At 67.0% G+C, this 114,882-nt stretch carries 112 protein-coding genes and 1 pseudogene (1 of these 113 running past the window's edge); 38 read left to right on the top strand and 75 right to left on the bottom strand.

Features of this window, described 5'->3' with window-relative positions:
• On the bottom strand, positions 1-319 hold the 5' portion of the coding sequence (locus tag AC4LGL_RS10820; RefSeq protein WP_491838691.1) for a cyclase family protein. It extends 590 nt beyond the left edge of the window; only the first 319 of its 909 coding nucleotides appear in the window; it begins with the start codon at positions 317-319; its stop codon lies off the left edge, out of view.
• Between the two features lie 29 nt (positions 320-348).
• Between AC4LGL_RS10820 and AC4LGL_RS10815 the strand changes: the two genes are divergently transcribed.
• Complete coding sequence (locus AC4LGL_RS10815) at positions 349-1,578, top strand: cytochrome P450 (RefSeq protein ID WP_491838690.1); 1,230 nt, start codon at positions 349-351, stop codon at positions 1,576-1,578.
• A gap of 76 nt (positions 1,579-1,654) precedes the next feature.
• Here the strand turns inward: AC4LGL_RS10815 and AC4LGL_RS10810 are convergent, their stop codons facing one another.
• Positions 1,655-1,846, bottom strand: coding sequence for a ferredoxin (locus tag AC4LGL_RS10810; RefSeq protein ID WP_064959915.1), 192 nt, complete (start codon positions 1,844-1,846; stop codon positions 1,655-1,657).
• A gap of 9 nt (positions 1,847-1,855) precedes the next feature.
• Complete coding sequence (locus AC4LGL_RS10805) at positions 1,856-3,112, bottom strand: cytochrome P450 (RefSeq protein ID WP_491838689.1); 1,257 nt, start codon at positions 3,110-3,112, stop codon at positions 1,856-1,858.
• 88 nt (positions 3,113-3,200) lie between these two features.
• Here AC4LGL_RS10805 and AC4LGL_RS10800 point away from each other — a divergent pair, with 88 nt between their 5' ends.
• Positions 3,201-3,737, top strand: a complete 537-nt coding sequence (locus AC4LGL_RS10800; RefSeq protein WP_491838688.1) for a TetR/AcrR family transcriptional regulator — start codon at positions 3,201-3,203, stop codon at positions 3,735-3,737.
• Between the two features lie 36 nt (positions 3,738-3,773).
• Positions 3,774-5,987: a glycoside hydrolase family 3 C-terminal domain-containing protein gene (locus AC4LGL_RS10795; protein WP_491838687.1), complete on the top strand. Its 2,214-nt coding sequence runs from the start codon at positions 3,774-3,776 to the stop codon at positions 5,985-5,987.
• Here the strand turns inward: AC4LGL_RS10795 and AC4LGL_RS10790 are convergent.
• Positions 5,975-7,156, bottom strand: a complete 1,182-nt coding sequence (locus tag AC4LGL_RS10790) for a CoA transferase (protein ID WP_491838686.1) — start codon at positions 7,154-7,156, stop codon at positions 5,975-5,977. The two genes, AC4LGL_RS10795 and AC4LGL_RS10790, sit on opposite strands and share 13 nt — an antisense overlap.
• A 55-nt stretch (positions 7,157-7,211) precedes the next feature.
• Between AC4LGL_RS10790 and AC4LGL_RS10785 the strand changes: the two genes are divergently transcribed.
• The 4 genes from AC4LGL_RS10785 (at position 7,212) to AC4LGL_RS10770 (ending at position 11,028) form a co-directional block, all read left to right on the top strand.
• Positions 7,212-8,351, top strand: a complete 1,140-nt coding sequence (locus tag AC4LGL_RS10785) for a phosphotransferase (RefSeq protein WP_491838685.1) — start codon at positions 7,212-7,214, stop codon at positions 8,349-8,351.
• Positions 8,352-8,394: 43 nt separating this feature from the next.
• The gene (locus AC4LGL_RS10780; RefSeq protein ID WP_064886940.1) at positions 8,395-8,952 is read left to right on the top strand and encodes a TetR/AcrR family transcriptional regulator; all 558 of its coding nucleotides are present in this window, start codon (positions 8,395-8,397) and stop codon (positions 8,950-8,952) included.
• A 178-nt stretch (positions 8,953-9,130) separates the two neighbouring features.
• On the top strand, positions 9,131-10,615 hold the full coding sequence (locus AC4LGL_RS10775; RefSeq protein WP_491838684.1) for an aldehyde dehydrogenase family protein: 1,485 nt from the start codon (positions 9,131-9,133) through the stop codon (positions 10,613-10,615).
• On the top strand, positions 10,615-11,028 hold the full coding sequence (locus tag AC4LGL_RS10770; protein WP_491838683.1) for a nuclear transport factor 2 family protein: 414 nt from the start codon (positions 10,615-10,617) through the stop codon (positions 11,026-11,028). The genes AC4LGL_RS10775 and AC4LGL_RS10770 overlap by 1 nt, the downstream gene beginning before the upstream one ends.
• An 82-nt stretch (positions 11,029-11,110) precedes the next feature.
• On the opposite strand, the gene rlmN is transcribed toward AC4LGL_RS10770, so the two are convergent.
• Both rlmN and AC4LGL_RS10760 read right to left on the bottom strand, forming a co-directional pair.
• Positions 11,111-12,202, bottom strand: a complete 1,092-nt coding sequence (gene rlmN, locus AC4LGL_RS10765; RefSeq protein WP_491838682.1) for a dual-specificity RNA methyltransferase RlmN — start codon at positions 12,200-12,202, stop codon at positions 11,111-11,113.
• Positions 12,203-12,215: 13 nt separating this feature from the next.
• Complete coding sequence (locus AC4LGL_RS10760; protein ID WP_491838681.1) at positions 12,216-13,067, bottom strand: LysR family transcriptional regulator; 852 nt, start codon at positions 13,065-13,067, stop codon at positions 12,216-12,218.
• A 169-nt stretch (positions 13,068-13,236) separates the two neighbouring features.
• Here AC4LGL_RS10760 and AC4LGL_RS10755 point away from each other — a divergent pair, with 169 nt between their 5' ends.
• Positions 13,237-14,190 (top strand): DMT family transporter, encoded by a 954-nt coding sequence (locus AC4LGL_RS10755; RefSeq protein ID WP_491839327.1) that lies wholly within the window; start codon positions 13,237-13,239, stop codon positions 14,188-14,190.
• On the opposite strand, the gene AC4LGL_RS10750 is transcribed toward AC4LGL_RS10755, so the two are convergent.
• The 4 genes from AC4LGL_RS10750 to AC4LGL_RS10735 form a co-directional block, all read right to left on the bottom strand.
• Positions 14,098-14,943 (bottom strand): phosphatidate cytidylyltransferase, encoded by an 846-nt coding sequence (locus AC4LGL_RS10750; protein WP_055112953.1) that lies wholly within the window; start codon positions 14,941-14,943, stop codon positions 14,098-14,100. The genes AC4LGL_RS10755 and AC4LGL_RS10750 overlap by 93 nt on opposite strands.
• Before the next feature lie 23 nt (positions 14,944-14,966).
• On the bottom strand, positions 14,967-15,524 hold the full coding sequence (frr, locus tag AC4LGL_RS10745; RefSeq protein WP_055112951.1) for a ribosome recycling factor: 558 nt from the start codon (positions 15,522-15,524) through the stop codon (positions 14,967-14,969).
• A gap of 42 nt (positions 15,525-15,566) precedes the next feature.
• The gene (gene pyrH / locus AC4LGL_RS10740) at positions 15,567-16,322 is read right to left on the bottom strand and encodes a UMP kinase (protein ID WP_055112949.1); all 756 of its coding nucleotides are present in this window, start codon (positions 16,320-16,322) and stop codon (positions 15,567-15,569) included.
• A gap of 146 nt (positions 16,323-16,468) precedes the next feature.
• Positions 16,469-17,161, bottom strand: coding sequence for a class I SAM-dependent methyltransferase (locus tag AC4LGL_RS10735; RefSeq protein WP_491838680.1), 693 nt, complete (start codon positions 17,159-17,161; stop codon positions 16,469-16,471).
• 45 nt (positions 17,162-17,206) lie between these two features.
• Between AC4LGL_RS10735 and AC4LGL_RS10730 the strand changes: the two genes are divergently transcribed.
• Together AC4LGL_RS10730 and AC4LGL_RS10725 are read left to right on the top strand one after the other, a co-directional pair.
• A complete protein-coding gene (locus tag AC4LGL_RS10730; protein ID WP_491838679.1) occupies positions 17,207-17,638 on the top strand; it encodes a MarR family winged helix-turn-helix transcriptional regulator in 432 nt (143 codons plus the stop codon).
• 56 nt (positions 17,639-17,694) lie between these two features.
• Positions 17,695-18,816: a glycerate kinase gene (locus AC4LGL_RS10725; protein ID WP_491838678.1), complete on the top strand. Its 1,122-nt coding sequence runs from the start codon at positions 17,695-17,697 to the stop codon at positions 18,814-18,816.
• A gap of 6 nt (positions 18,817-18,822) precedes the next feature.
• Here the strand turns inward: AC4LGL_RS10725 and AC4LGL_RS10720 are convergent, their stop codons facing one another.
• The 7 genes from AC4LGL_RS10720 to rpsB all read right to left on the bottom strand — a co-directional run bounded on the left by AC4LGL_RS10720 (position 18,823) and on the right by rpsB (position 25,415).
• Positions 18,823-19,278, bottom strand: coding sequence for a DUF350 domain-containing protein (locus AC4LGL_RS10720; protein WP_055112942.1), 456 nt, complete (start codon positions 19,276-19,278; stop codon positions 18,823-18,825).
• 16 nt (positions 19,279-19,294) lie between these two features.
• Positions 19,295-20,458 carry a glutathionylspermidine synthase family protein gene (locus tag AC4LGL_RS10715; protein ID WP_064959905.1) on the bottom strand — a complete coding sequence of 388 codons (1,164 nt, stop codon included), beginning with the start codon at positions 20,456-20,458 and terminating at the stop codon, positions 19,295-19,297.
• On the bottom strand, positions 20,459-21,013 hold the full coding sequence (locus AC4LGL_RS10710) for a hypothetical protein (protein ID WP_491838677.1): 555 nt from the start codon (positions 21,011-21,013) through the stop codon (positions 20,459-20,461).
• Positions 21,014-21,149: 136 nt separating this feature from the next.
• Entirely contained in the window at positions 21,150-22,601 is a 1,452-nt protein-coding gene (locus AC4LGL_RS10705) for an amidase (RefSeq protein WP_491838676.1), read from the bottom strand.
• 58 nt (positions 22,602-22,659) lie between these two features.
• Complete coding sequence (locus tag AC4LGL_RS10700) at positions 22,660-23,514, bottom strand: LLM class F420-dependent oxidoreductase (protein ID WP_055112927.1); 855 nt, start codon at positions 23,512-23,514, stop codon at positions 22,660-22,662.
• Positions 23,515-23,735: 221 nt separating this feature from the next.
• On the bottom strand, positions 23,736-24,563 hold the full coding sequence (tsf, locus tag AC4LGL_RS10695; protein ID WP_491838675.1) for a translation elongation factor Ts: 828 nt from the start codon (positions 24,561-24,563) through the stop codon (positions 23,736-23,738).
• Between the two features lie 18 nt (positions 24,564-24,581).
• The gene (gene rpsB / locus AC4LGL_RS10690; protein ID WP_055112923.1) at positions 24,582-25,415 is read right to left on the bottom strand and encodes a 30S ribosomal protein S2; all 834 of its coding nucleotides are present in this window, start codon (positions 25,413-25,415) and stop codon (positions 24,582-24,584) included.
• A 332-nt stretch (positions 25,416-25,747) separates the two neighbouring features.
• Between rpsB and AC4LGL_RS10685 the strand changes: the two genes are divergently transcribed.
• The 3 genes from AC4LGL_RS10685 (at position 25,748) to AC4LGL_RS10675 (ending at position 27,689) form a co-directional block, all read left to right on the top strand.
• Entirely contained in the window at positions 25,748-26,212 is a 465-nt protein-coding gene (locus tag AC4LGL_RS10685; protein ID WP_491839326.1) for a M23 family metallopeptidase, read from the top strand.
• Positions 26,213-26,332: 120 nt separating this feature from the next.
• Positions 26,333-26,674 carry a hypothetical protein gene (locus AC4LGL_RS10680; RefSeq protein WP_491838674.1) on the top strand — a complete coding sequence of 114 codons (342 nt, stop codon included), beginning with the start codon at positions 26,333-26,335 and terminating at the stop codon, positions 26,672-26,674.
• Positions 26,675-26,723: 49 nt separating this feature from the next.
• Positions 26,724-27,689 carry a TIGR03621 family F420-dependent LLM class oxidoreductase gene (locus AC4LGL_RS10675; protein WP_491838673.1) on the top strand — a complete coding sequence of 322 codons (966 nt, stop codon included), beginning with the start codon at positions 26,724-26,726 and terminating at the stop codon, positions 27,687-27,689.
• Here the strand turns inward: AC4LGL_RS10675 and AC4LGL_RS10670 are convergent.
• The 7 genes from AC4LGL_RS10670 to AC4LGL_RS10640 form a co-directional block, all read right to left on the bottom strand.
• Positions 27,686-28,585: an alpha/beta fold hydrolase gene (locus AC4LGL_RS10670; RefSeq protein ID WP_491838672.1), complete on the bottom strand. Its 900-nt coding sequence runs from the start codon at positions 28,583-28,585 to the stop codon at positions 27,686-27,688. The two genes, AC4LGL_RS10675 and AC4LGL_RS10670, sit on opposite strands and share 4 nt — an antisense overlap.
• A 10-nt stretch (positions 28,586-28,595) precedes the next feature.
• On the bottom strand, positions 28,596-29,495 hold the full coding sequence (locus AC4LGL_RS10665) for a tyrosine recombinase XerC (RefSeq protein ID WP_491838671.1): 900 nt from the start codon (positions 29,493-29,495) through the stop codon (positions 28,596-28,598).
• Positions 29,496-29,578: 83 nt separating this feature from the next.
• Entirely contained in the window at positions 29,579-30,739 is a 1,161-nt protein-coding gene (locus AC4LGL_RS10660; RefSeq protein WP_491838670.1) for a lactate 2-monooxygenase, read from the bottom strand.
• A 23-nt stretch (positions 30,740-30,762) separates the two neighbouring features.
• Complete coding sequence (locus AC4LGL_RS10655; RefSeq protein WP_491838669.1) at positions 30,763-31,626, bottom strand: siderophore-interacting protein; 864 nt, start codon at positions 31,624-31,626, stop codon at positions 30,763-30,765.
• Positions 31,627-31,707: 81 nt separating this feature from the next.
• A complete protein-coding gene (dprA, locus tag AC4LGL_RS10650; RefSeq protein WP_491838668.1) occupies positions 31,708-32,835 on the bottom strand; it encodes a DNA-processing protein DprA in 1,128 nt (375 codons plus the stop codon).
• On the bottom strand, positions 32,832-34,343 hold the full coding sequence (locus AC4LGL_RS10645) for a YifB family Mg chelatase-like AAA ATPase (RefSeq protein ID WP_491838667.1): 1,512 nt from the start codon (positions 34,341-34,343) through the stop codon (positions 32,832-32,834). The genes dprA and AC4LGL_RS10645 overlap by 4 nt, the downstream gene beginning before the upstream one ends.
• A gap of 1 nt (position 34,344) precedes the next feature.
• Positions 34,345-34,713, bottom strand: a complete 369-nt coding sequence (locus AC4LGL_RS10640; protein WP_003881061.1) for a YraN family protein — start codon at positions 34,711-34,713, stop codon at positions 34,345-34,347.
• Between the two features lie 376 nt (positions 34,714-35,089).
• Here AC4LGL_RS10640 and AC4LGL_RS10635 point away from each other — a divergent pair, with 376 nt between their 5' ends.
• From AC4LGL_RS10635 to AC4LGL_RS10615, 5 genes are all read left to right on the top strand, one after another.
• The gene (locus AC4LGL_RS10635) at positions 35,090-35,440 is read left to right on the top strand and encodes a hypothetical protein (protein WP_491838666.1); all 351 of its coding nucleotides are present in this window, start codon (positions 35,090-35,092) and stop codon (positions 35,438-35,440) included.
• A 178-nt stretch (positions 35,441-35,618) separates the two neighbouring features.
• On the top strand, positions 35,619-36,635 hold the full coding sequence (locus tag AC4LGL_RS10630; RefSeq protein WP_491838665.1) for an iron ABC transporter substrate-binding protein: 1,017 nt from the start codon (positions 35,619-35,621) through the stop codon (positions 36,633-36,635).
• A complete protein-coding gene (locus tag AC4LGL_RS10625; protein ID WP_491838664.1) occupies positions 36,636-38,210 on the top strand; it encodes an ABC transporter permease in 1,575 nt (524 codons plus the stop codon).
• Positions 38,207-39,265 (top strand): ABC transporter ATP-binding protein, encoded by a 1,059-nt coding sequence (locus AC4LGL_RS10620; protein ID WP_491838663.1) that lies wholly within the window; start codon positions 38,207-38,209, stop codon positions 39,263-39,265. Before AC4LGL_RS10625 ends, AC4LGL_RS10620 begins: the two co-directional genes overlap by 4 nt.
• A complete protein-coding gene (locus AC4LGL_RS10615) occupies positions 39,262-41,817 on the top strand; it encodes an AMP-binding protein (RefSeq protein ID WP_491838662.1) in 2,556 nt (851 codons plus the stop codon). The genes AC4LGL_RS10620 and AC4LGL_RS10615 overlap by 4 nt, the downstream gene beginning before the upstream one ends.
• Here the strand turns inward: AC4LGL_RS10615 and AC4LGL_RS10610 are convergent.
• Both AC4LGL_RS10610 and AC4LGL_RS10605 read right to left on the bottom strand, forming a co-directional pair.
• A pseudogene (locus AC4LGL_RS10610) lies at positions 41,705-42,811 on the bottom strand (ABC transporter substrate-binding protein); the annotation flags it as partial. The gene AC4LGL_RS10615 and the pseudogene AC4LGL_RS10610 sit on opposite strands and share 113 nt — an antisense overlap.
• A gap of 115 nt (positions 42,812-42,926) precedes the next feature.
• Positions 42,927-43,703 carry a FadR/GntR family transcriptional regulator gene (locus AC4LGL_RS10605; RefSeq protein WP_491838661.1) on the bottom strand — a complete coding sequence of 259 codons (777 nt, stop codon included), beginning with the start codon at positions 43,701-43,703 and terminating at the stop codon, positions 42,927-42,929.
• A gap of 144 nt (positions 43,704-43,847) precedes the next feature.
• On the opposite strand from AC4LGL_RS10605, the gene AC4LGL_RS10600 reads away from it, so the two are divergent.
• Together AC4LGL_RS10600 and AC4LGL_RS10595 are read left to right on the top strand one after the other, a co-directional pair.
• On the top strand, positions 43,848-45,020 hold the full coding sequence (locus AC4LGL_RS10600; RefSeq protein WP_491838660.1) for an NDMA-dependent alcohol dehydrogenase: 1,173 nt from the start codon (positions 43,848-43,850) through the stop codon (positions 45,018-45,020).
• A complete protein-coding gene (locus AC4LGL_RS10595; RefSeq protein ID WP_491838659.1) occupies positions 45,017-46,012 on the top strand; it encodes a hypothetical protein in 996 nt (331 codons plus the stop codon). Before AC4LGL_RS10600 ends, AC4LGL_RS10595 begins: the two co-directional genes overlap by 4 nt.
• A 37-nt stretch (positions 46,013-46,049) precedes the next feature.
• Here AC4LGL_RS10595 and AC4LGL_RS10590 read toward each other — a convergent pair whose 3' ends face one another.
• The 8 genes from AC4LGL_RS10590 to AC4LGL_RS10555 form a co-directional block, all read right to left on the bottom strand.
• Positions 46,050-46,853 (bottom strand): acyl-CoA thioesterase, encoded by an 804-nt coding sequence (locus AC4LGL_RS10590; protein WP_491838658.1) that lies wholly within the window; start codon positions 46,851-46,853, stop codon positions 46,050-46,052.
• Complete coding sequence (locus tag AC4LGL_RS10585) at positions 46,850-48,076, bottom strand: CoA transferase (RefSeq protein WP_491838657.1); 1,227 nt, start codon at positions 48,074-48,076, stop codon at positions 46,850-46,852. The genes AC4LGL_RS10590 and AC4LGL_RS10585 overlap by 4 nt, the downstream gene beginning before the upstream one ends.
• A gap of 61 nt (positions 48,077-48,137) precedes the next feature.
• Positions 48,138-48,788: a zf-HC2 domain-containing protein gene (locus AC4LGL_RS10580; RefSeq protein ID WP_491838656.1), complete on the bottom strand. Its 651-nt coding sequence runs from the start codon at positions 48,786-48,788 to the stop codon at positions 48,138-48,140.
• The gene (locus AC4LGL_RS10575; RefSeq protein WP_491838655.1) at positions 48,785-49,333 is read right to left on the bottom strand and encodes a sigma-70 family RNA polymerase sigma factor; all 549 of its coding nucleotides are present in this window, start codon (positions 49,331-49,333) and stop codon (positions 48,785-48,787) included. Before AC4LGL_RS10575 ends, AC4LGL_RS10580 begins: the two co-directional genes overlap by 4 nt.
• 73 nt (positions 49,334-49,406) lie before the next feature.
• Positions 49,407-49,982, bottom strand: coding sequence for a cytochrome b (locus AC4LGL_RS10570; RefSeq protein ID WP_491838654.1), 576 nt, complete (start codon positions 49,980-49,982; stop codon positions 49,407-49,409).
• Positions 49,979-51,079 (bottom strand): catalase family peroxidase, encoded by a 1,101-nt coding sequence (locus AC4LGL_RS10565; RefSeq protein WP_491838653.1) that lies wholly within the window; start codon positions 51,077-51,079, stop codon positions 49,979-49,981. The genes AC4LGL_RS10570 and AC4LGL_RS10565 overlap by 4 nt, the downstream gene beginning before the upstream one ends.
• A 53-nt stretch (positions 51,080-51,132) precedes the next feature.
• Positions 51,133-53,265 carry a thiamine pyrophosphate-dependent enzyme gene (locus AC4LGL_RS10560; protein WP_491838652.1) on the bottom strand — a complete coding sequence of 711 codons (2,133 nt, stop codon included), beginning with the start codon at positions 53,263-53,265 and terminating at the stop codon, positions 51,133-51,135.
• On the bottom strand, positions 53,266-54,039 hold the full coding sequence (locus AC4LGL_RS10555) for an HAD-IIA family hydrolase (protein WP_491838651.1): 774 nt from the start codon (positions 54,037-54,039) through the stop codon (positions 53,266-53,268).
• 105 nt (positions 54,040-54,144) lie between these two features.
• Here AC4LGL_RS10555 and AC4LGL_RS10550 point away from each other — a divergent pair, with 105 nt between their 5' ends.
• Positions 54,145-54,402, top strand: a complete 258-nt coding sequence (locus AC4LGL_RS10550; RefSeq protein WP_491838650.1) for a hypothetical protein — start codon at positions 54,145-54,147, stop codon at positions 54,400-54,402.
• Between the two features lie 58 nt (positions 54,403-54,460).
• Here AC4LGL_RS10550 and AC4LGL_RS10545 read toward each other — a convergent pair whose 3' ends face one another.
• On the bottom strand, positions 54,461-55,846 hold the full coding sequence (locus AC4LGL_RS10545) for an aspartate aminotransferase family protein (protein WP_491838649.1): 1,386 nt from the start codon (positions 55,844-55,846) through the stop codon (positions 54,461-54,463).
• Between the two features lie 13 nt (positions 55,847-55,859).
• Entirely contained in the window at positions 55,860-57,362 is a 1,503-nt protein-coding gene (locus tag AC4LGL_RS10540; protein WP_064959879.1) for a CoA-acylating methylmalonate-semialdehyde dehydrogenase, read from the bottom strand.
• A 115-nt stretch (positions 57,363-57,477) separates the two neighbouring features.
• Between AC4LGL_RS10540 and AC4LGL_RS10535 the strand changes: the two genes are divergently transcribed.
• The 4 genes from AC4LGL_RS10535 to AC4LGL_RS10520 are packed head-to-tail and all read left to right on the top strand — an operon-like array spanning position 57,478 to position 61,699.
• Entirely contained in the window at positions 57,478-59,082 is a 1,605-nt protein-coding gene (locus AC4LGL_RS10535; protein ID WP_491838648.1) for a PucR family transcriptional regulator, read from the top strand.
• A 27-nt stretch (positions 59,083-59,109) separates the two neighbouring features.
• Positions 59,110-59,496, top strand: coding sequence for a DUF2237 family protein (locus tag AC4LGL_RS10530; RefSeq protein WP_491838647.1), 387 nt, complete (start codon positions 59,110-59,112; stop codon positions 59,494-59,496).
• Positions 59,497-59,515: 19 nt separating this feature from the next.
• Positions 59,516-60,970, top strand: coding sequence for a protein adenylyltransferase SelO (locus AC4LGL_RS10525; protein WP_491838646.1), 1,455 nt, complete (start codon positions 59,516-59,518; stop codon positions 60,968-60,970).
• Positions 60,971-60,994: 24 nt separating this feature from the next.
• On the top strand, positions 60,995-61,699 hold the full coding sequence (locus AC4LGL_RS10520; protein WP_491838645.1) for a dienelactone hydrolase family protein: 705 nt from the start codon (positions 60,995-60,997) through the stop codon (positions 61,697-61,699).
• On the opposite strand, the gene AC4LGL_RS10515 is transcribed toward AC4LGL_RS10520, so the two are convergent.
• The 5 genes from AC4LGL_RS10515 to rplS form a co-directional block, all read right to left on the bottom strand.
• The gene (locus AC4LGL_RS10515; RefSeq protein WP_491839325.1) at positions 61,686-62,888 is read right to left on the bottom strand and encodes an amidohydrolase; all 1,203 of its coding nucleotides are present in this window, start codon (positions 62,886-62,888) and stop codon (positions 61,686-61,688) included. The two genes, AC4LGL_RS10520 and AC4LGL_RS10515, sit on opposite strands and share 14 nt — an antisense overlap.
• A 72-nt stretch (positions 62,889-62,960) precedes the next feature.
• Positions 62,961-63,266, bottom strand: a complete 306-nt coding sequence (locus AC4LGL_RS10510; protein WP_003881082.1) for a DUF2469 domain-containing protein — start codon at positions 63,264-63,266, stop codon at positions 62,961-62,963.
• A complete protein-coding gene (locus AC4LGL_RS10505) occupies positions 63,263-64,102 on the bottom strand; it encodes a ribonuclease HII (protein WP_491839324.1) in 840 nt (279 codons plus the stop codon). The genes AC4LGL_RS10510 and AC4LGL_RS10505 overlap by 4 nt, the downstream gene beginning before the upstream one ends.
• A gap of 22 nt (positions 64,103-64,124) precedes the next feature.
• Entirely contained in the window at positions 64,125-65,003 is an 879-nt protein-coding gene (gene lepB / locus AC4LGL_RS10500; RefSeq protein ID WP_491838644.1) for a signal peptidase I, read from the bottom strand.
• 67 nt (positions 65,004-65,070) lie between these two features.
• Positions 65,071-65,412: a 50S ribosomal protein L19 gene (gene rplS, locus AC4LGL_RS10495; RefSeq protein WP_029111328.1), complete on the bottom strand. Its 342-nt coding sequence runs from the start codon at positions 65,410-65,412 to the stop codon at positions 65,071-65,073.
• Between the two features lie 322 nt (positions 65,413-65,734).
• On the opposite strand from rplS, the gene AC4LGL_RS10490 reads away from it, so the two are divergent.
• Positions 65,735-66,694, top strand: a complete 960-nt coding sequence (locus AC4LGL_RS10490) for a serine hydrolase (protein ID WP_491838643.1) — start codon at positions 65,735-65,737, stop codon at positions 66,692-66,694.
• Here the strand turns inward: AC4LGL_RS10490 and trmD are convergent.
• From trmD to AC4LGL_RS10460, 6 genes are all read right to left on the bottom strand, one after another.
• Positions 66,691-67,374 carry a tRNA (guanosine(37)-N1)-methyltransferase TrmD gene (gene trmD / locus AC4LGL_RS10485; protein WP_491838642.1) on the bottom strand — a complete coding sequence of 228 codons (684 nt, stop codon included), beginning with the start codon at positions 67,372-67,374 and terminating at the stop codon, positions 66,691-66,693. The genes AC4LGL_RS10490 and trmD overlap by 4 nt on opposite strands.
• 11 nt (positions 67,375-67,385) lie before the next feature.
• On the bottom strand, positions 67,386-67,913 hold the full coding sequence (gene rimM / locus AC4LGL_RS10480) for a ribosome maturation factor RimM (RefSeq protein WP_491838641.1): 528 nt from the start codon (positions 67,911-67,913) through the stop codon (positions 67,386-67,388).
• A 10-nt stretch (positions 67,914-67,923) separates the two neighbouring features.
• On the bottom strand, positions 67,924-68,166 hold the full coding sequence (locus AC4LGL_RS10475; protein ID WP_003881089.1) for an RNA-binding protein: 243 nt from the start codon (positions 68,164-68,166) through the stop codon (positions 67,924-67,926).
• Positions 68,167-68,174: 8 nt separating this feature from the next.
• Positions 68,175-68,654: a 30S ribosomal protein S16 gene (rpsP, locus tag AC4LGL_RS10470; RefSeq protein WP_491838640.1), complete on the bottom strand. Its 480-nt coding sequence runs from the start codon at positions 68,652-68,654 to the stop codon at positions 68,175-68,177.
• Positions 68,655-68,905: 251 nt separating this feature from the next.
• Complete coding sequence (locus AC4LGL_RS10465) at positions 68,906-69,325, bottom strand: nuclear transport factor 2 family protein (protein WP_055112870.1); 420 nt, start codon at positions 69,323-69,325, stop codon at positions 68,906-68,908.
• Between the two features lie 19 nt (positions 69,326-69,344).
• On the bottom strand, positions 69,345-70,580 hold the full coding sequence (locus tag AC4LGL_RS10460; RefSeq protein WP_491838639.1) for an osmoprotectant NAGGN system M42 family peptidase: 1,236 nt from the start codon (positions 70,578-70,580) through the stop codon (positions 69,345-69,347).
• 75 nt (positions 70,581-70,655) lie between these two features.
• On the opposite strand from AC4LGL_RS10460, the gene AC4LGL_RS10455 reads away from it, so the two are divergent.
• From AC4LGL_RS10455 to AC4LGL_RS10445, 3 genes are all read left to right on the top strand, one after another.
• Positions 70,656-71,540 (top strand): D-alanyl-D-alanine carboxypeptidase family protein, encoded by an 885-nt coding sequence (locus AC4LGL_RS10455; RefSeq protein WP_491838638.1) that lies wholly within the window; start codon positions 70,656-70,658, stop codon positions 71,538-71,540.
• Positions 71,541-71,626: 86 nt separating this feature from the next.
• On the top strand, positions 71,627-72,442 hold the full coding sequence (locus AC4LGL_RS10450) for a D-alanyl-D-alanine carboxypeptidase (RefSeq protein ID WP_491838637.1): 816 nt from the start codon (positions 71,627-71,629) through the stop codon (positions 72,440-72,442).
• An 83-nt stretch (positions 72,443-72,525) separates the two neighbouring features.
• Positions 72,526-74,088: a diflavin oxidoreductase gene (locus AC4LGL_RS10445; protein ID WP_491838636.1), complete on the top strand. Its 1,563-nt coding sequence runs from the start codon at positions 72,526-72,528 to the stop codon at positions 74,086-74,088.
• 16 nt (positions 74,089-74,104) lie between these two features.
• Here AC4LGL_RS10445 and AC4LGL_RS10440 read toward each other — a convergent pair whose 3' ends face one another.
• From AC4LGL_RS10440 to ftsY, 7 genes are all read right to left on the bottom strand, one after another.
• A complete protein-coding gene (locus AC4LGL_RS10440) occupies positions 74,105-75,166 on the bottom strand; it encodes a metal-dependent hydrolase family protein (RefSeq protein WP_491838635.1) in 1,062 nt (353 codons plus the stop codon).
• 3 nt (positions 75,167-75,169) lie between these two features.
• The gene (gene ffh / locus AC4LGL_RS10435; RefSeq protein WP_491838634.1) at positions 75,170-76,723 is read right to left on the bottom strand and encodes a signal recognition particle protein; all 1,554 of its coding nucleotides are present in this window, start codon (positions 76,721-76,723) and stop codon (positions 75,170-75,172) included.
• Between the two features lie 9 nt (positions 76,724-76,732).
• On the bottom strand, positions 76,733-77,482 hold the full coding sequence (locus AC4LGL_RS10430; protein WP_491838633.1) for a hypothetical protein: 750 nt from the start codon (positions 77,480-77,482) through the stop codon (positions 76,733-76,735).
• A gap of 28 nt (positions 77,483-77,510) precedes the next feature.
• Positions 77,511-80,018, bottom strand: coding sequence for a [protein-PII] uridylyltransferase (locus AC4LGL_RS10425; protein WP_491838632.1), 2,508 nt, complete (start codon positions 80,016-80,018; stop codon positions 77,511-77,513).
• Between the two features lie 82 nt (positions 80,019-80,100).
• On the bottom strand, positions 80,101-80,439 hold the full coding sequence (locus AC4LGL_RS10420) for a P-II family nitrogen regulator (RefSeq protein WP_003881099.1): 339 nt from the start codon (positions 80,437-80,439) through the stop codon (positions 80,101-80,103).
• 6 nt (positions 80,440-80,445) lie between these two features.
• The gene (locus tag AC4LGL_RS10415; RefSeq protein WP_491839323.1) at positions 80,446-81,750 is read right to left on the bottom strand and encodes an ammonium transporter; all 1,305 of its coding nucleotides are present in this window, start codon (positions 81,748-81,750) and stop codon (positions 80,446-80,448) included.
• A gap of 228 nt (positions 81,751-81,978) precedes the next feature.
• Positions 81,979-83,349, bottom strand: a complete 1,371-nt coding sequence (gene ftsY, locus AC4LGL_RS10410) for a signal recognition particle-docking protein FtsY (RefSeq protein ID WP_491838631.1) — start codon at positions 83,347-83,349, stop codon at positions 81,979-81,981.
• Between the two features lie 399 nt (positions 83,350-83,748).
• Here ftsY and AC4LGL_RS10405 point away from each other — a divergent pair, with 399 nt between their 5' ends.
• Both AC4LGL_RS10405 and AC4LGL_RS10400 read left to right on the top strand, forming a co-directional pair.
• On the top strand, positions 83,749-85,317 hold the full coding sequence (locus AC4LGL_RS10405) for a PE-PPE domain-containing protein (RefSeq protein WP_491838630.1): 1,569 nt from the start codon (positions 83,749-83,751) through the stop codon (positions 85,315-85,317).
• 220 nt (positions 85,318-85,537) lie between these two features.
• On the top strand, positions 85,538-86,161 hold the full coding sequence (locus AC4LGL_RS10400; RefSeq protein WP_491838629.1) for a hypothetical protein: 624 nt from the start codon (positions 85,538-85,540) through the stop codon (positions 86,159-86,161).
• A 7-nt stretch (positions 86,162-86,168) separates the two neighbouring features.
• On the opposite strand, the gene smc is transcribed toward AC4LGL_RS10400, so the two are convergent.
• From smc to AC4LGL_RS10385, 3 genes are read right to left on the bottom strand one after another with little or no spacing between them, the layout of a single operon-like run.
• Positions 86,169-89,756: a chromosome segregation protein SMC gene (smc, locus tag AC4LGL_RS10395; RefSeq protein ID WP_491838628.1), complete on the bottom strand. Its 3,588-nt coding sequence runs from the start codon at positions 89,754-89,756 to the stop codon at positions 86,169-86,171.
• Between the two features lie 26 nt (positions 89,757-89,782).
• Positions 89,783-90,088, bottom strand: a complete 306-nt coding sequence (locus AC4LGL_RS10390; protein WP_491838627.1) for an acylphosphatase — start codon at positions 90,086-90,088, stop codon at positions 89,783-89,785.
• Complete coding sequence (locus tag AC4LGL_RS10385) at positions 90,085-90,492, bottom strand: OsmC family protein (protein ID WP_135359906.1); 408 nt, start codon at positions 90,490-90,492, stop codon at positions 90,085-90,087. Before AC4LGL_RS10385 ends, AC4LGL_RS10390 begins: the two co-directional genes overlap by 4 nt.
• Before the next feature lie 138 nt (positions 90,493-90,630).
• Between AC4LGL_RS10385 and AC4LGL_RS10380 the strand changes: the two genes are divergently transcribed.
• Positions 90,631-91,419, top strand: coding sequence for an Rv0361 family membrane protein (locus tag AC4LGL_RS10380; protein WP_491838626.1), 789 nt, complete (start codon positions 90,631-90,633; stop codon positions 91,417-91,419).
• 22 nt (positions 91,420-91,441) lie between these two features.
• Here AC4LGL_RS10380 and mutM read toward each other — a convergent pair whose 3' ends face one another.
• From mutM to AC4LGL_RS10330, 10 genes are all read right to left on the bottom strand, one after another.
• Positions 91,442-92,308, bottom strand: coding sequence for a bifunctional DNA-formamidopyrimidine glycosylase/DNA-(apurinic or apyrimidinic site) lyase (mutM, locus tag AC4LGL_RS10375; protein WP_491838625.1), 867 nt, complete (start codon positions 92,306-92,308; stop codon positions 91,442-91,444).
• 6 nt (positions 92,309-92,314) lie between these two features.
• Positions 92,315-93,007: a ribonuclease III gene (rnc, locus tag AC4LGL_RS10370; protein WP_055112814.1), complete on the bottom strand. Its 693-nt coding sequence runs from the start codon at positions 93,005-93,007 to the stop codon at positions 92,315-92,317.
• Entirely contained in the window at positions 93,004-93,621 is a 618-nt protein-coding gene (locus AC4LGL_RS10365) for a YceD family protein (protein ID WP_491838624.1), read from the bottom strand. Before AC4LGL_RS10365 ends, rnc begins: the two co-directional genes overlap by 4 nt.
• Positions 93,622-93,686: 65 nt before the next feature.
• Entirely contained in the window at positions 93,687-94,424 is a 738-nt protein-coding gene (gene sepIVA, locus AC4LGL_RS10360) for a cell division protein SepIVA (RefSeq protein ID WP_491838623.1), read from the bottom strand.
• Positions 94,425-94,586: 162 nt separating this feature from the next.
• The gene (gene coaD, locus AC4LGL_RS10355) at positions 94,587-95,063 is read right to left on the bottom strand and encodes a pantetheine-phosphate adenylyltransferase (protein ID WP_491838622.1); all 477 of its coding nucleotides are present in this window, start codon (positions 95,061-95,063) and stop codon (positions 94,587-94,589) included.
• Positions 95,064-95,103: 40 nt separating this feature from the next.
• On the bottom strand, positions 95,104-95,658 hold the full coding sequence (rsmD, locus tag AC4LGL_RS10350; protein ID WP_491839322.1) for a 16S rRNA (guanine(966)-N(2))-methyltransferase RsmD: 555 nt from the start codon (positions 95,656-95,658) through the stop codon (positions 95,104-95,106).
• The gene (locus AC4LGL_RS10345) at positions 95,655-99,086 is read right to left on the bottom strand and encodes a pyruvate carboxylase (protein WP_491838621.1); all 3,432 of its coding nucleotides are present in this window, start codon (positions 99,084-99,086) and stop codon (positions 95,655-95,657) included. The genes rsmD and AC4LGL_RS10345 overlap by 4 nt, the downstream gene beginning before the upstream one ends.
• Before the next feature lie 34 nt (positions 99,087-99,120).
• On the bottom strand, positions 99,121-99,756 hold the full coding sequence (locus AC4LGL_RS10340; RefSeq protein WP_491838620.1) for a vitamin K epoxide reductase family protein: 636 nt from the start codon (positions 99,754-99,756) through the stop codon (positions 99,121-99,123).
• Entirely contained in the window at positions 99,753-100,586 is an 834-nt protein-coding gene (locus AC4LGL_RS10335; RefSeq protein ID WP_491838619.1) for a DsbA family protein, read from the bottom strand. Before AC4LGL_RS10335 ends, AC4LGL_RS10340 begins: the two co-directional genes overlap by 4 nt.
• A 27-nt stretch (positions 100,587-100,613) precedes the next feature.
• Positions 100,614-101,750, bottom strand: a complete 1,137-nt coding sequence (locus AC4LGL_RS10330; protein WP_491838618.1) for an alpha/beta hydrolase — start codon at positions 101,748-101,750, stop codon at positions 100,614-100,616.
• 13 nt (positions 101,751-101,763) lie between these two features.
• Here AC4LGL_RS10330 and AC4LGL_RS10325 point away from each other — a divergent pair, with 13 nt between their 5' ends.
• Together AC4LGL_RS10325 and AC4LGL_RS10320 are read left to right on the top strand one after the other, a co-directional pair.
• Complete coding sequence (locus AC4LGL_RS10325) at positions 101,764-102,591, top strand: aldo/keto reductase (RefSeq protein ID WP_491839321.1); 828 nt, start codon at positions 101,764-101,766, stop codon at positions 102,589-102,591.
• Between the two features lie 5 nt (positions 102,592-102,596).
• The gene (locus AC4LGL_RS10320) at positions 102,597-103,439 is read left to right on the top strand and encodes an aldo/keto reductase (RefSeq protein ID WP_491838617.1); all 843 of its coding nucleotides are present in this window, start codon (positions 102,597-102,599) and stop codon (positions 103,437-103,439) included.
• Here AC4LGL_RS10320 and AC4LGL_RS10315 read toward each other — a convergent pair.
• Genes AC4LGL_RS10315 through AC4LGL_RS10305 form a run of 3 tightly spaced genes read right to left on the bottom strand, consistent with a single transcriptional unit; the run spans position 103,436 to position 107,987 of the window.
• Positions 103,436-104,143 carry an HNH endonuclease family protein gene (locus AC4LGL_RS10315; protein WP_491838616.1) on the bottom strand — a complete coding sequence of 236 codons (708 nt, stop codon included), beginning with the start codon at positions 104,141-104,143 and terminating at the stop codon, positions 103,436-103,438. The two genes, AC4LGL_RS10320 and AC4LGL_RS10315, sit on opposite strands and share 4 nt — an antisense overlap.
• The gene (gene recG / locus AC4LGL_RS10310) at positions 104,140-106,362 is read right to left on the bottom strand and encodes an ATP-dependent DNA helicase RecG (RefSeq protein WP_491838615.1); all 2,223 of its coding nucleotides are present in this window, start codon (positions 106,360-106,362) and stop codon (positions 104,140-104,142) included. Before recG ends, AC4LGL_RS10315 begins: the two co-directional genes overlap by 4 nt.
• Positions 106,362-107,987, bottom strand: a complete 1,626-nt coding sequence (locus AC4LGL_RS10305) for a fatty acid kinase ATP-binding subunit FakA (RefSeq protein ID WP_491838614.1) — start codon at positions 107,985-107,987, stop codon at positions 106,362-106,364. Before AC4LGL_RS10305 ends, recG begins: the two co-directional genes overlap by 1 nt.
• Before the next feature lie 269 nt (positions 107,988-108,256).
• On the opposite strand from AC4LGL_RS10305, the gene rpmB reads away from it, so the two are divergent.
• Entirely contained in the window at positions 108,257-108,451 is a 195-nt protein-coding gene (rpmB, locus tag AC4LGL_RS10300) for a 50S ribosomal protein L28 (RefSeq protein WP_003881125.1), read from the top strand.
• Positions 108,452-108,521: 70 nt separating this feature from the next.
• On the top strand, positions 108,522-108,884 hold the full coding sequence (locus AC4LGL_RS10295) for a hypothetical protein (protein ID WP_491838613.1): 363 nt from the start codon (positions 108,522-108,524) through the stop codon (positions 108,882-108,884).
• A gap of 5 nt (positions 108,885-108,889) precedes the next feature.
• On the opposite strand, the gene AC4LGL_RS10290 is transcribed toward AC4LGL_RS10295, so the two are convergent.
• Complete coding sequence (locus AC4LGL_RS10290; protein ID WP_491838612.1) at positions 108,890-109,573, bottom strand: uracil-DNA glycosylase; 684 nt, start codon at positions 109,571-109,573, stop codon at positions 108,890-108,892.
• 24 nt (positions 109,574-109,597) lie between these two features.
• The gene (locus AC4LGL_RS10285; RefSeq protein WP_491838611.1) at positions 109,598-110,590 is read right to left on the bottom strand and encodes a thiamine-phosphate kinase; all 993 of its coding nucleotides are present in this window, start codon (positions 110,588-110,590) and stop codon (positions 109,598-109,600) included.
• Between the two features lie 108 nt (positions 110,591-110,698).
• On the opposite strand from AC4LGL_RS10285, the gene AC4LGL_RS10280 reads away from it, so the two are divergent.
• Together AC4LGL_RS10280 and AC4LGL_RS10275 are read left to right on the top strand one after the other, a co-directional pair.
• Positions 110,699-110,941 carry an Lrp/AsnC ligand binding domain-containing protein gene (locus AC4LGL_RS10280; RefSeq protein ID WP_418022543.1) on the top strand — a complete coding sequence of 81 codons (243 nt, stop codon included), beginning with the start codon at positions 110,699-110,701 and terminating at the stop codon, positions 110,939-110,941.
• Between the two features lie 10 nt (positions 110,942-110,951).
• A complete protein-coding gene (locus AC4LGL_RS10275) occupies positions 110,952-111,515 on the top strand; it encodes a DUF3515 domain-containing protein (protein ID WP_064881849.1) in 564 nt (187 codons plus the stop codon).
• Between the two features lie 2 nt (positions 111,516-111,517).
• Here AC4LGL_RS10275 and AC4LGL_RS10270 read toward each other — a convergent pair whose 3' ends face one another.
• From AC4LGL_RS10270 to AC4LGL_RS10260, 3 genes are all read right to left on the bottom strand, one after another.
• Positions 111,518-112,651: a D-alanine--D-alanine ligase family protein gene (locus AC4LGL_RS10270; protein WP_064931317.1), complete on the bottom strand. Its 1,134-nt coding sequence runs from the start codon at positions 112,649-112,651 to the stop codon at positions 111,518-111,520.
• Between the two features lie 61 nt (positions 112,652-112,712).
• Positions 112,713-113,819, bottom strand: a complete 1,107-nt coding sequence (locus tag AC4LGL_RS10265) for a cystathionine gamma-lyase (protein WP_491838610.1) — start codon at positions 113,817-113,819, stop codon at positions 112,713-112,715.
• A 32-nt stretch (positions 113,820-113,851) separates the two neighbouring features.
• Positions 113,852-114,850, bottom strand: a complete 999-nt coding sequence (locus tag AC4LGL_RS10260; RefSeq protein WP_491838609.1) for an NAD(P)H-dependent glycerol-3-phosphate dehydrogenase — start codon at positions 114,848-114,850, stop codon at positions 113,852-113,854.
• Between the last annotated feature and the right edge of the window lie 32 nt (positions 114,851-114,882).

The raw sequence follows: 114,882 nt of genomic DNA, 5'->3' as shown, positions 1-114,882 counted from the left end.
CGACATGCGACAGGGCGTCCCACTGGGTGCCCGATTGCAGGGGCATGATGATCCAGTCGTCGGCGACCTGCAGCCCGTGCGGTTCCCAGTCATCGGGCTGCATGGACATCAGGTGAACCGGGTTGAGCCGGCCGCCGATACCGCTCTGCGGACCGTCCTTGCCCACCGGGATGCTCAGCTGAAACACCTTGCCCGAACGGACTTCACCGGCTGCGGCCTGCACGTGGCGCGGCTCGACGAGGTTGAGGGTGCCGATCTGGTCGTCGGGCCCCCATCGGCCCCAGTTGGACAGTTCGCGGCCGAGGTCTTTGAAACTCACGCTTTACAGAATTGCACAAAATTGTCAACATGGCAGCTATGGTCGCCACCCATTTTCCGCTGCTGTCGTTCGACACCACCGACCCGGCGTTCGTCGCCGGGCCGTGGGAGCGGTACCGCGAGATCCGGGATCTGGGCGGAGTCGTTTTCAACGAGCGGATCAACCGTTGGATGGTCGGCGAATTCGACCTGGTCAAGCAGATCCTCAGTGCACCTTCGCGGTTCAGCTCCGAACGCGGTCAGGTGGAGCACGCCGCGGTGTTCGGCGGGCCGACGATGGAGTTCTACGACGGTCCGCATCATGATCAGATCCGGTCGATCTGGTCTGGCGATTTCCGCCCCAGAACCTTGGCACAGCTACGCCCGGTGATCACCGAGATCGTCCGGGCCCGACTGGAGCCGGTCGCCGCCAGATTGCGTGACGGGGAAACCGTCGAGGTGGTCTCGGAGTTGACCCGTGGCATCCCGACGGAGGTGATCGCGCACATGCTCGGCGTGGAGCCGGAGATGGTCGGCCAGTTCACGGCGTGGAGCGACGCGATGGGTGCGTCCGCCGAGGGCTACAGCATGCCGGACGGACACGGCGCCGAGTTGATCGCGGCCGGGAAACACGCCACCGCCCAACTGAATTCCTACATTCGCGAGCAGTTGCCCCGCCGGGGCTGCCCCGCCGACGACAGCTGGGATCTGATCGGGACGATGGTCGCCCACGAGTACGCGTGTGAGCACATGACCGAGCAGGAGATCGTCGCCAGCAACACCCAGTTGGTGTTCGCCGGCAACGAGACCACCGCCAAGCTGCTCGCCCAGATCGTCGCGACGCTGGCCACCCATCCGGATCAGCGCCGAGTCCTGCAGGCTGATCGCACGCTGGCGCTGGACGCGGTGGAAGAGGTGCACCGCCTGGAAACGGTGTCGCACTCCATCTTCCGCGATGTGGTCGGTGAGGGCGTGACCGTCGGTGATGTTGCCATGGCCGATGGTGAACGGATCACTCTGCTCCTGGGCGCGGCCAACCGCGATCCGCGACGCTGGGAGCGCCCGGACGACTTCGACGTCACCCGGCGCAAGTTGTCGCATCTGGGCTTCGCGTTCGGTCTGCACAGTTGTCTCGGGATGAACCTGGCCCGCCTTGAGGCCCAGATCTTCCTCGAAGAACTGATCGACACCGTGGGCGACTGGCAGCTGGCCGGTCCGCTGGACTACGGCACCAACTACACGGTGCGCGGGCCGAGCCGGGTCCTTGTGTCGCTGGGCTGACGCTTCAGTCGCCCAATGGCCGGTTATGACACGAATTCCGGGAAATCGCGTGGCATAACTGGCCGCTCGACGTGATTCAGCCCTGCATCCGCAACGCCCCGGCCGGGCACTGAGTCACGGCCTGCTGCAACCGTTCCCGGTCACTCTCGGGGTGATCGTCGCCGTGGATGTGCACCATGCCCTCATCGGAGACCTCGAACACGTCCTCGGCGATCGATTCGCAGATGCCGTGTCCGGTGCACTTGCCCAGATCGACTTCGACGCGCACGGTCGCAACCTACGCGATGTGCGCGGGCACGCGCTTGATGCCGTGCACGAAGCTGCTGTACAGCAGTTCGGGCTCACCGAACTCGATGGTCTTGAGCCGAGTCAGCAACTCACGGAACAGATGTCGCAGCTCGGTCTTGGCCAGCTGGTTACCCAGGCAGAAGTGCGGGCCGCCACCGCCGAAACCGACCTGCGGGTTGGGCGAACGACTGAGGTCGAAACGGCCGGGCTCGGTGAACACCGATTCGTCCCGGTTGCCCGAACAGTAGAACAGGCCCACCTTGTCGCCGGCCCTGATCTGCTGACCGGCCAGCTCGACGTCCTCGGTGGCATGCCGCGCGAACTGGATCACCGGGGTGGCCCACCGCACGAATTCCTCGGTGGCCAGACCGATCCGGTTGTCGAAATCCTCCAGTAGCCAATCCTTCTGGTCAGGGTTGGCAGCCAGTGCCATCATCGCGTGGGTGGTGGTCTGCTTGGTGGTGTCGTTGCCGGCCGAGGCCAGCAGGATCAGAAAGGCCCCGATTTCCTCGTCGGTGAGCCGGTGGCCGTCGACCTCGGCGTTGACAATGCTGGTCATCAGGTCGTCACCGGGGTTGGTCCGCCGGAATTTGGCCAGCTCGACCCCGGTGTTCGAGATCAGCATGATCTCGTTGATGGTGGCCATCGCCCGCTCCTCGAGTGACGAGTACTCGTCGTCGCTCATGCTGAAGAGCTTTTCGGCCGCCTTGGCCAGTGCAGGCTGATCGGCGGTGGGCACCCCGAGCATGTCGGAGATCGTCCGCATCGGAAGCTGCGCAGAGCAGGCCTCGACGAAATCGACGTCGCCGGCACCGATCAGGTCGTCGACGACGGCAACCGCGTTGCGGTGAATCTGCTCCTCGATCTTGCGCACGTTCCGCGGGGTGAACGCCGAACTGATCAGGCGGCGATAGGTGGTGTGCTCGGGCGGATCCATCATGAGGAAGAACGTGGCGAACTTCTGCACGTCGGCCGGCATCGGATCCAGCGCCACACCCTTGGTCGAGGTGAACAACTCTGGGTGTTGGCTCACGAACTGAATGTCGGCGCGGCGGGTGATCGCCCAGAAACCCGGCTCTTCGACGTCGAAGAGTGTCGACAGCGGCTCATGCCAGCTCAGGCCCTCACCGGCCCGCAACCGAGCGAAAGTCTCGTCGCGCTCCGCGAACGGCCGGCTCCAGAAGTCGTGCGACGTGATGTCGAATGGGCTGTATTCGCGTGCCTGCGGTGAGCTGGCAACTGTCACGGTATTCCCTCCCTGCACAGGCGTTCGACCACGGTGTCGCGCCACGAATTAGCGTGACAGTTCGTCGATAGTTTGTAAAGCTGTGGGCATGGCGGAAATAGCGTCTGTCGACGACGAGAGCAGTACCCGCGGGCGGATCCTGGCCGCCACCGCCGAGGTGCTCGGGGCCAACGGGATGACCAAGCTCAGCCTGTCCGAGGTGGCGGTGCAGGCCGGGGTGTCCCGACCTACGCTCTACCGCTGGTTCGCCTCCAAGCAGGAGCTGCTCGACGCGTTCGTCGTATGGGAGCGCAGGTACTACGAACAGGCGGTGGCAGAGGCCTCCGCCGATCTGCCCGAGGGGGAGCACCTGGATGCCGCCCTGCGCACAGTGGTCGAGTACCAGCAGTCCTATCCGGGCCTGCGCATGGTCGATATCGAGCCCGAACATGTCATCAAACGCCTCACGCAGGTCATCCCGCTGATGCGGGAGCGCCTCCAGCGGCTGACCACCGGGCCCGACGCCGACATCGCCGCGGCCACCGCGGTGCGGGTGGCGGTCTGCCACTACCTGGTCCGCAGCGATGACGCCGACGACTTCCTCGCACAGCTCCGCCATGCCGCAGGCGTCCGAAACCCGCATTGACCTGGGCAAGCCGCGCCCAGCGCTACGCTGGCGGCGGTGACCGACTCCACTGATGCCATCGCCGGGCTCGACCTGACCGACCAGGCTGCGCTGGGCAGCGGCGCGAGCTTCTGGACCACCAAACCGATCGGCACAGTGCCGGCCATCATGCTCACCGACGGACCGCACGGCGTCCGTCGTCAATCCGGCAGTGCAGCAGATCATCTGGGCATCTCCGGCAGTGAGCCGGCGACCTGTTTCCCGCCCGCGGTCGGGCTCAGCCAGACCTGGGATCCCGAGTTGGTGGAACGGATCGGTCAGGCTCTCGGCGACGAAAGCCGTACGCTGGGCGTACACGTGTTGCTCGGCCCCGGAGTCAACATCAAGCGCGACCCACGGTGCGGGCGCAACTTCGAGTACTACTCCGAAGACCCGCTCCTGTCCGGCACGCTCGGGGCGGCCTGGGTGCGGGGCGTGCAGAGCCGTGGTGTCGGCGCATCGCTCAAACACTTCGCGGCCAACAACGCCGAGCACGATCGCATGCGGGCCAGCTCCGACGTCGATGTCCGCACATTGCGTGAGATCTACCTGAGGACGTTCGAGATCGTGGTGCGCCAGGCCCAGCCTTGGACCGTGATGTGTTCCTACAACCGGATCAACGGCGTCTATGCCTCGGAGAACACCTGGCTGCTGACCACCGTACTGCGCGACGAATGGGGTTTCGACGGCGTAGTGGTCAGCGACTGGGGCGCGGTGGCCGACCGGGTCGCGGCGGTGGCCGCCGGCCTGGATCTGGAGATGCCGACGACCGGTGGCAGCTCCGATGCCGAGGTGGTGCGCGCGGTCGGTGCCGGCGAGTTGGACGCGGCCGCCGTCGCACAGGCCGCCGCACGGGTGGCCGACCTGTCACGCCGCGTCACCCAGACACCCACCACTGCAGCATCATTCGATATCGACGCCCACCACGAGCTGGCCCGTGAGGCGGCCACCCGCGCCATCGTGTTGTTGAAGAACGACGACGATCTGCTGCCGCTGGCGCCGTCAACCCTTGCAGTGATCGGCGGGTTCGCTCAGGAGCCCAGATATCAGGGCGGCGGCAGTTCCCATGTGAACCCGACCCGCGTCGACATTCCGTTGGACGAGATCCGCAGGCTCGCGGGCGGCCATCCGGTCAGCTACTCCCCCGAAACCGACGTTGCGGCTGCGGCCGCGGCCGCTGAATCTGCGGAAACCGCAATCGTATTCCTCGGCCTCACCGCCGAAGAGGAATCCGAGGGTTACGACCGCGAGCACATCGATCTGCCGGCGGAACAACTCGACCTGTTGCGTGCCGTCGTCGAGGTCCAACCGCGCACGGTGGTGGTGCTGGCCCACGGTGGCGTGGTGCGCCTCGACACCGTCGCCGATCTGGCCCCCGCGGTCATGGACGGGGCGCTGCTCGGGCAGGCCGGCGGCGGCGCGCTCGCCGATGTGCTGTTCGGCGTCGCGAACCCCTCGGGTCGGTTGGCCGAGACGGTGCCGCTGCGACTGCAGGATTCCCCGGCCTATCTCAACTTTCCGTCCGAATCGGGCCACACCGTCTACGGGGAGCGGATGTTCGTCGGCTACCGCTGGTATGACACCCGGGCACTACCGGTGGCATTCCCGTTCGGCCACGGCTTGTCCTACACCCGGTTCACGTACTCGGATCTCGAGCTGGAGGCCACCGGTGACGGTGTGACCGTGCGCGTGACGGTCACCAACACCGGAGACCGACCGGGCCGGGACGTGGTGCAGGCTTACGCCGGGCTACCCGGCTCCCGCGTCGGCAGGCCGGTGCGTTGGCTGGCCGGATTCGCTTCGGTCACCCTCGAACCAGGACGCCGACAGACCGTCGAAATCACCATCGACCGAACCGATCTCGCGTACTGGAGCACCGATGCCGCACGCTGGGTCGTGGAACCCGGCAGGTACGAGGTGTCGGTGGGGGCATCGAGCCGGGACATCCGGCTGAGCGCGACGGTGACCGTCGCCGGCGACGAGCCGACGCGGCCGTTCACCCGGGAATCGACGCTGGGCGAACTGCTCGCCGACCCCTCGGCAGCGCAGACCATCCTGACGGTGCTGGGTAGTGCATCGCCGTTCGGAGCCGCCGATTCCGCACTCGGCAGCGACCTGCTGCGGATGCTGGAATCAGTGCCGATCGGGCGGATGGTCGGGTTTTCGGCGGGCAAGGTCACCCACGAGCAGCTCGATGAACTGCTCGCGGGCATCAACGCTCACCGATCCTGACCGTCCCGTAGCTCATCCAGGATCTCGTCGGTGTGCGCACCGAGAGTCGGGGCAACCATGCGCGGCTGCCACGGCGTGGCCGAGAAGTCGGCCGGACTTGCCACCATCGGCACAGTCGAAATGCCATCGGGCACTTCGACAATGCCGCCGGCGGCGTGGAACTGCTCGTCGGCGATGACGTCGTCCAGGCTGTTGATCGGCGACCAGAAAAAGTCGGGCTCGCCATCGAAGAGCGGGGTCCAGTGGTCCATCGGATGAGCCGCGAAGATCACGTCCAACTCCGCGATCAATTCGCGGGCGTTGAGGTACCGATCGCGCGCCGTGGCGAACCGGGTGTCGGTCAACCAGTCATCACGGGCCACCACCCGGCACAGCGCGGGCCAGTGCCGGTCCCCCTGCAGTCCGACGATCCAGAACCGCTTGCCGTCGCCGGCGGTGTAGTTGTTCATGCTCGGGTTGGCCATTGCCTCGCGTTGGCCGATCGCGATCTGCTCACCGCTCATCAGGACGGTGTTGAGATCGAAGCTGACGGTGTAGGCACCCTGCCGGTACAGCGAGGTGCTGACCAATTGTCCTGTTCCCGTGCGGTTTCGGGCGAGCAGCGCGGCGCACACCGCGGCCGCCAGTGTCATGCCCGCGGAGTGGTCCCCCATGCCGCCGCGCTGGAACGGCGGAGTGTCGCCCGGGCGGGTGAGCAGATCGGCCAGACCGGCGCGAGCCCAGAACGCGGCGACGTCGTAGGCCGCCCGGTCCGCCTCCGGCCCGGTCAGGCCATAGCCGGTGACCAACCCGTACACCAGACGTGGATTGCGTGCGGCGACGGTCTCGAAGTCGAGTTCGAGCCGACGCAATGCAGCCGGGCGCACATTTGTCAGGAAAACGTCTGCGGTAGACAGCAATTCCTTCGCGGTATCACACCCCTCAGTGGTGGCGAGGTCGAGGACGATGCTGCGCTTGGATCGGTTGTCCATCTCGAAGGGTGGGTTGGCCGCCACGCCGAGGTCCGGATCGAGGCCGAGCATCCGACCGAAGGTTCGCGCCGGATCACCCGAGGGCGGTTCGATCTTGATGACGTCGGCGCCCCAGTCGGCGAGGATCGCTCCGGCTGCGGGCGCGGCTACCCACACGCCCAACTCGATGACCCGAAAACCCTCCATCGGACCCGCCATCAACGCTCCTTCCGAAAGTGCTTTACAATCTGACTGAGATTTGTAAACTTGGCCAATGCTTACACCGGCCCGCCGCCTCGTCCCTGTCGCCGGCTTGGCCGCACACATCGGCCATGGCGTGCAACGTATCGCAACCGACGCGGCCATCAGCCGAATGCGTGCGATGCCCCGGCACATCGGCGACCTCGATCCGGCCTACCTGTCACAGATCACCGGGCACAGGATCGAATCGGTATCGGTCATCGGCGGCGACGCCGGGACGTCGTCGCGCGCCCGCCTCGCACTGACAGGACCCGGGGCGCCCGAATCGGTGTTCGTCAAGATGCCCGCCGAGACCGCGGCCACCCGGATGATGGGCGAGCTCGGCCGGCTGGGGCACACCGAGGTGCGCTTCTACCAACAACTGGCCGACGGCCTGCCGGGGGTTCCCCGCTCCTACGGCGCCGCCTTCGATGCCCTGACCGGTCGGTACGTGCTGGTATTGGAAGACCTGACGCTGAACCCGTGCGAGTTCACCGACACCCTCCATCCACTGGACAAGGACCGCGCCGAACAGACCGTCGAGCTTCTGGCCCGGGTCCACGCCGCGTTCTGGGGACGGCTGCCGGCCCGAAGCGGCACCGGGCCGCTGGGCTGGCTGTATTCCGCGTCCGGCGACCACACCTCGCTGATGACCGGTTCCCTGCTCAAGCTGTCGACGAAACGACTGGCCGAGAACACCGACATCCCGGTGGCCGACGGCCGGTTCATCGACGAGAACTACCGCGCAGCGGCCCAACTACTGGACCGGCCACCGCACACCGTCATGCACGGTGACGCGCACCCGGGCAACCTGTTCTTCCGCAACGGCGCGGCGGGCCTGCTCGACTGGCAGGCCGTACGCCGCGGCCACCCGGGCCGCGAGCTGGCCTACACCCTGGTCACCTGCATGACCACGGCCGACCGGCAAGCTGCCGAACGCGACCTGCTCGACGAGTACCGAAGCGCACTCGCCGCGGCGGGCGGCCCGACACTGGGTCATGACGACCTGTGGGAGCGCTACCGCCTCGGTGCGATCTACGCCTATGCCGCACCGGTCATCACCGCCGGACTCGGCGGTATGCAGGACGAAGGTATTGCAATCGAAGGAGCCAGACGGGGCGTGGCAGCCTTGGCTGACCTCGAGACTGTGGCAATACTCAAGAAGTTGCTGTGATGGTCCTACCATTTGGTGAACCACGAACAACCAAGGCCTGGACGTGAATGAACCTCTACCCGCACAGCGGGACGCATCAGTCGAAGACACCTCGACGCGCCACCGAATCCTGGTCGCGACCGCCGAGGTGCTGGCCCGCAGCGGTCAGACCAAACTGAGTCTGTCCGAGGTGGCGCTGCAGGCGGGCGTTTCCCGGCCCACGTTGTACCGCTGGTTCGCCGACAAACAGGAGCTCCTCGACGCGTTCGGTACCTACGAGCGCGAGATGTTCGACCATGGCATCAGCCGCGCGACCGTAGGCCTGCGCGGCAACGAGAAGCTTGACGCTGCACTGCGTTTCATCGTGCAGTATCAGCAGTCATATTCGGGGGTCCGGCTGGTCGACATCGAGCCGGAAGTCGTGATCGCCCAACTGGCCAACGTCATCCCCCTCATGCGCGCACGGTTGCTCAAGCTGCTGTCGGGCGCCAATGCCCCGGTCAAGGCGGCCACCGCGATCCGGGTCGCGGTCTCGCACTACATCGTGCGCAGCGATGACGGCGACCAGTTCCTCGCGCAACTGCGTCATGCCGTGGGCCTCAAACAGCCCGACTCGAACTGAGAACTCCAGCCTCGGCGCTACTCGTTTCTGCACCCCTTTCCGTCACGCCGGCGTGACGCTCGGCACCGACTGCCACTCTGGCGCGACATTCAAGTCTCTACGATTGCAGAGACTCTCCGATCGGTCAATCCTCGTTTTGAGGGGTGACACGACACGCAATTTTTGTAAAGCTATCGGCATGACTCAGGTGCAGAGCGACACCGGCGTGCTCGCCGGGGATGAGCGGATGCTCATCGACGGGGAACTCCAATACACCAGCAGCGGCGCAAAGTTCGACGTCGTGCACCCCGCCAGCGAGCAGGTGGCGGGCCAGGCCACCGACGGCACGGTGGCCGACATCGAGCGTGCCGTCGGTGCCGCGCGACGCGCCTTCGACGAAACCGACTGGAGCCGCGACGTCGAGTTCCGCTACCACTGCCTGATGCAGCTGCACGACGCGCTGGACGCCGAGAAGGAGCGGCTGCGCCGGATTCTGGTGACCGAGGTGGGCTGTCCGGTGACCGTCACCGGCTCCCAGATCGAAGATCCGATCGGCGAGGTCAAGCACTGGGCCGAGCACGGCAGGAATTTCGAGTACGTGGTCGACAACGGCGTCCACCAAACCCAGCTCGGGCCGGCGCGACGCAAGATCGCCTATGAACCGGTCGGTGTGGTCGGCGCCATCACGCCGTGGAATGTGCCGTTCTACCTCAACGTCGCCGAGACCGTTCCGGCGTTGATGGCCGGCAACACGGTGGTGCTCAAGCCCGCGCAGCTCACCCCCTGGTCAGGCACCGAGTTGGGCCGCATCGTGGCCGAGCACACCGACATCCCGGCCGGCGTGTTCAACGTCGTCGTCTCGAACGCCAACGAGGTCGGCGCCGCACTGTCGGCGGATCCGCGGGTCGACATGATCACCTTCACCGGTTCGACCGCAACCGGACGCGCCATCTTGGCCGCCGGGGCGTCGACGGTCAAGAAGACGATGCTCGAGCTGGGCGGCAAGTCCGCGCATATCGTGCTCGACGATGCCGACTTCAACTCGGCACTGCCCATCGCGGCGATGATGGCCTGCGTCATGAGCGGGCAGTCCTGCATCCTGCCCAGCCGAATCCTGCTCCCCCGCAGCCGTTACGACGAAGGCGTCGAGCTCCTCAAGGGCGCGATGGAGAATTTCCCGGTCGGCGACCCGTGGACCCCGGGCATCATGCAGGGTCCGCAGATCAGCGCGACCCAGCGCGAAAAGGTGCTCGGGCTCATCAAATCGGGCATCGATTCGGGCGCCCGGCTGGTCACCGGCGGCGGTGTGCCGGAGAACCTGCCCACGGGTTACTACACTCAGCCGACGCTGCTCGCCGACGTCGACCCCGATTCGCAGGTCGCCCAGGAGGAGATCTTCGGACCCGTGCTGACGGTCACCCCGTATGACTCCGACGACGAAGCGGTCGCCATCGCCAACAACTCCATTTACGGCCTGTCCGGGGAGGTTTCGTCCGGCGACGTCGACCGGGCCTTCGCCGTCGCGCGCCGCATCCGAACCGGCAACGTCACCATCAACAGCCGCAGCCACTTCGGTATCAACAGCCCGTTCGGCGGTTCTAAGCAGAGCGGTCTGGGCCGGCGCAACGGCGAGGAAGGTTTCAAGGAGTACTTCGAATCCAAGACCATCGGGATGCCCGAATAGTGAGCGAGCATTCCGACATCTCGGCCCTGCTGTACCGCTACGCGCGGGCGGTCGATTCCAAGGACTGGGAGCTGTACCGGTCGGTGTTCACCGAGGACGCCCACATCGACTACTCGTCGGCGAGCGCCATCGTGGGCAGCCGCGATGAGGTGGTCGACTGGTTCGCCGCCAATTTCGGGGTGATCCCGTGGAGCATGCACTACATCACCAACATCGAGATTCTCGACGGCGACGGCGACGGCGACACCGCGACGGTGCGGGCGATGTTCTACAACCCCATGCAGTTGCCCGGGATGGCCGAGATGAGCGCATGCGGCGGGTACTACCACCACGAGTTGGTGCGTACCCCCGACGGTTGGCGTAGTCGCAGCCTGCGCGAGGAGAATCTCTGGTTCACCAACGCGCCGGGCTAGCACTGCCGGTCACGTTGACATTGAATCTACGCAGACGTCTACTCGATCTTTTGCGACCTCAGTTCAAAGTCGACGCCGCGACTCAGCCCTCGGCGGCCAACTGGCCACAGGCCGCGGCGATCTCACGCCCTCGGGTGTCGCGCACGGTGCACGAGACTCCCTTGGCCTGAACGCGTTTGACGAACTCCCGCTCCACTGGTTTGGGACTGGCGTCCCATTCACTGCCCGGCGTCGGGTTGAGCGGAATGAGGTTGACGTGCACCAGCTGCCCCAGCTTGCTGCGCAGCTTCTTGCCGAGAAGATCTGCGCGCCAGGGCTGATCGTTGACATCACGGATCAGCGCGTACTCGATGGACACCCGCCGGCCGGTGACGTCAGCGTAGTACCGGGAGGCATCGAGAACCTCGTCGACGCTCCACCGGTTGTTGACCGGCACCAGCGTGTCGCGTAGTTCGTCGTCGGGGGTGTGCAGGGAAACAGCCAGGGTGACGCCGAGGCGCTCATCGGCCAATTTGCGAATGGCTGGGGCCAGCCCGACCGTCGACACCGTCACCGAGCGGGCGCTGATCCCGAAACCGTTCGGCGGCGGGGCGATGATGCGCTTGACGGCCGCCAGCACCCGGTTGTAGTTGGCCAGCGGCTCACCCATACCCATGAAGACGATGTTGGACAGCCGCCCGTCATGCTCGGACCGCATCGCCGACGACGCCGCCCGAACCTGTTCGAGAATCTCGGCGGTGGACAGATTGCGCATCAGGCCGCCCTGGCCGGTGGCACAGAACGGGCAAGCCATACCGCAGCCGGCCTGCGAGGAGATGCACACCGTGTTGCGCTGCGGGTAGCGCATCAGCACCGACTCGAAGGTCGTGCCGTCACCCGCACGCCACAGCGTCTTGCGGGTCTCCCCCGCGTCGCACTGGACCTGCTTCACCGGGTCGATCAGCGTCGGGAACAGCGCCTCGGCCACCTGATCTCGCACCGCGGTAGGTAGATCGGTCATCTGCTTCGGGTCGGCGATCAGGCGGCCGTAGTACTGGTTGGCCAGCTGTTTGGCCCGGAATTTCGGCAGACCCAGCTCGGTGACGGCAGCGGCGCGGCCGTCCTCGTCGAGGTCGGCAAGGTGGCGCGGCGGCATACCGCGTCGCGGGGCTTCGAAGACCAGTTCCTGCTTCATGTCTTTTCCAGTATCAGGCTTGTTCGGTGAGAACATCGTGAACAGTGCGCTCAACGGTGTTCAGGACATCGTTGTCCACCCCGGGACGGCCGCGGACGAAGACCGATGCGCGGCTGGCCGGGGGCAGCCCTTCGGCCAGACACAGCCCGTCGGGCAGGCGGCCGATCATCGGCAGCAGGGCCACCCCGAGACCAGAGCGCACCGCTGCGAACAGGCCGGACAGGTTGGCGGATTCGGCGGCGATGCGGTAGTCGGTCCCGCTTCGGTCGAGGGTGGCAAAGGTGGGTTCGCGCAATGTGCACGGTTCGGAGAACATCACCACCGGCAACGGCGGGTTCACCGCAGTGCTGAAGCTGCGGCCCGAAACCCACTTCAGTGCAAGCGTTCCGGACGCGTGCGCGGGATCCATGCCGGACCCGTCGAGCATCACCGCAAGATCGACCAGACCGTGTTCGACGGCGTCGGCGAGCGTGACATTGCGGTCGAGACGAAACCGCAGCCGCCAGTTGGGCAACCGCTCGCCCAGCGCCGCCGTGAGGGCGGGCAACATGACATCGGCGCCGTGCTCGGTGGCACCGATCAGCAGCACCTGCTCCTCGGCCGCACCGAGATCGGTCAGCGCCGCGTCGTGGGCGGCGAGGATGCCCCGGGCGTGCCCGAGTACCCGGTGGCCCAGTTCGGTGAAGGCGACACCCCGACCGGACCGTTCGACGACGGGGCCACCCACGACGGCCTCGATCCGCCGCACGTGCTGGCTGACGGCCGACTGCGTCATGTGCAACACCGCGGCGGCGCGGTGAAACCCGCCACAGTCCGCCACCGCCACCAGGCTGCGCAGCGGCGCGATGTCCAGCACCTGACCCATGCGATCAAGGTACTCCGATCAGTACTTACGATCAAAGACCTGGTATTTCTCGACATACACCAAGTTATTCCACCAGATTGATTAGCGTCGATGATCGATCGTGATTGCCGATAATCGTTGGACCGCGCGTACCAGGCTCGCTCACGATGGGGGCATGCCGCCCACTCCGATGCCGATGCGCACGGCGACAACCGTGACGTTCTTCTACGCCCTGGGTTATCCGATCGGGAACCTGGCGGTGCACGCCGTCTCCCCGATGGCGGTACTGGCTGTTCGTTTCGGGGCGGCGGGGCTGATCCTCGGCACCTGGGCCGGACTGGCCCGGGTGGGCTTCCCCACCGGCCGGAAGCTGCTCCACGTCGCGGTGGCGGGTCTGCTCATGCAGGCCGTGCAGTTCTGCGCGCTCTACGTTGCGATTCAGCAGGGCGCGCCCGCAGTGCTCTGCGCGGTGGTCATCGCGATGAACCCGGTGGCGACGGCGCTGCTCGCGGCGGTGTTCCTACGTGACCGGTTGACACCACGCCGGATCGTCGCGTTGGTGCTCGGTATCGCCGCAGTGGTGGCGGCCTGCGCGACGCGACTGGCCACCTCAGGTGGTATCGACCCGGTGGTCGGATTGCTGCTGGTGGCACTGCTCGGGCTGGCGGCGGGTGGGGTCTATCAACAGCGGTTCTGCTCTGACGTCGACTTCCGGGCCTCGACCTCTGTGCAGAACGCCGTCGCGTTCCTACCCGCCTTGGCGCTCACGCTCAGCGCGCCGGTCGAGGTGCATGACGCCACCAGGGCCGCGCTGGCGGTGGCCGGTGTGGTGCTGCTCAACGCCGTGCTCGGGGTGTCGCTGTATGTGCGGGCCATCAACCTGCACGGAGCCTCGGCGGTCGCGATGCTGTTCTGCGTGATCCCCGCGGTCGCCGGGGTGTTGTCCTGGCTGATGCTCGGCGAGCGGGTGAACATCGGCATCGCCGCCGGGCTGGTCCTCGGTGCGATCGCGTGCTGGCTGAACGCGTCTGCCACGCGCAGCGAACGCGGTCTACGCGAGGAGCGTGAGCACGATCCAGCCGACGACGGCGGACGGCAACATCGCGTCGATGCGGTCCATGATGCCGCCGTGGCCCGGCAGTAGCGTGCCCATGTCCTTGATGCCGAGATCGCGTTTGACCTGCGATTCGACGAGGTCCCCGAGCACACCGGTGATCACCAGCAACAGGCCGAGCGGTACGCCCACCCAGGCTGGCTTGTCCAACAGGAACGCCACGGACAGCACCGCTGCGGTGACACCGAACAGCAGCGATCCGCCCAGACCTTCCCAGGACTTCTTCGGGCTGATCGCCGGTGCCAGGAGATGCTTACCGAACAGGACGCCCGCGACGTAGCCACCGATGTCGGCGAAGACGACCGTCACGATGATGGTGAAAACCCGGGCTCCGCCGTGGTCGGCAAAGATGAGCAGGGCGGTGAAGGCGGCGAACAACGGCACCCAGGTGGCGAGCAGAACCGTCGCGGCGATATCGCGCAGGTAATTGACCGGCTGCTGGTCGAGACCCTGACCGACCAGACGCCAGACCATGCAGACGACGATCGTGCCGCCGTAGGCGCCAAGCAGACCGGCGGCCCCGAACGGCCAGGTCAGCCAGATCATCGCCTGGCCACCCAAGAGCAGCGGGACGGCGGGCAATGCGTAGCCGTGCTCGCGCATCCGCCGGATCACCTCATGGGTGGCGATGGCGATGGCGACTGCCAACAGCGGCAGCCACCAGATGGGCGCAAAGAGCAGGGTGCCTATCGCGAGGGCGCCGAGGACCACGCCGACGGTGATGGCGGCCGGCAGGTCACGGCCGGCGCGCGAGGTCTTCTGCGGTGGCTCGGTCTGTGCCACGGGACTGGGGTGCTGAAGGTCGCCTAGACCTCCAGCAACTCGCCTTCCTTGTGCTTGACCAACTCGTCGATCTGACTGGTGTAGGTGTGGGTGGATTTGTCGAGGTCCTTTTCCGCGCGTCCGACCTCGTCCTCGCCGGCCTCGCCGTCCTTCTTGATCCGGCTGAGCTCTTCCATCGCCTTACGACGAATGTTGCGCACCGACACCTTGGCGTCCTCGCCCTTGGACTTTGCCTGCTTGACCAGCTCGCGGCGGCGCTCCTCGGTGAGCTGCGGGATGGAGATCCGGATGATGTTGCCGTCGTTGGTCGGATTGACCCCGAGATCGGAGTTGCGGATCGCGTCCTCGATCGGCCGGAGCTGAGCGGCCTCGTAGGGCTTGATGACGACGAGCCGCGCCTCGGGGACGTTGATGCTCGCCATCTGCGTGATCGGTGTCATCGACCCGTAGTACTCGATGTTGATCCGGGAAAACATGCCCGGATTGGCCCGGCCGGTCCGGATCGTGGCCAGGTCGTCACGGGCCACACTCACGGCCTTTTCCATCTTCTCTTCGGCGTCGAAGAGAGTTTCGTCGATCACTTCGGGTTCTCCATCGATCTTGCTCCTCGCGTGCGCGGCAGGTCAGGTGGTGGTGGTGACCAGTGTTCCGATCTTCTCACCCGCCACGGCACGGGCGATATTGCCTTCGGTGAGCAGGTTGAACACCAGCATCGGCATGCGGTTGTCCATGCACAAACTGAAGGCAGTGGCATCGGCGACCCGCAGGCCACGGTCGATGACATCACGATGGCTGACTTCGGTGAGCAACTCGGCGTTCAGGTCTTCGCGTGGGTCGGCGGTGTAGACGCCGTCGACAGCCTTGGCCATCAGCACCACGTCGGCCCCGATCTCGAGAGCCCGCTGCGCGGCCGTCGTGTCGGTGGAGAAGTACGGAAGGCCCATGCCGGCTCCGAAGATGACGACGCGACCCTTTTCCAGGTGTCGCACGGCCCGCAACGGGATGTACGGCTCGGCGACCTGCCCCATCGTGATGGCGGTCTGCACGCGGGTGTCGATGCCCTCTTTCTCCAGGAAGTCCTGCAGCGCAAGGCTGTTCATCACCGTGCCGAGCATGCCCATGTAGTCGCTGCGGGTGCGTTCCATCCCGCGCTGCTGCAATTGGGCGCCGCGGAAGAAGTTGCCGCCACCGATCACGACCGCGACCTGGACTCCGCTGCGCACCACTGCGGCGATCTGGCGGGCCACCTGGTGCACGACGTCGGGGTCGAGGCCGACCTGGCCGCCGCCGAACATCTCTCCGCCGAGTTTCAGCAGAACCCTTTTGTAGAAGGGACGAATGGGTGCTGCGCCCTCGCCGGCGACATTCGGATCCGCCATCGGTCTCCTCGGCACTCCTCGCATGTAGAGAGCCACCCGGGTTACCCCTGGACGGCCTCTCCATCCTGCCCTATGGCGGGCGGCGCACCTAGTGGGGGGAGCCTTCGCGGACCGAGTGTCGCCGGCGGGCGCAGGTCAACCGGCGCCTACCCCAGGTGCGCCTGAAGCAGCCAGGCGGCCATCGACTTACGGTCCTTGCCCTCGTCACGGAGGTCCATTCGGGCGAAATCGGCGAAGTTGGCGAATTCCGCCGGCACGTGCGCGTGGATGCGAGCCGGTCGCACGTCGTCGATCACCCAGTACTTGCCGACGACCTCACGCAATTCGTCCTCGCTGACCGGATTGGCCGGTCCGGAATCGCCCATCGTCCCCTTGTCGAACACCAGCACGAAGTAGGAGGCGCCGGGAGCGGCGGCCCGCACGATCGACTGCTGGTAGCCGTCCCGCAGTTCCACGGGCATGGAGTGGAACAGCGTGCTGTCGACGATCGTGCCGAAACGGCCGTCGTAGCCGGTGAAGGCACTGATATCGGCCACTTCGAAGCTCGCGTTGGCGAGCCCGCGCTTGGCGGCCTCGGCCCTGGCCAACTCGATGGCGGTGGCCGACTGATCCAGCCCGACCGTGGTGAATCCGCGCTCGGCCAGGTCGAGCGCGGTGGCCGCCTCACCGCAGCCGGCGTCGAGCACCTCACCGTGGAACTTGCCCTCGGCGATCAGGGCCGCGATCTCGGGCTGCGGTTCGCCGATGCTCCACGGCGGGCGTACCCCAGCGAACTCCGGAGCCTCACCGCGGTAAGCGGATTCGAACATTGCATCTGACATTTCGCTTGGCGTGGTCATACGTCCGGTATATCAACCTAGTTGATATGTGTCAATATGCTTGATATGAACTCCGATAAGGGAGCCGCCCTGGAGGAGCAGCCACTCGGCTACTTGATGTATCGCGTGGTCGCGGTGCTGCAGCCACGGGTCTCCGCGCAACTGCAACCACTGGGCCTCAAACTGCCCGAGTTCGTCTGCCTGCGCATCCTGTCCATGGCCCCGGGCCAGTCCAACGCCGAGCTCGCGCGCCACACGAACGTGTCACCACAGGCGATGAACAACGTGCTGCGCGGACTCCAAGACCGAGGGGCGGTTCGCAGGCCGGCCACCGTCGACTCCGGACGCGCACTGCCCGCCGAGCTGACCGCCGAGGGTGCCCAATTGCTCGAACGCGCCGAAGCCGCCGTGTACGCCGCCGAGGAGGAGGTGCTCGATCGCCTCGACGCCGAGCAGCGACGCGAACTCAAGCGACTGTTGGCCCACGCCGTTCCCTGAACCGGCATGCCGTCTGGCGCGCCGTGTGGCGTCACAGTCGGTAATGTCGCCAGCCGATGAAGATCGTGCTGGCCCCGGACTCGTTCAAGGAGTCGATGACCGCGTCGCAAGCGGTCGCAGCGCTGCGCGAGGGCGTCCGGTCGGCACTGCCCCATGCCGAATGCATCGGAGTGCCGATGGCCGATGGCGGTGAAGGCACCGTCGACGCCGTCGTCGACGCGCTCGGCGGTGACCGCATCATCGAGACGGTGCAGGACCCGCTCGGCCGCCCGGTCGCGGCCACCTACGGCTACGTTGCCGAGCGTCACCTGGCCGTGATCGAAATGGCCGCCGCCTCCGGCCTCGAGCTGGTGGCACCGGAGGATCGGGATATCCTGCGCGCCAGTACCTTCGGAGTCGGACAGCTCATCACCTCAGCCATGGAGCACGGCGCGACCGAGCTGCTGATCGGCATCGGCGGCTCGGCGACCAATGACGGCGGGGCCGGCATGCTCACCGCGCTCGGCGCCGCCTTCACCGACAGCGACGGAGCCGCCCTGCCACCCGGCGGCGCAGCACTGACCCGGCTGCACCACATTGACGTCGGCGGCCTGGATCCCCGGCTCGCCGAAGTGCACGTCCGGATCGCGTCCGACGTCACGGCACCGCTGCTCGGCACCGGCGGTGCCAGTGCGGTTTTCGGACCGCAGAAGGGAGCCACCCCCTCGGACGTCGCGACCCTCGAAGCGGCCCTGGCCCGCCTGGTCGAAGTGACCCAGACCGCGCTCGGACACGCCCGGCCTGATCGCCCGGGCGCCGGCGCTGCCGGGGGCCTGGGCTTCGGGCTGATGGAATTCCTTGCCGCCGAATGCGACCCGGGTGTCGAGGTGATCGCCGAGACCGTGGGGCTGGCGCAGGCACTGATCGGAGCGGACTGGGTGTTCACCGGGGAGGGCAGCGTGGACGCCCAGACCATGTTGGGCAAGACTCCGTTCGGAGTCGCCCGGGTGGCCGCGCACACCGGCACCCAGGTGGTGATCTTCGCCGGTCGGGTCTCCCCCGACGCCGACGTCCTGCTGGTCAACGGCGTCGAGAAACTGGTGGAGATCACCGCGCCGGGCACCCCGTTGGAGCAGGCGTTGCGTGACGGCCCGGCCGCGCTGACCCGTGCGGCCGCCGAAGTGTGCCGGACCCTGTAGCGCGAGCTACAGGATCGCCGCCGCGACGATCAGCCCGAACGCCAGGTAGGAAGCCGTCACGACCAGCACCTGGGGCGTGAACCGCTCGGAGGCCAGCACCATGCCGATGTCGATGCCTTTGATCGCACCGATGAGCCGGACGGAAAACGCCTGGGCCGCAATGCCCAAGAGCCCGAACACCAGCGTCATGATGAGGCCCTGGACGAGGTCGCCCGACGACGAGTAGATGGCCAGAACGATGATGAATGCCATCGACACCACGCCGGAGGCCGTCACAGCGGCAGCATTCGGACGGCCAGCTCGGACCAAGGTCCGCAATGGCCCGGGTGTGGTCCAGTCGATCACGTAGAAACCCAGGACCATCAGTGCCACACCGACAATCGTGTACAACACGATCGCCGAGACGCCGTGGCCGAGAACCGACCAGTAATCGGAGTCGAGCGCAACCAGGGTGGTTGTCATAGGTATTCCTTCCGGGTCACTGCGGGATGCGGTGTGGCACAAAGGCAGCGCCGTTGTCGGTGACGAGACCCGAGGTCTCGCGGATCCCGAGTCCGGCGGATTCGTCGCCGACGATCCACGCCCCCAACGCGGGGCGCATGTCGTCGAATTGCGGTAGCGGATCGAGCAACTGGTACACGTAGCCCTCTTCGCCGTAGACACCGCCGGTCTCGGTCTCGAAGCCTGCGCCGACGATGGTGATGTTGGCGCCCTCACGGCCCAGCTTCGGTTTGCGCACGTAGTCAGTGAGCTCGTGCGGGTCATCGACGTAGGCGGGCAACAGATTCGGATGCCCGGGATACATCTCCCACAGGACGGCCAGGATCGCCTTGTTGCTCAGCAGCGTCTTCCACAGCGGCTCCACCCACATGGTGGCCGGCAGCGATTCGACGGCCCGGCGGCCGAAATCGTCGTCGAGCATCCACTCCCACGGGTAGAGCTTGAAGATCGACGACATGGGAGCTTCCTCCAGGTCGACGAACCGGTCGAGGTCGCGGTCGAACCCGATGTCCTCGATGGCCAGGCCCACGGTGTGCAGGCCGGCTTCTGCTGCGCACTCCTGGAGGTAGGCCACAGTGACGTGATCCTCACCGGTGTGCTCGGCACCCGACCAGGTGAAGTAGGTCTCGGCGCCCGGGAGGCGGTCACGGACCTCAGCCCAGCGGGCAACCAGCTTCTCGTGCAACGAGTTCCACTGATCGTCGGCCGGGTAGACGTCGGTCTTCCAGTGCCACTGCAGGATCGCCGCCTCCAGCAGTGTGGTGGGCGTATCGGCGTTGTATTCCAGCAGAACCGGCGGCCGACGACCGTCGTAGCGAAGGTCGAACCTGCCGTACAGATGCGGGTCGCTGCGCCGCCACGACTTCTCGATGTGCTCCCAGCTCCATTCGGGAAGCCCGAAGTCGCGGTAGCGCCCGGTCAGCACGACGTGCTCGACGGCCTCCAGACACATCGAGTGCAGCACCTCGACGGAGGCTTCGATCGACAGCACCTCGTCCATGTCGAAGACGTAGTGCACCGACTCGTCCCAGTACGGGCGGTCGGCACCGGTCGCGTCGCGCGCCGGAGTGCCATAACACATGCCTTGGTCGGCGACGATCTGTTCCCAGCCTGGTCGCGGGGAACTGCGTTGGCGGTGCATTCAGCTCCCCGAACTCTTGCCGTAGCTCGACGACGAGCCGAAACCGCCGCGTGAGATCGACGTCCCCGACTTGGTCTTGGCCGTAGTGCCCTTGGGCTGTTCGATGGTCCCGCCCCGGGCGATGGTGCCGACGCCGCTGTTGTTGCCGCCGTAGTAGTACCGGTACGGCGAGCCGAGGTAGATGAAGGTGCCCCCGGAGCCGCTGTGGCCGCTGGAGCAATACGAATCGGGCACCACCTCGTTGGTGCCGTCCTTGACGCACGACGCCGCGATTTCCTCTTTGTGCAGCAGGTGGTAGCCCAGCGCGATGACTCCGACCACACCGACCACTGCCACCGAGCCCATCAGGATCTTCTTGCCGGTGGCAGCACGCTGTTCGCGTGTCGCCTCCTGCTGCCTGGCCCACTCCTCGGCGGCCTCGCGCTCCTTCTGCATCCTGTCCCGTTGGCGCGCTTCGGCCACGGTAGGAGGCCGCGGCGTGGCGGTAGCCGGGTCCTGCCAACGAATTGATCCCTCGCTGACCTGGTTCCACTGCTCGTCTGGCCCCGACGTCATTCACACCCCCGCATACTCTGACACCTGACGGTCATCATAAGAGCACATCGCCACCCATGAGCGCAGCACCTGAGCAAAACCCCGGCGCGCAGGCGGGAGCGCGCCTGGAATCTGGCTCAGGTTGGGTAAAAACGGTCTATTTCACCGCTTTTCGCGCCCGCTTCCGCGGAGCTGCGGGAACCGGATCCTGAATACGTGGCCAGGGCCTCGCCTCCTCCAGCTCGTAGGCCAACTCCAGCAGCAGCGCTTCGCGGCCACGGGTCGCCGACAGCATCATTCCCACCGGAAGGCCGGTTTTCGTCTGGGCCAGCGGCAACGAGATGGCCGGATCCCCGGTGGCGTTCTGCAGCGGTGTGAACGCCACCCAACCCAGCAGCCGGTCGATGATCTGCTCGTAGTCCGCCGTCGGATCGAGCCGGCCGATCTCCAGGGTGGGCTCGGCCAGGGTGGGCATGAGCACCGCGTCATAGCTGTTGGACAGCCGCTCGGTGATCCGCCGCGACCGGGCCAGGTGGGCGATCGCCGCCGGGACCCGATACAGGTTGCGCGACGCGTGTCGTTCCAGGCCCAACGTGAGATTGTCCAGCTTGCCGCGGTCGAAGCTCGGGCCGAAGGAACGCTTCCCACCGCGTACCAACGCATACGCCAGGAACGACCAGTACAGCAGGAAATCATCCTTGAACCGGGGCTGGACCGGATTGCCGATCACGGTGATCTGGTGGCCGAGCTCCTCGAGCAGCGCAGCGGTCTTGTGGGTCAGCTCGGTCATCTCCGGGCCGGCATCGTGCACGACGGACTGCGTGCACACCGCGATGCGCAGGCGCTGTTTGCCCGGGCGGCTGACATCGCCGATCGGCGGCAGTTTGGGGTTGCGGTAGACGCGTTCCATCTCCCGGTACAGCGCTGCGGTGTCACGCACCGACCGGGTGAGCACCCCGTCGGCCACGATCCGCAACGGCATCATCCGCATGTTCTTGTCCTGCGGCAGTCGGCCCCGGGTCGGCTTGAGGCCGACCAGACCATTGCAGGCGGCGGGGATGCGGATCGAGCCGCCCCCGTCATTGGCGTGCGCGATGGGTACGACGCCCGCCGCGACGAAGGCACCCGAACCCGACGACGACGCACCGGCCGTGTAGACGGGGTTCCACGGGTTGCGCACCGGGCCCAGCCGAGGATGCTCGCACGACGCGCTGAAACCGAACTCCGAGAGCCGGGTCTTGCCCAGCGGCACTAGACCGGTGGCGAGATACGCGCGGGCGAAGTCGCCGTTGGCCGGTTCGGGCCGAGGTTCCCAGGCATCCGTGCCGCTCATCGTCGGCATGCCCTCGACCGCGGAGTTGTCCTTGACGAAGGTCGGGACACCGTCGAAGTACCCGCCGTATTGACTGGGCGCGGCACCGCGGGCATGGGCCCGGTCGAAGGCTTCGAACGCCAGCCCGTTGAGGGTGGGATTGACCGCCTCGACGCGCGCCACCGCGGCTTCGATCAGGTCGGCCGCCGATACCCGGCCGGCTTGCAGTTCTTCCACCAGGCCGACGGCGTCGTGTTCACCGAGGGCGTCGTCGCCGAAGGCGAAGATTCGACTCATGACCAGACGGTACCAACTGGTACCGATCGGGCGGCGGCCTCTCGCCGCCCAACCGCCCTCACTGCGTGCGGGCCACGCTCTGCAGCACAGCAAGATGCTCGTCGACGGTCCGCAGACCGGCTCCCATGGTGTTCACCGTGACGTGCGTGGCCCCGGCGTCGGCCCACGCGGCGATGTCGGCGACCACCTTGTCCGGATCACCGGTCCAGGTCACCCGACCCTCCATGCCGATCCCGGCGGGATCTCGCCCGGCGGAGACGGCCGCACGCTCGACCCTGGCCCGAGCGTCATCGAGTTCCAGTCCGGGCGCGACCATCGGAAACCAGCCGTCGCCGAGCCGCCCGGCCCGCTCCAGCGCCCGCGCGGACGCAGCGCCGAACCACACCGGGATCGGACGCTGCACCGGCAGCGGCGCCAGGCCCGCACCGGTCACCCGGTGGTGGCGACCTTCGAAGGTCACCGACGATTCGGTCCACAGCCGACGCATCAGCTCGACCTGCTCCTCGGACCGCTTGCCACGGTTTCCGAAATCCTCGCCCAGCGCCTCGTACTCGACCGCATTCCAGCCCAGCCCGACGCCCAGGCGCATCCGCCCACCGCTGAGCAGGTCGACCTCGGCGGCCTGCTTGGCCACCAGAACGGCCTGGCGCTGCGGCAGGATGATCACCCCGGTGACCAATTCCAACGAGGTGACCGCGGCCAGATAGCCGAACATCACCATCGGCTCGTGAAAGGTGGTGTAGAGGTCATAGGGCCCCGACCAGTCCCGGTGAACAGCCGGATCGGCGCCGACCACATGGTCGTAGGCCAGGATGTGGGTGAAGCCCAGCTCTTCGACACGCTGGCCGTATGCGCGCACCGCTCCCGGATCTCCGCCGAGTTCCGTCTGCGGAAATACCACACCTACGCGCATGTCACCTCCAACACCACTCCCCAACCCATTCGTACCTGCCACACTCCCACATCGGCAAAGCCCGTTGCCCCGCCGTGAGCAACTACCCGGCACCGACCGGGTTACGAATGAACAAAACCCCGCGCTTTCCGGGATCGCCGGAATGAGCGCGGGGTTTTGCGGCGGGCGGCGACGGCCGAGCCGTCAATCGGGTGTGATGTGCCGCCCGAGTCTTCTGGGTGTTAGGCCTGACCGACCTCGAACCGCACGAAGCGGGTCACGGTGACACCGGCCTCGTCGAGCAGCGCCTTGACGGTCTTCTTGTTGTCGGACACCGACGGCTGGTCCAGCAGCACGACGTCCTTGTAGTAGCCCGTGACGCGACCTTCGATGATCTTGGGCAGCGCCTGCTCGGGCTTGCCCTCTTCCTTCGCGGTCTCCTCGGCGATGCGCCGCTCGTTGGCGACGATGTCGGCGGGGACGTCCTCACGGGTGAGGTACTTGGCCTTGAGTGCGGCGATCTGCAGGGCGACCGCGTGGGCGGCCTCCTTGCCCTTCTCCGCGTCGCCGGCGGTGTACTCGACCAGGACACCGACGGCCGGCGGCAGGTCCGCGGCACGCTTGTGCAGGTAGGTCTCGACCGTGCCGTCGAAGTAGGCGACCCGACGCAGTTCGAGCTTCTCGCCGATCTTGGCGGACAGGTCGGCGATGGCCTGTTCGACCGTGGTGTCGCCAACCTTGGCGGCCTTGAGGGCGTCCACGTCGGCGGCCTTCGCGGCGGCGGCGGCCGCCACGACCTGGTTGGCGAGCTCCTGGAATTCGGCGTTCTTGGCGACGAAGTCGGTCTCGGAGTTCAGCTCGATCAGCGCACCGTCCTTGGCCGCGACCAGACCCTCGGCGGTGGCGCGCTCAGCGCGCTTGCCGACGTCCTTGGCGCCCTTGATACGGAGCAACTCGACGGCCTTGTCGAAATCGCCGTCCGATTCGGCCAGCGCGTTCTTGCAGTCCATCATGCCGGAGCCGGTCAGCTCCCGAAGGCGCTTGACGTCGGCGGCGGTGTAGTTAGCCATTTAAGACTTCTCCTGGAATTACGAAGCGTCAGTGGATGTTTCGGGTGCAGCAGCGGCTTCGCCTTCGGCGGTACCAGCGGTCGCACCGGCGAGCAGCTCCTGCTCCCACTCGGCGAGCGGCTCAGCGGCACCCTCGGTGTCCTGCTTCTCACCGGCACCCTGGCCGGCGCGGGCCTGCAGGCCCTCGGCAACCGCGGAGGCGACGACCTTGGTCAGCAGGGCGGCCGAACGGATGGCGTCGTCGTTGCCCGGGATCGGGTAGTTGACCTGATCGGGGTCGCAGTTGGTGTCCAGGATCGCGATGACCGGGATGCCGAGCTTGATGGCCTCGTTGACCGCCAGGTGCTCCTTGTTGGTGTCGACGACCCAGATCGCCGAGGGCACCTTCTGCATGTCCCGGATACCGCCGAGGCTGCGCTCAAGCTTGTTCTTCTCACGCGTGAGCATGAGGATTTCCTTCTTGGTGCGACCCTCGAAGCCACCGGTCTGCTCCATGGCCTCGAGTTCCTTGAGGCGCTGCAGGCGCTTGTGCACCGTGGAGAAGTTGGTGAGCATGCCGCCCAGCCAGCGCTGGTTCACGTAGGGCATGCCGACGCGGGTGGCCTCTTCGGCGATGGACTCCTGCGCCTGCTTCTTGGTGCCGACGAACAGGATGGAGCCGCCGTGGGCCACCGTCTCCTTGACGAACTCGTAGGCCTTGTCGATGTAGGTCAGCGTCTGCTGCAGATCGATGATGTAGATGCCATTGCGGTCGGTGAAGATGAACCGCTTCATCTTGGGGTTCCAGCGTCGGGTCTGATGCCCGAAGTGAGCGCCGCTGTCCAGCAGCTGCTTCATGGTCACAACAGCCATGAGCTCATTCCTTTATGTGTCGGTTGACGCCCGGCGTCGGGTGATGCCAGGCCCTGGTGCCTGCCGGACGCCGAACCCGATCCGGGAAATCCCAGGTCAGGACCGTCGGCATCCGTGTACGACCCCATCGAGGCGATCGATATGCGCAGACACGCGAAGTCAGCCCGCAAGCGAGCTGCGGGTAGAAGTTTACACGCTGGGCAGGGGTGCTTTTACCACGCGGCAAACCCATGCCCGTCCATCCACAGCCCCCGACTTCGGGGCTTCCGGACCGCCCGGTTTGACGCTGAACTGGAGTGGTGAGGTTTGCCGCCACAGCGCTGCTGCTGAGTATGACGTGGATCTGGCCGACAGCGGCCCACGCCGAGGGCTCCCGACTGCAGTGGCCGGTGTCCCCGCGACCGGCCGTGACCAGGGGTTTCGATGCCCCCTCCCCCAATTGGAACCGCGGCCACCGCGGCGTCGACCTCGCTGCCCCACCGGAGCAGCCGATCTATGCCGCAGCTCCGGGAACTGTGGTGTTCGCCGGTGTGCTGGCCGGGCGGCCCGTGGTCTCGCTCGCGCATCCGGGTGGACTGCGCACCAGCTACGAGCCGGTGCAGGCCGCGGTGCGGCCCGGGCAGAGCGTTGGGGCCGGACAACTGCTCGGCACGCTGCTGGCGGGCCACCCCGGTTGTCCGGTGGCGGCTTGCCTGCACTGGGGAGCGATGTGGGGCCCGGCCTCGAACGCCGACTACGTCAACCCTCTCGGGCTGCTCGCCGAGACCCCGATCCGGCTCAAGCCGGTGGGTGGGTAAGCGGGCTGAATCCCTGGTTGTGGCCAACGATCCCGCGGCGTCGGTGTCTGCAATTTGGTGCGGATGATGCCCTGACGTGGCCGCTAGCCTCATTCCTGGTCACCGACGCGAAGGGCACACATGAGTAGGGCGCGATGGATCCTTATGTCGATATTCACCGTGGCGCTATTCGCTGTGGGCCTGGCACTGGCGATTCCCGGGCTGGAGCTGGCCTTCCGCACCGATGTCACCTGCGGCGACTGGGTAATGCGCCCTGGGGATCAGTGCCGCAACATCGTTCGAAGCTCGTCATTTCTCTATGACTACGACCAGCAGCGATCTCGAAACCGGGATGAAGGCTCCACTCTGGCCACTTTCGGTGGGCTCCTGTTGTTCGGGGGCGTCCTGTCCGTGTTCGGTTTGGTTACTTCGTACCTGTACTTCAAGCGCGAAGCCGCGGACAGCACGACGATCACCGACTAGAAATTTCGCGCACGCGCACACGTCAGTGAGTTCGGCCTAGGGTCGGAATATGACCGTCGCGTCGCATTTCCACCGCACCCGGCCGATGCGCTTCGGTCTGCACACCGCACTCCCCCGCGGTGCCGATTTCGCCGAGTTCGCGCGCACCGTCGAACAATCCGGGTTCGACGTCATGACCATCCCCGACCATCTGGCACCGACCGTGTCGCCGTTCGCCGGAGCCGCCACTGCCTGCGCAGTCACGTCGAACCTGCGCACCGGAACACTGGTACTCAACAACGATCTGCGTCATCCGGTCGATACCGCGCGGGAAACCGTAAGTGTGGCAGCCCTGTCGGGTGGACGATTCGAGCTGGGGCTGGGCGCCGGCCACATGAAGGCCGAATATGACGCGGCCGGACTGAAATTCGACGCCGGCGCCACCAGGGTGGACCGACTGATCGAATCGGTCAATGTGATCCGCCCGCTCCTGGCCGGTGAACCGGTTGACGTGGACGGCGCGCATTACTGCGTACGGGCGGACGCCGGCGCACTGGTCGCCCCGGCGGGTGTCGACGTGCCGCTGCTCATCGGCGGCAACGGCACGCGCGTGTTGCAACTCGCCGGCCGGGCCGCCGATATCGCCGGGCTGGCGGGTTTCAGTCACAACCACGACGCCACGGAGGTCCGGCTGACCCACTTCGACGCGAAGGGCCTGCTGGACCGGATCGCGGTTGTGCGCGCTGCCGCCGGCGACCGGTTCGAAGCCATCGAGCTCAACGGGTTGCTGCAGTTCGTGGTCCACACCGACGACCCCGCGGCCGCGGCAGCCGAGGTGGCCGGGCCATTGGGCACCTCGGCGGAGTTGCTGCTGGAATCGCCGTTTGCGTTGTTCGGCAGCTACGAGCAGATGGCCGAGTCTCTGGCCGAGCGGCAGCGCCGGTTCGGGATCAGCTACTGGACGGCGTTCGACGCCTGGACGGACCGCGAGTCGGCACTTCCGCACCTGGCCGAAGTCATCAAGCTGCTGCGCTAACGGCCGACGAGGCCGCCGAGAAACCCGGTCATCGCCTCGAGCACCGCGTCCGGACGGTCGCGCTGCACCCAATGTCCGGCTCCTGCAATGATTTTGAGCTCCGCGTCAGGGATCAGCTGCGCGGCCGCCCGGGCCCGCGCAACCGGCACGCCCGGATCACGGTCACCGTGGACGATCAGCGCCGGCCGGCGAAACGACGACAACCGTCCGCTGTAGTCCGTGCGCAGCCGGTTCCACCGGACCTGATCGCGCTGCCACTGCTCGAACGCCGAGAATCCCTCCGGTTGGCCCGCGGCGGCCATGACCTCGTCCATCAACGCGTCGGTGACCTGCACGGGGTCGGTGATCAAGGCCTGCATGCTGCGCGCCATCGCTCGGCGGTTGGTGCCCACCCACCGGGTCACCGCGCCGAGCAGACCGGTACGCAACGTCACCCAGGTGACCAGTTGCCGCACCCCCGGCATCGGCCCGTCCGAGAGGCGTGGCATCAGGCCGTAACTGCCCAGCAGCATCGCACCCGTCACCCGTTGCGGCCGGTCCAGGACATGGCCGATGGTCATGCCCCCACCGAGTGACAGCCCGCCGATCGCATAGCGCTGCAGGTCGAGTCCGTCGACGAACTCCCCCACATAGCCGACCAACCGGTCCTGTGTCACGGGCAACCGCGCCGGCGGACTGCAGCCATAGCCGGGATGGTCCGGCGCAATCACGCGGTAGCCCGCCTGCGCCAACCGCGGGCCGATACCGCCCCAGGACAACGACGCGCTGTCCACGCCTCCGCCGTGCAGCAACACGACCGTCGGCGCCGCGTGGTCGGTGGCCCAGCTGAGATAGGACACCGGCCCGCAGGGCAGATCGACGGTGGTTCGGGTCGGATCGACAGTCAACTCCGGCACGATCTCCTCTTCAGGCTCGTGGGTGCGCCTGGTCGTGCACCGCGCGCAACCGTTCCACTGTCACGTGGGTGTAGAGCTGGGTGGTGGCCAGCGAGCTGTGACCCAGCAACTCCTGTACGACGCGCAGGTCGGCACCGCCTTCCAGCAGGTGGGTGGCCGCGCTGTGGCGTAGTCCGTGGGGGCCGATGTCGGGGGCGCCATCGACGGCAGAGACGGTCTGGTGCACCACGGTTCGGGCCTGACGGGGGTCGAGGCGCTTGCCGCGGGCCCCGAGCAGGAGCGCGGGGCCGGAATCGGCAGTGGCCAGCGCAGGCCGCCCGTCGGTGAGCCAGGCGGTCAACGCGACCAGGGCCGGTTCACCGAACGGGACCGTGCGCTGCTTGTTGCCCTTACCCAACACCCGCAGCACCCGGCGCGGGGTGTCGATGTCATCGATGTCCAGACCGCACAGTTCGCTGACCCGAATACCGGTGGCGTACAGCAGCTCGACGATCAACCTGTCCCGCAGTGCCAGCGGGTCACCTTCCTGCACAGCTGAATTCATCGCTTCCATGGCGTCCACTGCCTGGTCGCGGCGCAGCACCGCAGGCAGGGTGCGGTGGGCCTTGGGCACCTGCAACCGCGCGGCGGGGTCGTTCGGCAATAGTCCCCGCCGTGTCGCCCAGGTCGAGAAGGTCTTGACCGAGGAGGTTCGGCGCGCCAACGTGGTCCGCGCCGTTCCGGCTGCAGCCTGGGCGGCCAACCAGGACCGCAACCTCGGCAGGGTGAGAGTCTCCACTCCGCCGCCGGTGAAATCGAACAGCGCAGTCAGGTCACCCCGGTACGCGCGTCGGGTGTGCGCAGACCGGCCACGTTCCAGCTCGAGATACTGGTCGAACTCGTCCAGTATCGCGTCGGTCCCGGTGCTCACCCCACCACCGTGTCAGACCGTTCCAACCGTCGCAGCCAACCGCCTGCGCGTGTCGCGGCGTTCAGTTGGTTGCTGCGAGCGGGTCAGTCCACCCGGCGCAGGGCGTCCGGCGTGAGATCGGCCAGCGTCGGATAACCGTCGACGCCCATGATCAGGTCGGCCTCGGCGAGCAGCGTCCGCAGCACGTGCACGATGCCGTCGGCCCCGCCCAGGGCCAGCCCGTAGGCGTACGGACGGCCCACACCGACCGCGGTGGCACCCAGCGCGAGGGCCTTGACGATGTCGGCGCCGTTGCGGATTCCCGAGTCGAACAGCACCGGCAGCCCGTCAGCGGCCTCGACCACACCGGGCAGGCAGTCGATCGCCGGCAGGCCACCATTGGCTTGGCGCCCACCATGATTCGAGCAGTAGATACCGTCGACGCCGCCGTCCTTGGCCCGCCGGACGTCGTCGGGGTGACAGATGCCCTTCAGGATCAGCGGCAGCGTGGTCAGCGACCGCAGCCACGGCAGGTCGTCCCAGGTCAGCGGATTGCCGAACAGGCTCACCCAGCGAAGCACCGTCGCTTGGGGGTTCTCCTCGGGCGGCTGCTGCAGGCCGGCGCGGAACACCGGGTCACTGGTGTAGTTGGCCAGGCACTTGCCGCGTAACTGCGGGAAGTTCGAGGTGGACAGGTCGCGCGGGCGCCAGCCCGGCACCCAGGTGTCAAGCGTGACGACGATGCCCTTGTACCCGGCCTTCTCGGCGCGCTGCACCAGACTGGCGGCCAGGTCCTTGTCGGTCGGTGTGTACAGCTGGAAAAAGCCTGGGGTGTCGCCGAATTCGGCGGCGACGTCTTCGATCGGGTCCTCGGTGAGGGTGGACACCACCATCGGCACCCCGGTCCGCGCGGCGGCACGCGCGCCGGCCAGGTCACCGTGCCCGTCCTGCCCGCAGATGCCCAGCACCCCGATCGGTGCCATGAACAACGGGGACGGCAGTTTCAGCCCGAACAGGTCCACCGACAGGTCACGTTCTCGGTGGGCGTTCAACATGCGCGGCATCAGCCCCCAGCGATCGAAGGCGGTGCGGTTGACCTGCTGGGTGCGCTCGTCACCGGCACCACCGGCCACGTAGGACCAGATCGAGGCCGGCATGGCCGCCTGGGCCTTGGCCTCAAGGCCCGCGTAGTCCATCGGCATGGTCGGCAGTACGCCGGACAGCCCCTGCAGGTAGATCTCGAGTTGGTAATCGCCGAATGCCATGACGGCTACCTTGCCATCTGGCGTCAGCCCGCGGTGTCGGCCTCCGCTTTTGCCAGCTCGGCCTTCCACTGCCGGAACGTCTCCTCGGTGCGTCCGCGACGCCAGTACCCCGAGATCGAGGCGGCCCACTTCGCCGGGACGCCGCGCTCCTTGCGGATGTAGGGGCGCAGGTTGTGCATGACGGCCTGGGCCTCGCCATGGATGAACACCTGAACCTGCCCCGGCAGCCAGGCCGCCTCTTTGACCGCGGCAACCAGCGGTGCGTTGTCCCCCGCGTGGTCGTCGCCGACCAGGTCGGCGCGCCCACCCCGATGGATCCAGGTGACCTCGACGCCGCCGGGAGCGGTGAGATCGATTTCGTCTCCTGGGCCGGCGACCTCGATGAAGACCTTGCCGATTGCGTTGTCGGGCAAGGCTTCCAGTGCTGTGCTGATGGCGGGAAGCGCGGCTTCGTCACCGGCCAGCAGATGCCAATCAGCGGCTGGGTCCGGGGCATAGGCTCCGCTGGGCCCCATCAGGTACGCGGGCTGACCGGGTTGGACCGCCGCGGCCCACGGTGCGGCTACGCCCTGCTCACCGTGCACGACGAAGTCGATGGTGATCTCACCACGCTCGGTGTCGATGTTGCGCACGGTGTAGGTGCGCACCGTCGGTCGCTGTTCGGCGGGCAATTCCTGAAAGCTGTCCAGCGTCAAGGGTTTCGGCAGCTCCGCTACATCGACACTTTCGGGAACGATGGCGATCTTGACGTAGGCATCGCTGAACTCGTTGGGCGAGAACGTGTCGAAGCCGTTGGCGCCATTGCCGCCCAGTACCAGCCTGACCATGTGGTCGGTCAGTTGCTCGCGGCGCACCACTTCAAACGTGTGCACGGGACGTCCTGCCATACCGCCTCCAAAACTCGCTCGGCCGATCTCTTTCTTAGCCGACCTCATCGACTATACGGAGACAGTCCACGTGCATGGGGTCTACCGGCGCCGGCGCAACCGCCAGCACCCGTCCTCGCTGACGACCATCCCCGCGAGCTCCAGCGTCGTCAACGGCCCCAATATCTGATGCGGTGGAAGGGCGGCGAGCATCGCGATCTCGTCCACGGTGTGGGCGCCGCGCGACGGCAGCGCGTCGTAGACCTGTTTCTCAACCGGCGAGAGCTTGTCGAGCGGCGCCACCGGATGCGGTTCCTCCGACGCGAGTTCGCCTATGCGGCCGACGAGTTCGACGATCTCCTCGGCGCGGCCGACCAGGGTGGCACCGCCTCGGAGCAGCGCATGGCAGCCCGCCGATGCCGCCGAGGTCACCGGCCCTGGCACCGCGCACACCGACCGGCCCAGCAACTTGGCCCACCCGGCAGTATTGGCCGCACCGCTGCGCAACCCGGCCTCGACGACCACCGTCGCACCCGAGAGGGCCGCCACCAATCGGTTCCGGGTGAGGAATCGCAGCCTGCCCGGCGCAACCCCCGGCGGATACTCGCTGACCAACAGGCATTCCTGACGGATCCGGTGGAACAGTGCGCTGTGCCCGGCCGGGTACGGATTGTCGATACCGCCGGCCACGATCGCGACGGTCATGCCCTCACAGGCCAGGGCGGCGCGGTGCGCTGCTCCGTCGATGCCATAGGCACCGCCGGACACCACCGTCACCTCGCGCTCAACCAACCCGGCAGCCAAGTCAGCGGTCACGTGCTCGCCGTACGCCGTGGCCGCGCGGGTACCGACGATCGCCGCGGCGCGCTCAGTCACCTCATCGAGCCGCACCGGCCCGCACGCCCACAACACCAACGGCGGATACGCATTGGAACGCTTGGGATCCTTTTTCACGCCCAATGCTTGGAATCGCAGCAGCGGCCACTCGTCATCACCGGGGGTGATCAACCGCCCACCCATGCGGTCGAGGGCCTCGAGGTCTCTGACTGCACAATCGAATTCCCGACGGGCCTCGACCCGGCTCAACAACTCCGGCGCGACGTCACCGGATTTGACCCGATCAGCCGCCTCGACCGGGCCCACCTGCGCGACGAAGGCCGCCAGTTCCGCGCACGGCGGCTCGGCGACCCGTGACAGATAGGCCCAGGCACGCCGGACTTCGTCGGTCATGACACGCCCCCGGCCCGACGGAAGCCCAACGCCGTGGCCACGTCCTCACGGGCCGGCATGGTCCGGCCGGCGAGATCGGCCAACGTCCAGGCGACCCTCAAACTCCTGTCGGCTCCGCGCATGCTGATCACCCCGAGGTCGAGTGCGGACCGCAACGGCTCCATGGCGGCTCTGGGCAATCGGAATTCGCGCCGCAGCAGCGAACCGCCGACCTCGGCATTGGTGCCGATCCCGTACGGTTTCCACCGTTCCTGGGCGGCAAGGCGGGCGGCCGCAACACGGGCTCGTACCACGTCACTCGACTCGCCGGCCTGCGGAGTGAACGCCCCGACGCTGACGGGATGCAGCTCCACCTGCAAGTCAACGCGGTCTACCAAGGGCCCGGACAGCTTGCCGCGATACCGCAGCCTGGCCTGGGCCGAACAGACACAGTCCTGCGATTTGGGCGGTGCGCACGGGCACGGGTTGGCCGCCAGAACCAGTTGGAAGCGGGCCGGATAACACGCCACCCCGTCCCGGCGGGCGAGCCGGATCTCACCGTCTTCCAGTGGGGTTCGCAGGGCTTCGAGGGCACTTGAGCCCATCTCGGGGAACTCGTCGAGAAACAACACACCGCGGTGTGCCCGGCTGACCGCGCCGGGGCGAGCGAATCCGCTTCCGCCTCCGACGAGAGCCGCCACGGTCGAGGTGTGGTGGGGAGCCACGAACGGCGGTCGGGTGATCAGCGGTGTGTCGCCTGCCAGCAACCCGGCCACGGAGTGGATCGCGGTCACTTCCAGCGATTCCCCCGGAGACAACGGCGGCAACAAGCCCGGAAGACGCTGCGCCAACATCGTTTTGCCGATACCGGGTGGGCCGGTGAGCATCAGATGATGCGCACCCGCGGCCGCAACCTCCAGGGCGTAGCGCGCCTGGGTCTGACCGACCACATCGGCAAGATCGGATGTGGGCCCGGGAGCGCACCCCGGCGCAGCCACCCGCGCCACCAGATCCGCTTTGCCGTTCAGCCAGGCCTGCAGCTGGCGCAACGTGCGCACACCGCACACCTCGATCCCGTCGACCAGACTCGCCTCCGCCAGGTTGTCGACGGGCACCACCACCAAGGGCCAGCCCTCCTGCTTGGCCGCCAACACCGCCGGCAGGACGCCATGGACCGGACGGATGCGGCCGTCAAGGGCGAGTTCACCGAGAAGCACCGACTTCTCCAGCCGGGCCCACGCCGTCTTGGTGTGCGCCGAGAGCACCGCAGCCGCCAGCGCCACGTCATAGACCGAACCGACCTTGCGCAACGTCGCCGGGGACAACGCCAACGTCAGACGCGACATCGGCCATTCGTTGCCGCAGTTGGTGATCGCCGCGCGCACCCGATCCCGCGACTCCTGCAGGGCGGTGTCGGGCAAGCCCACCAGATGCACGCCCGGCAGCCCCGAGGTGATGTCTGCCTCGATCTCCACGATGACGCCGTCGACCGCACGCACGGCCACCGAATATGCTCTGCCCAAACCCATTTCAGCCCACCCCCTTGAGGTGCGTCAGCTCAGGTTCTCGGCGGCGGCCGAGGCGCACGCCGATCACGTCGATGCGCAGTGCGGCGAAGCGAACCTCCTGCTCGGCCAGCCACAGCGCCGCCAGTCGGCGGATCCGGCGCACCTTCTGTGCCGTGACCGCCTCGGCCAGCCCGCCGAAGCCGTCGCCGGTGCGGGTCTTCACCTCGACGAAGACCGCCGTGTTGGTGGCGACGTCCACGGCGATCACATCCAGCTCGCCGTAGCGGCATCGCCAGTTGCGGGTCAGGGTGCGCATGCCCTGCGCCGTCAGATATTCGACGGCCAGCTGTTCACCCAGTGCGCCGATCTCGGCCCGTGTCAGAGAACTCATGCCCACACCGTCCGGACACGGTCCGACAGCATCGGCTCAATTCGGCCGAGTTATCCCCAGCGTGGCTTTCATCCACAGGACTGAGAGATGCAGAACGACGCCAGGTCAGATCTGATCCACCGGCAATGTTGTCGAGATGAGCTCGTGGTAGGCATCGGATACGTCAGCCGAAAGGGCACCGGGATCGTCGCTCAACTTCTTCGTTTTTCAAACACCATGTGTCACGGCGGTTTTCGTTGCCACCGCGCCTGTCATGCGAATGACGTAATTTCTCGCCGAGGCACCCGTCAGCAAACCTCGGGAGCTACTCTCTACTGGTACGGCTACAACTCGGCAACCTACCGCGGTGAGTCGTTCAGTGAACGTAGGTATCACCATGAACGTCACGAAGTTGATCATCGGCGTCGCGACCGTGACGACGGCACTGACTCTCTCGCCGCCTGCGTGGGCCGACCCTGACCCGCACATCCCTGACGGCAACGCAGGGTGGTGCCCGGGCGGCGACTACCGCGAGAAACTCTCTGGCGGCGGCAGATACTGCCTCGGCGAACCGTTCTCAAACGGCGCGTTCTACGCGCAACGTTGGGGTCACAGTCCGAGTCCTTTCGGCCCGGGCTACTGGATGGACGGAGTGTCGTGCAGCGTGATGGTTGACGGAACGGTCCAGGGCGGTATTCCCTACGGCGGCGTCCCAGATTGCAACGGTGGGCCACGGGTTCTGCACTGATCTCGGCGCGCTCGCTCCGCCGCCGAGGTCGCGAATCTCGTCATCGCCGCGGGTGAGGAACCACTGAGCGACCGCGTCCTTCCACTACGCCACGATTCCGGCTGTCCAGGGTCTTGCAGCCGCCCACCCCGGTAGTGTCCTTAGGTGATGCTCAGCTAACGCCGAAAGGATTCACTTGATGCTCACACGTTGGAGCCGCCGGGTTGCTGTTGTCCTGTCCGCCGTCGCGGTCGCCGCCGGCATGGTCGCGTGCTCCAGTTCGGGGTCCGATGAGCTGCTCATCTACAACGCGCAGCACGAATCCCTGACCAAGGAGTGGATCGACGCCTTCACCAAGGAGACCGGCATCAAGGTCACCTATCGCCAGGGCGGTGACACCGAGCTCGGCAACCAACTGGTGGCCGAGGGCAACGCCTCACCGGCCGACGTCTTCCTCACCGAGAACTCCCCCGCGATGGCCGCTGTCGAGAAAGCCGGGCTGTTCGCCGACGTCGAGCAGCAGACTCTCGACCAGGTCCCGGCCCAGTTCCGGCCATCGTCGAACAAGTGGACCGGCGTGGCGGCGCGCTCGACCGTCTTCGTCTACAACAAGGCCAAGCTGCCCGCGGATCAGCTGCCGCACTCGATCATGGATCTGCAGCAGCCACAGTGGAAGGGCCGTTGGGGTGCACCACCGGCCAAAGCGGACTTCCAGGCGATCGTCGCGGCCATCCTCGAACTGAAGGGTCAGCCGGCCACCGCGCAGTGGCTGGCCGGGTTGAAGACGAATGCCGTTGTGCTCCAGGACAACATCGCCACGCTGCGGGCCGTCAACGACGGCCAGGTCGACGGCGGCATCATCTATCACTACTACTGGTTCCGCGATCAGTCCAAGACCAAGGAAATCAGCGGCAACACCGCGCTGCACTACTTCAAGAACGAAGATCCCGGTGCGTTCGTCAGCCTGTCCGGCGGCGGCGTCCTGAAATCCAGCAAGAAGCAGGGCCAGGCCCAGCAGTTCCTCCGGTTCATCACCGGCAAGGCCGGCCAGGAGGTGCTGCAGAAAGGCACCTCGTTCGAGTATCCGGTCGCCAGTGGGGTCGCTGCCAATCCCGCACTGCCGCCGCTGGACTCGCTGCAGGCGCCCGCGGTCAACCCGTCCAATCTCGATGCCGCCAAGGTCACCGACCTGATGACAAAGGCTGGCTTGTTGTAATTGGTTGCGACAGAGCCGCCTCCGACACCGCCGGTCACCCAACAGCCCACCTCACGTGCCAGGCCGGGACCGGCGCTGAGCACGGCTGTGACGCTGCTGCTGGCCGCCACCTTCATACCGTTGGCCTACGTCGGCTGGTCGGTGATCACCACCGGCCCGAGTCGGGTGATCGAACTGGTGGTCCGGCCGCGCGTCGGGGAACTCCTGGTCAACACGGTGGGACTGGTGCTGATCACGGTGCCTGTGTGCGTGGTGCTCGGTGTCGGTGCGGCGTGGCTGGTTGAGCGTACCGACCTCCCGGGGCGGACGTGGTGGCGGCCGGTGTTCGTCGCACCGCTGGCGGTACCCGCGTTCGTCAACAGCTACGCCTGGGTGAGCGTGGTGCCGTCGCTGCACGGATTCTGGGCCGGGGTGCTGATCGCGACGCTGTCGTACTTTCCGTTCGTCTACGTGCCCGCCGCGGCCACCCTGCGCCGTATCGATCCGGCGTTGGAGGAATCGGCCCGGGCGCTTGGATCCGGATCGTCCGGCGTGTTCTTCCGGGTCGTGCTGCCGCAGTTGCGCCTGGCGATCCTCGGCGGTGCCCTGCTGATCGGTGTGCACCTGCTGGCCGAATACGGCGCGTTCGCGATGATCCGCTTCTCGACCTTCACCACCGCGATCTTCGAACAGTTCCAGGCCACGTTCGACGGCGCCGCCGGCGCCACGCTGGCCGCCGTCCTGGTGCTCCTGTGCCTCCTGCTGCTGGTCACCGAGGCCGCCGCCCGCGGTAACGCCCGGTTCGCCCGGGTGGGTTCGGGAGCCCAGCGCACCGCCGCACCGATGCGATTGGGCCGCACGACGCTCCCGGCCATCGTGGGGCTGCTGGCACTGGCCGCACTGGCGTTGGGCGTGCCGCTGTGGACGCTGACGCGATGGACGTGGATCGGTGGCGCGCAGGTGTGGGACGCCGCCGAGATCGGTACCTCGCTGGTCCAGACCGCGACGCTGGCCGCTGCGGCCGCGGCCCTGACCACGGTGCTGGCTTTCCCGTTCGCCTGGGTCGCCGTCCGGTACCGCGGACTACTCGCCCGCTCGATCGAGGGAGCCAATTTCATCACCAGCTCGATGCCCGGCATCGTGACCGCGCTGGCGCTGGTCACCGTCGCCATCCGCTACGCTCCCCCGCTCTATCAGACTGCCGCCCTGGTGATCTGCGCCTATGTTCTGCTGTTCTTGCCGCGCGCTCTGGTCAGCCTGCGCTCGGGTCTCGCGCAGGTCCCGCCGTCGGTGGAAGAAGCCTCGCGCTCGTTGGGAGCCTCGCCGGCGCGGACCTTCATCCGCATCACCCTGCGGTTGACCGCCCCAGCCGCGGCTGCCGGCGCCGCGCTGGTATTCGTCGCGGTAGCAACGGAATTGACCGCGACACTGTTGCTGGCACCCACCGGTACCCGCACCCTGGCGATGCGGTTCTGGTCGCTGAGCAGCGAGCTCGACTACGCCGCAGCCGCGCCCTACGCGCTGATGTTGATCGCCCTGTCCATCCCGGTGACCTTGATGTTGTTACGCCAATCGACGAAGGTGGCCGCCCTGTGACCGACGACGTCCTGCAGGTATCCGGACTCCACAAGTCCTTCAACGGCGCCGAGGTGCTGCGCGGTATCGACCTGACCCTGACACCGGGAACCATCACCGCTGTCCTCGGGTCCTCCGGCTGCGGCAAGACGACGTTGCTGCGGGTGATTGCCGGTTTCGAATCCCCCGATGCCGGCACAGTGATCATCGGCGGGCGCCAAATGGCAAGCTCTACAACACTTGTCGCTCCACACCGTCGCGACGTCGGCTACGTGGCACAGGACGGCGCGCTGTTTCCGCACCTGACGGTGGCGCAGAACGTCGCCTACGGATTGCGTGAGCGTGGGGCTGCGGCCCGAGCCAGGGTCATCGACCTGTTGGACACCGTGTCCCTGGATTCCTCGTTCGCACCGCGCCGTCCGCACCAGCTCTCCGGCGGTCAGCAGCAGCGGGTGGCCCTGGCCCGGGCGCTGGCCCGCCGGCCTGTGGTGATGCTGCTCGACGAGCCGTTCAGTGCGCTCGACACCGGATTGCGCGCGGCCACCCGAAAGTCCGTGGCCCGGGCGCTGTCCGACACCGGGGTCACCACCCTCATCGTGACGCACGACCAGGAAGAAGCGCTGTCGATCTCCGACCAGGTCGCGGTGATGCGCGAGGGCAGATTCACCCAGGTCGGCACACCGCAGGAGGTGTACCGGCACCCCGCTGATCGGTTCACCGCCGAATTCCTCGGGGACTGCATCACCTTGCCGGGGACCGTCACATCGGGGGTGGCCGACTGCGCGCTGGGTCCGATACCGGTCCAAGCCGGCGCAGCCGCTGGGTCGTGCACGCTGGTGCTGCGGCCCGAGCAGCTTGTCGCCACCGCGATTTCGGACAGCGAGGGCGATGTCGCGGCGGCCGCCGGCGTGGGGACCGTGGTCGCCACCGAATTTCTCGGTCACGACGTGCTGCTCACCATCGATCCGGCCGGCGAGGCCGACCCGATCGTCGTGCGCCAGCACAGCCTCCAACCGCCCGCCCGTGACACCAAGGTCCGCATCGACGTACGGGGCAGCGGAACGGCGCTGCCTTGATCGACGTCCTCGAGGCGCTGCGGGCGCACGGCGAGCGGATCGCGGTGGTGACCGAGAACGAACAGGTCACGTACCGGGAGCTGGCCGGCATGGCCTCGGAGGCCGCGGCACAGCTGGGACCCGGCCGTCGCCTCGTGCTGCTGGAGAGCCGTAACGACCTGCGCACTCTCGTGTACTACCTCGGCGCGCTCGCCGGCGGCCACGTGTCCCTGCCGGTTCCGGCGGGCGGCGATCACCACGCGATCCGCCAGACGTACTCCCCCGATACCGTCGTCGACGCCACGGGTGTCCACCACCAGCGCGCCTACGGCAACCACCAACTGCACGACGATCTGGCGCTGCTGATGTCGACCTCGGGCAGTACCGGGTCACCGAAGCTGGTGCGGTTGTCCTACACCAACCTGATCAGTAACGCCGCCGCCATTGCCGAGTACCTGACGATCGGCGAAACCGACCGGGCCGCAACCACCTTGCCCATGTCGTACTGTTACGGGCTGTCGGTGGTCAACAGCCATCTGCTACGCGGCGCGGGGCTGGTCCTCACCGATCGCTCGGTGGTCGACGACGAGTTCTGGGACCTGTTCACCCGCCACCGGGCCACCACCTTCGCGGGCGTGCCGCATACCTTCGAACTGCTCGACCGCATCGGGTTCGACACCATGGACCTGCCCCACCTGCGGTACGTCACGCAGGCCGGTGGACGGATGGCACCCGATCAGGTGCGCCGCTTCGTGACGCTCGGACAACACCGAGGCTGGCAGCTGTTCGTCATGTACGGCGCCACCGAGGCGACCGCCCGGATGGCCTACCTGCCACCGGAGTTGGCCTTGACCCATCCCGCAGCCATCGGTCGACCGATCCCCGGCGGCAGCCTGTCCATCCGCACCGACGAGGCCTGGCCGGACGGCACGGGTGAGCTGATCTACCGCGGCGCCAATGTGATGCTCGGGTACGCGCACCGGCCCGAGGATCTGGCATCGGGCGCCACCGTAACGGAGTTGCGCACCGGCGACATCGCGCGACGCACTCCCGAGGGCTTGTACGAGATCATCGGCCGCAATGGCCGATTCGTGAAGCTGTTCGGACTGCGCATCGATCTCGACCGTCTCCAGACCGCCCTCGCCGACCAGGGGGTGACGGCGTTGTGCACCGAAGACGGCGAAACGCTCGCGGTGGCAGCCGTCGACACCGGCGCAACGACCGCCGGCGATGTGCAGCAGTTGACCGCCACCCTGGCCGGCGTCCCGACCGCTGCGGTGCGCTCGGCGCTCGTCCCCGAACTGCCCCGGTTGATCTCGGGCAAACCCGATTACCCCGCGGTGCGCACGTTGGCCGCCGCACCACGCGTGACCGACAGCGCGGATCTGCAGGGCCTGTTCGCCGAGGTTCTGCACCTTCCGGCAGAGTCGATCGACCGCGACGCCAGCTTCATCGACCTCGGCGGTAACTCGCTGTCCTATGTGGCGATGTCGGTACGGCTGGAACGCACCCTGGGCCGGCTGCCGAAGGATTGGCACCGGATGGCGCTGCGGGACCTGGAGCGCCGCTGCACGCCCCGCCGGCGCCGATGGGCAACCGTCGAGACCAGTGTCGCCCTGCGTGCCGCGGCGATCGTCCTCATCGTCGGCTCGCATGCCGAGTTGTTCGCGCTGTGGGGCGGAGCGCATGTGCTGCTCGGGGTGGCCGGATACAACTTCGGCCGGTTCTGCCTGACGCCGGTGCCCCGACGGACACGACTGCGGCATCTACGCAACACGGTCGCCTGGATCGCTGTGCCCTCCATCGTGTGGGTGGCCGTGGCACTCGTCCTCACCGACGACTACCACGCGTCGAACCTGCTGCTGGCCAACAAGTTTCTGGGTCCCCATGACAGCATGACCGCCGGGCGGTTGTGGTTCGTCGAAGTGCTGGTCTGGATTCTGGTGGCGCTGACCGCGGTGTGTGCGCTGCCGGGCGCCGACCGGCTGGAGCGGCGCCGTCCCTTCGCCTTCGCCGCGGCGTTCCTGGCATTGGGGCTGGTATTGCGTTACGACCTGCCCGGTTTTGGCCTGGGCCGCGAAGCCTGGTTCACCGTGCTGGCGTTCTGGTTCTTCGCGGCCGGATGGGCGGCGGCCAAGGCCACCGCCGCCTGGCAGCGGGTGATCGTCACCGTCGTATTGGCGGTCGGACTACACGGCTACTTCGGCAACAGCGGCCGAGAAACCCTGGTTCTGGCGGGTTTGACGCTGCTGATCTGGTTGCCCGCGGTGCGCTGTCCCGCGGTGGTCGCGACCGGCTGCGGTCTGCTCGCCGAGGCCTCGCTGTACACGTACCTGACGCACTACCAGGTCTATCCGTTGTTCGGTGACCACCGGGTGCTCGGTGTGGTGGCCGCCTTGATCGTGGGCGTCGCACTCACCTATGTGGTCAACGCGGCCCGGAAGTATCTGGGATCTGTGGCGACGACGCACGGACGTGGCCCTCGATCGTGGCGTGCAGTACCGAGGCACTCCCGTCCGGAAGTACCCGCCGGGCCACCAGAAACTCGCTACCAACCCAGCCGTGCCGGATGAACTTCCCGAACCTCAGGCGTGTTCCGGGCGCACCGCTCGCGGCCGGCAGCAGCTTGATACGTTCCAACGCCTCTTTGACCGCCGCACCGGTCAACGGTCGCGCGCCGGCGACCGCGGTCATCATCAGTCGGCCGATGTCATAGCAGTACAGCGGGAAGAAGTACGCCGGACGGCGTCCGTGGGCCCGCTCGAATCGATCAAGAAACGCCTGTCCGGTCACATTGCGTTCGTCGTACTGGTCAAGCCCGATCCAGCCCGCGAGTTGCTCACTCCACCACTGCGCCGTGGCAGCGAATTCGAATGCGGTCGTGGTGTAGCGCCTCGGCATCCAGCCGATGCCCTCCAGCGCCGCGTTCATGCCGATCAGGCCCAGGCCGAACCCGACATGCATGATGGCATCGGGCTTGTCGGCGGCCAGCGTGGACATGGCAGCCCGCTTTTCGCTCTCGACCTGTGGAATGGCCACCTCGGCGGTGATCGTCAATCCGGTATCGCGACAGGCCTCCCGCGTGGTTCGCAGGTATTCGCGACCGATGAGGCTGTCCTCGAACGCCAACCCCACGGTGCGGCACCCGTCGAGGGCCGCCACGGTGGCCATGATGATCGGCTCTTCCTCCATCGATCCGGCCGGAAGGCCGAAAACCCACTCCCCCAACATGCTTTCGGAGGCGGCCATCGTGATGATCGGGACTTCCGCGAGTTCCTCGACATACCGACGCAATGCGACGCCGTTCTCCGAAACCCACGGCCCGAAGATCACCAGTGCATCCTGGTCGACGAGTTCGCGGAACGCATCACGCACTGCCCGAAACGATCCGTTCGGCAGGCCCTGAACCGCGCGAACGACGAATTCGACTGGCCGTTCGAGGATTCCACTCTGCAGATATTCGTCGGCGACGAGTTGCAGCGCCGGAACAATGTTCTCGTCGTACCCGCCGCTCCCGTCCAGATAGTCGATGAGCAATCCGATGCGTGCCGGGGACACGTCGGCCATGGGCATCTCTCCAGAAACATCTGACAATTCGACGCATTGAAGTTAACGCACCAACGCTGATCGAGTCTAGAAAAACCTTTATAGGTTTGCGGTCGAGACAACGCGTCCGCCGGCGTCAACGATGGCTGGTCGCCTCGACCGTCGAACTGCCGTGATCGCCGAGCAGCGTCCCCCGCAGGCGCGCCATCTGTGCCGCACAGTGCGCTTGCGCACCATCACCGTCGCCGGCCGCGATCAGGTCCACGAGCTGCTCGAACTCCCGTATAGTGCGGCGTCGCGACGCGATGGGCTCGTTCTGGCTCCGCGTCAGCACATCGGCCACCGCCGCGCGCACGATGACCTCGTTGATCATCTCGCAGATCAGGATGAGCGTCTGATTGCCGGCCAACTGCACCATGTCACTGTGGAATCCGACCATGGCGGTGGTGCATGCCACCGGGTCCTGCACGGTCCGTTTCATCTCGAGCACGAAACCGCGCAGTTGCTGGGCCGCTCGTTCACGCCCGCGTGACATGGCCACCATCCGGGCTGCGGCAGGCTCGATCACGGCGCTGGCCTCGAAAACGTCGGCCAGCGAAACACTGCGGGACTGCAGCACCAGAGCGGCTGCGCGGGCCGTCATCCGTTGATCGGGCCGATGCACGACGACACCGCCGAGTACGCCTCGCACCACCGAGATCAGGCCCTCGGCCTCCAGGATGCGCAACGCCTCGCGCAACGACGGCCGGGACACCTCGAAGCGGTCCAGCAACTCGGCCTCGGTTCCCAGCAGGTCACCCTCGTCGAGTCTGCCGGCGATGATCAAACCGCGCAGTTCGTCGGCGATCTGCTTGGGCTTGCCTGGCGCAGAACTGCCCGCGGTAGCGCCTTTGCCCACGGTCTCTTTGGCCACGTCTCTTCCTACCACCCAACCGATGTGTGCGCCGCGTCCCAGCCTGCCCGCACCCTTTACAGAAGATACCTCTAGAGGTTTAAATGTGGATCTGGACACCGTTATGGACTCGATCTATCCGCTCCGAGCCGCGAGAGGTATCCGATGAAATCCCAAGCCGCTGTACTACACGGGGTCGGCCAAGACTGGCAGATCGAAACCATCGAGCTCGACCCGCCGCGGGCAGGCGAGGTGCTCGTGAAGATGAGCGTCGCCGGTATCTGTCATTCCGACGACCATTTCGCCACCGGCGACAGCGTCCCCGACGACAATCTGAGCGCCCTCATCGAAGCATCCGGAATGCCCAGGCCCGAATGGTTTCCGCTGCTCGGCGGCCACGAGGGCGCCGGCGTCGTCGAGGAGGTCGGCGCCGGGGTGACGTCGCTCAAGCCCGGCGACCATGTGGCCGTCTCGTTCATCCCGTCATGCGGGGACTGTCGGTTCTGCGCCACGGGCGCGAGCTATCTGTGCGACGTCGGTGCACAGGTTTTCAACAAGAACATGATCACCGACGGCACCTCGCGGAGACACCTCGGCGACCAGGATCTGATGGCGCTGATGCAGGTCGGCACCTTCTCCGAGTATGTGGTGGCCTCAGAGCGTTCGTTCATCAAGGTCCACGACTGGCTCCCGCTGGATGCCGCCTCACTGGTGTCCTGCGGTGTCACAACAGGATTCGGATCGGGAAGCGTGTGCGCGGGGACGAAGCCGGGCGATACCGTGGTGGTGATCGGCACCGGCGGTGTCGGGATGAACGCCGTGCAAGGCGCCCGAGCCGCCGGCGCCAAGCATGTCATCGCCGTCGACCCCGTCGATTTCAAACGCGCGGCGGCACCGTCGTTCGGCGCCACCCATGTGCTGGGCGACGCCGCCGAAGCGCTGGCACTGGTCAAGGAGCTCACCTGGGGGGTGATGGCCGACGCAGTGGTCCTGACCGTCGGCGTGCTGTCGACCGACCTGATCCCGCTGGCTTTGATGTTGACCCGCAAGGGTGGAACCTGTGTGGTGACCGCGATGACCCCGTTGGCGCAGATGTCCGTACCGCTGATCCTGTCCGACCTGGTCAATTCGTGCAAGACGCTCAAGGGCTCGCTCTACGGGGAGATGAACGCCCGCGCCAGCATGCCGATGTTGCTGTCGATGTACGAGGCCGGCACGCTCAAACTCGACGAGCTCATCACCCGGCGTTATCGGCTTGACGAAATCAACACGGCGATAAAGCATCTCCGTGAGGGCAGCAATATCCGTGGCGTGATCGACTTCGGTTTGGGGGCATGACAGTGGACAGTTTCGAGTTCACCGTCGCGACACAGCCACCCACACTCGACCACTATCGCCGGGACTGGGTCCCCGGGCCGGACGTCGGGCTGGCCGGCATGTGGATCGGGGCGGTGGTCAACGACGAAGCGGGGCAGACATATTGGGGACTGCGCGGGGCCGATGACTTCCTCACCGGAATGACGCATGTGGTGTCACCGATTACCGGCTTCAAGAAGCTGCCGGCGTCGTTCGATCCCGACCCGCCCCACCTGTTCGCGGAGTACTCGACCATCGACTGGTTCGAGCCGATGACCTACGCCGACACCGGCGCCGCGGCCACGCTGAGCTATCCCAGCGGGCGCATCGAGCGCGACGCCGAGGGGTTCCACTGGCACGATGCGAGCGGACGCTGGGAAATGCACGGTACCAACGTCACCGACGTGTTCACCGTCCACGTTCCGGTTCAGCAGGGTGTCACTGAGCAGGTGTACTACCGGCACGAATTGATGGCCGCCACCGGGACCATCGAGGGCGTACCCGTCTCGGGCTACCTGCACCAGGACTATGCCTACGGCCCGTCAGGACGGGTGTACCCGGAACTCCCCATCGCGCGGCACCTGCAGGGAATGTGGGTGTCGTGGATGCACGAGTACCCGGACGGGAAGTGGGGCGGCGGCTGTTTCTGGCAGGGGCGCGACGGCGTCGCCTTCGGACCCGGCTATCAGGTCGTCGACGGAAAGACCACCGCGTACGACGACATCACCGCATCACCGACGTTCGACGACGCCGGCAAGCTGGCCAGGCTGGTCACCAATATCGGCGCGGACACATACACATTCGCGTTCGACACGTCCGGCAGCTACATCCACTACTTCGGCCGCCTCACCGCCACTGCCTCGGGCAAGCTACCGTCGCGCAGCTGGTGCTGGGTCGAATACGCCGGTGCGCTGCTCACCCCTGAAATCCTCGACATGGTGATGACACCCTTCGACCTCGCACGCGGGCGCTGAGGCCGGACAACTGCCTGGGACCGAAGCCGTAGAAAACTCAGTCCGCCAGGCGGTCGGCGACCAGCCCCTCCTGCACCAGGGTGGCGGCGACCGCACCGTCGGCGCGCAGCAGGCTTGACGTGATCAGTCCGCGTCCCCGCTCGGCGGCAGGTGAGCGCGACTCCAGCAGGTTCCACTCCCCGGCCTGCACCGGGCGGTGGAACCAGATCGACGAATCCGTGGTGCCACTGCGGTGACTGCGCGACCGCATGCTGTGCCCGTGCACGGCCAGCGCCGGATCGATGCCGTACAGATCAGTGATGTACACCGCGATCAGCATGTGCACCAACGGATCGTCCGGTAGCTCGGTGGTGACCCGCCACCACATGCGGCGCACGAACTCCTCGCCCGCACCGTCGTCGGCGATGCGGATGTCGAACTCGTCGAGCGGCAGGGACGGCGCCGGACCGGGCGGGCCGGTGCACGGAAGCACCTCGGGGTCGTGTGGCATCGCACCGAGCCCGTGCGCGGGTCCGGCGAGCGCTGTCGCGAACGACACCGTGGCCGTGGTCAGCATGCGACCGTGCTCATAGGATTCGACACGCCGGGCCGAGGCGGTACGCCCGTCGTACACGCGGTGCACGCGATGCTCGACGGGTTCCCCGGCGTCCCCGCCGCGCAGGAACTGCAGGTGCATGTTGGTCGGTGACCGGTCATCCCCCACCGTCCGGCAGGCGGCCGCCAGGCTCTGCGCGGCCAGCAGACCACCGTAGGCCCGCTTGCCGGCCGGACCGCTGGCCTGCCCGGTGAACACATCACCGTCGGCGGCGCGTACGTCCAGCAGCTTCAGCAGGATGCTCATTGAGCGGTACCCGTTGCGACGGTGCCTGATTCGGTCAGCACGGCAATCTCGTCGGCTCCGAGCCCGAGGTGCTCGGCCAGCACGGAGCCCGTGTCGTCGCCGAGGGCGGGAGCGGGGACCGCGGGCGGATACATCCCGCCGATCGACACCGGCAGGCCCGGCGCCAGGTAGGTGCCGATGCGGGGTTGCTCCAGCGGAGCGAACAGCGGGTTGGCGACCACGCGCGCGTCGACGGCGACCTCGGCGAAGCTGCGGTACCGCTCCCACAGCACCGACGTCCCCGAGAGCGCCGCGCTGATCTCGTCGGCGGTGTGCTCGGAGAACCACAAGGTGAACAATCCGGTCAGCGCGTCGCGGTGGATGTAACGCTGCCCCTCGTCGGTGAAGTCGGCGCCGAATGCTTCAGCAAGGGCGGCAACGGCTTTCGTGGTGCCCGTGACCTCGGTGAGGTCACGGAAGTGCCGTCCGGTGAGTGCCACCAGCATGAAGCCGACGCCGTCGCTGCTGGTGAAGTTCTGGCCGTACGTGCCGTAGAGCGTGTTGCCGAGCCGCTCACGCCCGGTGCCGTTGATCATCACCTCGGTCAGGAATCCGAGATTGCCCGCCGTGGCGAGTGCGACGTTCTCCAAGGGAATGCTGATCCGGGCGCCCTCACCGGTGGAATCGCGGTGGCGCAGCGCGGCACTGACCGCCAGCGCCACGTACAGCCCGCAGCTGACATCCCAGGCCGGCAGCACGTGGTTCACCGGGGTGGACAGCTGGGCGGGCCCGGTGACCATCGGGAAGCCCAAACCGGCGTTGACGGTGTAATCCACCCCGGTGCCGCCGTCGGCGCGGCCGGACACCTCCACATGGATCAGGTCGGGCCGCATGGCTGCCAACACGTCATACGAATGCCATTGCCGTCCGGCCACATTCGTGATCAGCACGCCCGCTCCGGCGATCAGCCGCTGCACCAGCTGCTGGCCCTCCGGCGAACGCATATCGGCCGCCACCGAACGCTTACCCTTGTTCAGCCCGGCCCAGTAGATGCTGTCGCCACCGTCGGTCAGCGGCCAGCGGTGATAGTCGGCAGCGCCCCCGATGGGATCGACGCGCACCACCTCGGCGCCCAGCTGGGCCAGGGTCATGCCGGCCAGCGGCACGGCGACGAAACTGGAGATCTCGACGATCCGCACCCCGGCCAGCGGGCGGGTCGGGTCCGGCGTTACGGATTCGGCCATGGGAGTCAAGCTATCAAGCGGATGCCGCGGCCGGCGCGCGCCTACTGGACCGCCGACTGATCTAGCGTTCCACCGTGGCGAGCACCGTGTTGTTCGCGTCGACGATGTTGAGCTTTCGCAGCTTCGGCATGGGAATCGACGTCGCACCCTGGACCACGCCTGCCCCGGTCGGCATTCCCGCCCAGGTGGCTGCGGGCTGCATCTTCCCGCTGTCGTCCATCGTGCGCAGCGTGAACACGCCCTCGGTCGGCAACTGATTCAGGTCGAGGACGATGGCGGTCCCCCACGGCTTGGGCGTCAGCGTCACCGCCCCCGAGGCCCCCGCAGCAGCTACCGAATGCACGACGAAGGTTCCCGTACCCGGCGGACTGGTGTCTCCACGTGGGATGACCACCACCAGCGCGGCTGCGGCCAGGACAGCCGCGCATGCGCCCACCGCCACCCGGCGACGGACAAGCCGGCGGTTGGCCGCGGCTCGTCGCACGGCGAGCAGCTCGCGCAGAGCCGGCTCGGCGTCGCCGCCATCAGTGGGTTCGGTCTCCAGATCTACCCGACTGGCTTTACTCAGGAGTGCCGGCAGAGGCGCGAAATCGGCGGCCTGGGCCCGGCACTGCGCACATTCTTTGAGGTGGGTCTCGAACCGCGCGCGTTCTTCTGCATCGAGACCGCCGAGAATGTAGGCGCCCAGCAGGACATGAGGTTCATCGATCACAGCAGCCCCATCTCGTCGAACACCGCCCGCAATGCGCGCACGGCATAGTAGCTGCGCGACTTCACAGTACCCACAGCAACATTGAGCCTTTCCGCCGCTTCGGCGAGAGTCAGGTCATCGAAGTACAGCGCTCTGACCACCTCGCGATGTTCGGGGGACAATCGTTGCAAGGACTCGCCGATCACGATGCGCTCCAGGGACTTGTTGACGGCGTCAGCGCTGGGCAGCACCATGTCGGTGTCGACCAGCACTTCGCCTCGTCGTGACCTCCGCCGCCACTGATCGACGATGACGTTGCGGGCGATGGTGAACAGGAACGACCTGGGATTGCCTTCGGCCGTGTCGATCTGATCGATGTTCTTCCAGGCCCGGGCGAACGTCTCCTGCACGACGTCTTCGCGGTGTTGCACATCGACGACGTGGCCTGCGACGAACCGCCGGACGGCATCGCCGTGGCTGGTGTACAGCATGGTCAGGAGCCGATCATCAGCCGCACGCCCGAGCTGTGCGGCCGGCGATCGGCGACGTCGTGGACGGTTCGGCACGGTTCAGTACCTGGGAAGACCGTCACGTTGCACGACTCCGACTGTTCTTTCCATCCGATTACTATCCACGGGCTTACATACGCCGCGCGAGCTCACGAGGTTCATCGCTCCCGGGAGTCATTCGGCGCAGCATCCCATCGCGCAGAGTCAGGGTATGCAACAGCACGGCTGACACATGTGCGGCAATCAGCACGACCAGGGCGTAGGCCACGACCGAGTGACTGTTGCGCAGTAGGCCGAACAGGTCGGCGTCGACGGGTGCGATCGACGGCAGCCGGAGGCCGCCGCCCAGCACGACCGGAACTCCACTCGCCGACAACATCGCCCACCCCAGCAGCGGCTGCGTCAGCAGCAACACGTACATGCCGAGCTCCGAGCCGATGACTGCGACACGCTCGACCCGTCCGACCGTGGCAGGCAAGGCGGGCCCGCGATCGGTGAGCCGGTTCACCACGCGGACCACGAACACCACGAAAACCAGTCCGCCCAGAACTTTGTGCACGCTGAGCAGCACTGCATAGTCCGCAAGCGAATTGGCCAGCAGGAACCCGGCCAACAGGGTGGTGAACACCAGGATTGCGCCCAGCCAATGCAGAAGTTGAGTCCTGAGGGCGTAGCGGCGGCCACATCGTCCGGGCGATGCACTCATCGCGCCACCGCCTCTGCCTCGACCGCTGGGGTGGCTCCCGCTACACCGGCACGGCGGCGAAATGATGCCGCGTAGACCGATGACCGTGCCGGCAGGAGCGGGTCCTCCGACGGTTCGATCCCGTCCGGCAGCACCATGGGGTCGAAGTTGACATCGCGGGCGTTTCCGGCGGACTCCGCCGCGATCGAGTCGAGCACGACGGTCCCGGTATCGATCGTGCGCCGGCCGACCGGCCACGCGATGGTCGCGTCGCGCACGTCGTCCTGCGGTTCACCGATCGTCACGAGTAACCGCCAGCGCAGCGGGCCGGATCGAAGGTCTCGAACGACATTGTCGAACAACCAGTTCGGACTGTTCGACTCTTGGCTTGGCGGCTTCACCTCCTGCAGCGGGACCAGTGACCACCGCACAGGGGTACGGTCGCCGGCCTCGTTCACAAAGTAGAAGGCGTTCAGTCCCCGGAAAGTGCTGTCGGCGAAACCGGACGTCGGCGGTTGCCGCTTGATCACCGACATCGCGGCGACGGTTTCGGGATGAGCAGCCAGGAAATCTGCCATGGCGGCGGGATCCGGCTTGCCGGTACCTGGTACCGGCTTGGACGCCAGCAACCGGTCGTAGAACCCCTGCACCGAATTATCTTGAAATACGGGCAGGTTCAGCATGGCGGTCCGCCATTGTTGTCTGTCGGGATATCCGATCGCCAGAGCCAGGCCGCGCGGGGCGGCGGCGGTGTCAGACACCGTGGGATTGCCGCCGGGCACCGAGAATCGTCCGACCAGCGGAGTACGGCCGGCCCGGAACACAGCTGCCTCGGTCAGTTCGGCGCCGGCGCCGTTGCTTTCGAAGAACCCACTGACGGCAACGCCTTTCGCATGATTGAGCCGGTATCCGCGATGGACGCCGGCGACCTTGTGAAAGGCGTCGACGAATGCCTGCGGGGTCAGGCGTGCCTGGGACCCGAGCGGACCACGGGCGAGCAGCACCGAGCCCAGATCGACAGCCAGAAAGCCGCCGACGGCAGCGGCGCCGACCAACATGCTGCGCCGACTGATCGAACTGCTGCGCCACGCTGCGGGAATGACCGATCTCCGGTCCATGACGACCTACCTAAGTGTTGGGGCAGTACCCGCGGGTATACGCACACCGGCCGTCAAAGGTTCACCGCGGCGGCCTCGATGGTGTCCTCGGACAACAGCACCTCCAGTGCGGCATCGCCCAGCGGGATGAAGCTGTCGGCACTGGAGACCCGCCGCACCCGCCCGGTGAAGCCGTGGTCAGCGAGTTCGGCCAGGATGCCTTCCCCCACGCCCCCGGTGCGGCGGGTCTCGTCGACGATGAGGACGCGGCCGGTGGACTCCGCCTCGCGCAGCATGTCCTCGACCGGCAGCGGCGACAGCCAACGCAGGTCGACCACCCGGGCCGCGATCCCGGCGCGCTCCAGGCGAGCCGCGACCCGCAGGCTCATCCAGAGCCCGTTGCCGAAAGTCAGGATGGTCAGGTCGGTGCCATCACCGTAGGTACGCGCCCGGCCGATCGGAACCGGCTGCGCCGGATAGGGCGCCAGCCACCGCTGATCGCCGTCGCCGTGAAGGTCCCTGGTGTGGTAAAGCGCGATGGGTTCGAGGTAGATACACACCGCGCCGGCAGTTTTCGCGGCGGCAACGCAGGTGTGCAGCATGGCCGCGGCATCGTCGGGCCGGGCCGGTGAGGCGATCACCACCCCGGGGATGTCGCGGATCGCGGCGATCGTGTTGTCGTTGTGGAAATGCCCGCCGAATCCCTTCTGGTACCCGTAGCCCGCGATCCGCACCACCATCGGATTGCGGTACTGACGGTTGGAGAAGAACTGCAGCGTGGCTCCCTCACCGCGGATCTGATCGGCGGCGTTGTGCAGATAGGCCAGGTACTGGATCTCCGGGATCGGCACCAGCCCCGAAACACCGGCGCCCAGGGCCAGTCCCAGGATGGTCTGTTCGTCGAGCAGGGTGTCGAAGACCCGCCCGGGCCCGGCCGCAGCCCGCAGGCCGCGGGTCACCCCGTAGACCCCGCCCTTGCGGGCGATGTCCTCACCGAACACGATCGCCTCCGGATGCGCCTCCAGCACCTCCTGTAGCGCCCGATTGATGGCCAGAGCCAGGGTCAGCGGTGGGCCACCGGGCTCCCCCAGCGCAACACCGGAGACCGACCTGGCGTCGTCGAGCGTTTCGCGCAGCGGTGCCGTCACCGCCGTCGCACTGTCCAATTGCGGACAACCGGTCACCTGACGAGCCAGCCCCGTCACCTCGGTCCGTTTGTCCTCATAGCGTTGCAGCACCTGCTCGGGCGTCAGGATGCCGTGGGCCACAAGTGTTCTCGCGGTGTTCAGCACCGGGTCACGCTCATAGTCGGCAACGATGTCGGCCGGCCGCCGGTAGGCCTGCTCGTAGTCGGACCCGGCATGGCCCATCAACCGCACCGTGCGCAGGTGCAGAAATGCCGGTTTGCGAACGCGCCGGACCCAATTGGCCGCGGCGCGTGCGGTTTCGACCGCGTCGACGAGGTCGCAGCCGTCGGCGGCGAAGTACTGCAACCCTTCACGGCCCCCGTAGGCACGGGCGATCCACCCGCGCGGCGTCGGCGTGCTGATCCCGATGCCGTTGTCCTCGCAGACCAACAGCAGTGGCATCGGCAAACCCTGGTAGGCGGCGTGCAGGGCGGCATTGACGGCGCCGACGGTCGTCGAATGATTGGCCGAGGCGTCACCGAAACTGCACACCGTGACCGCGTCCTCCGGCCATGGGCAGGCCACACCGAGCTTGCGGGTGCGGGCGATCGAGAAGGCCACCCCGACCGACCGCGGCAGATGTGACGCGATAGTGGACGTCTGCGGAATGATGTTGAGGTCGTGACGGCCGAACACCTTGTGCCGCCCGCCGGAGATCGGCTCAGCCGTGGCCGCCACCAACCCGAGCAGCACGTCACGCAGCGGATCGGAGCCGTCGACCTGCGCGGCGCGGGCCAGGTAGAAGCCGCCCGACCGGTAGTGCAGCAGCGCCGGATCGGTCGGTTGCAGGGCGGCGGCGACGGCGGCATTGCCCTCATGTCCGGACGATCCGATGGTGTAGAAGCCCTGTCCCTGCGAACGCAGCCACCGCGCGGCCAGGTCCAGATGCCTGCTGCCCAGCTGAGCATCGAAGAGCGCCAAGGGATTCGGCACATCCAGTGCAGGGACATCCTCTGAGCCCGGTGCGGTGAGCGACGCTACCGTCGCCGTGAAGTACGCGTCGATGGGCTCGATGGTCATTCAGATCAGCTCGATCGCCTCGGCGATCGACGGCAGCACGCGACTCGGCCGGAACGGATAGCGCTCGATGTCGGCGACCGACGTCGATCCGGTGAGCACCAGGATGGTGTCCAGACCCGCCTCGATCCCGGCCACCACATCCGTGTCCATCCGGTCCCCCACCATCACGGTGTTCTCCGAGTGCGCCTCGATCCGGTTGAGCGCGCTGCGGAACATCATCGGATTGGGCTTCCCGACGAAGTAGGGGTCGCGGCCGGTGGCCTTGGTGATCATCGCCGCCACTGATCCCGTCGCGGGCAGCGGGCCCTCGGCCGACGGACCTGAGACATCGGGGTTGGTGGCGATGAATCGGGCGCCGCCGAGAATCAGCCGGACGGCCTTGGTGATCGCCTCGAAGGAATAGGTACGGGTCTCCCCCAACACCACATAGTCGGGATCGATGTCGGTCAGGGTGTAGCCGACCTCGTGCAGCGCGGTGGTCAGCCCGGCCTCGCCGATCACGTACGCCGAGCCGCCCGGCTGCTGGTCGGCCAGGAACGCGGCGGTCGCCAGGGCCGACGTCCAGATCGACGTCTCGGGCACGATCAGCCCCGACCGCGCCAGGCGGGCTGCCAGATCACGCGGGGTGAAGATCGAGTTGTTGGTGAGGACCAGAAACGGCCGTTGTTTGTCCGCCAGGGTCTGCAGGAATTCGGCGGCGCCCGGAAGCGCGTGCTCCTCGCGGACCAGGACGCCGTCCATGTCGGTTAGCCAGCACTGGGCAGGTGAACGCACCGGTCCAGTGTCTCAACTCGCAGTGCGGATCAAGCGGCAACGGAGTTATCCACAGGGTGTGGCAATGGCATGGCGGTAACGCCCCCGCCTCCATACGATGGGGCGATGGCAGCTCTCGAAGACCTCGAAGCGCGGGTGGCAGCGCTGGAGGCCTCCCATTTTGACTATCGCGCGGTGCTTGCGGCAGTCAACGCGTTGGGTGTCAATCAGCGTGAGCAGGGCCAACGACTCAGCTCCGTCGAGGGCCGGCTCACCTCGGTGGGGCGCGAACTGACGGACTTCCGTCAAGAGACCCGAGCCCGCCTGCGCTCAGTCGACGAGCATCTGGCCGAGATCAAGGACCTCATAACCGGACGGCGCTGAAAGCAACGGTCCGGTGAGCGGAAACCGCACAGCCGGGCCGTTGACTACTCAGTGGAGATCAGTTGGCGTGCTGATCGGCGACGTCGAGCGCGGAGTCCAGGATCGCCAGACCCTCGCGCGCCTCGTCTTCAGTGACGTTGCACGGCGGCACCACATGGATGCGGTTGTAGTTGGCGAACGGCAGCAGACCGTTGGCCTTGCACGCACCGACCACGGCGTTCATCGCCGGGCTGGAGCCACCGTAGGGCGCCAACGGCTCCCGGGTCTGCTGGTCGGCGACCAGTTCGACGGCCCAGAACACGCCGGCGCCACGCACCTCGCCGACGCTGCGGTGCTTGGTGGCCAGCTCGGCCAGGCCGGGAGCCAGAACCTCGGCCCCGATCTTGGCCGCGTTCTCGACCATGCCCTCGTCGGCCATCGCGTTGATGGTCGCGACTGCTGCCGCGGTGGCCAGTGGATGCCCGGAATAGGTCAACCCACCGGGGTAAGCCCGGTGCGCGAATGTCTCGTAGATGTCCGGGCTGATCGCCACCCCACCGAGCGGGACGTAACCGGAGTTCACCCCCTTGGCGAAGGTGAGCAGATCGGGCACCACGTCGAAATGATCGATCGAGAACCACTTTCCGCTACGCCCGAAGCCGGCCATCACCTCGTCGGCGATGAACACGATGCCGTAGCGGTCGCAGATCTCCCGCACCCCGGCCATGTATCCGGGCGGGGGCACCATGATGCCGGCGGTGCCCGGGATCGACTCCAGGATGATCGCGGCGATGGTGGTCGGGCCCTCCATCTGGATCAGCTTGTCGAGGTACTCCAGGGCGCGCTGGGATTCCTGTTGCTCGGTCTCGGCGTAGAACGACGAGCGGTAGAGGAACGGTCCGTTGAAGTGCACGGTGCCGGCGTTGCCGCGGTCGTTGGGCCAGCGGCGCGGGTCACCGGTCAGGTTGATCGCGGTGTCCGTGCCACCGTGGTAGGCGCGGTACCGCGACAGCACCTTGTAGCGGCCGGTGTGCAGGCGGGCCATGCGGACCGCGTGCTCGACCGCGTCGGCGCCACCGTTGGTGAAGAACACCTTGTTCAGCTCACCGGGGGTGCGCTCGGCGATCAGCCGGGCGGCCTCCGAGCGTGCCGAGTTGGCGTATTGCGGGGCCACTGTGCAGAGCTTGGCGGCCTGCTCGGCAATGGCGGCAACAACTTTCGGATGCTGGTGACCGATGTTGGTGTTGACCAGCTGGGAGGAGAAGTCCAGCAGTCGGTTGCCGTCGCCGTCCCAGACGTACGAGCCCTGGGCGGCGGTGATCGACATCGGCGAGATCTCCTCCTGCGCCGACCAGGAGTGGAACACGTGTGCGCGGTCTAGTTCGTAGGCCCGCGCGGCCTCGGCCTTCGCCGCGTCGACGGTCAACCCGTTGGGCAGCGTGGCGGACTCTTGAATCGCAGTCATGAGTTGAATTCTCTCACTTGTTCTCGGGGAAGCCGAGGTTGATGCCACCGTGGCTGGGGTCCAGCCAGCGGGTGGTGATGGCCTTGGTACGGGTGAAGAAGTGCACGCCTTCGGCGCCGTGCGCATGGCTGTCGCCGAACAGCGACGCCTTCCAACCACCAAAGCTGTAGTAGGACATCGGAACCGGGATCGGCACGTTGATGCCGACCATGCCGACCTCGACCTCGTTCTGGAACCGCCGCGCGGCGCCACCGTCGTTGGTGAAGATCGCGGTGCCGTTGCCGTAGGGGTTGTTGTTGATCAGCTCCAGCGCCTCGTCGTAGGTCTCGACGCGCAACACCGACAGCACCGGGCCGAAAATCTCATCGGTGTAAACGCTCATCTCCGGGGTGACGTTGTCGAGCAGGGTCGGGCCGAGCCAGAAGCCACCCGAATCCCGTTGACCCGCCCCGTCCAGGACGGTACGACCGTCGACGACGACCTTGGCACCGTCGGCCTCGCCCGCGTCGATGTAGGAGGCCACCTTGTCACGGTGGGCCTTGGTGACCAGCGGCCCCATGTCCGAATCCTTGGTTCCGTCACCGGTTTTGATGGTGGCGGCACGCTCGGCGATCTTGGCGACCAGCTCGTCGGCAACGGGGCCGACGGCGACGGCGGCCGAGATCGCCATACAGCGCTCACCAGCGGAACCGAATCCGGCGTTGATCATGGCATCGGCGGCGAGATCCAGATCGGCGTCGGGAAGGATCACCGCGTGGTTCTTGGCCCCACCCAGGGCCTGCACACGCTTGCCTGCCGCGGTGGCGGTGGCGTACACGTACTGGGCGATCGGAGTGGACCCGACGAAGGACACCGCCTTGATCTTGGGGTTGGTCAGCACCTCGTCGACGGCGGTCTTGTCGCCCTGCAGAACGTTGAACACGCCCTCGGGCAGACCGGCCTCGGCCCACAGCTGCGCCATCCACAGCGAGGCACTGGGATCCTTCTCCGACGGCTTGAGCACCACGGTGTTACCCGCGGCGATGGCGATCGGGAAGAACCACATGGGCACCATGGCGGGGAAGTTGAACGGCGAGATGATGCCCACCGGGCCCAGCGGCTGCAGCACGGAGTGCACGTCGACGTTGGTCGAGGCGTTCTCGCTGAATCCACCCTTGAGCAGATTCGGGATGCCGCAAGCGAACTCGACGACCTCCAGGCCACGGCTGACCTCGCCGAGCGCGTCGGAGAGCACCTTGCCGTGCTCGCTGGTAATGATCTCTGCGAGTTCGCCCTTCCGCTGGTTGAGCAGCTCGCGGAAGGCGAACAACACCGAGGTGCGCTTGGTCAGGGACGTGTCACGCCAGGCCGGGAACGCCGCGGCGGCGGCGTCGATCACCGCACGCGCGTCATCCACGCTTGCCAGCGCGACCTCGCCGGTGACCGCACCGGTCGCCGGGTTGGTCACCGGGGCGGTGGCGGTCGAAGTGCCGGCAAATACCTTGCCGTCGCGCCAGTGCTGGATGACATTGCTCATGGATTCCCGAACCTTCCTGTGGCGGTAAGTACTGGTAATCACTTTGGGCCACCGTCAACACCAGCGGGACGATCATCTTGTAATCCTGATCGGCTGGTTCATTACACTTTGTAAAATGATCCCGACCGTGCGCGATATCGTCAGCCTCCCCGTGGTGCAGGCCGGCGAGCCCGAGGTACTCAGCGCACAACAGCTGGACCGCCCGGTGCGCTGGGTCCACGTGAGCGATATGCCCGACTTGGCCGGCCTGCTGCAGGGTGGCGAACTGGTGCTCACCACCGGTGCGGCACTGCGTGACGCACCCCGCGACTACCTGCGACGGATGCACCGAGCGGGAGTGGTCGGCGTGGTCGTCGAATTGGGCACCCGCATCGAATCACTTCCCGACAGCGTCGGCAAGATGGCGCAGACTCTCGGCCTGGCGCTGGTGGTGCTGCACCGACAGACCAAGTTCGTCGAAGTCACCGAGGCGGTGCACCGCCTCATCGTGGCCGACCAGTACGAGGAACTCGAGTTCGCCCACCGCACCCACAAGACCTTCACCGAGCTGAGCATGAAACGCCCGTCGATGGCGGACATCGTCCGCGCGGCCGCCGAGATGATCGATGAATCGGTGGTACTGGAGGACCTGTCCCGCCAGGTGCTGGCGATCTCACCGCGCAACGAGCCGGCCACCACCGTGCTCGCCGACTGGCAACAGCGATCCCGGGCGATGACGGAACCGTGGGTCACCACGGCCGTCGGCCCACGGGCCGAGGAGTGGGGTCGGCTGATCGTCCCGCACGCCCCGGCCGCCGCGGACAAGACAAAGATGGTCCTGGAACGCGCCTCACAGGCACTCGCTCTGCACCGGATGGCCGAAAGGGGCCGGACCGGCCTCGAGCATCAGGCCCAGAGCGGGTTGATCGACGACGTTCTCGGCGGACGGATCGACGACGACCGCGAGGCCGACGCCCGGGCGCTGGCCCTCGGTCTACGCGCCGGCGGCACCTACCTGCCTGCCACCGTCCGGGTGGGTGCGCCACCGGACCGGCTCGACCCGGTGGGCACCCAACGCCGCAACATCCGGATCCTCGATGCAGTCACTCACAGCGTGAAAGCCCAAGGGCACAGCGCGATCTGCTCGATCCGGCGAGACGGCGAGATCGGCCTGGTGCTGGCGCTCAATCCGCGGCGCGGATCCAGTGCCGAAGTCACCCTGAGCAGGCTGGCCGAGGGCTGGCGTGAGGCCATCGCCCGCGGCGGCGACGCGGACAAGGTCGTCATCGCCGTCGGAGGTGGCGCCGGGGCGTTCGCCGACGCCGTCCACGGGTTGCGCGAAGCCGCCCACGTCGCCGAAGTCGCGGCGTCGATGCCGGATCTGACACGGCCGTTCGTGCGAGCCTCCGACGTCCGACTGCGGGGGCTGATCACGCTGCTGCTCGACGATCCGCGCGTTCAGATGTTCGCCGAAACCGAACTCAAGTCCGTTCTGATTCACGACGCCGATCAAGGCAGCGATGACCTGGCCGTGCTCCGCGGTTACCTGGAACTCGCGGGCAACAAATCCGCACTGGCCAAACGTCTGCACATGAGCCGCCCCGCGCTCTACGCCCGACTGGCCTCGATCGAACGGAGACTCGGCGTCAACCTGGACGACGGCGAATCGATGACGTCGCTGCACGTGGCACTGCTGGTGCTCGACGCGCAACGCAGTGCCGCCGCACAGCCGCCACGCTGAGAGCACCTCGGGACCCATACTTGTGCGATGGCAGATCGCAATGTGTTGGGCGGCCCGCTCGAGGAGTGCGGCACCGACCCACTTACCGGCTTCTACCGCGACGGATGCTGCTCGACGGGCGACGCCGACGCGGGCCGGCACACCATCTGCGCCGTCGTGACCACTGAGTTCCTGGACCACCAGCGGTCGATCGGCAACGACCTGTCGACACCGGCACCGCAGTACCGGTTTCCCGGCCTGGTGCCCGGGGACCGCTGGTGTGTCACCGCGGTGAACTGGCTGCGCGCGCACAACGACGGCCAGGCGGCCCCAGTGGTGCTGGCCGCCACCCACGAGCGCACCCTCGACGTGGTGCCGCTCGACGTTCTTCGGCAGTACGCGGTTGATGTGCCCGACGACCTGGGCAGCCTCTGAGGCTCCGTAGGCTCGAGACGTGAGCGTCGCACCCGATACGAGCGTCACCCTGGACAACCGCTTCGCCCGCGCGCTTCCCGAGATGGCCGTCGCGTGGCAGGCCGAACCGGCCCCCGCACTGCGGTTGCTGGTGCTCAATGAGGAGTTGGCGGCCGAACTCGGCCTCGACGCCTCGTGGCTGCGCAGCCACGACGGCCTCGGCCTGCTGTCGGGCACTGCCGTGCCCGACGGAGCCACCCCGGTCGCCCAGGCCTACGCCGGACACCAGTTCGGCGGGTACGTTCCGCGCCTGGGCGACGGCCGTGCGCTGCTGCTGGGCGAATTCGTCGGCGCCGATGACCGTCCCCGCGACCTGCATCTCAAGGGGTCGGGGCGCACGCCGTTCGCCCGCGGCGGGGACGGCATGGCCGTCGTCGGGCCCATGTTGCGCGAGTACATCGTCAGCGAAGCGATGCATGCCATGGGCATCCCCACCACCCGTGCCCTCGCCGTGGTGGCCACCGGGCGGGACGTCCGCCGCGAGACGCTGCTGCCCGGGGCGGTGCTGGCCAGGGTCGCCGACAGCCATCTGCGGGTAGGCAGCTTCCAGTACGCGAGCGCACACGCCCAGACCGTGGGCGACATCGCGCTGCTGCGGCGGCTGGCCGACCACGCCATCGCCCGGCACCATCCCGGCGCGGCCGATTCCGAGAACCCCTACCTGGCGCTGTACGAGGGTGTCGTCACGGCGCAGGCCAAGCTGCTGGCCCAGTGGATGCTCGTCGGGTTCGTCCACGGCGTGATGAACACCGACAACATGACCATCTCCGGTGAGACCATCGACTACGGGCCGTGTGCCTTCATGGAAATCTTCGATCCGGCAACGGTATTCAGCTCGATCGATCATGGCGGCCGCTACGCCTACGGGAATCAGCCGACCGTGGCCGCGTGGAACCTGGCCCGCTTCGCCGAAGCCCTGCTGCCTCTGCTCGCCGAGGAGGGTGACCACGCCGTCGAACTCGCCACCGGTGCACTGCGCGAGTTCGGGCGGCAGTTCGACGCCGCGTGGTCGGCTGGGATGCGCGCCAAGCTCGGACTGCCCACCGATGTCGACGACGAACTGGCCCGCACCCTGATCGACGACCTGCTCGTGCTGTTGCAGCAGAACCGAACTGACTACACGTCGTTCTTTCGCGACCTCGGCCGTACCGCACGCGGAGAAGCCGCGATCGCCGCCGGGTTCGACGAGTGGCTGGCACGGTGGCAAGCCGTGGGCCCTGACACCGCTGCGATGGACCGGGTGAACCCCGTCTACATCCCCCGCAATCATCTCGTCGAAGAAGCGTTGAACGCCGGGATGAACGGCGACATGGAACCCGTCGAGCATCTGATGGACGCGCTCGCTGCGCCCTTTGACGAACGTCCCGGGCTCGAACGGTATGCCGCACCCGCGCCCGACGACTTCGGTACCTACCGCACGTTCTGCGGAACCTGACGACCAGCCGCTACGGTAGGTCGGGTGACGACGATCACCTTGAATACACCCGACGGCCCGATCGACGCTCTGCTCGGCCTCCCCAGCGGGGAGGGTCCGTGGCCCGGGGTGGTGATCATCCATGACGCGATCGGCTACACACCCGACAACGAGGCGATCTCCGAACGCGTCGCGGCCGCGGGTTATCTCGCGCTCACGCCGAATCTCTACGCGCGCGGCGGTCGGGCCCGCTGCATCACCCGGGTGATGCGGGAGCTGCTGACCCAGCGTGGCCGGGCACTGGACGACATCCTGGCCGCACGCGACCACCTGCGGGCACACCCGCAGTGCACCGGAGCGGTGGGCATCGCGGGTTTCTGCATGGGCGGACAGTTCGCACTCGTCCTGGGCCCCAAAGGGTTTGGCGCGTCAGCACCGTTCTACGGCACCCCGCTGCCGAAGCGGCTCGACCAGACCTTGGACGCCTCATGCCCGGTGGTGGCCAGCTTCGGCCGCCGTGACCCGTTGGGCATCGGTGCGGCGGGCCGTTTGCAGCGCGTCGTCGACGCCAAGAACATCCCGGCCGACATCAAGGTCTACCCCGATGCCGGACACAGCTTCGCCAACCAGTTGCCCGCGCAGTCGTTTCTGCGGATCACCGGCTTCGGCTACAACGAGGCCGCCACCACCGACGCCTGGTCGCGCGTGTTCGCGTTCTTCGGCGAGCACCTGAGCGCTAAAGCCAACTGAGGCCGGCCACCACGAGCGCTTCGGTGCCGGTGTCCAACGTCGGCTGGAGCACCGGGCCGAACCGCGGTGAATGGTTCACCGGAATGTCCACACGAGCGCGATCGGCGGCCACGGCCGCGCGGAACGCCTCCTCGTCGATCCCGCCGAAGCCCCAATAGGTGTACGGCGCGCCCAGCGCAGCCGGGATGTCACCGAAGTCTTCACTGGCCGAACCGGCCGGCATGGTCTGTGCCCGGTCTCCGAAATACTCACGGAACGCAGCCTCGACACGAGCCGTCACCGCATCGTCGTTGACGGTCAGCGGAAAATTGGCGTACAACTCGAATTCCGGGTCGCGCGGCGAGTCGGACGCCTGACACTCAGCGATCACCACGCGCCGGATCGCCGCGAGCACCGCGGTGCGCACCGATTCGTCGAAGGTACGCAGGTTCAGTTCGAGTACCGCGTGGTCGCCGATGACATTGCTCTTGGTCCCGGCCTGAATGCTGCCGACGGTCAGGACGACCGTCTGGCTTGGATCAACCTCACGGGACACGATCGTCTGCAGCCGGATGACGATCATCGACGCCAGCACCACCGGATCCACCGTGGCCTGCGGCATCGAACCGTGCCCGCCACGACCGTAGACCGTGATCCTCATGCTGTCGGCCGCAGACAACACCGGCCCGCTGCGGGTACGCACCTGCCCCGCGGGCGCCGGAAACACATGCTGGGCCAACGCCACATCGACCGGGCCGACCAGATCAGCCAGACCGTCCTCAACCATCCCACGGGCGCCGTCGCCCACCTCTTCGGCAGGCTGGAAAACCGCAATCATGGTGCCGCGCCAGTGATCCCGCGCGCGGGCGAACAGTTCCGCAGCGCCCAGTAGGCACGTCACGTGCACGTCGTGGCCACAGGCATGCATGACCCCGTCGTGAGTGCTCGCGTACGGCAGCCCCGTCGCCTCCGTCACCGGCAGCGCGTCCATATCCGCACGCATCAGCACCCGGGGGCCGTCGCCGTTACCCAGAACGCCGACCACACCGGTTCCACCGACGCCTTCGTGCACGGTCAGGCCCGACCGACGCAGGCGCTCGGCCACCAAACCGGCAGTGCGTTTTTCCTGATGCGAGAGTTCGGGATTCTGATGCAGATCCCGGTACAGCGGCTCCTGCCAGGTGCGGACCTCGGGTAACCGCGTCAGCACCGCCTCGGCACGCCGACGAATATCGTCCCCGGTACTGTCCGTCGCCACTGCCGGCCCCCTGTCCGTCCGCTGCTACTCCGGCAACCGCAGTTCGGGCTTCTCGACCTCTTCGATGTTCACGTCCTTGAACGTGATCACCCGTACCTGCTTGACGAACCGGGCCGGGCGGTACATGTCCCACACCCAGGCGTCGGCCAGCCTCAACTCGAAGTAGACCTCGCCCTCGGAGTTACGCGGAATCAGCTCCACGCTGTTGGCCAGGTAGAACCGGCGCTCCGTCTCGACGACATAGCTGAACTGCCCGACGATGTCCTTGTATTCGCGGTAAAGCGAGAGCTCCATCTCGGTTTCATACTTCTCGAGATCCTCGGCGCTCATCTGGTGTGCTGTCCTTCTCGTTGTACTGGTGCCCTGTCGACCATCTTTGCGTACGTGGTTTCAGCATGCCGCATTGGTGCCACATCCCGCCGCACGTCTGTCATCTCTGCGGCCCGCCGCAGATCTACCGTCTCTGCGGCCCGCCGCACATCTACCGTCTCTGCGGCCCGCCGCACATCTACCGTCTCTGCGGCCCGCCGCACGTTCACATACGAGTAGCGGTGCTCCACACACGGCCCCAACTCCGTCAATGCCGCGGAGTGCGCCGGTGTGCTGTATCCCTTGTGCTCGGCGAACCCGTAGCCGGGATGGTGCTGCTCCATCTCGACCATCAACCGGTCTCTGCTGACCTTGGCCAGCACGCTGGCCGCCGCGATACAGGCGGCCGCGGCATCTCCCCCGATCACCGGCAAGGACGGCACTGCCAGGCCCGGAACCCGGAATCCGTCGGACAACACATATCCGGGCCGCAGAGACAACCCGGCCACCGCACGCCGCATGCCCTCGATGTTCGCCACGTGAACACCGAGTCGGTCCACCTCGTCAGAGGGGATGAACACCACGTGATAGGCCAGTGAATACCGGCGGATCAGGGGGAACAACCGCTCCCGCTCGCGCTCGCCCAGCTTCTTGGAATCGTCGAGGGAGGCCAGGCTGTCCATCCGGTTGGGGCCCAGTACACAGGCGGCCACCACCAACGGTCCCGCACAGGCCCCGCGCCCCACCTCGTCCACCCCGGCGACCGGCCCGAGCCCGTTGCGATACAGCGCTGATTCCAGGGTGCGCAGGCCGGATGACCTCCGGATCACCGGTCGCGGCGGCCACGACGTCTTCACCACTGGAGGCACAGGGCAGCTCCTAGGAGTCGGTCTGCGGGTTCACGCCATTGATACCGCCCCATCGGGACGGCGGCCAGGCGATGAACCGTGCCTTTCCGATCACATTCTCCACCGGAACGGTGCCGACCACAGGGTCGCCGGTACACATCACGCGTTCCTGCACGGGCATTTCTCCGGCGTCGGTGCGCGGACTGTCGCAATGCGCGCGCGAGTCGGCCGAATGGGTCCGGTTGTCACCCATCACCCACAGGCGATCGGGCGGAACAGTGACCGGACCGAACTGATTGCCCAGACACGGATAGAGGTTGGGGTCGACCATCATGGTGGCCGGGTCCAGGTACGGCTCGTTCAGACGTTTGCCGTCGACCGTCAGACCCGTGTCGGCACGACACTGCACCGTTTGGCCGCCCACGGCGATCACACGCTTGACCAGATCGTTCTCATCCGGCGGCACGAAACCGACGAAGGAGAGGGCGTTCTGCACCCAGCGGATCGCGGTGTTGTCCGAGCGGATCGATTTGTAGCCGATGTTCCACGACGGCGGGCCCTTGAACACGACCACGTCGCCGGGTTCGGGCTTGGAGAACCGGTAGGTCACCTTGTCGACCATGATCCGGTCACCCACGCAGCCGGCGCAGCCGTGCAGCGTGGGTTCCATGGATTCCGACGGAATCAGATACGGACGTGCGATGAACGTCAGCGTCACGTAATAGAGGACGAGCGCGATGGTCGCCAGAATGGCGATTTCACGGGCCGTGGAGTGCTTGCCCTTGGGCGACTCGTCCGGCGATTCGTCCTCGGGCGCGTCCGAAGGCGGCCCTGAATCAGAGTCGACGTCCGAATCGGATTCGGATCTTTCCTCCGAGCGCGCGTCGGCAGAGTCGGTAGGTCCGGTCACAGGCACCACAGTAGCGACGGTCGTGACCGGTCCCGCGACGAGAGCATCGTCAGGCGGAGCAGCGCGCTCAGCGCTTTTCCTTGATCTTCGCCTTCTTGCCACGCAGTTCGCGCAGGTAGTAGAGCTTGGCACGACGGACGTCACCGCGGGTCACGACATCGAGGTGATCGATGTTGGGCGAATGCACCGGGAAGGTGCGCTCGACGCCGACGCCGTAGCTCTCCTTGCGGACGGTGAAGGTCTCGCGGATACCGCCGCCCTGGCGACGGATCACGACACCCTTGAAGACCTGGATGCGCTCCTTGGAGCCCTCGATCACCTTCACGTGCACGTTGACGGTGTCGCCGGGGCTGAAGGTCGGGATGTCGTCGCGCAGCGACGCCTGATCGACGAAGTCCAGCGTGTTCATCGGTGACACTTCCTTGTTGTTGGCTGCTCCGGGCAGGCACGTACAGATCGCGCAGCCGAAGCTATTTTCGGGTGTATCGGGTTGCATCTCGCAGCGGAACGCGGACAAGCCGGCCCAGTCCTGCGCAGACAACTGCTCAATTGTGCCAGACGGGTCCCCATACCGTGAAATCCGGCGGGTCGGTCCACCCGTTTGCCCCGACTCCTGCACCATACTGCGAGCACTACTGAGCAGCGGGCCACCCGTCGGACAGTTAGGCTTCATCCACCGATGCGCCGGTCCTGCAGAGCCCATCGGGTTTTTTGACGGTTCAAGGAGGACCATGCGACGGGGGCCGTCGAAGCTGACGATGGCGAGCGCAGCCAGCGTCACCGCAGTCGTGGCGAGTGCCGTGATAGCCGTCGGTTGCGAAGCCCGGGTGTACGGCACTCCCCCGGCTGCACCCGGAGCACTGCCGCAGCTGACCGTCGTCGTCCCCCAGGGCGGCATGGCTCCGCTGCCCGAGCCATCGCCCGGCGAACCCGCCGCCACCTTCCTGGGCCTCGAGGGCCGCGCACAGCAGGCGACCGAGGACGCTGCCGACGCCGGCGCCGAGATCACCGTGCTGGTCCTCGACCGCAACACCGGCCAACTGGTCTCCAACGGAAACGCGACGACCATCGCCATCGCCTCGGTGGTCAAGCTGTTCATCGCCGATGATCTGCTGTTGCAGGAAGCCAAACGGCAAACGGTGCTCAGCCCCGAGGACCGTGAGAACCTCGACGTGATGCTGCGGTCCTCGGACGACAGCGCCGCCGAGGTGTTCTGGAACCGCAGCGGTGGAAGCGCCATCGTCGACCGGGTGGCCGCCCGCTACGGCTTGAGCTCGACCCAGCGGCCGAACGACGGGCGCTGGTGGAACACCATCAGCACCGCAGCCGATCTGGTGCGCTACTACGACATGTTGATGAACGGCAGCGGCGGCCTGCCCGCCGAACAGGCCAACGTCATCCTGTCCAACCTGGCACAGTCCACCCCGGACGCCATCGACGGCACGCAACCGGACGGCACGTACCCGCAGCGATTCGGAATTCCTGAGGGCCTTTACGCCGAACCGGTCGCGGTCAAGCAGGGTTGGATGTGCTGCATCGGTTCGGACTGGATGCACCTGTCGACCGGCGTGGTCGGCCCCGATCGCCGGTTCATCATGGTGATCGGCTCGCTGCAGCCCACCAACGCCGCCACTGCACGCGACACCATCACCGACGCCGTGAAGACGATGTTCCCCGGCGGCCGGATCTAGGACTCGTCGAGCAGGTCCGGTCGGCGCTCGCGCGTGCGCTGCAGCGACTGCTCGTGGCGCCACGCTTCGATCTTGGCGTGGTCCCCCGACCGCAGCACATCGGGCACATCCAACCCCCGCCAGCTCTGCGGGCGGGTATAGCTGGGTCCTTCGAGCAGGCCGTCGGAATGCGAATCCTGCTGGTGCGATGCCGGATTACCCAACACGTCCGGCATCAACCGGACCACCGCCTCGATCATGACCAGTGCCGCCGACTCGCCGCCGTTGAGGACGTAATCACCGATGGAAACCTCTTCGACCCGCATCCGGCGGGCCGCGTCGTCGGCTACCCGCTGGTCGATCCCCTCGTAGCGTCCACACGCGAACACCAGATGCGACTCTGCACTCCAGCGCTCGGCCACGACCTGGGTGAAGGGGCGTCCCGCCGGAGTCGGCACGACCAGAAGTGTTTCCTCAGAACATATTTCGTCGAGCGCTTCGCCCCATACGGGCGCTTTCATGACCATTCCCGGACCGCCACCGTACGGTGAGTCGTCCACCGACCGGTGCACATCGTGGGTCCAGTTCCGCAGGTCATGCACGGCAACGGAGAGTATTCCGGCGTCGATCGCCTTGCCCGGCAACGCTTGCCGGATGGGATCGAGGTAGGCCGGGAAGATCGTGATGACGTCAATACGCACTGCGCGGCCCGTCAGACCTGGTCCAGGTTCAGCAGACCGTCTGGAGGATCGATGACGACAGTTCCGGTGTCCCGGGACACCGAGGTGACGATGGCACTGACGAACGGCACCAACACTTCGCGGCCATCCGAATCGGCCTTGACCGACAACAGCTCGCCGGCCGCGGTGTGCAGCACCTCGCGAATCACACCCACCGCGGCACCCTCGACCGTGACGACCCGCAAGCCTTCGAGTTCGTGGTCATAGAACTCATCGGGATCGTCGATGGCGGGCAGGTCGGCGGTGTCGACGATGAACACCGTGCCACGCAACTCGTCGGCCGCGTTGCGATCGGCCACACCGGCCAGGCGGATCAGTAACCGACCCGCGTGATCACGCACGGATTCGACTGAGAAAGTGCGCTCGGCACCCCCCTTGGCGCGGCCCCGAAGGACCGCGCCGGGGGTGAAACGGGCATCCGGGTCGTCGGTACGAATCTCGACGACGACCTCACCGGTAATGCCGTGAGCTTTGGCAACCCGCCCGACAACCAGGTCCATGGATCCGACGCTACTGGTCGGTGTCCACCACGTCGACGCGGATTCCGCGCCCACCGATGCCTGCGACCAGGGTGCGCAGCGCGGTGGCCGTGCGGCCGCCGCGACCGATGACCTTGCCCAGGTCATCGGGGTGCACGTGCACCTCGACGGTCCGCCCACGGCGGCTGGTGACCATGTCGACGCGTACGTCGTCGGGATTGTCCACGATGCCGCGGACCAGGTGCTCGACGGCGTCGACCACGACAGAACTCACTGCGATGCTCAGCTCTCGCTTGCGGCGTCGTCGGCAGCGGCCTCGGCAGGTGCCTCAGCGGCGGAAGCAGAGGTCTCGTCCTGCTGATCCTTTTTCGCGGGAGCCTTCTTCTTCTTGGGCGTGACGGCCGCGGCACCGGTGCCGCTCTCGGCCTCGGCCAGCGCCGCATTGAACAGGTCCAGCTTGGACGGCTTGGGCTCCTTGACCTTCAGGGTTCCCTCGGCGCCCGGCAGGCCCTTGAACTTCTGCCAGTCACCGGTGATCTTCAGCAGGGCCAGCACCGGCTCGGTGGGCTGCGCGCCCACACCCAGCCAGTACTGCGCGCGCTCCGAATCGATCTCGATCAGGCTGGGCTCTTCCTTGGGGTGGTAGCGCCCGATGACCTCGATGGAGCGGCCTTCGCGGCGGGTGCGCGCGTCGGCGACGGCGATGCGGTACTGGGGGTTGCGGATCTTGCCAAGCCGGGTGAGCTTGATCTTGACAGCCATGGTTAAGCACTTCTCCTTGAGTGTCACGCTGCAATTCAGCGATGCGGGCGGATTGCCCGATCCGGTTTTGCCTTACGTGTGTGACCGCCGCGCAGCGCATTGAACGAGTCGCGGGGCAGACAGCGCACAATTGTGCCAGAACGATGCCGACCAGCCCAAATCCAGCTCGAATGGCCAGTTATCGCACAACGTCCCGCCGGTTGCGTGTCACAACTGGCCACTCGGCGCCTGAGGCGCTCGGCGTGCGACGGCTAGACGACCTTGTCGAAACACTTGGTCTCGACGCGGCGGCTCATCCGCCAACCGTCTGCGGTCCGCACGAACTCGTCCTCGTACCAGAGTCCGCAGAACAACACCTGTTGCTCCAGCCCCGGCAGCACCATCGGGTTGAAGCAGATCGTGCGCGACGATGCCTTGTCGCCGTCGATCCGGACATCGAAGTTGCCGAGCATGTGGGCGTAGGCCGGGAAGTTCGGCAGCACCTCGGCCAACCAGGCCTTGACCTCCGGATAGCGACCGTCGATGCCCCCCATCGCCCGGTAGTCGATGTAGGCATCGGAGGTGAACACCGCATCGAGGTCATCGAATAGTCGACGGTCTATCGCCGTGGAGTAGTCGATCAACAACTGCTGGATCTCCAGACGGTCCGAAATCTCGGCCAGGCTCAACATGTCTCGATTCAACACCAGGTCAGGATTGAGGACCCTCCGACGGCGGCCAATACGTGCCTGGCGAGGCCTCCCCCGGCTCGGTGAAGTCGCCGCGGGACAACGGCACCCACTGCTCACTGGGAGCGGGCTGCTTCGAGGACGGGAAGTCACGCAGCGCACCGGTCGGGCTGGAATCCCAGGCCTCAAACGTCAACGGTGTCTGCAGCCAAGCGTTGAGCAACAGATAGGTAGCCTCCAACGAGTCCAGGTGGGTCCGTTCCCAGCCGTGGCTCCCGTCGACGCCGAACCCCAGCAGTGCCGCGCGGGTGCCCGCGCCGGCCTCGATGGCGGCTGCCGCGTCGGACCGGTAGTAGCGGAACACGTCCCGCGCGAACGGGATGCCCTGTCCCTCGGCCAGGCGGCAGAGCTTGCGGGTCAAGTGATAGTCGAACGGGCCGTGCAGGTCGGCCATCGGGATCGTCACGCCGTGTTCGATCGAGTGCTGTCCGGGGGCGCAGACCGCGTTGTCCACCGAAACCAACTCGGCGACATCGGGCGGAAGCCCGTGACTGGCACCGTGCCCCACTTCCTCGGTGATGGTCACCATGAGGGTGGCGCGGTGCGGCAGCACGATCTTCTGCTCCGAAATCGCCTTGGCCAGGGCCAGCGCGACCGCCACCCCGGCCTTCCCGTCGAGGTGCCGCGACACCACGAAGCCGTCCTGGGTGAGTTCTGGGCCGGCGATCAGCGCGACGAAGTCACCCACGTTCAGACCCAGCCGTTCCAGATCCGCACGCGTCGACACATTTCGGTCCACGCGCACCTCGACGTGATCCCAGTCGGTGGGCTGGGTGTCGATCTCGTCGCCGTAGGCGTGCCCGCTGGCCTTGAGCGGCATGATCGTGCCCGTGAAGAACTCGTCGGGGTCGTCGGAGAAGATCCGCACCCGCGCGCCCGCAGCGAACCGTGCGGAGAATGTGCCGACTGGGACCAATTCGAGGCGACCGTTGTCCTTCAGATTTCGGACCATGCAGCCGATGGTGTCGGCGTGCACCACCAGCGCTCGGTCAATCGTGGCCGACTCACCAGGCAGTTCGGCGGTCAACGCACCGCGCCGGGTCAACGTGAACGGCACGCCCAGATCGTTGAGAGTATCGCCGATCAACTGCATCACGGCGTCGGTGCGTCCCGACGGGCTCGGGGTCTGCAGCAACGCCAGCAGCGTGTCGACCATCCACTTACGTTCGGCCTCCGGCATGGCGGCGGTGTCGGCCACGTTTTCTCACCTCGAATTCGTCGGATCTTCCTCACACACCGATGCCCGCGGATTGTGCCACTAGGGTCAGTGGACATGGTCAGGCTCGTCGGCGCGATCTCGCTCTGTCTCGCAGTACTTCTCCCAACAGCTATACCAAGCTCCCCCGTCGCCGTCGCCGACAGCAGCGTGCAGCAGGTCGGCGCGACCCCCATCCCGGACGGCCCCGCCCCGGCCTGGATCGTCGCCGACATGGATACCGGCCAGATCCTGGCCGGCCGGGATCAGTACGTTCCGCACGCACCCGCCAGCACCATCAAGACCCTGCTGGCGCTGGTGGCCCTCGACGAAATTCCATTGGATGCAACCATCGTCGCCGACGAAGCCGATGCCAAGGTCGAGTGCACCTGCGTCGGGGTCAAAGCCGGACGCACCTACACGATGCGGCAACTGCTGGATGCGGCACTGCTGGTGTCCGGCAACGACGCCGCCAACACATTGGCGCACATGCTCGGCGGGACCGACGCCGCGGTGGCGAAGATGAACGCCAAGGCCGCCGCGCTCGGCGCGAACGCCACCCATGCCGGGTCGCCATCGGGTCTGAACGGTCCCGGCATCGACGGGGCGACCACCCCGCGGGACCTGGCCGTGATCTTCCGCGCCGCGCTGGCGAATCCGGTGTTCGCGGCGATCACGTCATCGCCATCGGCGTCCTTCCCCGGTGCCACGGGACCGGTCACGTTGGTCAACCAGGACGAGATGTTGGGCCGCTATCCAGGCATGCTCGGCGGTAAGACCGGTTTCACCGATGTGGCTCGCAAGACGTTCGTCGGCGCTGCACAGCGCGACGGCCGCCGGTTGGTGGTCGCCATGATGTACGGGTTGGTCAAGGAAGGTGGCCCGACCTACTGGGACCAGGCCGGCAGCCTGTTGGACTGGGGTTTCGCTCAGGACCACTCAGCCGGTATCGGCCAGCTGTAGCGGGCTGATCGACACTCCGGCGCCGCAACCATACGGAGACCTGATCGCGCGCTGAGCGAGTCCTGTGATCCGTAGCGTCAAGCTCCGTGCGACGACGTTTCGCGGCGACCGTGCTCGCCCTCGGCGCGGTGCTCGCGGTCACGCCCACCGCGCACGCGCAGCCGGGCGTCCAGCCGGCAGGCGCCCAGATTCCCGACGGACCCGCCAAGGCCTGGCTGGTCGCCGACATGGACACCGGCCAGGTGCTGGCCTCCAAGGACCCCAACGGCTCCTATGCCCCGGCCAGCACCATCAAGCCGCTGTTGGCGATGGTGGTGCTCGACCACCTTCGACCCGACAATTTCGCCCGGGCCAACGAGTCGCACACCAAGGTCGAATGCTCGTGCGTGGGCCTCAAGCCAGGTCAGCCGTACACCACCCGCCAACTGCTCGAAGCACTGCTGATGGTGTCGGGCAACGACGCGGCGAACATGCTCGCCGACATGCTCGGCGGCCGCCCCGCCACAGTGGCGGCGATGACGCGCAAGGCGGCCAGCGTCGGTGCCCGCAACACCCGGGCCGGCTCCCCGTCGGGCCTCGACGGCCCCGGCTGGGAAACCGTCACCACCCCGCACGATCTCGCGGTGATCCTGCGCGCAGCGTTGAGGTATCCGCTGATCGCACAGATCATGCACCAACCGACTGCGCAGTTCCCCGGCAAGACCCTGACCAACCAGAACGAACTGCTGGCGCGCTACCCCGGCGACATCGCGGGAAAGACCGGCTACACGGACCTGGCCCGCAAGACGTATGTCGGTGCCGCGCAACGGGGTAACCGCCGCCTGATCGTGGTGCAGATGTACGGCACCGGCGATCTGTACGGGCAGGCGATCGACTTGTTCGATTACGGTTTCTCGCACTGACCTTCGGCGGTAAAAGGTAGGGCCCCATCGGGACTCACATCTAACTAAGGTGACCCTAAATTCGTGTGGAGTGCCCGCGCGCGATGAGGGGAGCCGATGTGTCCGACCGTGAATTCTCGTTGGTGGTCGCCTATGGCACCGACATGGGCAACGCCGAAGACGCTGCCATGTCGTTCGCCGAGGCCGCCACCGCCGCCGGAATTCCTGCCGAGGCTGTCGAGCTCAACCAGGTCGAACTCGGCCAGCTCAGCACCGCAACGCATTTCATCGTGGTGACATCGACGTTCGGCGACGGCGAGTTCCCCGACACCGCCACGCTGTTCTGGGAGGCGATCAGTGCCTCGACCGAGCGCCTGGAGCACATGAGCTTCGCAATCCTGGCCCTCGGCGACACTTCGTATGAATTGTTTTGCAACGCAGGAAAACTCCTCGATGCCCGGCTGGAAGAGTTGGGCGCCACCCGGCTCGCCGACCGCGTGGACGTCGACGGGTACTACGAAGAGCCTGCCGCGGCCTGGACCACCGACCTGGTCAAACAACTCATCGCCGCCCAGTCCGGCCCCGTGGCTGCCGTCTCTGTCGTCGAAGCCGTCGCGGCCGATCCCCCGCTTCGCAGCCAGGAGCGCAACCACCCCTTCGCGGCTGCTCTGAGCGTCAATCGACTGCTCACCGCGGCAGAATCCGACAAGGAGGTCCGCCACTACGAGCTGGACCTCACCGGTTCCGGGATCGCCTATCAGGCTGGCGATTCGCTGGCTGTGCACCCGGTCAACGATCCCGATCTGGTGGCTATGATCCTGGCCGAACTGCAGGTCGGCCCCGAGCATCGCGTCGGCGACACGGAGGAGACTCTGGGCGTCCTGCTGACCGAACACCTGGAGATCCGGACCCCCTCGCGAGCGCTGCAGGAGCTGGCGGGTCCCGCCGCCTACGGTGAGGATGTCCTCGATCTGATCAGACGCGCCGACCTCACCGTCGACGAGGTGGTAGATACGTTGCGTCCGCTACAGTTCCGCGACTACTCGATCGCCTCGAGTCCGCTGACGCACCCCGATCACGTGCACCTGACCGTGGCCACCGTGCGCTACCCCGGCGCCGACCGCCACCACGGCGGCGTCGCCTCGACCTACCTGGCCGAGCGCACCGGGACGGTGCGGGTTCACCTGCGCCCCAACCATCATTTCCGGCTACCTGCAGCCGATGTGCCGATCATCATGATCGGGCCGGGCACCGGCATCGCCCCGTTCCGGGCGTTCCTGCAGGAGCGGCAGGCCGCCGCCGCGCCCGGTCGGTCCTGGCTGTTCTTCGGAGACCGTCGCCGGTCCACCGACTTCCTCTACGGCGAGGAGTTGACCGGATTCGTCGAGTCCGGCACGCTGACCCGGCTCGATCTGGCCTTCTCCCGCGACCAGGACACGAAAGTGTATGTGCAGCACCATATGCGGGAGCACTCAGCCGAGTTGTTCGCGTGGCTGCAGGACGGTGCGCACCTCTACGTGTGCGGTGACGCCGACCAGATGGCCAAGGATGTCGATGCCGCCCTGCACGAGATCGTCGCCGAGAACGGCTCGATGGATGCCGCAGCCGCGCACGCCTACGTCAACGACCTGATCAAGACCCACCGCTACCTGCGCGACGTGTACTGATATCACCCGCGAGGGGTCAGAACACGCGCCCGCGCAGGATCACCAGATCCGGGTGGCTGACCCCGCCGTGACGCGGGTCCTCGGCGTAACAGACCAAATCAGCGGATGCGCCGTGCTCCAACGCCGGCCGACCCAGCCAGGCCCGGGCATCCCAACTGGCCGCCCCCAGTGCGGCGGTGGGGCTCATCCCGATGCCCTTGAGCGCCTCGATCTCGTCGGCAATGCGGCCGTGCGCGATCATGCCGCCGGCGTCGGTGCCCGCGAAGATCGGCACCCCGGCCTCGTAGGCCGCACCGACCCGGGAGCGACAGGACCCGTACAGGTCACGCATGTGCTTGGCATACTGCGGATACTTGCCCGCCGCGTCGGCGATGCCGGGGAAATTGTCGATGTTGATCAGTGTCGGCACCAGCGCCGTGCCGTGTTGGAGCATCAATTCGATTGTGTCATCGGTAATCCCGGTGCCGTGCTCGATGCAGTCGATTCCGGCCTTGATGAGTCCGGGCAGCGCATCCTCACCGAAGACGTGCGCGGTGACCCGCGCCCCCTCGGCGTGGGCGGCGTCGATCGCGGCTTTGAGGATGTCGTCGGACCACAGCGGAGCCAGGTCCCCGACCCCGCGGTCGATCCAGTCGCCGACCAGCTTCACCCAGCCGTCACCCCACCGGGCCTGCTCGGCCACGGCGGCGGGTAGTTGCGACTCGTCCTCGATGTCGATCGGCAACCCGGGTGAATAACGCTTGGGTCGGGCCAGATGGCGGCCGGCTCGGATGATGCGCGGCAGGTCGTCACGGTCGTCGAAGCTTCGGGTGTCCACCGGGGAACCGGCGTCCCGCAACAACAGTGCGCCCGCGTCCCGTTCGGTTTCGGCCTGGGTGACCGCCTCGTCCAGCTCGACGGCGCCATGAGGGCCGAGGCCGACGTGGCAGTGCGCGTCGACCAGGCCCGGAATGATCCAGCCACCGTCAAAGACAGTGTCGGCGTTCGCGATCGGCTCGGCCGACAGCACGCCCTGGTGGATCCACCACTGCACTTCTTCGCCGCCGGGAAGCCCGCGACCACGAATGTGCAGGGCCATCGGTTACTTCTGGCCCGGGAACTTCAGCTTCGACAGGTCGAAATCGGCCAGGCCGGGCGGCAATTCGTCCAGGCCCTTGGGCATGTTGGACAGGTCCGGGAAGCCCGCGGGCATCGCGGCACCGAACGGGTTCTTCGGCGGGGTCGGACCCCGACCCTTCTTCTTACCGGCCTGCTTGTTCTTGCCCTTGGCGGCCTTGCGCGGGGAGTTCTTGCGCCCGAACGGCATTCCCATCTGGCCGGCCATCGACGACATCATCTTGCGGGCGTCGAAGAACCGGTCCACGAGCGAGTTGACCTCGGACACCTCGACCCCGGAGCCTTTGGCGATACGCAACCGGCGCGAGGCGTTGATGATCTTCGGATCGGCCCGCTCGGCCGGTGTCATGCCACGGATGATGGCCTGCACCCGGTCCAGCTGCTTGTCATCGACCGCGGCAAGCGCGTCCTTCATCTGGCCGGCCCCGGGCAGCATGCCCAGCAGGTTGCCGATCGGGCCCATCTTGCGGATCGCCAGCATCTGCTCGAGGAAGTCCTCCAGCGTCAGCTCGCCGGAGCCGATCTTGGCGGCGGCCTCCTCGGCCTTCTGCTGGTCGAAGACCTGCTCGGCCTGCTCGATGAGGGTGAGCACGTCGCCCATGCCCAGGATGCGGCTGGCCATCCGGTCGGGGTGGAAGACGTCGAAGTCTTCGAGCTTCTCCCCCGCGGAGGCGAACAGGATCGGCACGCCGGTGATCTCGCGCACCGACAGCGCGGCACCACCGCGGGCGTCGCCGTCGAGCTTGGTCAGCACGACACCGGTGAAGCCGACGCCCTCGCGGAAGGCCTCGGCGGTGGCGACGGCATCCTGACCGATCATCGCGTCGAGCACGAACAGCGTCTCGTCGGGCTTGACGGCGTCGCGGATGGCCGCAGCCTGACCCATCAGCTCGTCGTCGATGCCCAGGCGGCCGGCGGTGTCGACGATGACGACGTCGTAGTGCTTGGCCCGCGCCTCGGCCATACCGGCAGAGGCGACCGCGACCGGGTCGCCGTGGCCACCGATCTCCAGGCCATCGGGCGAGGTGCCCGGGTGCGGGGCGAAGGACGCCACACCGGCGCGCTCGGCCACGATTTGAAGCTGGTTGACCGCGCCGGGCCGCTGCAGGTCACACGCCACGAGCAGCGGGGTGTGGCCCAGACCCTTGAGCCATTTCGCCAGCTTGCCGGCCAGCGTGGTCTTACCGGCACCTTGCAGACCGGCGAGCATGATCACCGTCGGCGGGTTCTTCGCGAACGCCAGCTGACGGGTCTCGCCGCCGAGGATGCCGATCAGCTCCTCGTTGACGATCTTGACCACCTGCTGCGCGGGATTCAGCGCGGCGGAGACCTCGGCGCCCTTGGCGCGATCCTTGATGCGCGCCACGAACGCACGCACCACAGGCAGCGAGACGTCGGCCTCCAGAAGGGCCAACCGGATCTCGCGCGCCGTGGCGTCGATATCGGCGTCGGTCAACCGCCCCTTGCCGCGTAGGCCCTGCAGGGCTCCGGTCAACCGGTCAGACAGGCTCTCAAACACGTGGTAAGCCTAGCGGCCCGGGATTTGTGCTGTGGTTGGCCGCCGCGAGGCGGAAGCTATCGCGTCCAGCGCCCAGCAGATCAGGCAGGACAGCACGAAGGCACCCACCTCAACAGCCCAGGCGTTGATCCAACTGGAAGAAGCCTTGAAGACGTCGACGGCCTCTGTCTCGTGAATCCATCGCACGACCATTGCGGCCACCACTGCCCCCACCAGCCCGACCGACCAGATCTTGTTCCGCCGGCGCGCGACGCCCCAGGCGGCGACGTAACCCACAAGGATCAACACATGGGCTGCCTGATAGAACCAGCCCGGCAGGACGAACGAAGGCCGTGCCGACAGGTCCAACTCACCGCCACGGAGAAGTTGGTGGGCTATGCCGGACTGCACCGTGTCGAACAGAGCGACGACGCCGGCGATCGCCACTGCGGGGAGCCGGCGACCCGGCCGAGCCCAACACGCGACGACGACCACGAAATACACCGCGAGCAAGACGCCCGGTAACCACATCGTCATGCCCAATGGCCACTCGTGCATCCACGCTCTCCGGAATGGCCGCGAACCCACGTAGAAGAACGCGATCGTCGGCAGTATCAGCAGGGCGCTGATGAGGACCTGCCCGAACGGAAGGATTCGCTCGGTCGCCGGTGGCGGAGTCGGGATCTGCGCGGGCGCGCCGTACCCGTACTGAGGCGGCGCACCGAACCCGTATTGAGGTGGCGCACCGAACCCGTTCTGATATCCCCCGAAATTCGTCACGCCGGCAATCATCACCTATCGGCGGGGATCAGCTCGCATGCTCGGCCGGTTTCGGTTTGGCCGGTGGCGGCGCGGGCAGGATCGCGAGCAAGTCGCGCTCCAGCTCGGCGCGTACCGTGGCCCGTTGCGTTTCGTCGCCGGCCAGTGCCGGTGCGGTGATGCAGAAGACGTCGACGACGGATGAGCCCAGTGTGGTTACCTTGGCCCACGCAACGTCCAAGCCGTCGCGCTCGAACACCGCCGTCAGCCGAGCCAACAGGCCGGCCCGGTCGATCGTGCGGATCTGGACGATCAGGTCTTCGGCGGCCGTGCCGGGCGACCACAGGATGCGCGGCGGGGCGGGCACGTGGTTGGCCGGCACCGACGCCAGGATCTCGCCGGCGCGGGTGGTCGGATGCTGGGCCGCCTCCTGGTCGCGGCGTTCCAGTGCGCCCATCACATCCAGCTCGCCGTCGAGCGCCAGAATGAACTGCTGGCGCAGCAGTTGAGCAGGTGGTGGCGAACCGAAGTGCGGAGACACCGCGAAGGTGTTGATCGCCGAACCCTCATGGCTGTTGACCGACGCCGAGTGCACCCGCAGGGAGTTCAGCGCCAGCACGGCGGCCGCCTTGGACAGCAGGCCACGCCGGTCCGCGCCGATCATCGTCACGTTGTAGATGTGTGGGCTGTCGCCCGGGGTGAGCTCGACGTGGACGCCGGCGTCAGCGGCCAACGCCACGAACCGCGAGTCGATCGGATCGGGTTCGGGCAACGGTTCACCCGCCATCACCAGCCGGCACCGTCGCACCAGGTCGCCGATCAGCGATGCCTTCCAGTCGCCCCATACCCCGGGACCGGTGGCCAGTGAGTCGGCTTCGGCCAGGACATGGAGCAGCTCCAGCAGCACCATGTCCCCACCGAGCGCCTCGGCCACCGCGTCAATGGTCTTGGGGTCCTGAAGGTCTCGCCGCGTCGCAGTCTCCGGCAACAGCAGGTGGTACCGGACGATCTTCGACAGCACATCGATGTCAGACGGCCACAGACCCAGCCGGGTTCCGATCTGGGTGGCCAACTCGGCACCGATCACGCTGTGGTCGCCGCCCCGCCCCTTGCCGATGTCGTGGCACAGTGCCCCCAGCAGCAGTAGATCGGGACGGGACACCCGGGTGGTGAAAGCACTTGCCCGCGAGACAGTCTCGACCAGATGACGGTCAACTGTCCAGGTGTGCACGACATCCCGCGGGGGCAGATCCCGCACTGCGCCCCACTCCGGGAACAACCGGCCCCACAGGCCGGTGCGGTCCAGGGCTTCGATGGTGGCGACCGCCGCGGGGCCCGACGCGAGCAACACCAGGAGGTCCTTGAGCGCCTGACGCGGCCACGGCGTACGCAGTTCGGGCGCCGTCTCAGCCAGCCTGCTCAGTGTGGACACCGCCATCGGCAGCCCAGTGGCGGCCGACGCCGCGGCGACCCGCAGGATCAGACCCGGATCGCGTTCCGGCCGGGCGTCGCGGGCCAGGATCACCTCACCGGCGAACTCGATCACGCCCTCGTCGAGCGGGCGACGCACCGGGCGGCGAAGCGCGGCGAAACCGCGCCGGGGTAAGGCGTTGGCGGCGGTGCGGATACCCGAGTCGACGTAGTAGCTCACGGTCCGGGCCGCATCCGACAGGGTGCGGGCGAGGTCGAACCGATCTCCGATCCGCAGCGCCGCGCCGATCTCATCGGCATGCTGGGCCAACAGCAGTTCCCGGCCACGGCCCGAGGCGCGGTGCAGTTCGGTGCGCACATTCAGCAACGACAGGTGGGCACCGCCGAGTGTTCCGGTCGGTGACGCCAGCGCCTGACTCGGATAGACATCGGCCAGTTGCGCTATGGCCAGCGCGTTGAGCAGTTGTACGTCCCGCAGGCCGCCGCGACCCGATTTCAGGTCAGGTTCGGCGCGGTGCGCGATCTGGCCGCTGCGCTGCCAGCGCGCCTGCGCGTGCTCGACGAGTTCGTCGAACCGCGAGCCGATTCCGATCCGCCACTGCCGGCGCGCCCCGCCGACCAGTAGCGCCGACAGATCGGCGTCGCCGGCCATGTGACGGGCGTCCAGCATCGCCAGACCTACCGCGATGTCTTCACCCGCCACCTTGAGGGCCTCGGGGACCGTGCGCACACTGTGGTCGATCCGGATGTTGGCGTCCCACAGCGGATACCAGAGTTTCTCGGCCACTTCCGAGACGAGCTCGACAGGCATGTTGTCATGCAGCAGCATGAGATCGAGATCGGAGTACGGCAACATCTCGCCGCGGCCCAGACCACCGGTGGCCACGATGGCGAATCCACTGGTGGCCGTGATCCCGATCTCGGCAGCCTTTGTGGTGAGCCAGAATTCGTGCAGATCGAGTAACGCATCCCGCAGGGCGGCCGCATCCAGTTGACGGGATCCTCCGGTCAGCAGCTGCTGGCTGGCCGCCGCGAGATCGGTGGCCGGCCGCGGCGAGCCGACCGGACCCTCCTGTCCGGAGGTTCCGGCCGGCCCGTGGATGGAATCTGGCTGCTGCTCTGTCATTTGGACTCCTCCCCCGGTCGACTACCTGCCACCGCACTTCCTGACCGGGAGATCGGTCGTCTACCTCTACGACCGGCCGCGGCTACAGGGCGTCGGCGCCCCGCTCCCCGGTACGGACGCGGACAACAGTGTCGACCGGGCTGACCCAGACCTTCCCATCGCCGATCTTGCCGGTACGGGCGGCCTGCACGATGACGTCCACGACCTTGTCGACCGCGGAATCGTCGACGACAACCTCCACCCGGACCTTCGGTACGAAGTCGACCGAGTACTCGGCACCGCGGTAAACCTCGGTGTGGCCCTTCTGCCGGCCGTAGCCCTGTACCTCGCTGACCGTCATCCCCAGGATGCCCGTCTGCTCCAGGCCGGTCTTGACATCCTCCAGCGTGAACGGCTTGACGATCGCAGTGATCAGCTTCATATTCCCTTATTCCTCCCCGCCGTGACGACCAAGAACAGAACCGGTTCCGACAGCGACGAAGTCGTAAGCACTCTCAGCGTGCTCGGACTCGTCGATACCGGAAGCCTCCTCTTCTTTGTCCAGGCGCAGGCCCACGGTGTATTTGACAATCAACGCCAAGATAGCGGTACCCACCGCCGAATAGAGCAGAACAGCACCGGCCCCGACCGCCTGTCGCCACAGTTGATCGAACCCGCCACCGTAGAACAGACCGGCCACACCGGCAGGTGCTTCCTTGGTGGCCACCAGGCCGACCAGCAACGTACCGACGATACCGCCGACCAGGTGGACACCCACGACGTCGAGAGAATCGTCGAAACCGAACCTGAACTTCAAGCCCACCGCCAGGGCACACAGTGCGCCTGCGGCAACACCGATCACGAGCGCGCCCACGACGTTCACCGACGAGCACGACGGGGTGATGGCGACCAGCCCGGCGACGATGCCCGATGCGGCGCCCAGCGACGTCGCGTGCCCGTCACGGATCCGCTCGGTGAGCAGCCAGGCCAGCATGGCCGCGGCAGTTGCCACCGTGGTGGTGACGAAGGTCGAACCGGCAACTCCGTTGGCCGACACCGCAGAACCGGCGTTGAAGCCGTACCAGCCGAACCACAGCAAGCCGGCGCCGAGCATCACGAAAGGAAGGTTGTGCGGGCGCATCGGCGTACCCGGCCAACCGAGCCGCTTGCCGAGGATGATGGCCAGGACCAGGCCCGCGGTACCGGCGTTGATGTGCACCGCGGTGCCACCGGCGAAGTCAATTGCCTTGAGCTGGTTGGCGATCCATCCCCCATGGTGGATCACGGTCTCACCGTCGGAGCCCTTGACGTCGAAGTCGAAGACCCAGTGCGCCACCGGGAAGTACACGACGGTCGCCCACAGCGCGGCGAACAGCAGCCAGCCGCCGAACTTGATGCGGTCGGCGACGGCACCGGAGATCAGGGCGACGGTGATGATCGCGAACATCAGCTGGAAACCCACGAACACGGTGGCCGGGATCGTGCCGACCAGCGCGATGGGCGCATCGGCCGAACCGTTCGTTCCGATCAGACCCTTGAGGCCGAAGAATTGCCCGGGGTCGCCGATGACGCCTGCGGTGTTGTCACCGAACGCGACCGAGTAGCCGTACAGCGCCCACAGCACTGTCACGACACCCATCGCGCTGACGCTCATCATGATCATGTTGAGCACGCCCTTGGCCCGCACCATGCCGCCATAGAAGAAGGCCAGCCCCGGCGTCATCAACAGCACAAGCGCAGCGGCGGCCAGCATCCATGCTGTGTCACCGGTGTCCGGCGCACCCAGTATCGGGAATTGCTCCACTCGCAGTTTCCTCCTTCACCACGCCACGGCCGCAAGGATTTACGGGCCGTTGACCTGGTCAAGACAATGCTGAGTGGATGTTTCGGCTACGACGCCACTGCGTTTCGCTCGTGTGAACGGATAGCCGGGCTGCGTTTCGCCGGTGTTACACCGTGGGTTTTCCTGGGTTTTCGGGGGTCAGCCCAGCAGCGCGTCGACGAACGCCGCGGGCTCGAACGGCGCGAGGTCGTCTGGCCCCTCGCCGAGTCCGACGAGTTTGACCGGGACGCCGAGTTCCTGCTGGACACGGAAGACGATGCCACCCTTGGCGGTGCCGTCGAGCTTGGTCAGCACCACGCCGGTGATGTCGACGACCTCGGCGAACACCTTGGCCTGCGGCAGGCTGTTCTGTCCGATGGTCGCGTCGAGCACCAACAGCACCTCGTCCACAGCGGCACGCTTCTCCACCACCCGCTTGACCTTGCCGAGCTCGTCCATCAGGCCGGTCTTGGTGTGCAGGCGGCCTGCGGTGTCGACAACGACGACGTCGGCGCCGGCCTTCACACCCTCGTCGACGGCGTCGAACGCCACCGATGCCGGATCGGCGCCTTCGGGCCCGCGCACCACCTCCGCGCCGACGCGGGCGGCCCAGGTCTGCAGCTGATCGGCGGCCGCAGCGCGGAACGTGTCGGCCGCGCCCAGCACGACACGACGGCCGTCGGCGACCAGAACCCGCGCCAGTTTGCCCACGGTGGTGGTCTTGCCGGTGCCGTTCACACCGACCACCAACAGCACCGACGGCTTGTCGGCATGCGGCAGAGCCTTGATCGACCGGTCCAGCTCGGGCCGCAGCTCCGACATCAGCACCTCACGCAGCACCGCGCGGGCGTCGGCTTCGCTGCGCACGTTCTTACTTGCCATCCGCTCGCGCAATGCCGCGACCACGGATTCGGTCACCACCGGGCCGAGGTCGGCGATCAGCAGGGTGTCCTCGACTGCCTCCCACGAGTCCTCGTCGAGATCGCCGCCGCCGAGCAACCCGAGCATGCTGCGGCCCAGCGCGTTCTGGGACTTGGCGAGGCGGCCGCGCAGCCGATCCATGCGCCCTTCGGCCGGGGCGATGTCCTCCACGGCGGCGGCGACGGCGTCGTCGGGAGCCGTTTCCGGAGCGGCCGGCTCAGCGGGGATGACCGGGGCGCCGACAGAGTCGGCCGGCTCAGCGGGCGCAGGCGGCACTTCAGGCGCTGCCGTCTCGACCGGCGGCTCCGGCAGCTGCACATCGGAGATGGTGCGTTTGGGTGCATCCCGCGGGATGGTGGCGTCATCGCCGACGGCCGGGAGTCCGCTGGTGTCGATGCGGTCGAGCGTCGGCGTACCCGACTTGCTGAACGTGATACCGGAGGACGCCGTATAGCCGCCGGAGCGGTCGATCGGTTTCGAGGCGTCTCGTTCGGACAGGCTGATCCGCCGCCGTCGGTACCGCACCAACCCCACGGTGACGGCAACGACGACCAGAACAGCGACGACCGCAATGGCGATCCACAGACCCAACAACGCACCTTCTGTCACGCCGCCATTGTCTCAGGGCGGCCGCGCGCGAAGGATCGGCCCCGTTCCGCCGCCCCGCACCGGCGCATGCCGCACCTGAGAACCCGCCAGAACATCGAAGTGCGGGATTGCCGAAAATGGTGGTACACGCACGTACCGAGGCGGTATATTCCGTTCACCCACACGAGCGGAAGAACATGGTCGAGCGAGCCGCAGAATTCATCTGCGGCTTAGCTGTCGTGATGGATGAGATCACCACGATAATGCGCTTACCTGTTGTTTTTCATTAATCATTCCAGTTATTTGAATTCGCTGACAGCCGGGCTCGATGTGGTTCACGATCCACGTGGGTCGGGAATGGCTTCGGCGTCGGTGAGCATGTGGTCCTTCCCTTGGAATTTGTCGAGAGGGAGGACGGGAATGCACATTCGTGTGCTTCGGGGGGTAGCACTGACGCTGGTCGCTCTGATCGGCACCGTCGGGCTGGTCGTGACAGCGACCATGTCCACGCTGGTTCAGCTGGCTGCCACAGCGCTCATCATGGGCGGAACCGGGATGAAGGCGCTGGGCGATCCGCATCAATGGGGTACCGGCACGTACGTGGACCAGGTCAACAGCACGTACCTGTCCGGCTACCACCTCGATGAGGACGACTTGAAATGGGTGTCGACACCGGAGCAGTTCTGGCCCGCGACCAGCCTGACCGACGTCAGCTTCGACACCTCGGTGGCCCGCGGCGTCCTGAGCCTCAACAACGCTGTGCAATCCACACCGGGCGAGAAAATTATTGTCGGTTACTCGCAGAGCGCCAACATCGCCACCCGGGAGAAGCGCAATCTGGCCGAGCTCCGGGCGCAGGGCGCGGCGGTGCCCACGCCTGACGAGTTGTCTTTCGTATTCGTGGCCAATCCCAACCGGCCCAACGGCGGAATCCTCGCCAGGTTCGACGGCCTCTACATACCGATCCTCGGCGTCAGCTTCGACGGCACCACCCCGGACGACGAATACCGGACGATCGACGTGGCCCGCCAGTACGACCTGATCGCCGACTTCCCCAAGTATCCACTCAATCTGCTGGCCGATCTCAATGCCCTGATGGGCTACGTCTACCTACATCCGAACTACGGGTCATCGGTGGTCAACCTGAACGACCCGAGTACATATCAGTCCTACACCTCCGGCAACACCACCTACTACCTGGTGCATACCGAGCACCTTCCGCTGCTGCAACCGTTGCGCGGCATAGGAATTCTGACGCCGGTGCTCGACCTGGTCGAGCCGACCCTGCGTGTGCTGATCGAACTCGGCTATGACCGCACGCCGGAGAACATGGGGGTGCCGACCCGGGCCGGGCTGATCCCCCACATCGACCTCGGCAAGCTGGCTTCGGATCTAAGGGCAGCAGCCAGGGAGGGCGTGCGCAATGCGCTCGCCGACCTGGGCATCGACACCGGCGACGCCGTTGACAGCAACACAGAAAGCGTTGGCGCACTGTCCAAGTCGGACACCGCAAGAGCAGGGATCAAACTGCCCGCGACCATCGGTGCACCGGACCGCACGCGGGTGCGCCCGATCGGCACCGACTCCGCGGGTAGTGCCGGAACCCTCCCCCGCGATCCCGACGCCGCGCCGACCGAGCCCAAGGCGCAGAAGACCGATGAGGAGGCCGGCACCGAAACCGGAACTGACACCGAGACTCGTTCCGACACAGCACTTCAGCAGAAACAGCAACAGAGGCAGGCGAATCCGGGAGCTGAACGCATCCGGCAGTCGCTACGACAGGCATTCTCACCCAAGAGGCCGTCCGACGATGCGACCGACACCGACGCTGCGCCACAAGACAACCCACGCCCACAGCGCTCGCCGCAACGTCACGTCGGCCAAACCAAGTCAGCCCAGTCGAAATCCGGCTCCACAGACACGAAAACCAGCGACACCAAACAGAAGCCGCGCGGCAACCACCGTTCCGGACACTCCGACGCAGCGTAGGTGCGCACCGTTCGAGCGTGCGGGTCAGGCCCGGATCCACGGGGGAACCCGAGCCTGAGCCGCACGCTCGGCACAGTTTCTTCGGCAGTGCCCCGACATTCGAGTAGTCCACTACGCATGCGTTGCCCGTGATCATGGCGTGATCATTTCCGTACGTCAGCCGACAAGCCCTCGGCAGGCGTCATCTCGAAAGGATGAAGTCCAAGCACGGAGCACTGCCATGACCACACATTCACAATCCGTCGGCCGGCTGTTCAAACTGCGCCATTCAGCCGACGCCACCGATGGGCCGGCAAAAGGGAGCGACGTGTCGGTGGCCAAGATCACCGTCATCGGCGCCATCGCAACGGCGCTCATCGGAGCCGTTCCCGCCGTGTACAACATGATGAAGGACGAGCCCGGTACTGTGGCCATCCCGACGACCCAGACCCAGAGCAATGACCGCGTTTTCGTTGACGATCCGATGGTTCTCAGCGATTCCGGCAAGACGCTGACCATCTCCGGTACGGCGGACCCCTTCGTGGAGACCGTGGGCCTGACGGTCCGTCAGCGCGACACCAAGGCGCCGGTCTTCACGGGCACGACGAATGTCACCGACGGAACGTGGAACCTGGTGGCCACCAGCGACCAGGCGATCGCGCAGCCGCTGGAGGTGAAGGCCTACTACAAGGAGAGGCCCGTCACCATTGCGGGAATCACGAAGGCGTCCTACATCTTCCGGCTGGACCCGCCGACACCGCCGTCGCCTCGACCCGGACAGCAGAATGGCTGTCCGACACCGTCAGCCAATGGCTGCTTCAGCGGCCCCGGCTGGTCGGCGCCGTCGATCTACGAGTCGGAATAGCCCCGGATCAGCCTGAGCTGGCGGCCAGTTCCTGTCCCCGCATGCGCTGCGAGATCACTGTGGTGATCCCGTCACCGCGCATGGTCACACCGTAGAGGGCGTCAGCCACTTCCATGGTCGGCTTCTGGTGAGTGATCACGATCAGCTGGGACTTCTCCCTCAACTGCTCGAACAGGCTGATCAGCCGGCGCAGGTTCACGTCGTCGAGCGCGGCCTCGACCTCGTCCATCACGTAGAACGGGGACGGACGGGCCCGGAAGATCGCCACCAGCATGGCCACCGCGGTCAACGACTTCTCACCGCCGGACAGCAGCGAGAGTCGCTTGATCTTCTTGCCCGGCGGCCTGGCCTCGACTTCGATTCCCGTGGTGAGCATGTCGGCGGGATTGGTGAGCAGAAGCCGTCCCTCACCACCGGGGAACAGGGTGGAGAACACCTGCTCGAACTCGCGCTCCACATCGACATAGGCCTCGGTGAACACCTGCAGAATCCGGGTGTCGACATCGGCGATCACATCGAGCAGATCACTGCGCGCGGCCTTGACGTCCTCAAGCTGCGTCGAGAGAAAGTTGTAGCGTTCTTCCAGCGCGGCAAACTCTTCCAGGGCAAGCGGATTCACGCGGCCCAGCTCCGAGAGCTCACGTTCGGCCTTCTTGGCCCGCCGCTCCTGGGTGGGCCGGTCGAATGGCATCGGCGCGGGCGCCATGACCTGCTCGCCCCGCTCACGGGCCTGCTCGTACTCTGCCATCTCCAAGTCGCTGGGCGGCAACGCGATCTGTGGGCCGTATTCGGCGATCAGATCCGCCGCGGGCATCCCGAACTGCTCGAGCACCTGTGCCTCAAGCTGCTCGATACGAAGTGACGCTTGCGCTTTGGCCATCTCGTCGCGGTGCAGGGCATCGGTGAGTCGGGTGATCTTCGCGTTGAGTTCGGTGACCGTCTCGCGCACCTGGGACAGCGATGTGGCACGCAGTTGACGCTCGGTGGCCAGCTCGTCACGCATCCGCGACGCCACCGCCACCACCGCACTCAACCGTTGGGCCACAACACGTCCCGCCTCGGACACCGCGGCGGCGACCCGCGCCGCATGTTCACGGGCCTCACGGGCACGCTGCGCCCGCACCCGGGCCTCGCGCTCGGCAGCGGCGGCCCGGCGCAGTGAATCAGCGCGTCCGCGAACCGCATTCGCGCGTTCCTCGGCGGTACGGACCGACAGCCGGGCCTCCACCTCGACCGAACGAGCCGCCTCGGCAGCGGCCATCGAGGCCTGCCGGTCAACAGGCTCGGCCTCGAACATCGGAAGCTGTTCGGCATTGTGCAGCCGCGACTCAAGTTCGGTGAGTTCCTCGACCGTCTTGGTGCGTCCGGCCTCAAGCTCGTCGCGTTGGCGGATCAACCGCTGCCACTCGTCACCGGCGCCGCGGGCCTCCTGCCCCAAGCGGCCCAGTTGCTCGTAGATGGCCGAGATCGCGGAGTCGGATTCGTTGAGCGCGGCCATCGCCTCTTCGGCCGCCTCCTGTCGGGCGGCCTGCTCGGTCAACGCACCCGACAATGCGGCCGCCAGCTCACCGGTCTGCCGCTCGACGATCTCCAGTTCGCGTCGGGCCTTGTCGATCTCGGAACTGATCTCAAGTGTGGAGGGCTTGCGGTCGGACCCGCCGCTGATCCAGCCGGCACCGACCAGATCACCGTCGGCGGTCACCGCACGCAGGTCCGGGCGCGCCGAAACCAGTTGCACGCCGGCGGGCAGATCGCTGACCACGGCCACCCCGGCCAGCATCGCGGTGATCGCCCCACGCAGCCGGTCCGGGACGCTGACCACGTCGTTGGCCCAGATCGCGCCGTCGGGAAGCGTGCCCGACGGGGCTGAGCCGTTGACCTTCCAGTCCCCCAGCAACAGAGCGGCCCGCCCGCCGTCGGACTCCTTGAGCGCGGCGACGGCGGCGGCGGCCACACCGAAATCTTCGGCGGCCAGCGCGTCGGCGGCCGCCCCGAGAACCGTGGCCACTGCTACCTCATGACCCGGCTGGACTTTCAGGTATTCCCCGATGGAGCCGAAAAGCCCTGAGCCACTGTGGTTCTTCTGCAACCAGGCGGCACCGTCACGCCGGTCGAGGCTGACGGAGAGCGCCTCGATGCGGGCCCGTAGCGAGGCGACCTGCCGTTCGGCGGCACGCTCGGCCGACTGCAGTTCGGCCACCCGTTCGTCGGCGATCCGCAGAGCCGCCACCGAGCGGTCGTGCTGCTCGTCCAGACCCACTTCTCCGGCATCGAGTTCGCTGACCCGGCTCTGCACGGTCTCGAACTCGGCCTGTGTCAGTTGGGCTTTGGTGGCTGCTTCCTCGATGTTGACCGACATCCGCATGACCCCGTCGTCGATCGACTCGACGCGGGTGCGCATGGTGTCGACCTGCCCGGACAACCGGGCCAGCCCTTCACGGCGGTCGGCTTCGGCCCGCGCCGCGGCCAGATGCGCCCGTTCGGCCTCGGCGGCGAGTTGCTCACGCTCGGCGAGCTCGACCCGGGCGCTCTCCAAGACGATGCGCGACTCCTCGAGCTCACCGAGCAGCTCCATCTCGAGCTCGGCAACCTCGTTCGCCTCGGCCTCCAGGGCCTCGGGGTCCTGCCCCGTGGAAACCTCCGTCTCGGCTTCGAACAGCTGCGCCCGGTCGGTCGCGATCCGCACAGTGGCGCTCACCCGTTCGGCCAGTGCCGAGGCCCGGAACCAGGTCTGCTGGGCAGCCTCGGCGCGGCGGGTCAGTTCGGCCACCGCGGCCTCGTGTGCCTGCAGTTCGACGGTCGAGGTTTCCAGCTGAACGGTCGCCTCGTCATGCTCGCGACGCAGTGTGGTCTCGGCCTGGTTCGTGTTGTGGAATTCGACCTGCCTTCTGACCAGGTCGTCGGCGGCCAGGCGCAGCCGGGCGTCGCGCAGATCGGCCTGGATCGTCGCCGCCCGGCGCGCCATCTCGGCCTGGCGGCCCAACGGCTTGAGCTGACGGCGCAACTCTGTGGTCAGGTCGGTCAGCCGGGCCAGGTTCGCGGCCATCGAGTCGAGCTTGCGGACCGCTTTTTCCTTGCGCTTACGGTGCTTGAGAACCCCGGCAGCCTCCTCGATGAAGGCGCGGCGGTCCTCGGGACGCGATTCCAGGATCTCGGCGAGCTTGCCCTGGCCGACGATGACGTGCATCTCGCGGCCGATGCCGGAGTCGCTCAGCAGCTCCTGCACGTCCATCAATCGGCAACTGCTGCCGTTGATCTCGTATTCGCCTGCGCCGTCACGGAACACCCGGCGGGTGATCGACACCTCCGAGTATTCGATCGGCAGCGCGTTGTCGGAGTTGTCGATGGTCAGCGTCACCTCGGCGCGGCCCAGCGGTGCCCGTGAGGACGTGCCGGCGAAGATGACGTCCTCCATCTTGCCGCCGCGCAGCGTCTTGGCGCCCTGCTCTCCCATCACCCAGGTCAGGGCGTCGACGACGTTCGACTTGCCCGATCCATTGGGGCCGACGACGCAGGTGATCCCGGGTTCGAAGCGCAGAGTCGTCGGCGAGGCGAAAGACTTGAAGCCTTTCAGCGTCAGACTCTTGAGGTGCACGGAGTCAAACCCTACCGCCGACCCGGCTACCGTTCGATGAACCCCGCCATCGGGGCGTCGGCATCCGCCCAATCTGCGACGACGTGATCCACCGACCCCGGGGTTTCCCCGCTCTGTAGCAGCTCGAGCAATCGCTGGCATTTCCCGCGTGGCCCTTGCGCCACCACATGCACCCGGCCGTCGGGCCGATTCGAAGCAAACCCGGTCAGGCCGAGTTCCAGCGCGCGCGACCGGGTCCACCACCGAAACCCCACGCCTTGCACATGGCCATGCACCCAGGCGCTCAGACGCACCTCGGTGTCGGGCCCGGCGGGGAGTTCCGGTCCATTCATCGCGTGGCGACCTCGAATTTCACCTCGGTGCCGGATTTGAGGGTGCGGCCCACCGTGCAGACCTGGTCGATGGCGCGCTCGACGACGGTCAACACGCGGGCCACCTCGGCCTCCGAAAGGCCCGATACGTCGATTTCGAGTTTCTCCTCCAGCAGCGGGTAGCGCTCCTGCTCCCGGTCGGGCGGTCCCGACACCCGGATCGTCGCCGGGTAGTCGTCACCCAGGCGCCGGCGCAGGGGCTGGTCACTGGACATTCCGCTGCACGCCGCCAGGGCGATCTTCATCAGCTCCCCCGGGGTGAACACGCCCTCGACGTCCTCACTGCCCACGAGTACCTCTGCACCGCGCGAACTGCGTCCGACATACCTGCGCACACCGGTGCGGTCAACCCAAAGTTCGGTCATGCGGTATTTCTACACGCCGCGATACGCAGTTATTCCAGGGGTAATCGCCGTCGGATCGGTCAACTGCCCCCCGTTGGACACGGCGGCGACACAGGCAGCGACGATAGACTCGGCACACCGACATCGCTGAGGAGCACTGTGACCTATCCGCCGAGCAATCCGCCCACCCCGCCGTCGGGAGCGCCCGGGCCGTGGCAGCAGCCGTACCAGCAGCCGGGCGGGCCAGAGGGATATCCGAACACTGCCGGAAACCCCGAGCAGCAGCCGTACGGCTCCCCTTACGGGGCACCTCAGCAGCCACAACAGCCGTACGGCTCACCGTATGGAGCGCCGCAACAGCCTCAGCCTCCATATGGAGCGCCTTACGGTGCACCCCAGCCGTACGGGGCGCCCTACGGAGCCCAGCAGCCCTACGGGGCGCCGCAGTCGCCGTACGGATACCCCACCCCGCAGCCGCCCGGCGGCGGCAACCGCATGTGGTTGGCGATCGGCGCCGCCGTACTGGCCGTGGTGGTCATTGTCGGCGGCGTCCTGATCTTCGCGTTGAACGGCGATTCGGGTTCGAGCGGGGGCCGCAACAGCGCAGGCTCGTCGCAGTCCTCCGGTTCCAGCGATGCCGAGAAAGAGGTGCGGGCTTTCCTCGACGAGGTGATGTCGAGTTCCGGTGACCTCAAAGAGGCCCTGCCTTACTTCTGCCAGGCGGATCAGGACCTGTTCAAGAAGATCGGCGGCCTGGACGCGATCGACATTCCGAAGACAACCGACAGCAGCGGGTCGGCGGAGATCACCAAGATCACGGTGAACGGCAGCAAGGCCACCGTCGACATCTCGAGCAGCGCGGGCCCCGGCAAGTTGTACCTGCGCAAGGAAAGCGGATCGTGGAAGATCTGCATGTCCGACATGCCGGGCATGCCCAGCATGCCCTGATCTGCTTCCGATGAGGCTCGGGTCAGCCCCGCGGACGGGGCTGACACTTCGGGCAGTAGAACGATGACCGGTTCATGAATTTGTCGCGGCGCATGACCGCGCCGCACCGTCGGCACGGCTCCCCTTCGCGGCCGTAGGCATCCAATGACCGCTCGAAATAACCGGATTCGCCGTTGACATTCACGTACAGCGAATCGAACGAGGTGCCGCCCTGACCCAACGCATCGGTCATAACGTCCGCGGCTGCATCGAGTAGCTCCCCCAGCCGACGCCGGGTCAGCAGCGCAGCGGTCCTGGCGCCGTTGACCTTGGTCCGCCACAGTGCCTCGTCGGCGTAGATGTTGCCGATACCGGACACCACAGTCTGGTCGAGCAGCTGCCTCTTGATCTCAGAATGCTTGTGCCGCAACACGGTAACCACCTTGTCGCGGTCAAAGCGCGGGTCGAGCGGATCGCGTGCCACGTGCGCGACCGGTTGCGGCACGGCGGTGCCGTCGACCGTCACCAATTCGGCCAGCTGCCAGCCGCCGAACGTACGCTGGTCGACGAAACTCAGCGCCGTGCCGTCGTCGAGCAGCGCGGCGATCCGCAGATGCCGGTCATCACGGATCGGCCCCAGCAGCATCTGGCCGCTCATCCCCAGATGCACCACCAACGCTTCGGTCTCGTCCTGATCGTCGTCGTCGGCCAGCGTCAACCAGAGATACTTACCGCGACGTCCCGTTCCGGTGATACGGGCCCCGAGGAGTCGGGCGGTCAGGTCGGCGGGACCGGCCTCGTGCCGACGGACGGCACGCGGATGATGCACGCGTACCGCCGAAATTGTTTTGCCCGCAACATGTTCCTGCAGCCCGCGGCGGACGACCTCTACCTCTGGCAGCTCGGGCATCGGTGCTCACGCATTGTCGAGTGCGGTCCACGCCGCGGCCGCGGCCTTGAGCTCGGCCTCTTTCTTGTTGCGCCCGACGCCCCTGCCGTATTCGACATCGGCCACCACCACGGCAGCCGAGAATTCCTTGTCGTGATCGGGCCCGGTGGAGGTCACCACATAGGTGGGCGCACCGAGCCCGCGCGAGGCGGTCAACTCCTGCAGGCTGCTCTTCCAGTCCAACCCGGCTCCGAGCGTCGGCGCGGTATCGAGCAGCTCACCGAACAACCGCAGGATGACCTCACGGGCAGTAGTCAGGCCGTGCTCCAGATAGATTGCGCCGAGCAGGGATTCGACGCCATCGGCAAGAATGCTGGACTTGTCGGCCCCGCCGGAGTTCTCTTCGCCCTTGCCCAGGAACAGGTGGCTGCCCAGCCCGCCTTCGGTGAGCCCACGGCCGACATCGGCCAGTGCCTGGGTGTTGACGATGCTGGCGCGAAGCTTGGCCAGATCACCTTCGGAGCGTTCGGGGTGGCGGTGGTAGAGCTCCTCGGTGATCGTCAACCCCAGTACGGCATCTCCGAGGAACTCCAACCGCTCGTTGGTGGGAAGGCCGCCGTTCTCGTACGAGTAACTGCGATGCGTCAATGCGATGGTGAGCAGTTCGGCGGGGATATCGACGCCCAGCGCGGCCAGCAGCGCCGCGTGTGAATCGGTCACTTCTTGCCCCCGGGCTGCTCGTCGTCGGGCAGCATGGCGGCCAGCTTGGCCCAGCGGGGATCGATCTTGTCGTGGTGATGGCCCGGCTCTGCGGTGGCCAGCGCGACCCCGCAGTCGGGGCACAGCCCGGGGCAGTCCGGACGGCACAACGGGGAGAACGGCAACGCCATTCCGACGGCATCGATGATCGGCTGTTCCAGGTCGACGGTGTCGGCCTGACCCGAGGCGCCCACCCGGCCCATCTCGTCGGCCTCGGTGGTCTCGTCGGTGGCGCTGTCCGGGTACGCATACAACTCGGTGAGGTCGATCTCGACGTCGCCGGTGAGCTTGGTCAGGCAGCGCGCGCACTCACCGACCGTGGGCGCCGATACGGTCCCACTGACCAGCACGCCCTCGGATACCGACTGCAGTTGCAGGTCGAGTTCGAGCGGTGCGCCTTTCTCGATGGCGACCAGCTCGGCCCCGATCCGCACGGGACTCGGCACCGTCTCCTGGTGTGCCAGGAACGAACCCGGCCGCCGGCCGAGTCGCGAGACGTCGATCACCAGCGGCGATCGGGCACCTCCGCGCCGTTCAGGCCCTCCCCGCCCAGCCGATTTCGCATGCGTCGCCATGCATCGATCCTACGGCGGGGTCTGACCACACCACGACGCAGTGCGCCGACCGCCACCCACGGTCGTCAGCGGGTGGCGTAGTCGTGCGTTCCCGCAGTCGTGCGTAGCTGGTGACGTCCGCGGCCGACGGAGCGCAGCGTGCCGTTGAGGAAGTCCTCGAACTCGGCCAGTTTGCTGTCGACGTAGATGTCGCACTCGCCGCGCAGCCGATCGGCTTCGGCATGTGCCGCGTCGATGAGCCGGGTGGCCTCGGCGGTGGCGGTCGAGACGATCTCGGTCTGCGACACCAGACGCTGCTGCTCCTTGATGCCCTCTTGCACGGCCTTCTCGTAGGAGATGTTGCCGTTCTCGGTCAGCCGATCGGCCTCGGCCTTGGCCCGGCCGGTGCTCGCGTCGTACTCCCGCTTCGCCGCGGCCGCGAGCCGCGCTGCCTCTTCGCGCGCCTCCCCGACCATGCGCTCGCTGTGCTGACGGGCCTCGGCGACCATCCGATCGGCCTGTGCCTTCGCGTCGGACAGCAACCGGTCGGCCTCGCCCCTGGCGTGATTGAGCATGCCGTCGGCGTCGGCGTTCGACTTGCCCATCACCGACTCGCAGTGTTCCTTGGCCTCGCGCAGCAGCGAATCACGCGCATCCAGCACGTCCTGTGCGTCGTCGAGCTCACCGGGGATCGCGTCCTTGATGTCGTCGATCAGCTCGAGGACATCACCGCGGGGCACCACGCAGCCGGCCGTCATCGGCACACCGCGCGCTTCTTCGACGATCGCGCCGAGCTCGTCGAGCGCTTCAAAAACTCGGTACACGGCAAAACCCTCCAGGTCGTCGTTGTCAGTGACCAGTGTGCCTGGTGTTACGCCTGTGACTTGGGAGCACAATCGGTGTGTCGCCGACGGGCTTGCTCACCTGGGTTTGCCGCTTTTGCTGCCCAACGTGGGCTGATGTGCGAATTGCCGACCTCGACGGGGCTAGCGGTTGAGCTTCTCCTGCAGCCTGCGATTGACCGGTTCGGGCAGCAACGCCGAGACGTCACCACCGAGGGTGGCCACTTCCTTGGCCAGTGACGACGAGACGAACGAGTACTGCGGGGTGGTGGCCACGAAGAAGGTATCGACGCCGGCGACGTGCTTGTTCATCTGCGCCATCTGGAGCTCGTACTCGAAGTCGGTGCCGGTGCGCAGACCCTTGACGATCGCGGTCAGGCCGCGGTCCTTGACGAAGTCGACCACCAGACCCTGACCCGACTCGACCCGAAGGTTGGGCAGATGCGTGGTCGATTCGGCGATCATCGCCATTCGCTCGTCGAGGTCGAACATTCCCTTTTTGTTGGGATTCACCAGAATCGCCACCACAACCTCGTCGAACTGCGCTGCCGCACGCTCGAAGATGTCGATATGGCCAAGGGTCACCGGGTCGAAGGAGCCGGGACATACCGCGCCACTCATGGGTGACGACGCTACAGGCCCCGTCGCCGCGACCGACCTGCTAGCCCACTTCGGCGAGTTCGACGCGGGTGTCACCGTAGCGGCGGGCACTCAACGCATCCCAGCCTTCCGGCCAGCTCACCGGCCGGCTCGACGACCGTCGCTCCACCAGGACGAGGGTGCCCGCGGCGACCCAACCGGCAGCGACCAGCGTTGTGAGCATCGCGTCGACCGCGGCGTCACCGAGGTCGTACGGCGGGTCGGCGAACACCAGATCGACCGGCCGCGTGGCACCCCCGGCCAACACCACGTCGACGTTGCCCCGGCGCACCGCCGCGTTCCGCACGCCCAGCGCGGTGACGTTCTCGGCGATGACCGCGGCCGCCCGCGCATCCGCCTCGACAAAGGTGGCCGACGTCGCACCACGCGAAAGTGCTTCCAGCCCAAGCGCCCCCGAGCCGGCGTACAGATCCAGCACCGACAGTCCGGCGAAATCCAGCCGCGCCGTCAAGGCGTTGAACACGGCTTCGCGGACCCGATCTGAAGTCGGCCGGGTACCGCTGCGGGGCACCGCAATCCGACGGCCTCCGAGCGCGCCCGCAATGATGCGGGTCAGGTCGATTCCCCGGTTGCTTCGCTCCGGCCCGCCGAACCGGTTACCACGACCAGCAGGTCGCCGCCCTCGACCTGGGCGGTGGCGGCCACCGCGACACGTTCGACGGTGCCGGCCTTGGGCGCGGTGATGGCGGCTTCCATCTTCATCGCCTCGATGGTGGCGATGGTGGCGCCGGCCTCGACCGTGTCGCCTGCGGCCACACCGACGGTGACCACACCGGCGAACGGCGCCGCGACATGGTCGGGGTTGTTGCGGTCGGCCTTCTCGGCGGCAGGAACCTCGCTGGCGATGCTGCGGTCGCGCACCGTGATCGGACGCAGTTGCCCGTTGAGGATGCACATCACCGTGCGCATGCCGCGCTCGTCGGCATCGGAGATCGCCTCCAGTCCGATCAGCAACTGCACACCGCGCTCCAGCTCGACCCGGTGCTCCTCGCCGTAGCGCAGCCCGTAGAAGAACTGATTGGCACTCAGTCCGGAGGTGTCACCGTAGGTCTCGCGGTGTGTCTCAAACTCCTTGGTCGGCGCCGGGAACAGCAACCGGTTCAACGCCGCCTGACGTTTCGGTCCGGGCGCAGCCAGCAGTGCCTCGTCCTCGACCGAGAGTTCCTGGATCGGCTTGGCCGGCCCCCGGCCCTCAAGTGCCTTGGTGCGCAACGGCTCCGGCCATCCACCCGGCGGGTCACCGAGCTCACCGCGCAGGAATCCGATCACGCTGTCGGGAATGTCGTATTTGGCGGGATCCGCAGCGAACTCCTGCGCACTGACCCCGGCCCCCACCAACGCCAACGCCAGGTCCCCCACCACCTTGCTCGACGGGGTCACCTTCACCAACCGGCCCAGCACCCGATCGGCGGCGGCATAGGCGGTCTCGATCTCCTCGAACCGATCCCCCAAACCGAGTGCGATCGCCTGCTGTCGCAGATTGCTCAGCTGCCCGCCGGGGATCTCATGGGTGTAGACCCGTCCCGTGGGAGAAGGCGGACCGGATGCCGCAACATCAAATGGCGCGTACACCTTGCGCAGCGCCTCCCAGTAGGGCTCGAGATCGCAGACAGCGCTCAGCGACAACCCGGTGTCGAACGACGTGTGCGCGGCTGCGGCCACGATCGAGGACAACGCCGGCTGGCTGGTGGTGCCGGCCAACGGCGCCGCGGCACCATCGACCGCGCTCGCGCCGGCCTGCCAGGCCGCCAGATACGTCGCCAACTGCCCACCGGGGGTGTCATGGGTGTGCACATGCACCGGCAGATCGAACCGCGACCGCAAGGCGCCCACCAGCAGGTGCGCCGAATGCGGGCGCAACAGTCCGGCCATGTCCTTGATCGCCAGCACATGTGCGCCGGCGTCGACGATCTGCTCGGCCAGCTTCAGGTAGTAATCCAGCGTGTACAGGTTCTCGCCCGGGTCAGACAGGTCCCCGGTGTAGGACATGGCCACTTCGGCGATGGCGGTGCCGGTCTCGCGGACCGCGTCGATCGCCGGACGCATCGACTCGACGTTGTTGAGCGCGTCGAAGATCCGGAAGATATCTATGCCGGTCGCCGCTGCTTCTTCTACAAACGCCTCAGTCACCAACTCCGGATACGGCGTGTATCCCACGGTGTTTCGACCCCGCAGCAGCATCTGCAGACAGATGTTGGGCACCGCCTCACGCAGGGCGGCCAGCCGCTCCCACGGATCTTCCTTCAAAAACCGGAGCGCCACATCGTAGGTCGCGCCACCCCAACACTCGATGGACAACAACTGCGGCATCATCCGCGCCACATAGGGCGCGACCTTGAGCAACCCCGTCGACCGCAGCCGAGTGGCCAACAACGACTGATGCGCATCACGGAACGTCGTATCGGTGACCCCGAGAGCTTTGCTGTCGCGCATCCACGCCGCGAACCCCTCGGGCCCCAACTCGATCAGACGCTGCTTGGACCCCGCCGCCGGCACCGTCGACAGATCCAACGCAGGCAACTTGTCCTGCGGATACACCGCCGAGGGCCGCTCACCGTTGGGCTTGTTCACCGTGACATCGGCCAGGTAGTTCAAGATCTTCGTGCCGCGGTCGGCAGGCGTGTGCGCGGTCAGAAGCTGCGGACGGTCATCGATGAACGACGTGGTGACCCGTCCGGCCCGGAAATCGGGATCCTCGATCACGGCCTGCAGGAACGGAATGTTCGTCGACACGCCGCGGATGCGGAACTCCGCCAGCGCGCGGCGGGCCCTCGCCACCGCAGTGGAGAAATCACGCCCGCGGCAGGTCAGCTTGACCAGCATCGAGTCGAAGTGCGCCAGTACCTCGGCCCCGACATTGGTGCCGCCATCCAGGCGGACACCCGCACCCCCGGGTGACCGGTAGGCGGTGATCCGGCCGGTGTCCGGACGGAATCCGTTGGCCGGATCCTCGGTGGTGATCCGGCACTGCATCGCGGCCCCGCGAATGACCAGCGAGTCCTGGCTCAAACCCAGATCGGCCAGCGTCTCCCCCGCCGCGATCCGCAGCTGCGAACCGACCAGGTCCACATCGGTGATCTCCTCGGTCACCGTGTGCTCCACCTGAATTCGTGGATTGCACTCGATGAACACGTGATGCCCACGCTCGTCGAGCAGGAACTCCATGGTGCCCGCACAGCTGTAGCCGATCTGGCGGGCCAGAGCCACCGCATCCGCGCAAATCCGCTCGCGCAGCGCAGGATCCAGGTTCGGCGCCGGCGCCAGCTCGATCACCTTCTGGTGGCGCCGCTGCACACTGCAATCCCGCTCGAACAGGTGCATCACATTGCCCTGCGTGTCGGCCAGGATCTGCACCTCGATGTGGCGCGGGTTGATGACGGCCTGCTCCAGGTACACCTCGGGATCGCCGAACGCCGACTCGGCCTCGCGCGAAGCCGCCTCCACCGCCTCGGGCAGCGCCTCGGGATCGGTCACCCGGCGCATACCGCGCCCACCGCCACCGGACACCGCCTTGACGAACAACGGGAACTCCATATCCCGTGCCGCAGCGACCAATTCATCCACCGACGACGACGGTGCCGAGGACGCCAGCACCGGCAGGCCCGCTGCCCGCGCGGCGTCGATCGCCCGCGCCTTGTTACCGGTCAATTCCAGAACCTGCGCCGAGGGCCCCACAAACGTGATGCCCGCCTCCGCACACGCCGAAGCCAATTCCGGATTCTCCGACAGGAACCCGTAACCCGGATACACCGCATCCGCACCCGAATGCTTGGCGACCCTGATGATCTCCTCAACAGACAGGTACGCCCGTACCGGATGGCCGATCTCGCCGATCTGATACGACTCGTCGGCCTTCAGGCGGTGCAGCGAATTGCGGTCCTCATACGGATACACCGCCACCGTCGCGATGCCCATCTCATAAGCAGCGCGAAACGCACGGATCGCGATCTCGCCACGATTGGCGACTAACAGCTTGGAAATCACGGGTAGACCTAACCGACAAGTTATTTCGGAAGTGTTACAGCAGCGTTGACCAGTATTCCCAGAAACGCACCAAGATCAACAGCACAAGTGAGGTGAACCAGAGTGCCACCAGCGACCACCGCCACTGGTAGATCGCCCGGGCGACCGCGTTGGTGTGCAGCGGTCGAAGCGCGATGGAACTCGTGACCACGAGCAGCGGGATCGTCACCGACCACACGACCATGCAGTACGGGCACAGCGCCCCGATGCGGTAGAGACTCTGGAAGATCAGCCAGTGCACCATGACCGCACCGAGCAGGCTCCCAGCCGCCATCCCCGCCCAGTACCACCGGGGCAGCCGAACGCCTGCCAGCGCCAGCACGCCGGTGGCCAGGGTCACCGTGAACGCGACCACCCCGATCAGCGAGTTGGGGAACCCGAAGACCGATGCCTGCCAGGTGGTCATCACCGAGCCGCAGGAGATGACCGGGTTGATGCTGCACGACGGCACATAATTCGGATCGATCAACAGCTCGATCTTCTCGACCGTCAGCGCCAGTGCCGCCGCCAGCCCGAGGACACCGGCGATAAGTATCCAGATCGCAGCGGGCTTGCCGACAGCGACGCCCGGGGCCTTCTCGGCCCCGGAATCGCCGAGTTCGTCGAGCTCGGGCGCTGCGGCGTCACTCATGGGTGGGCCGGAGCGGGGGCTGCCGGTGCGCCGGGCGCGGGTGCGGGGGCCGCCGGTGCGCCGGGTGCAGGAGCGGGCGCGGCCGGTGCGGGAGCGGGGCCGTTCAGCGCCGGCAGGTCACCGACGATCTCCTTGACCTTGGCGATCAGCGCGTCGGGCGTGCTGGGGCTGTAGTCCTCACCGTTGAACTTGACGGTCGGCGTCGAATGGATTTCGGTGGCTGCGGCCATGCCCTGCACCATCTCCACGTAGCGAGCCTTGGTGATGCAGTCGGGGACATCACCGGCGGCACCGGCCTGGCGGGCCAACTCGATGATCCGGGCGTTGTCCGGGTAGACGCCGCCGCCCTCTTCCGGCTGGATCCCGGGCGTGAACAGCGCGGAGTGGAAGCGGCGGAACGCGTCATTGGACTCGTCGGCGACGCAGTAGGCGGCACCCCCGGCCCGGGACGAGTAGCCGTTGCCGGCCTTGTCCAGGATCGCGACCATGTGGTAGTCGACGGCCACGGCGCCCGCGTCGATCAGCTTGTTGATGGTCGGACCGAACTGTTGCTCGAGCATCCCGCAAGCGGGGCACAGGAAATCTTCGTAGAGGCTCAGCGTCACCTTGGGCTCAGATGTCCCCTCTTTGGTGACCACGCTGGGTGCGGCCACGTGGATCGCCCTGGCCTCCCCGGTGGCCGGCCGCTTGTGGCCGGTCGTCACGATGTAGAGCACCAGGCCGACGGCGAACACCACCACCACGGCTGTCAGCCCGATCTGAACGAACAGGTTGCGCTTGCGGTCAGCCGCCTTGAGGTCGTACTTCGCGGTCTTCTTCGGTTTGGCCACGTCGACAAGCGTACCGGCGCCGACAGGTCAGCTTTCGGCGTGGCTGAGATGTGCGCGCAGGGCCGAGATCATTGCGCTCGTCGCGGTGGCACTGCCGCCGCCCAGCGGGAAGAAGTTGGCGAACGCATGGATCATCGACCGTTCTTCGCGCAGGTCCACGACCACCCCGGCATCCTGCATGGCCCTCGCATACCGGTTTCCCTCGTCCCGCAGTGGGTCGAACCCGGCCGTGACCACCAGCGCGGGGGGCAGGCCGGAGAGATCTTCACTGAGCAGCGGTGACACCGCCGGGTCGTTCGCGGACACCTCGGCGCCATCGAGGTAATGCGCGGCAAACCAGTCCATGTCGCGTTTCTGCAGGAAGAAGCCGTCGGAGAACAGCGTCTTGGATCGCGTCTCGCTCGACCAGTCGGTGACGGGGTAGAGCAGCAACTGCAGCGCGGGCAGCGGCAGTTCCGAGTCGCGGGCCTGTTGGGCCACCACGGCAGCCAGGTTGCCGCCGGCACTGTCTCCCCCGACGACGATGCGTGTGGCCCCCAGACCCGCGGCATGGTCGAGCGCCCAGCGATAGGCCGCGTAGGCGTCGTCGACGGCCGCCGGCGCCTTGTGCTCGGGCGCGAGGCGGTAGTCGACGGAGATCACCTGGATGCCACCGTCCCGGCAGATCAGCCGGCACAGGTTGTCATGGGTGTCGAGGTCGCCGATCACGAAACCGCCGCCGTGGAAGTACAGCAACAGCGCCGACGTGCCCGGGGATCCGGTGCCGTCCGGGACGTAGCGTCGCGCCGGGACGGGCCCGGCCGGACCCGGAATCGACATTTCGGTCACATCTGCGCGGATCCGTGCCTTCATCATGGCCGCGGTGGCCCGCAGCGCGGCTCGCGAAACCGCGACGCCGGACTCCGGGCTGTAATCGGCGACCAGGCCTCCGACCCCCGCCGCACGCTGGGCGGCGAGAGTGAATTGGAGCGTGGTGTCCAGGGTGTTGCCGTCGACCACCACCGAACGCCCGCCCAGCAGCAGGCGCTTGGTCCGGTCGGAAATCCGCGGGATCGCCGCCAGGCTGAACTCGGTCGCCCGCTCGAGCACCGCCTGTTTGACCGCCTCCCGGCTGTGGCCACCAGGTCCACCCGGGGCCGGCCCGCCTGGCAGACTTTCAGTCATGGCTGCTCCCTCTGTGAGTCCTCGTGTCACGCTGAACGACGGTAATTCGGTACCGCAAGTCGGGTTGGGGGTTTGGCAGACCCCTGCCGAGGAGACCGTGCGCGCGGTGAGCGCGGCCCTGCAGGCAGGCTATCGGCACATCGATACCGCCGCCGCGTACCGCAACGAGGCCGAAACCGGCCGCGGCCTGGTTGACTCCGGGGTCCCCCGTGAAGACGTGTTCCTGGTGACCAAGCTGTGGAACAGCGATCAGGGATACGACTCGACGCTGGCCGCGTTCGACGCGAGCCTGGAGCGGCTCGGCGTCGACTACCTCGACCTGTATCTGATCCACTGGCCGGTCCCGGCCAACAATGCCTACGTCGACACCTTCAAGGCCTTCGCGCACCTGCGTGATCAGGGCCGGATCCGGTCAATCGGGGTGAGCAACTTCGCGCCCGAACACCTGAATGTGCTGATCGACGCCACCGGCATCGTGCCCGCGGTCAATCAGATCGAATTGCACCCGCTGCTACCGCAACACGAGCTGCGCGAGGTACACGCCAGATTGGGCATCGCCACCGAGGCGTGGAGCCCGCTGGGCCAGGGCTCACTGCTCACCGATCCGGTGATCACCGGCATCGCCGAACGGCACGGTAAAACCCCCGCACAGGTACTGATTAGGTGGCATATACATCTGGGTAATATCGTCATCCCCAAGTCGGTGAACCCCGAGCGGATTGTCAGCAATTTCGACGTGTTCGATTTCGATCTGGACGAGTCGGATATGTCGGCCATCGCCTCGCTGGAGACGGACACTCGCCTGGGACCCGACCCCCGAACCTTCAACTTCACAGGATAGGTGCCATGACCTCCTCCGACGGGGCTGCGATTCCCACCGTCACGCTCAATGACGACCGCACGATCCCGGTCGTCGGCTTGGGTGTCGGCGGACTCTCGGACTCCGAGGCGGAGCGCGTGGTATCGGCGGCACTAGAGGCCGGTCACCGCTTGATCGACACCGCGGCCGCCTATGACAACGAGGCCGGCGTCGGCCGTGCCATTGCGGCCTCGGGGATTCCGCGCGAGGAGATCTCGGTCACCACCAAGCTGGCCATCACCGATCACGGTTTCACGTCGTCCCAGGACGCCGGGCGGGCCAGCCTGGAGCGGCTCGGCCTGGATTACGTGGACCTGTACCTGATTCATTGGCCGGGCAACGACATCGGCAAGTTCGTCGACAGCTGGGGTGGGCTGATGGCGCTCAAGCAGGCCGGACTGGCCCGCTCCACCGGAGTGTCCAACTTCAGCCCCGAGAACCTGTCGACGATCGTCGACCTGACCTTCGTCGCGCCTGCGGTCAACCAGATCGAGCTGCACCCGCTGCTGAATCAGAGTGCCTGGCGTGCCGCCAACGCCCAGTACAACGTCACGACGCAGGCCTACAGCCCGCTCGGCGTCGGCAACCTGCTCGACAACCCGGCCGTCACCGCCATCGCCGAGGCGCACGGCAGAACGCCGGCGCAGGTGCTGATCCGCTGGAGCATCCAGTTGGGCAACAGCGTGATTTCCCGCTCAACCAACCCGGAACGGATCGCCTCCAATCTCGACGTGTTCGGCTTCGAGTTGACCGCCGAGCAGATGGACAGCCTCAGCAGCCTGGACGACGGCACCCGGTTCCGGCCCGACCCGGCGACCTTCACGGGCTAGCCCGTAGGGCAGGTCCCGGCCGCCTCACGCAGGACCCCGGCCGAGGCGGTGTCGACCGGCAGCGCGTACCCGCGCAGCACCTCGACGAACTGCACCGCGTACTGGCACCGAAACGCCAGGTTCGGCGGCATCCAGTGCGCAGGCTCCTGGTCGCCCTTTTCCTGGTTCGGTTTACCGGCCACCGCCAGCAGGTTCGCCGGGTCGTTGGCGAACCGCAACCGCAGGTCGTCGGGCCAGTTCCGGGCGCCCAGGTCCCACGCCAACGCCAGCGGCACGATGTGATCGATCTGCACCGAGGCCCCCGTCTGATTGCCGCGGACGAACGACACCACCGCATTCGTGTACGGGTCGTGCAGCGTGCCGGTCGCCACGGCAGTCGGACACCGTTTGATCGCGACGAACGTCTTGTCGACGAGGTCACGATTGAGAATGTCGTTGCGGGTGTCACAGCCGTTGTGACCACCGGGTGCGCTGTTGTCGTCGTCCCACGACTCGCCGAATGCCGCGCGGCGATAGTCGTTGCCACGCACCCGCACCGGCACTTCGGGCACTCCGGCCAACACATCGACCCCGGCCGCCACGCTGGGCGGTTGGGCCCCGGCGGTGAACCGGACGGAGCGTTGCGTCGACCAGGTCACCTGGATGGCGACGACCACCGCGAGTGCGACGGCTGCGGCCAGCCACCACATCCGGCGGCGGGTCATGCCTTGTCCAGGTACTCGACGCGGTCGGTGTCGACGAATTGCGCTGCCAGCAGTGCCATCCCGGGATCGTCAGGCCGCTTCTCATACACCGACTCGCAGAACTCCCGGGCATCGGTGATCACGCCCAGATGGTCGGCCAGCGACAGGAAGCGCAGATTGATCGTGCGCCCGGATTGGTTGAGCCCCAGCACATCCCCCTCGCGACGCTCCTGCAGATCGAGATCGGCCAGGGCGAACCCGTCGAGCGTGGCGGCGACAGCTTTGATCCGTTCGCCCGCCTTCGAGGTCTCCGGCAGCCGGGTGGCGAGCAGGCACAGGCTGGGATGCTGACCACGACCGATCCGGCCGCGCAGCTGATGGAGCTGACTGATCCCGAACCGGTCGGAATCCATCACCACCATGACCGTGGCATTGGGGACGTCGACGCCGACCTCAATCACCGTGGTGCACACCAGAACATCGATCTCCCCCGCGCGGAACGCGGCCATGACCAGGTCTTTGTCCTCCCCGGACAGCCGGCCGTGCATGAGGCCGAGACGCAACCCCGCCAGAGGTCCTGCGCCGAGTCGGTCGAACAGTTCAAGGACCGTGACCGGTGGGGGCCCGCCTTCGCCGTTGTCCTTGTCGGATTCGTCGATGCGCGAGGCCACCACGTAGGCCTGACGTCCGGCGCCGACTTCCTCACGGATCCGGGCCCAGGCCCGGTCCAGCCAGGTCGGCTTCTGCGTGACGAAGATAGTGTTGGTGGTGATAGGCTGGCGACCGCGGGGAAGCTCACGCAACGTCGAGGTCTCGAGGTCGCCGTAGACGGTCAGTGCCACCGTGCGCGGAATCGGCGTGGCCGTCATCACCAGCAGATGGGGGGTCACCCCGTCACGTGCCTTGGCACGCAAGGTATCCCGCTGCTCCACCCCGAACCGGTGTTGCTCGTCGACCACGACCATCCCGAGGTTGTGGAACTCCACCGCGTCCTGCAGCAGCGCGTGGGTGCCGATGACGATGCCGGCCGCGCCGGAAGCCACTTCGCCGCGAGCCTCACGCTTCTGCTGCGGCGTCATCGAACCAGTCAGCAGCGCAACTCGGGTACCGTACTCGGCGCCACCGAGCTGGCCTGCCATGGCCAGCGGACCCAGGACGTCGCGAACCGACCGGGCATGTTGGGCGGCAAGCACTTCCGTCGGCGCCAGCAGGGCACATTGGTAGCCCGCATCGACCATCTGCAGCATCGCCAGGACCGACACGATGGTCTTGCCCGAGCCCACCTCGCCCTGCAGCATCCGGTTCATCGGCCGCGTCGAGGCCAGCTCATCCGAGATCACGTCGAGCACCTCGGCCTGCCCCTGCGTGAGCGAGAACGGCAGGCGGGTCGACATCTCGGCGGCAAGCCCGTCGGCCCTGCGCGGCGCAACGGGCCCGGATTCGCTGAGCTCGCCGTAGCGCCGGGCCACCAACCCCCACTGCAGACCGATGGCCTCGTCGTAGGTCAGCCGCTCGATGGCCCGATCCCGGTCAGCCGAGTTCTCGGCCAGGTGGATGGCCCGTAGCGCCTCGTCCTCGCTCATCAGATCCCGCTCGCGCACAAATGATTCCGGAAGCGGATCGGCGACGGGGTCCAGCACAGCGAGCACCTGACGCACGCAGGCATAGATGTCCCAGCTCTGCATCTTGGCGCTGGCCGGATAGATTGGGAAGAAGTCGCGCTCGAAGGCCGCCAGCAACTCGTCGCCGGTGGCACCTGAGCTGGTGGCGATCGCCTTCATCGCCTTGCTGCCAGGGGTCTTTCCGGTGGGCGAATCCAGAACCAGGTAGGCCGGATGCGTCAATTGCATTGTGCCCTTGAAGAATCCGACCTCACCCGACAACATGATCCGGGTACCGGTGGGCAGTTGGTCGATCATCCAGCCAGCGTTGAAGAACGTCGCGGTCACCTTGGGCCGGTGTTCTCCCAGGGTGACGCGCAGCCATTTGCGGGCGCGTTTGCCGGGCTGAGCGCGCATCAACCCGTCTTTGGTCTCGGTCACCTCATCGACGAACGTGACGTGTTCGCCTTCCTCGAGGTCCAGCGCATCGTCCTCGCCGCGGACCGACATGCCCTCGCTGTACTTGCGTGGATAGTGGCGCAGCAGGTCGTTGACGGTGCGCAAGCCGAAATTGTCGAAGAGCTTGTCGGCACCCTTTTTGCCGAGGACGAACTCGAGGCGTTCGCCGAGGCTGACCACTACTCCACCCCGATCAGCAGGGCGTCACCGCGGTGGCCCGTGTGATACGTCACCAACTCCGCGCCGAGGTGTGCCCGGTGGACGTGGGCCTGCAGCGCCTTTCCGACCTCATCGTCCACACCGTCACCGGTCAGCACCGTGATCAGCTCTCCGCCGGCCACCATCATCAGATCGATCAACCCTGCGGCCGCGGAGGTGAGATCAGACCCGACGATCAGGACCTCGTCGCCGGCGATGCCGAGCCCGTCACCCGGCTTGCAGGTGCCTGCCCAGGTCAACGCCTCCTCGGTGGCGATCCGCACGGCACCGTGCCGCGCCCCCGCAGCGGCGCGCGCCATGGTGTACCCGTCGTCGACGGCTTGCCGTCCCTCGTCGTGGACGGCCAGCGCCGCCAACCCCTGCACCATCGAACCGGCCGGCACCGGCACCACGTCGATGCCCCAACCGATCGCGGCGGTGCAGCCCGCCACGAGTTCCTCGGCGGCGACATACCCGTTGGGCAACACCATCACCTGGGCCGCCCCCACATCGATCAGGGCACGCAACAACTGTTGCGCATTGATCGGCTCACCCGCTTCGGGCCGCAACACCTGCGCCCCCTCACCGGCGAACAGTTCGACGCCGCCGTCCCCGTCGACCACGGCCAGCACAGCCCGCTCACGGGTCCATCCGCCGGCGGGTCTGACGCCCGCCGCGACGGTCAGCGCGGTGATCTGGATGCGGTTCAGCGACCCCACCGCCAGCCCGGCCTCGACCGCGGCGCCGGCATCGTCGAGATGGACGTGCACGGAGTACTGATCGCTGCCGGAGGCGGCAATGGCGACCGACTCACCCATCTGTTCCAACGCTGCCCGCAGCCCCTCGACAGCGGGCGCGCCGCACCCACTCAGCAGATACATCACCTCGAACTGCGGGGGTGCCGCCGCGGCCGCCAGTGCGGCCTGGGGCGAGGCCGGGGTGTAGACGGGCCGGCGAGGCGCGTGGCCGGCCAGGGTGGTGGTCATCGCGTCGAGCAGCACGAGCAGGCCCCGACCACCGGAATCGACGACCCCGGCCCTGGCCAGCACGTCGAGCTGTTCCGGGGTGCGATCGAGGGCGGCCGATGCGGCCTCACCGGCAGCGGCCGCCACATCAGCGACGTCGCCGCCAGTAGCCGCGCAGCGCTCCCCGGCCTCGGCGGCCGCCTGCAGCACCGACACGATGGTCCCCGGTACGGGCTCACCCATCGAGGCGACGGCCAGGACGGCGGCGTGGCGCAGCGCCGTCCCGAACAGCGCGCCGTCCACCGCGGTGAGATCACCGTCACGCTGGGCCGCCGCGGTGGTGATGACCTCGGCCAGGCCGAGCAGGATCTGGGACAGGATGACCCCGGAGTTGCCGCGGGCCCCCTGCAACGCTCCGGCCGCCAACGCGCTCGCCACTGCCGTGATGTCGGCATCGGCCGGCTCGCCGTCGACGTGCGCCCACGCCGAACGCATCGTGAACAGCATGTTTGTGCCGGTATCGGCATCAGCCACCGGGAACACGTTGAGCCGGTTGATCTCATCGGTGTGCACGATCAGCTCATCGACGGCGGTATGCGCCCAGGCCCGCAGAGCGTGGGCGTCCAACCGCCGAGCCGACATCGGACCTCCCAATCCCAAATCAGATCAGCGCCGAAACCCGGTGCGATCCCCCGTGCAGCGCAGACACCGCCGTGACCGCCAGCCTATCCAGTGACAGCGACAAACCCGATCAGAGCACCGCCGGCTGTGGACAACCTGGGGCCGTGTTCACGAGCCGTTTTGGCGATCCTCTGGCCTCCCGGTATTCTGATCAGGTTGTCGGGTCGAGCCCCGCCGTTTGCGGCGAGCGGGCCCAGCCCCCCAAGTACTGATTTCGAGGAGTTGTTGATATGGCTGCCGTGTGCGATATCTGCGGAAAGGCCCCGGGCTTCGGCAAGTCGGTGTCGCACTCGCATCGGCGGACCAGCCGGCGCTGGGATCCGAACATCCAGTCGGTGCGTGCCGTGGCGCGTCCGGGTGGCAACAAGCAGCGCGTGAACGCCTGCACCTCCTGCATCAAGGCCGGCAAGGTCTCGCGCGGCTAGTCACGCGCGCCTGATTCGGTGCGCGACGCCGTTGTTTACCTGAGGTGACGGCAGGGTATTTCCTGTCGTCATGACCTCACGTCGCGCATCGTACTCACCGCTCTGTGCATTTGCGGCCGCAGTCGCGGCCGGTCTCGTGCTGTCCGCGTGCGGCGGCACCAGTTCCGATGGCAACACCACCTCGGAGACTCCCACGACGACGGAGGCTCCGGTGACCTCGGAAGGTCCGGCGACCCATACCGAGACCACCGTCATCGAAACTCCGGTATCGCCCGCACCTGCGTCGCCGTCGGCTGAGATGCCCGTTCCTCCCGGCAACGGCGGCGGTGACGGCGACATGACCGTCCAGATCCCCTCACCGGGTATCCCCTCACCCCCGCCGATCCCGGCGCCGCCGGCGATTCCCGCGCCGCCGGCCATCCCGATGCCCTGACCAGGTCAGGGCAGCCGCCAGTCGATCGGGTCGGCGCCTTTCTGCTGCAGCAGTTCGTTGGCCCGGCTGAACGGGCGTGACCCGAAGAATCCCCGCGATGCCGACAGCGGCGACGGGTGCGGCGATTCGATGGTCTCGCAGTCGCCTTCGGCCAGGAGCGGTTTGAGCGTCGAGGCATCACGGCCCCACAGCACCGCCACCATCGGCTGCTCACGTGCGACGAGCGCCCGGATCGCGCACTCCGTCACCGCTTCCCAGCCCTTGCCCCGGTGCGAGGCCGGAGTGCCCGGCGACACCGTCAGCACTCTGTTGAGCAGCATCACGCCCTGTCGCGCCCATGGGGTGAGATCACCGTTGGCCGGCTGCGGGTAGCCCAGATCCTCGGAATACTCGCTGAAGATGTTCGACAGGCTGCGCGGCAGTGGGCGCACGTCGGCGCCCACCGAGAAACTGAGACCGACAGCATGCCCCGGTGTCGGGTACGGGTCCTGACCGACGATCAGCACCCGTACCTGGTCGAAGGGAAAGGTGAAGGCGCGCAGAACATTCTGACCCGAAGGCAGATAACGTCTGCCTTCGGTGAGCTCGTCGCGGAGGAACTCCCCCATCTGCGCGACATGCGTTTCCACCGGCGCGAGCGCGCGGGCCCAGCCGTCCTCGACAAGTTCATTCAGGGGGCGTGCAGTCACGGAAAGCCAACTTAGCGTGAGCCGTTAGTCGAACGACTGCCATCCCGCGTTTCCGGCCCACGGCGCGCCGTCGACGAGCACCCTGGCCGGGCCTTCGAGCACCCGCCCGACGGCGCGCCAACCTGGTGGCAACGCACCGGGGAATGTCGCGGCCAGCGCGTGGTCCTCGCCACCGCCGAGCACCCACTCCCACGGGTCCGCTCCCACTGCCATGGCGGCATCGGTGACCGCGAGACGATCGGCGTCGAGAAGGCCGCTGTCCAGGTCGATGCCGACGCCGGAGGCCGTCGCGATGTGGCCCAGGTCGGCGAGGAGTCCGTCGGAGACATCGGTCATCGCGGTGGCCCCGGCGTCGGCCGCGCGGGCGCCCTGGCCGTACGGCGGGTGCGGGGTCAGGTGGCGCTGCCGCAACTCGGCGAATCCGTCCTGCCCTTCGATGCCGCGCACCCACAGCGCGAAGCCCGCCGCCGAGCGGCCCAACTCACCCGCCACCGCGACGGTGTCGCCGACTCGGGCACCGCTGCGGCGCACCGGTTCCCGGCCGCCGAGATCACCGAGCACCGTGACAGATATCACCCACAGCGGGGCGCTGACCAGGTCTCCCCCGGCAATGCTGGCGCCCAGCGGCCGAGCCTCATCCCACAGCCCGTCGGACAGTCCCGCCGCGGAAACCACAGAGGTATCGGACGGTGCACCGAAGGCCACCACGAAAGCGGTGGCCCGCCCGCCCATCGCCTCGATATCGGCGGCGTTCTGGGCGATGGCTTTTCGCCCGATATCGTGCGGCGTCGACCAGTCGAGCCGAAAGTGGCGGTCCTGCACCAGCATGTCGGTGGAGACGACGGTGCGTCCGTCGGGCGCGGTCACCACGGCCGCATCGTCACCCGGGCCCAGCGTCACGGCTTCGGCTTGTGTGCGGCCGGCCACCAGGCGGTCGATGACCACGAATTCCCCCGCGCCCGCCAGGGTGTCGCCGTCGTCGTCTCCGGGATTGTCGCCGATCGTCTCGCCGGTCATATCGCCTCCTGCCGGTCGGCCGCCGTGTCCTGAGAGCCCGGACCCGACCTGCGGTACGTTTGGTGCCTGCGGCCAGCAGTTTATGCAGCGAGATCAAGGAGACAGCCGGTGGTGGAGGCTTACGTGCTGATCCAGACCGAGGTGGGCCGTGCCGAAGTCGTCGCCAAACAGCTCGCCGGACTGCCGGGTGTGGTCTCCGCGGAATACGTGACCGGGCCCTATGACGTGGTCTTGCGGCTCAGCGCCGACACCTTGGCCGCGCTGCAGTCCGACGTGGTGCCTGCGGTGCAGCAGGTACCCGGAATCACCCGGACCCTGACCTGCCCGATCGCCAACACCGGCCGGCCATAGAGTTGGTGGTGTGACCGACTCGCCCGCCGCCGACGGACCGCCCCGCACCCTGCTGATCGCAGCGGTCGTCGTTGCGGTCTCGGTGCTGATCACCGTCCTCGGTATCGCGGCGTCCCGGCAGCGCTCACCCGAGCAGCAACCCGTCGCCATTCCGTCGATACCGGCACCGCAGGCCGACAGCCAGCAGTGCCACGACCTCCTGAACGCACTACCCCAGCAGCTCGGCGATTTTCGTCGTGCCCCGACAGTGGACCCCACCCCGCCGGGCACCGCGGCCTGGCGTGCCGAGCCCGATACCGAGCCGGTCGTCCTGCGCTGTGGGCTGGAGCGCCCCACCGATTTCGTCGTCGGCACGCCCCTGCAGGTGGTCGACGAGATCCAGTGGTTCCGGGTGGGCGAATCGGGGCCGGCCACCGATGATCAGGGCCGCAGCACCTGGTACGCGGTCGACCGCCCGGTGTATGTCGCACTGACGCTGCCCGCCGGGTCGGGGCCGACACCCATTCAGCAGATCTCAGGTCAGATCGCCCGCACCATGTCCGCGCAGGAGCCGGCACCGGCTCCGGCGCGCTGAGGTCAGCGCAGGCCGGTCCCGCGTGCCAGCGCGGTCTCGACCATCGCGGTCAGCAATGTCGGGTAGTCGACGCCGCTGGCCGCCCACATCCGCGGGAACATCGAGATGGTGGTGAACCCCGGCATCGTGTTGATCTCGTTGATCACCGGGCCGTCATCCGTCAGGAAGAAGTCGACGCGGGCCAACCCCTGGCAGTCGATCGCGGTGAAGGCACGCACCGCCAACCGGCGGACCTCGTCGGAGATGTCGTCGTCGACCTTGGCCGGTACATCCAATTCGGCTGCGTCGACGAGGTATTTGGTGGCGAAGTCGTAGAAGCCGTCCTCTCGTCCGCGCACGCCGGCCACCCGGATCTCGCCCACGGTGCTGGCCTCGATGCTGCCGTCGGGGAATTCGAGTACACCGCATTCCAGTTCGCGGCCCGGAATCGCGGCCTCGACGATGACCTTGGGGTCGTGACGGCGCGCGAGTTCGATCGCCGCGGGCAGCTCGTCCCACGCCGAGACCCGGCTGACGCCGATCGAGGAGCCGCCCCGGGAAGGCTTGACGAACACCGGCAGGCCGAGGCGCTCGCGGTCCTCCAGGTCGAGCGTCGGAACTGAACCGTCGGGGCGGGGACGCAGCACCACGAAGTCGCCGATCGGCAGCCCCTCGGCGACGAGCAGCTTCTTCGTGAACTCCTTGTCCATGCCGGCTGCGCTGGACAGCACACCGGAGCCCACGTAGGGAATTCCGGCCAACTCCAACAGTCCCTGGATCGTGCCGTCCTCGCCGTACGGGCCGTGCAGCACCGGGAAGACCACGTCGACGGCGGCCAGCAGCTCACCGGGACCGTTGCTCAGCGCCAGCAGCTGGCCACTGCGGTTCGGGGCGGCAGGCAGCGCGAGCTCGGTACCGGACGTCTCGGTCACCTCGGGAAGCCGGCCGTCGGTGATCGCGAGGGTCTCGGGGCTTCCGTCGGTCAACATCCACGAACCGTCGGGGGTGATCCCGACGGCGACGACCTCGAACCGCTCCGGGTCGAGGTTGCGCAGGATGCTGCCTGCCGATACGCAGGAAATCGCGTGCTCAGAGCTACGCCCGCCGTAGACGACGGCGACGCGGGTGCGGGATCCGGTCTGGTTGCGGGCTGTCACAACCTAGAGAGGCTACCGTCCCGGGCCAGGCCTGCCTTCCGGCGCATCCCGACCTGGGCCTTCACCGCCGCAGCGCCTGCTCGACATCGGCGAGCAGGTCGTCGGTGTCCTCGATCCCGGCCGAGATGCGGGCGAAACCGGCGGGCACGGGGTCGCCCCAACGTGCCCTGCGGTCGACCGAGGTATGGATCCCGCCGAAGCTGGTCGAGGCGATGAGCAGCGCGCTGCGCTCTACCAGGGCGTGCACGGCGGCGGCATCGGCCAATTCGATCGACACCAATCCGCCGAAGCGCCTCATCTGGGTGGCCGCCAGCTCGTGTGCCGGATCTTCGGGCAACCCCGGATAACGCACCGAGCGCACCGCCGGATGGCTGCGCAGCATCATCGCCAGGGCTGCGGCGTTCTGGCACTGCCGTTCGAAGCGCAGTCCGGCACTGCCGAGGCTGCGCAGCACCAACCATGCCTCGAACGCGCCCAGGATCGGCCCGGCCAGCAGCCGGTCGCGCTCCACCGCGGCCATCAGCTCGGGCTGGCTGCCGGCCACGTAGCCGGCCACCAGGTCGCTGTGCCCTGACAGTGATTTGGTGGCGCTGGCCACGACCAGGTCGGCGCCCAGCGAAAGCGGTTGTTGACCCAGCGGTGTGGCGGTGGTGTTGTCGACGACGAGGGTGGCGCCACGACTGCGGCAGGTGATCGCCAACCGGTGCAGATCGACGACGTCGAGCCCCGGGTTTGCCGGCGTCTCGGCAAGCACCACGTCGGCTTGCGCGGCCGCCTCACAGATGTCGGCGACGGTTGCCTCGATCACTGTAATTCCTTGCGGTGCAAGGTATTCCACTGCATAACGACGGACCTGATAGTAGCCGTCGGCGGGGACCACGAGCGTGGTTCCCGGTTTGGCCAGCACCCGCAGCGCCGAGGTGATCGCGGCCATGCCCGACCCGAACGTCAGTGCAGCTCCGGCGCCCTCCAGTTCGGCCAGCGCCGCTTCCAGCTGCCGCCATGACGGATTGGAGCTGCGGCCGTAGCTGTCCAGCGGCTCGGTTTCGTCGGGCGAAAGGTGGAACGTCGACGCAGGCACCGGGATCGGCGCCACCGGCTGACCTGGAACCGATTCCAGACCAACAGCTTTGACGCTCCGGGTGGAATCCCCGTACAAGCCGTCCATACCTGTTTTTCCTCCTCGCACCCGGAGGCCGGTCACTCCGGTTTGGTGCTGCGACCCAGTAGTCCCGCGACTGCCTCGTGAACAGACAATCCCTTGTGACACACCCGATAAACGGCGTCGGTCAACGGCATCTCGACACCGTAACTGGAGGCCAGCGCCAGCACCGATTCACACGAGGCCACTCCCTCGGCCACATGGCCGCCTCCCGCGATCATCGCCGATTCCATCGTGCCGCCCTTGCCGAGCCGCTCGCCGAACGTGCGGTTACGCGAATGCCGGGAGGTACAGGTGGCGACGAGGTCTCCGACACCGGCCAACCCGGCCAGCGTGGCGGGGGTGGCACCCAGCGCGATGCCCAGCCGCATGACCTCGGCCAGGCCGCGGGTGATGATCGCGGCCACGGTGTTCTCCCCCAGCCCGACGCCGACCGCCATTCCGCAGGCCAGTGCGATGACGTTCTTGCAGGCCCCGCCGACTTCGGCACCGACCACGTCGGCGTTGGTGTACGGCCGGAAGTATCCGGTGGCCAGGGCGCGTTGCAGCGCGACGGCACGTCCCGAATCGCTGCAGGCCACGACGGTGGCCGCGGGCTGTTCGTCGGCGATCTCGCTGGCGAGATTCGGCCCGGTCACGACGGCGACCCGGGACGGATCGGCACCGGTCACCTGCACGATGACCTGACTCATCCGCATGAGCGAGCCGAGCTCAATTCCCTTGGCCAGGCTCACCAGGGTCACATCGTCGCCGATGAGGTGCTTCCACCCCTCCAGGTTCGCCCGGAGCTGCTGGGCAGGCACACCGAGCAGCACCGTGCAGGCACCCGCCAGCGCCTCGGCGGGATCCGAGGTGGCCCGGATCGTCGACGGCAGCACGACATCGCCGAGATACCGACTGTTGCGATGCTCGGTGTTGATCTCCTCGGCGACCTCGGGCCGACGGGCCCACATCGTCACCGGATTTCCCGCATCCGCCAGCACCTTGGCCAGCGCCGTCCCCCACGCACCGGCACCCATCACCGCAGCCTCTACCACCCGTTCACCCTATCCCGGCGGCAGCGCCACGC

It is taken from the genome of Mycolicibacterium arcueilense, from assembly GCF_058536225.1.
The sequence above is the reverse complement of the archived record's forward strand: the minus strand, read 5'-3'. Positions and strand labels throughout refer to the sequence as shown.

Excerpts from the sequence above, each read along its gene's own strand:
- AC4LGL_RS10815 (WP_491838690.1), top strand. The coding sequence starts at position 349 with ATGGCAGCTATGGTCGCCACCCATTTTCCGCTGCTGTCGTTCGACACC.
- AC4LGL_RS10800 (WP_491838688.1), top strand. The coding sequence starts at position 3,201 with ATGGCGGAAATAGCGTCTGTCGACGACGAGAGCAGTACCCGCGGGCGG.
- AC4LGL_RS10790 (WP_491838686.1), bottom strand. The coding sequence starts at position 7,156 with ATGGCGGGTCCGATGGAGGGTTTTCGGGTCATCGAGTTGGGCGTGTGG.
- AC4LGL_RS10785 (WP_491838685.1), top strand. The coding sequence starts at position 7,212 with ATGCTTACACCGGCCCGCCGCCTCGTCCCTGTCGCCGGCTTGGCCGCA.
- AC4LGL_RS10775 (WP_491838684.1), top strand. The coding sequence starts at position 9,131 with ATGACTCAGGTGCAGAGCGACACCGGCGTGCTCGCCGGGGATGAGCGG.
- rlmN (WP_491838682.1), bottom strand. The coding sequence starts at position 12,202 with ATGAAGCAGGAACTGGTCTTCGAAGCCCCGCGACGCGGTATGCCGCCG.
- AC4LGL_RS10760 (WP_491838681.1), bottom strand. The coding sequence starts at position 13,067 with ATGGGTCAGGTGCTGGACATCGCGCCGCTGCGCAGCCTGGTGGCGGTG.
- AC4LGL_RS10755 (WP_491839327.1), top strand. The coding sequence starts at position 13,237 with ATGCCGATGCGCACGGCGACAACCGTGACGTTCTTCTACGCCCTGGGT.
- pyrH (WP_055112949.1), bottom strand. The coding sequence starts at position 16,322 with ATGGCGGATCCGAATGTCGCCGGCGAGGGCGCAGCACCCATTCGTCCC.
- AC4LGL_RS10735 (WP_491838680.1), bottom strand. The coding sequence starts at position 17,161 with ATGACCACGCCAAGCGAAATGTCAGATGCAATGTTCGAATCCGCTTAC.
- AC4LGL_RS10730 (WP_491838679.1), top strand. The coding sequence starts at position 17,207 with ATGAACTCCGATAAGGGAGCCGCCCTGGAGGAGCAGCCACTCGGCTAC.
- AC4LGL_RS10725 (WP_491838678.1), top strand. The coding sequence starts at position 17,695 with ATGAAGATCGTGCTGGCCCCGGACTCGTTCAAGGAGTCGATGACCGCG.
- AC4LGL_RS10720 (WP_055112942.1), bottom strand. The coding sequence starts at position 19,278 with ATGACAACCACCCTGGTTGCGCTCGACTCCGATTACTGGTCGGTTCTC.
- AC4LGL_RS10715 (WP_064959905.1), bottom strand. The coding sequence starts at position 20,458 with ATGCACCGCCAACGCAGTTCCCCGCGACCAGGCTGGGAACAGATCGTC.
- AC4LGL_RS10710 (WP_491838677.1), bottom strand. The coding sequence starts at position 21,013 with ATGACGTCGGGGCCAGACGAGCAGTGGAACCAGGTCAGCGAGGGATCA.
- AC4LGL_RS10705 (WP_491838676.1), bottom strand. The coding sequence starts at position 22,601 with ATGAGTCGAATCTTCGCCTTCGGCGACGACGCCCTCGGTGAACACGAC.
- AC4LGL_RS10700 (WP_055112927.1), bottom strand. The coding sequence starts at position 23,514 with ATGCGCGTAGGTGTGGTATTTCCGCAGACGGAACTCGGCGGAGATCCG.
- tsf (WP_491838675.1), bottom strand. The coding sequence starts at position 24,563 with ATGGCTAACTACACCGCCGCCGACGTCAAGCGCCTTCGGGAGCTGACC.
- rpsB (WP_055112923.1), bottom strand. The coding sequence starts at position 25,415 with ATGGCTGTTGTGACCATGAAGCAGCTGCTGGACAGCGGCGCTCACTTC.
- AC4LGL_RS10685 (WP_491839326.1), top strand. The coding sequence starts at position 25,748 with ATGACGTGGATCTGGCCGACAGCGGCCCACGCCGAGGGCTCCCGACTG.
- AC4LGL_RS10680 (WP_491838674.1), top strand. The coding sequence starts at position 26,333 with ATGAGTAGGGCGCGATGGATCCTTATGTCGATATTCACCGTGGCGCTA.
- AC4LGL_RS10675 (WP_491838673.1), top strand. The coding sequence starts at position 26,724 with ATGACCGTCGCGTCGCATTTCCACCGCACCCGGCCGATGCGCTTCGGT.
- AC4LGL_RS10660 (WP_491838670.1), bottom strand. The coding sequence starts at position 30,739 with ATGGCATTCGGCGATTACCAACTCGAGATCTACCTGCAGGGGCTGTCC.
- AC4LGL_RS10655 (WP_491838669.1), bottom strand. The coding sequence starts at position 31,626 with ATGGCAGGACGTCCCGTGCACACGTTTGAAGTGGTGCGCCGCGAGCAA.
- dprA (WP_491838668.1), bottom strand. The coding sequence starts at position 32,835 with ATGACCGACGAAGTCCGGCGTGCCTGGGCCTATCTGTCACGGGTCGCC.
- AC4LGL_RS10645 (WP_491838667.1), bottom strand. The coding sequence starts at position 34,343 with ATGGGTTTGGGCAGAGCATATTCGGTGGCCGTGCGTGCGGTCGACGGC.
- AC4LGL_RS10640 (WP_003881061.1), bottom strand. The coding sequence starts at position 34,713 with ATGAGTTCTCTGACACGGGCCGAGATCGGCGCACTGGGTGAACAGCTG.
- AC4LGL_RS10635 (WP_491838666.1), top strand. The coding sequence starts at position 35,090 with ATGAACGTCACGAAGTTGATCATCGGCGTCGCGACCGTGACGACGGCA.
- AC4LGL_RS10630 (WP_491838665.1), top strand. The coding sequence starts at position 35,619 with ATGCTCACACGTTGGAGCCGCCGGGTTGCTGTTGTCCTGTCCGCCGTC.
- AC4LGL_RS10600 (WP_491838660.1), top strand. The coding sequence starts at position 43,848 with ATGAAATCCCAAGCCGCTGTACTACACGGGGTCGGCCAAGACTGGCAG.
- AC4LGL_RS10595 (WP_491838659.1), top strand. The coding sequence starts at position 45,017 with ATGACAGTGGACAGTTTCGAGTTCACCGTCGCGACACAGCCACCCACA.
- AC4LGL_RS10590 (WP_491838658.1), bottom strand. The coding sequence starts at position 46,853 with ATGAGCATCCTGCTGAAGCTGCTGGACGTACGCGCCGCCGACGGTGAT.
- AC4LGL_RS10585 (WP_491838657.1), bottom strand. The coding sequence starts at position 48,076 with ATGGCCGAATCCGTAACGCCGGACCCGACCCGCCCGCTGGCCGGGGTG.
- AC4LGL_RS10570 (WP_491838654.1), bottom strand. The coding sequence starts at position 49,982 with ATGAGTGCATCGCCCGGACGATGTGGCCGCCGCTACGCCCTCAGGACT.
- AC4LGL_RS10565 (WP_491838653.1), bottom strand. The coding sequence starts at position 51,079 with ATGGACCGGAGATCGGTCATTCCCGCAGCGTGGCGCAGCAGTTCGATC.
- AC4LGL_RS10560 (WP_491838652.1), bottom strand. The coding sequence starts at position 53,265 with ATGACCATCGAGCCCATCGACGCGTACTTCACGGCGACGGTAGCGTCG.
- AC4LGL_RS10550 (WP_491838650.1), top strand. The coding sequence starts at position 54,145 with ATGGCAGCTCTCGAAGACCTCGAAGCGCGGGTGGCAGCGCTGGAGGCC.
- AC4LGL_RS10545 (WP_491838649.1), bottom strand. The coding sequence starts at position 55,846 with ATGACTGCGATTCAAGAGTCCGCCACGCTGCCCAACGGGTTGACCGTC.
- AC4LGL_RS10540 (WP_064959879.1), bottom strand. The coding sequence starts at position 57,362 with ATGAGCAATGTCATCCAGCACTGGCGCGACGGCAAGGTATTTGCCGGC.
- AC4LGL_RS10535 (WP_491838648.1), top strand. The coding sequence starts at position 57,478 with ATGATCCCGACCGTGCGCGATATCGTCAGCCTCCCCGTGGTGCAGGCC.
- AC4LGL_RS10530 (WP_491838647.1), top strand. The coding sequence starts at position 59,110 with ATGGCAGATCGCAATGTGTTGGGCGGCCCGCTCGAGGAGTGCGGCACC.
- AC4LGL_RS10510 (WP_003881082.1), bottom strand. The coding sequence starts at position 63,266 with ATGAGCGCCGAGGATCTCGAGAAGTATGAAACCGAGATGGAGCTCTCG.
- rplS (WP_029111328.1), bottom strand. The coding sequence starts at position 65,412 with ATGAACACGCTGGACTTCGTCGATCAGGCGTCGCTGCGCGACGACATC.
- AC4LGL_RS10490 (WP_491838643.1), top strand. The coding sequence starts at position 65,735 with ATGCGACGGGGGCCGTCGAAGCTGACGATGGCGAGCGCAGCCAGCGTC.
- rimM (WP_491838641.1), bottom strand. The coding sequence starts at position 67,913 with ATGGACCTGGTTGTCGGGCGGGTTGCCAAAGCTCACGGCATTACCGGT.
- rpsP (WP_491838640.1), bottom strand. The coding sequence starts at position 68,654 with ATGGCTGTCAAGATCAAGCTCACCCGGCTTGGCAAGATCCGCAACCCC.
- AC4LGL_RS10465 (WP_055112870.1), bottom strand. The coding sequence starts at position 69,325 with ATGTTGAGCCTGGCCGAGATTTCGGACCGTCTGGAGATCCAGCAGTTG.
- AC4LGL_RS10455 (WP_491838638.1), top strand. The coding sequence starts at position 70,656 with ATGGTCAGGCTCGTCGGCGCGATCTCGCTCTGTCTCGCAGTACTTCTC.
- AC4LGL_RS10445 (WP_491838636.1), top strand. The coding sequence starts at position 72,526 with ATGAGGGGAGCCGATGTGTCCGACCGTGAATTCTCGTTGGTGGTCGCC.
- AC4LGL_RS10440 (WP_491838635.1), bottom strand. The coding sequence starts at position 75,166 with ATGGCCCTGCACATTCGTGGTCGCGGGCTTCCCGGCGGCGAAGAAGTG.
- AC4LGL_RS10425 (WP_491838632.1), bottom strand. The coding sequence starts at position 80,018 with ATGACAGAGCAGCAGCCAGATTCCATCCACGGGCCGGCCGGAACCTCC.
- AC4LGL_RS10420 (WP_003881099.1), bottom strand. The coding sequence starts at position 80,439 with ATGAAGCTGATCACTGCGATCGTCAAGCCGTTCACGCTGGAGGATGTC.
- AC4LGL_RS10415 (WP_491839323.1), bottom strand. The coding sequence starts at position 81,750 with ATGCTGGCCGCCGCTGCGCTTGTGCTGTTGATGACGCCGGGGCTGGCC.
- AC4LGL_RS10405 (WP_491838630.1), top strand. The coding sequence starts at position 83,749 with ATGCACATTCGTGTGCTTCGGGGGGTAGCACTGACGCTGGTCGCTCTG.
- AC4LGL_RS10400 (WP_491838629.1), top strand. The coding sequence starts at position 85,538 with ATGACCACACATTCACAATCCGTCGGCCGGCTGTTCAAACTGCGCCAT.
- AC4LGL_RS10390 (WP_491838627.1), bottom strand. The coding sequence starts at position 90,088 with ATGAATGGACCGGAACTCCCCGCCGGGCCCGACACCGAGGTGCGTCTG.
- AC4LGL_RS10385 (WP_135359906.1), bottom strand. The coding sequence starts at position 90,492 with ATGACCGAACTTTGGGTTGACCGCACCGGTGTGCGCAGGTATGTCGGA.
- mutM (WP_491838625.1), bottom strand. The coding sequence starts at position 92,308 with ATGCCCGAGCTGCCAGAGGTAGAGGTCGTCCGCCGCGGGCTGCAGGAA.
- AC4LGL_RS10365 (WP_491838624.1), bottom strand. The coding sequence starts at position 93,621 with ATGGCGACGCATGCGAAATCGGCTGGGCGGGGAGGGCCTGAACGGCGC.
- coaD (WP_491838622.1), bottom strand. The coding sequence starts at position 95,063 with ATGAGTGGCGCGGTATGTCCCGGCTCCTTCGACCCGGTGACCCTTGGC.
- AC4LGL_RS10340 (WP_491838620.1), bottom strand. The coding sequence starts at position 99,756 with ATGAGTGACGCCGCAGCGCCCGAGCTCGACGAACTCGGCGATTCCGGG.
- AC4LGL_RS10330 (WP_491838618.1), bottom strand. The coding sequence starts at position 101,750 with ATGACTGAAAGTCTGCCAGGCGGGCCGGCCCCGGGTGGACCTGGTGGC.
- AC4LGL_RS10320 (WP_491838617.1), top strand. The coding sequence starts at position 102,597 with ATGACCTCCTCCGACGGGGCTGCGATTCCCACCGTCACGCTCAATGAC.
- AC4LGL_RS10315 (WP_491838616.1), bottom strand. The coding sequence starts at position 104,143 with ATGACCCGCCGCCGGATGTGGTGGCTGGCCGCAGCCGTCGCACTCGCG.
- AC4LGL_RS10305 (WP_491838614.1), bottom strand. The coding sequence starts at position 107,987 with ATGTCGGCTCGGCGGTTGGACGCCCACGCTCTGCGGGCCTGGGCGCAT.
- rpmB (WP_003881125.1), top strand. The coding sequence starts at position 108,257 with ATGGCTGCCGTGTGCGATATCTGCGGAAAGGCCCCGGGCTTCGGCAAG.
- AC4LGL_RS10295 (WP_491838613.1), top strand. The coding sequence starts at position 108,522 with ATGACCTCACGTCGCGCATCGTACTCACCGCTCTGTGCATTTGCGGCC.
- AC4LGL_RS10285 (WP_491838611.1), bottom strand. The coding sequence starts at position 110,590 with ATGACCGGCGAGACGATCGGCGACAATCCCGGAGACGACGACGGCGAC.
- AC4LGL_RS10265 (WP_491838610.1), bottom strand. The coding sequence starts at position 113,819 with ATGGACGGCTTGTACGGGGATTCCACCCGGAGCGTCAAAGCTGTTGGT.